General features: G+C 72.4%; 98 protein-coding genes and 4 pseudogenes (2 of these 102 cut by a window edge). 48 read left to right on the forward strand and 54 right to left on the reverse strand.

Features of this window, described 5'->3' with window-relative positions; all coding sequences use genetic code 11:
- The 3 genes in view from ACICHK_RS37320 to ACICHK_RS37330 are tightly spaced (each overlapping or abutting the next) and all read left to right on the forward strand, a layout consistent with a single transcriptional unit that may run on beyond the window.
- Positions 1–844, forward strand: the 3' portion of a protein-coding gene (locus ACICHK_RS37320) for a ScbA/BarX family gamma-butyrolactone biosynthesis protein (protein WP_406840409.1). 137 nt of this gene lie to the left of the window's left edge; 844 of the gene's 981 nt are visible here — the last part of the coding sequence; its start codon lies off the left edge, out of view; the stop codon is at positions 842–844.
- Positions 841–1,806, forward strand: coding sequence for a hypothetical protein (locus ACICHK_RS37325; RefSeq protein WP_406840410.1), 966 nt, complete (start codon positions 841–843; stop codon positions 1,804–1,806). Before ACICHK_RS37320 ends, ACICHK_RS37325 begins: the two co-directional genes overlap by 4 nt.
- Positions 1,803–2,456 carry a nitroreductase family protein gene (locus ACICHK_RS37330; RefSeq protein ID WP_406840411.1) on the forward strand — a complete coding sequence of 218 codons (654 nt, stop codon included), beginning with the start codon at positions 1,803–1,805 and terminating at the stop codon, positions 2,454–2,456. The genes ACICHK_RS37325 and ACICHK_RS37330 overlap by 4 nt, the downstream gene beginning before the upstream one ends.
- Before the next feature lie 71 nt (positions 2,457–2,527).
- Here ACICHK_RS37330 and ACICHK_RS37335 read toward each other — a convergent pair whose 3' ends face one another.
- Positions 2,528–3,268, reverse strand: coding sequence for a DUF4142 domain-containing protein (locus ACICHK_RS37335; RefSeq protein WP_406840412.1), 741 nt, complete (start codon positions 3,266–3,268; stop codon positions 2,528–2,530).
- 371 nt (positions 3,269–3,639) lie between these two features.
- Here ACICHK_RS37335 and ACICHK_RS37340 point away from each other — a divergent pair, with 371 nt between their 5' ends.
- From ACICHK_RS37340 to ACICHK_RS37350, 3 genes are read left to right on the forward strand one after another with little or no spacing between them, the layout of a single operon-like run.
- Entirely contained in the window at positions 3,640–4,302 is a 663-nt protein-coding gene (locus ACICHK_RS37340; RefSeq protein WP_406840413.1) for a TetR/AcrR family transcriptional regulator, read from the forward strand.
- Positions 4,299–5,660 (forward strand): MFS transporter, encoded by a 1,362-nt coding sequence (locus ACICHK_RS37345; RefSeq protein ID WP_406840414.1) that lies wholly within the window; start codon positions 4,299–4,301, stop codon positions 5,658–5,660. Before ACICHK_RS37340 ends, ACICHK_RS37345 begins: the two co-directional genes overlap by 4 nt.
- On the forward strand, positions 5,660–7,162 hold the full coding sequence (locus ACICHK_RS37350; RefSeq protein WP_406840415.1) for a pyridoxal phosphate-dependent decarboxylase family protein: 1,503 nt from the start codon (positions 5,660–5,662) through the stop codon (positions 7,160–7,162). The genes ACICHK_RS37345 and ACICHK_RS37350 overlap by 1 nt, the downstream gene beginning before the upstream one ends.
- A gap of 49 nt (positions 7,163–7,211) precedes the next feature.
- Here ACICHK_RS37350 and ACICHK_RS37355 read toward each other — a convergent pair whose 3' ends face one another.
- Positions 7,212–7,385 (reverse strand): hypothetical protein, encoded by a 174-nt coding sequence (locus tag ACICHK_RS37355; protein WP_192582560.1) that lies wholly within the window; start codon positions 7,383–7,385, stop codon positions 7,212–7,214.
- A gap of 52 nt (positions 7,386–7,437) precedes the next feature.
- The gene (locus ACICHK_RS37360) at positions 7,438–7,794 is read right to left on the reverse strand and encodes a PRC-barrel domain-containing protein (protein ID WP_151471753.1); all 357 of its coding nucleotides are present in this window, start codon (positions 7,792–7,794) and stop codon (positions 7,438–7,440) included.
- Positions 7,795–8,245: 451 nt separating this feature from the next.
- On the opposite strand from ACICHK_RS37360, the gene ACICHK_RS37365 reads away from it, so the two are divergent.
- The 5 genes from ACICHK_RS37365 to ACICHK_RS37385 all read left to right on the forward strand — a co-directional run bounded on the left by ACICHK_RS37365 (position 8,246) and on the right by ACICHK_RS37385 (position 13,075).
- Positions 8,246–8,551 carry a FeoA family protein gene (locus ACICHK_RS37365; protein WP_225860703.1) on the forward strand — a complete coding sequence of 102 codons (306 nt, stop codon included), beginning with the start codon at positions 8,246–8,248 and terminating at the stop codon, positions 8,549–8,551.
- On the forward strand, positions 8,548–10,497 hold the full coding sequence (locus ACICHK_RS37370; protein WP_406840416.1) for a ferrous iron transporter B: 1,950 nt from the start codon (positions 8,548–8,550) through the stop codon (positions 10,495–10,497). Before ACICHK_RS37365 ends, ACICHK_RS37370 begins: the two co-directional genes overlap by 4 nt.
- Positions 10,498–10,506: 9 nt before the next feature.
- A complete protein-coding gene (locus ACICHK_RS37375) occupies positions 10,507–11,112 on the forward strand; it encodes a NifU family protein (RefSeq protein ID WP_406840417.1) in 606 nt (201 codons plus the stop codon).
- A gap of 74 nt (positions 11,113–11,186) precedes the next feature.
- On the forward strand, positions 11,187–12,056 hold the full coding sequence (locus ACICHK_RS37380) for a hypothetical protein (protein ID WP_406840418.1): 870 nt from the start codon (positions 11,187–11,189) through the stop codon (positions 12,054–12,056).
- A 146-nt stretch (positions 12,057–12,202) separates the two neighbouring features.
- On the forward strand, positions 12,203–13,075 hold the full coding sequence (locus ACICHK_RS37385) for a hypothetical protein (protein WP_406840419.1): 873 nt from the start codon (positions 12,203–12,205) through the stop codon (positions 13,073–13,075).
- 105 nt (positions 13,076–13,180) lie between these two features.
- Here ACICHK_RS37385 and ACICHK_RS37390 read toward each other — a convergent pair whose 3' ends face one another.
- From ACICHK_RS37390 to ACICHK_RS37420, 7 genes are all read right to left on the reverse strand, one after another.
- Positions 13,181–13,495 carry a GNAT family N-acetyltransferase gene (locus tag ACICHK_RS37390; RefSeq protein ID WP_406841429.1) on the reverse strand — a complete coding sequence of 105 codons (315 nt, stop codon included), beginning with the start codon at positions 13,493–13,495 and terminating at the stop codon, positions 13,181–13,183.
- 18 nt (positions 13,496–13,513) lie between these two features.
- The gene (locus ACICHK_RS37395; RefSeq protein WP_406840420.1) at positions 13,514–13,894 is read right to left on the reverse strand and encodes a hypothetical protein; all 381 of its coding nucleotides are present in this window, start codon (positions 13,892–13,894) and stop codon (positions 13,514–13,516) included.
- Between the two features lie 513 nt (positions 13,895–14,407).
- Positions 14,408–15,043 carry a vitamin K epoxide reductase family protein gene (locus tag ACICHK_RS37400; protein WP_406840421.1) on the reverse strand — a complete coding sequence of 212 codons (636 nt, stop codon included), beginning with the start codon at positions 15,041–15,043 and terminating at the stop codon, positions 14,408–14,410.
- Positions 15,040–15,825 carry a respiratory nitrate reductase subunit gamma gene (gene narI / locus ACICHK_RS37405; protein WP_406840422.1) on the reverse strand — a complete coding sequence of 262 codons (786 nt, stop codon included), beginning with the start codon at positions 15,823–15,825 and terminating at the stop codon, positions 15,040–15,042. The genes ACICHK_RS37400 and narI overlap by 4 nt, the downstream gene beginning before the upstream one ends.
- On the reverse strand, positions 15,822–16,613 hold the full coding sequence (gene narJ / locus ACICHK_RS37410) for a nitrate reductase molybdenum cofactor assembly chaperone (RefSeq protein WP_406840423.1): 792 nt from the start codon (positions 16,611–16,613) through the stop codon (positions 15,822–15,824). The genes narI and narJ overlap by 4 nt, the downstream gene beginning before the upstream one ends.
- The gene (narH, locus tag ACICHK_RS37415; RefSeq protein ID WP_406840424.1) at positions 16,610–18,166 is read right to left on the reverse strand and encodes a nitrate reductase subunit beta; all 1,557 of its coding nucleotides are present in this window, start codon (positions 18,164–18,166) and stop codon (positions 16,610–16,612) included. Before narH ends, narJ begins: the two co-directional genes overlap by 4 nt.
- Position 18,167: 1 nt before the next feature.
- Positions 18,168–21,863 (reverse strand): nitrate reductase subunit alpha, encoded by a 3,696-nt coding sequence (locus ACICHK_RS37420; RefSeq protein ID WP_406840425.1) that lies wholly within the window; start codon positions 21,861–21,863, stop codon positions 18,168–18,170.
- Between the two features lie 435 nt (positions 21,864–22,298).
- Between ACICHK_RS37420 and ACICHK_RS37425 the strand changes: the two genes are divergently transcribed.
- The 6 genes from ACICHK_RS37425 to ACICHK_RS37450 all read left to right on the forward strand — a co-directional run bounded on the left by ACICHK_RS37425 (position 22,299) and on the right by ACICHK_RS37450 (position 29,495).
- Positions 22,299–23,132: a DUF2249 domain-containing protein gene (locus tag ACICHK_RS37425; RefSeq protein ID WP_406840426.1), complete on the forward strand. Its 834-nt coding sequence runs from the start codon at positions 22,299–22,301 to the stop codon at positions 23,130–23,132.
- A gap of 109 nt (positions 23,133–23,241) precedes the next feature.
- A complete protein-coding gene (locus ACICHK_RS37430) occupies positions 23,242–23,745 on the forward strand; it encodes a hypothetical protein (protein ID WP_406840427.1) in 504 nt (167 codons plus the stop codon).
- A 367-nt stretch (positions 23,746–24,112) separates the two neighbouring features.
- The gene (locus tag ACICHK_RS37435; protein ID WP_406840428.1) at positions 24,113–25,390 is read left to right on the forward strand and encodes a TIGR04053 family radical SAM/SPASM domain-containing protein; all 1,278 of its coding nucleotides are present in this window, start codon (positions 24,113–24,115) and stop codon (positions 25,388–25,390) included.
- Positions 25,371–28,001 carry a multicopper oxidase domain-containing protein gene (locus ACICHK_RS37440; protein ID WP_406840429.1) on the forward strand — a complete coding sequence of 877 codons (2,631 nt, stop codon included), beginning with the start codon at positions 25,371–25,373 and terminating at the stop codon, positions 27,999–28,001. The genes ACICHK_RS37435 and ACICHK_RS37440 overlap by 20 nt, the downstream gene beginning before the upstream one ends.
- Entirely contained in the window at positions 28,001–28,447 is a 447-nt protein-coding gene (locus ACICHK_RS37445; RefSeq protein WP_406840430.1) for a hypothetical protein, read from the forward strand. Before ACICHK_RS37440 ends, ACICHK_RS37445 begins: the two co-directional genes overlap by 1 nt.
- A gap of 31 nt (positions 28,448–28,478) precedes the next feature.
- A complete protein-coding gene (locus ACICHK_RS37450; protein ID WP_406840431.1) occupies positions 28,479–29,495 on the forward strand; it encodes an Acg family FMN-binding oxidoreductase in 1,017 nt (338 codons plus the stop codon).
- Between the two features lie 46 nt (positions 29,496–29,541).
- On the opposite strand, the gene ACICHK_RS37455 is transcribed toward ACICHK_RS37450, so the two are convergent.
- From ACICHK_RS37455 to ACICHK_RS37480, 6 genes are all read right to left on the reverse strand, one after another.
- Positions 29,542–29,955: a pyridoxamine 5'-phosphate oxidase family protein gene (locus tag ACICHK_RS37455; protein WP_151471719.1), complete on the reverse strand. Its 414-nt coding sequence runs from the start codon at positions 29,953–29,955 to the stop codon at positions 29,542–29,544.
- Positions 29,956–30,098: 143 nt separating this feature from the next.
- The gene (locus ACICHK_RS37460; RefSeq protein WP_406840432.1) at positions 30,099–30,557 is read right to left on the reverse strand and encodes an N-acetyltransferase family protein; all 459 of its coding nucleotides are present in this window, start codon (positions 30,555–30,557) and stop codon (positions 30,099–30,101) included.
- A gap of 115 nt (positions 30,558–30,672) precedes the next feature.
- Entirely contained in the window at positions 30,673–32,070 is a 1,398-nt protein-coding gene (locus ACICHK_RS37465) for an FAD-dependent oxidoreductase (protein WP_406840433.1), read from the reverse strand.
- A gap of 233 nt (positions 32,071–32,303) precedes the next feature.
- On the reverse strand, positions 32,304–33,614 hold the full coding sequence (locus ACICHK_RS37470) for a hypothetical protein (RefSeq protein WP_406840434.1): 1,311 nt from the start codon (positions 33,612–33,614) through the stop codon (positions 32,304–32,306).
- Positions 33,615–33,816: 202 nt separating this feature from the next.
- Entirely contained in the window at positions 33,817–35,028 is a 1,212-nt protein-coding gene (locus ACICHK_RS37475) for an MAB_1171c family putative transporter (protein ID WP_406840435.1), read from the reverse strand.
- Between the two features lie 3 nt (positions 35,029–35,031).
- Complete coding sequence (locus ACICHK_RS37480; RefSeq protein ID WP_406840436.1) at positions 35,032–35,571, reverse strand: toxin-antitoxin system, toxin component; 540 nt, start codon at positions 35,569–35,571, stop codon at positions 35,032–35,034.
- Between the two features lie 292 nt (positions 35,572–35,863).
- On the opposite strand from ACICHK_RS37480, the gene ACICHK_RS37485 reads away from it, so the two are divergent.
- Both ACICHK_RS37485 and ACICHK_RS37490 read left to right on the forward strand, forming a co-directional pair.
- Positions 35,864–36,679, forward strand: coding sequence for a DUF427 domain-containing protein (locus tag ACICHK_RS37485; RefSeq protein WP_406840437.1), 816 nt, complete (start codon positions 35,864–35,866; stop codon positions 36,677–36,679).
- 48 nt (positions 36,680–36,727) lie between these two features.
- On the forward strand, positions 36,728–37,036 hold the full coding sequence (locus ACICHK_RS37490) for a hypothetical protein (protein ID WP_406840438.1): 309 nt from the start codon (positions 36,728–36,730) through the stop codon (positions 37,034–37,036).
- A gap of 120 nt (positions 37,037–37,156) precedes the next feature.
- Here the strand turns inward: ACICHK_RS37490 and ACICHK_RS37495 are convergent, their stop codons facing one another.
- Positions 37,157–38,716 (reverse strand): alpha/beta fold hydrolase, encoded by a 1,560-nt coding sequence (locus ACICHK_RS37495; protein WP_406840439.1) that lies wholly within the window; start codon positions 38,714–38,716, stop codon positions 37,157–37,159.
- 96 nt (positions 38,717–38,812) lie between these two features.
- Between ACICHK_RS37495 and ACICHK_RS37500 the strand changes: the two genes are divergently transcribed.
- The gene (locus ACICHK_RS37500; RefSeq protein WP_406840440.1) at positions 38,813–39,727 is read left to right on the forward strand and encodes a MerR family transcriptional regulator; all 915 of its coding nucleotides are present in this window, start codon (positions 38,813–38,815) and stop codon (positions 39,725–39,727) included.
- Here the strand turns inward: ACICHK_RS37500 and ACICHK_RS37505 are convergent, their stop codons facing one another.
- Together ACICHK_RS37505 and ACICHK_RS37510 are read right to left on the reverse strand one after the other, a co-directional pair.
- Positions 39,728–39,985 (reverse strand): hypothetical protein, encoded by a 258-nt coding sequence (locus ACICHK_RS37505; protein WP_151471729.1) that lies wholly within the window; start codon positions 39,983–39,985, stop codon positions 39,728–39,730.
- Between the two features lie 102 nt (positions 39,986–40,087).
- Positions 40,088–41,374 carry an MFS transporter gene (locus tag ACICHK_RS37510; protein ID WP_406840441.1) on the reverse strand — a complete coding sequence of 429 codons (1,287 nt, stop codon included), beginning with the start codon at positions 41,372–41,374 and terminating at the stop codon, positions 40,088–40,090.
- A gap of 75 nt (positions 41,375–41,449) precedes the next feature.
- On the opposite strand from ACICHK_RS37510, the gene ACICHK_RS37515 reads away from it, so the two are divergent.
- Together ACICHK_RS37515 and ACICHK_RS37520 are read left to right on the forward strand one after the other, a co-directional pair.
- Positions 41,450–41,602, forward strand: a complete 153-nt coding sequence (locus ACICHK_RS37515; RefSeq protein ID WP_406840442.1) for a hypothetical protein — start codon at positions 41,450–41,452, stop codon at positions 41,600–41,602.
- Between the two features lie 32 nt (positions 41,603–41,634).
- Complete coding sequence (locus tag ACICHK_RS37520) at positions 41,635–42,135, forward strand: GNAT family N-acetyltransferase (protein ID WP_406840443.1); 501 nt, start codon at positions 41,635–41,637, stop codon at positions 42,133–42,135.
- Between the two features lie 28 nt (positions 42,136–42,163).
- Here the strand turns inward: ACICHK_RS37520 and ACICHK_RS37525 are convergent, their stop codons facing one another.
- The 5 genes and pseudogenes from ACICHK_RS37525 to ACICHK_RS37545 form a co-directional block, all read right to left on the reverse strand.
- Complete coding sequence (locus ACICHK_RS37525) at positions 42,164–42,313, reverse strand: hypothetical protein (protein WP_406840444.1); 150 nt, start codon at positions 42,311–42,313, stop codon at positions 42,164–42,166.
- A 70-nt stretch (positions 42,314–42,383) separates the two neighbouring features.
- Positions 42,384–42,533 (reverse strand): annotated as a pseudogene (locus tag ACICHK_RS37530) (2'-5' RNA ligase family protein); the annotation flags it as partial.
- Between the two features lie 43 nt (positions 42,534–42,576).
- Positions 42,577–43,182 (reverse strand): hypothetical protein, encoded by a 606-nt coding sequence (locus tag ACICHK_RS37535; protein ID WP_406840445.1) that lies wholly within the window; start codon positions 43,180–43,182, stop codon positions 42,577–42,579.
- Positions 43,183–43,522: 340 nt separating this feature from the next.
- Entirely contained in the window at positions 43,523–44,485 is a 963-nt protein-coding gene (locus ACICHK_RS37540) for an NAD(P)H-dependent flavin oxidoreductase (RefSeq protein ID WP_406840446.1), read from the reverse strand.
- Between the two features lie 81 nt (positions 44,486–44,566).
- Complete coding sequence (locus tag ACICHK_RS37545; protein ID WP_406840447.1) at positions 44,567–45,196, reverse strand: TOPRIM nucleotidyl transferase/hydrolase domain-containing protein; 630 nt, start codon at positions 45,194–45,196, stop codon at positions 44,567–44,569.
- 188 nt (positions 45,197–45,384) lie between these two features.
- Between ACICHK_RS37545 and ACICHK_RS37550 the strand changes: the two genes are divergently transcribed.
- From ACICHK_RS37550 to ACICHK_RS37560, 3 genes are read left to right on the forward strand one after another with little or no spacing between them, the layout of a single operon-like run.
- Positions 45,385–46,602 carry a PP2C family protein-serine/threonine phosphatase gene (locus tag ACICHK_RS37550; protein WP_406841430.1) on the forward strand — a complete coding sequence of 406 codons (1,218 nt, stop codon included), beginning with the start codon at positions 45,385–45,387 and terminating at the stop codon, positions 46,600–46,602.
- Positions 46,603–46,655: 53 nt separating this feature from the next.
- Positions 46,656–48,266: a CHASE3 domain-containing protein gene (locus ACICHK_RS37555; protein ID WP_406841431.1), complete on the forward strand. Its 1,611-nt coding sequence runs from the start codon at positions 46,656–46,658 to the stop codon at positions 48,264–48,266.
- The gene (locus ACICHK_RS37560; protein ID WP_103552443.1) at positions 48,263–48,712 is read left to right on the forward strand and encodes a response regulator; all 450 of its coding nucleotides are present in this window, start codon (positions 48,263–48,265) and stop codon (positions 48,710–48,712) included. The genes ACICHK_RS37555 and ACICHK_RS37560 overlap by 4 nt, the downstream gene beginning before the upstream one ends.
- Here ACICHK_RS37560 and ACICHK_RS37565 read toward each other — a convergent pair whose 3' ends face one another.
- From ACICHK_RS37565 to ACICHK_RS37585, 5 genes are all read right to left on the reverse strand, one after another.
- Positions 48,713–50,650 carry a hypothetical protein gene (locus ACICHK_RS37565; protein WP_406840448.1) on the reverse strand — a complete coding sequence of 646 codons (1,938 nt, stop codon included), beginning with the start codon at positions 50,648–50,650 and terminating at the stop codon, positions 48,713–48,715. It lies immediately after the preceding gene.
- A complete protein-coding gene (locus ACICHK_RS37570) occupies positions 50,647–54,279 on the reverse strand; it encodes a vWA domain-containing protein (protein ID WP_406840449.1) in 3,633 nt (1,210 codons plus the stop codon). The genes ACICHK_RS37565 and ACICHK_RS37570 overlap by 4 nt, the downstream gene beginning before the upstream one ends.
- Positions 54,276–55,436, reverse strand: coding sequence for an AAA family ATPase (locus ACICHK_RS37575; RefSeq protein WP_406840450.1), 1,161 nt, complete (start codon positions 55,434–55,436; stop codon positions 54,276–54,278). Before ACICHK_RS37575 ends, ACICHK_RS37570 begins: the two co-directional genes overlap by 4 nt.
- Before the next feature lie 88 nt (positions 55,437–55,524).
- Entirely contained in the window at positions 55,525–60,426 is a 4,902-nt protein-coding gene (locus ACICHK_RS37580; protein ID WP_406840451.1) for a DNA-binding protein, read from the reverse strand.
- On the reverse strand, positions 60,423–61,289 hold the full coding sequence (locus ACICHK_RS37585; RefSeq protein ID WP_406840452.1) for a DUF4132 domain-containing protein: 867 nt from the start codon (positions 61,287–61,289) through the stop codon (positions 60,423–60,425). The genes ACICHK_RS37580 and ACICHK_RS37585 overlap by 4 nt, the downstream gene beginning before the upstream one ends.
- A 238-nt stretch (positions 61,290–61,527) precedes the next feature.
- Here ACICHK_RS37585 and ACICHK_RS37590 point away from each other — a divergent pair, with 238 nt between their 5' ends.
- Positions 61,528–62,337, forward strand: a complete 810-nt coding sequence (locus ACICHK_RS37590) for an inositol monophosphatase family protein (protein ID WP_406840453.1) — start codon at positions 61,528–61,530, stop codon at positions 62,335–62,337.
- A 53-nt stretch (positions 62,338–62,390) separates the two neighbouring features.
- On the opposite strand, the gene ACICHK_RS37595 is transcribed toward ACICHK_RS37590, so the two are convergent.
- The gene (locus tag ACICHK_RS37595) at positions 62,391–63,734 is read right to left on the reverse strand and encodes a nucleotide sugar dehydrogenase (RefSeq protein ID WP_406840454.1); all 1,344 of its coding nucleotides are present in this window, start codon (positions 63,732–63,734) and stop codon (positions 62,391–62,393) included.
- A gap of 636 nt (positions 63,735–64,370) precedes the next feature.
- Between ACICHK_RS37595 and ACICHK_RS37600 the strand changes: the two genes are divergently transcribed.
- Positions 64,371–65,204, forward strand: coding sequence for a LamG domain-containing protein (locus tag ACICHK_RS37600; RefSeq protein ID WP_406840455.1), 834 nt, complete (start codon positions 64,371–64,373; stop codon positions 65,202–65,204).
- Between the two features lie 282 nt (positions 65,205–65,486).
- Complete coding sequence (locus tag ACICHK_RS37605; RefSeq protein ID WP_406840456.1) at positions 65,487–67,886, forward strand: RICIN domain-containing protein; 2,400 nt, start codon at positions 65,487–65,489, stop codon at positions 67,884–67,886.
- A gap of 141 nt (positions 67,887–68,027) precedes the next feature.
- On the opposite strand, the gene ACICHK_RS37610 is transcribed toward ACICHK_RS37605, so the two are convergent.
- Positions 68,028–68,534 (reverse strand): DUF6584 family protein, encoded by a 507-nt coding sequence (locus ACICHK_RS37610; RefSeq protein WP_406840457.1) that lies wholly within the window; start codon positions 68,532–68,534, stop codon positions 68,028–68,030.
- A gap of 400 nt (positions 68,535–68,934) precedes the next feature.
- On the opposite strand from ACICHK_RS37610, the gene ACICHK_RS37615 reads away from it, so the two are divergent.
- Positions 68,935–69,234 carry an alpha-hydroxy-acid oxidizing protein gene (locus ACICHK_RS37615; protein WP_406841432.1) on the forward strand — a complete coding sequence of 100 codons (300 nt, stop codon included), beginning with the start codon at positions 68,935–68,937 and terminating at the stop codon, positions 69,232–69,234.
- A gap of 177 nt (positions 69,235–69,411) precedes the next feature.
- Here ACICHK_RS37615 and ACICHK_RS37620 read toward each other — a convergent pair whose 3' ends face one another.
- Positions 69,412–70,110, reverse strand: coding sequence for an SDR family oxidoreductase (locus ACICHK_RS37620; RefSeq protein ID WP_406840458.1), 699 nt, complete (start codon positions 70,108–70,110; stop codon positions 69,412–69,414).
- A 571-nt stretch (positions 70,111–70,681) separates the two neighbouring features.
- Positions 70,682–71,332 carry a hypothetical protein gene (locus ACICHK_RS37625; protein ID WP_406840459.1) on the reverse strand — a complete coding sequence of 217 codons (651 nt, stop codon included), beginning with the start codon at positions 71,330–71,332 and terminating at the stop codon, positions 70,682–70,684.
- A gap of 172 nt (positions 71,333–71,504) precedes the next feature.
- Here ACICHK_RS37625 and ACICHK_RS37630 point away from each other — a divergent pair, with 172 nt between their 5' ends.
- Positions 71,505–72,326 (forward strand): hypothetical protein, encoded by an 822-nt coding sequence (locus tag ACICHK_RS37630; RefSeq protein WP_406840460.1) that lies wholly within the window; start codon positions 71,505–71,507, stop codon positions 72,324–72,326.
- A gap of 62 nt (positions 72,327–72,388) precedes the next feature.
- Here the strand turns inward: ACICHK_RS37630 and ACICHK_RS37635 are convergent, their stop codons facing one another.
- Both ACICHK_RS37635 and ACICHK_RS37640 read right to left on the reverse strand, forming a co-directional pair.
- Complete coding sequence (locus tag ACICHK_RS37635) at positions 72,389–72,904, reverse strand: transposase (RefSeq protein WP_406840461.1); 516 nt, start codon at positions 72,902–72,904, stop codon at positions 72,389–72,391.
- 122 nt (positions 72,905–73,026) lie between these two features.
- Entirely contained in the window at positions 73,027–73,401 is a 375-nt protein-coding gene (locus ACICHK_RS37640) for a hypothetical protein (RefSeq protein ID WP_406840462.1), read from the reverse strand.
- Positions 73,402–73,886: 485 nt separating this feature from the next.
- On the opposite strand from ACICHK_RS37640, the gene ACICHK_RS37645 reads away from it, so the two are divergent.
- Both ACICHK_RS37645 and ACICHK_RS37650 read left to right on the forward strand, forming a co-directional pair.
- The gene (locus ACICHK_RS37645) at positions 73,887–74,495 is read left to right on the forward strand and encodes a hypothetical protein (RefSeq protein ID WP_151469618.1); all 609 of its coding nucleotides are present in this window, start codon (positions 73,887–73,889) and stop codon (positions 74,493–74,495) included.
- A 321-nt stretch (positions 74,496–74,816) separates the two neighbouring features.
- Positions 74,817–75,317, forward strand: a complete 501-nt coding sequence (locus ACICHK_RS37650) for a Tn3 family transposase (RefSeq protein WP_406840463.1) — start codon at positions 74,817–74,819, stop codon at positions 75,315–75,317.
- Positions 75,318–75,520: 203 nt separating this feature from the next.
- Here the strand turns inward: ACICHK_RS37650 and ACICHK_RS37655 are convergent, their stop codons facing one another.
- Positions 75,521–76,150 (reverse strand): type III effector protein, encoded by a 630-nt coding sequence (locus ACICHK_RS37655; RefSeq protein WP_406840464.1) that lies wholly within the window; start codon positions 76,148–76,150, stop codon positions 75,521–75,523.
- A 127-nt stretch (positions 76,151–76,277) separates the two neighbouring features.
- On the opposite strand from ACICHK_RS37655, the gene ACICHK_RS37660 reads away from it, so the two are divergent.
- The 3 genes from ACICHK_RS37660 (at position 76,278) to ACICHK_RS37670 (ending at position 77,723) form a co-directional block, all read left to right on the forward strand.
- On the forward strand, positions 76,278–76,709 hold the full coding sequence (locus ACICHK_RS37660) for an Hsp20/alpha crystallin family protein (RefSeq protein ID WP_406840465.1): 432 nt from the start codon (positions 76,278–76,280) through the stop codon (positions 76,707–76,709).
- Positions 76,710–76,811: 102 nt separating this feature from the next.
- Positions 76,812–77,207 carry a DUF2267 domain-containing protein gene (locus ACICHK_RS37665; RefSeq protein WP_406840466.1) on the forward strand — a complete coding sequence of 132 codons (396 nt, stop codon included), beginning with the start codon at positions 76,812–76,814 and terminating at the stop codon, positions 77,205–77,207.
- 72 nt (positions 77,208–77,279) lie between these two features.
- Positions 77,280–77,723, forward strand: coding sequence for a DUF2267 domain-containing protein (locus ACICHK_RS37670; protein ID WP_406840467.1), 444 nt, complete (start codon positions 77,280–77,282; stop codon positions 77,721–77,723).
- 296 nt (positions 77,724–78,019) lie between these two features.
- Here ACICHK_RS37670 and ACICHK_RS37675 read toward each other — a convergent pair whose 3' ends face one another.
- Positions 78,020–78,571 (reverse strand): YciI family protein, encoded by a 552-nt coding sequence (locus ACICHK_RS37675; protein ID WP_406840468.1) that lies wholly within the window; start codon positions 78,569–78,571, stop codon positions 78,020–78,022.
- 414 nt (positions 78,572–78,985) lie between these two features.
- Positions 78,986–80,362, reverse strand: coding sequence for a serine hydrolase domain-containing protein (locus tag ACICHK_RS37680; RefSeq protein WP_406840469.1), 1,377 nt, complete (start codon positions 80,360–80,362; stop codon positions 78,986–78,988).
- A 111-nt stretch (positions 80,363–80,473) separates the two neighbouring features.
- Here ACICHK_RS37680 and ACICHK_RS37685 point away from each other — a divergent pair, with 111 nt between their 5' ends.
- Together ACICHK_RS37685 and ACICHK_RS37690 are read left to right on the forward strand one after the other, a co-directional pair.
- Positions 80,474–81,154 carry a TetR/AcrR family transcriptional regulator gene (locus ACICHK_RS37685; RefSeq protein ID WP_406840470.1) on the forward strand — a complete coding sequence of 227 codons (681 nt, stop codon included), beginning with the start codon at positions 80,474–80,476 and terminating at the stop codon, positions 81,152–81,154.
- Between the two features lie 208 nt (positions 81,155–81,362).
- The gene (locus ACICHK_RS37690) at positions 81,363–82,118 is read left to right on the forward strand and encodes a dienelactone hydrolase family protein (RefSeq protein ID WP_406840471.1); all 756 of its coding nucleotides are present in this window, start codon (positions 81,363–81,365) and stop codon (positions 82,116–82,118) included.
- Between the two features lie 125 nt (positions 82,119–82,243).
- Here the strand turns inward: ACICHK_RS37690 and ACICHK_RS37695 are convergent, their stop codons facing one another.
- From ACICHK_RS37695 to ACICHK_RS37705, 3 genes are all read right to left on the reverse strand, one after another.
- Positions 82,244–82,600: a hypothetical protein gene (locus ACICHK_RS37695; RefSeq protein ID WP_406840472.1), complete on the reverse strand. Its 357-nt coding sequence runs from the start codon at positions 82,598–82,600 to the stop codon at positions 82,244–82,246.
- 1 nt (position 82,601) lies between these two features.
- The gene (gene lanKC / locus ACICHK_RS37700; RefSeq protein WP_406840473.1) at positions 82,602–84,806 is read right to left on the reverse strand and encodes a class III lanthionine synthetase LanKC; all 2,205 of its coding nucleotides are present in this window, start codon (positions 84,804–84,806) and stop codon (positions 82,602–82,604) included.
- A gap of 987 nt (positions 84,807–85,793) precedes the next feature.
- Positions 85,794–85,949, reverse strand: a complete 156-nt coding sequence (locus ACICHK_RS37705; protein WP_192582399.1) for a DUF6131 family protein — start codon at positions 85,947–85,949, stop codon at positions 85,794–85,796.
- A gap of 217 nt (positions 85,950–86,166) precedes the next feature.
- On the opposite strand from ACICHK_RS37705, the gene ACICHK_RS37710 reads away from it, so the two are divergent.
- On the forward strand, positions 86,167–86,619 hold the full coding sequence (locus ACICHK_RS37710; protein ID WP_151469614.1) for an NUDIX domain-containing protein: 453 nt from the start codon (positions 86,167–86,169) through the stop codon (positions 86,617–86,619).
- A 125-nt stretch (positions 86,620–86,744) separates the two neighbouring features.
- Here ACICHK_RS37710 and ACICHK_RS37715 read toward each other — a convergent pair whose 3' ends face one another.
- A complete protein-coding gene (locus ACICHK_RS37715) occupies positions 86,745–88,016 on the reverse strand; it encodes a serine hydrolase domain-containing protein (protein ID WP_406840474.1) in 1,272 nt (423 codons plus the stop codon).
- Positions 88,017–88,130: 114 nt separating this feature from the next.
- The gene (locus ACICHK_RS37720; protein ID WP_406840475.1) at positions 88,131–89,390 is read right to left on the reverse strand and encodes a hypothetical protein; all 1,260 of its coding nucleotides are present in this window, start codon (positions 89,388–89,390) and stop codon (positions 88,131–88,133) included.
- 518 nt (positions 89,391–89,908) lie between these two features.
- Between ACICHK_RS37720 and ACICHK_RS37725 the strand changes: the two genes are divergently transcribed.
- On the forward strand, positions 89,909–91,420 hold the full coding sequence (locus ACICHK_RS37725) for an LCP family protein (protein WP_406840476.1): 1,512 nt from the start codon (positions 89,909–89,911) through the stop codon (positions 91,418–91,420).
- 81 nt (positions 91,421–91,501) lie between these two features.
- On the opposite strand, the gene thpR is transcribed toward ACICHK_RS37725, so the two are convergent.
- Positions 91,502–92,110 carry an RNA 2',3'-cyclic phosphodiesterase gene (thpR, locus tag ACICHK_RS37730; RefSeq protein WP_406840477.1) on the reverse strand — a complete coding sequence of 203 codons (609 nt, stop codon included), beginning with the start codon at positions 92,108–92,110 and terminating at the stop codon, positions 91,502–91,504.
- 58 nt (positions 92,111–92,168) lie between these two features.
- Positions 92,169–93,392, reverse strand: a complete 1,224-nt coding sequence (locus tag ACICHK_RS37735; RefSeq protein ID WP_406840478.1) for a saccharopine dehydrogenase family protein — start codon at positions 93,390–93,392, stop codon at positions 92,169–92,171.
- A 126-nt stretch (positions 93,393–93,518) separates the two neighbouring features.
- On the opposite strand from ACICHK_RS37735, the gene ACICHK_RS37740 reads away from it, so the two are divergent.
- The 5 genes and pseudogenes from ACICHK_RS37740 to ACICHK_RS37760 all read left to right on the forward strand — a co-directional run.
- Positions 93,519–94,262: a TetR/AcrR family transcriptional regulator gene (locus ACICHK_RS37740; protein ID WP_151469610.1), complete on the forward strand. Its 744-nt coding sequence runs from the start codon at positions 93,519–93,521 to the stop codon at positions 94,260–94,262.
- Between the two features lie 480 nt (positions 94,263–94,742).
- Positions 94,743–97,946 carry a TIM-barrel domain-containing protein gene (locus ACICHK_RS37745; protein ID WP_406841433.1) on the forward strand — a complete coding sequence of 1,068 codons (3,204 nt, stop codon included), beginning with the start codon at positions 94,743–94,745 and terminating at the stop codon, positions 97,944–97,946.
- Between the two features lie 121 nt (positions 97,947–98,067).
- A complete protein-coding gene (locus ACICHK_RS37750) occupies positions 98,068–99,201 on the forward strand; it encodes an ABC transporter substrate-binding protein (protein WP_406840479.1) in 1,134 nt (377 codons plus the stop codon).
- Positions 99,202–99,319: 118 nt separating this feature from the next.
- Entirely contained in the window at positions 99,320–99,835 is a 516-nt protein-coding gene (locus ACICHK_RS37755; protein WP_406840480.1) for a hypothetical protein, read from the forward strand.
- Positions 99,836–100,013: 178 nt separating this feature from the next.
- Positions 100,014–100,223, forward strand: a pseudogene (locus ACICHK_RS37760) (FAD-dependent oxidoreductase); the annotation flags it as partial.
- A 50-nt stretch (positions 100,224–100,273) separates the two neighbouring features.
- On the opposite strand, the gene ACICHK_RS37765 reads toward ACICHK_RS37760, so the two are convergent.
- From ACICHK_RS37765 to ACICHK_RS37775, 3 genes and pseudogenes are all read right to left on the reverse strand, one after another.
- Positions 100,274–101,866, reverse strand: a complete 1,593-nt coding sequence (locus ACICHK_RS37765; RefSeq protein WP_406840481.1) for an alpha/beta fold hydrolase — start codon at positions 101,864–101,866, stop codon at positions 100,274–100,276.
- The gene (locus tag ACICHK_RS37770; RefSeq protein WP_406841434.1) at positions 101,863–103,275 is read right to left on the reverse strand and encodes an alpha/beta fold hydrolase; all 1,413 of its coding nucleotides are present in this window, start codon (positions 103,273–103,275) and stop codon (positions 101,863–101,865) included. The genes ACICHK_RS37765 and ACICHK_RS37770 overlap by 4 nt, the downstream gene beginning before the upstream one ends.
- A 451-nt stretch (positions 103,276–103,726) precedes the next feature.
- A pseudogene (locus tag ACICHK_RS37775) lies at positions 103,727–103,948 on the reverse strand (MFS transporter); the annotation flags it as partial.
- On the opposite strand from ACICHK_RS37775, the pseudogene ACICHK_RS37780 reads away from it, so the two are divergent.
- Positions 103,940–104,568, forward strand: a pseudogene (locus ACICHK_RS37780) (DUF5937 family protein); the annotation flags it as partial. The pseudogenes ACICHK_RS37775 and ACICHK_RS37780 sit on opposite strands and share 9 nt — an antisense overlap.
- Positions 104,569–104,574: 6 nt before the next feature.
- On the opposite strand, the gene ACICHK_RS37785 reads toward ACICHK_RS37780, so the two are convergent.
- Both ACICHK_RS37785 and ACICHK_RS37790 read right to left on the reverse strand, forming a co-directional pair.
- Positions 104,575–105,390 carry a hypothetical protein gene (locus ACICHK_RS37785; protein ID WP_406840482.1) on the reverse strand — a complete coding sequence of 272 codons (816 nt, stop codon included), beginning with the start codon at positions 105,388–105,390 and terminating at the stop codon, positions 104,575–104,577.
- Between the two features lie 149 nt (positions 105,391–105,539).
- On the reverse strand, positions 105,540–105,719 hold the full coding sequence (locus ACICHK_RS37790) for a DUF6480 family protein (protein WP_151469604.1): 180 nt from the start codon (positions 105,717–105,719) through the stop codon (positions 105,540–105,542).
- Positions 105,720–106,133: 414 nt separating this feature from the next.
- Here ACICHK_RS37790 and ACICHK_RS37795 point away from each other — a divergent pair, with 414 nt between their 5' ends.
- Both ACICHK_RS37795 and ACICHK_RS37800 read left to right on the forward strand, forming a co-directional pair.
- Positions 106,134–108,911: a lectin gene (locus ACICHK_RS37795; RefSeq protein ID WP_406840483.1), complete on the forward strand. Its 2,778-nt coding sequence runs from the start codon at positions 106,134–106,136 to the stop codon at positions 108,909–108,911.
- 407 nt (positions 108,912–109,318) lie between these two features.
- Complete coding sequence (locus ACICHK_RS37800; protein WP_406840484.1) at positions 109,319–109,567, forward strand: hypothetical protein; 249 nt, start codon at positions 109,319–109,321, stop codon at positions 109,565–109,567.
- Here the strand turns inward: ACICHK_RS37800 and ACICHK_RS37805 are convergent.
- The 4 genes from ACICHK_RS37805 to ACICHK_RS37820 all read right to left on the reverse strand — a co-directional run bounded on the left by ACICHK_RS37805 (position 109,533) and on the right by ACICHK_RS37820 (position 114,037).
- Positions 109,533–109,961, reverse strand: a complete 429-nt coding sequence (locus ACICHK_RS37805; RefSeq protein ID WP_406840485.1) for a hypothetical protein — start codon at positions 109,959–109,961, stop codon at positions 109,533–109,535. The two genes, ACICHK_RS37800 and ACICHK_RS37805, sit on opposite strands and share 35 nt — an antisense overlap.
- Entirely contained in the window at positions 109,958–112,420 is a 2,463-nt protein-coding gene (locus ACICHK_RS37810; RefSeq protein ID WP_406840486.1) for a molybdopterin oxidoreductase family protein, read from the reverse strand. Before ACICHK_RS37810 ends, ACICHK_RS37805 begins: the two co-directional genes overlap by 4 nt.
- A 70-nt stretch (positions 112,421–112,490) precedes the next feature.
- Entirely contained in the window at positions 112,491–113,675 is a 1,185-nt protein-coding gene (locus ACICHK_RS37815; RefSeq protein ID WP_406840487.1) for a zinc-dependent alcohol dehydrogenase, read from the reverse strand.
- A gap of 188 nt (positions 113,676–113,863) precedes the next feature.
- Positions 113,864–114,037 carry a hypothetical protein gene (locus ACICHK_RS37820; protein WP_406840488.1) on the reverse strand — a complete coding sequence of 58 codons (174 nt, stop codon included), beginning with the start codon at positions 114,035–114,037 and terminating at the stop codon, positions 113,864–113,866.
- A gap of 251 nt (positions 114,038–114,288) precedes the next feature.
- Here ACICHK_RS37820 and ACICHK_RS37825 point away from each other — a divergent pair, with 251 nt between their 5' ends.
- Positions 114,289–114,344 carry the 5' end (the start) of an ANTAR domain-containing protein gene (locus ACICHK_RS37825; RefSeq protein ID WP_406840489.1) on the forward strand. The gene runs 307 nt beyond the window's last position, so the window shows 56 of its 363 coding nt (coding positions 1–56); it begins with the start codon at positions 114,289–114,291; its stop codon lies beyond the right edge, outside the window.

Here is a 114,344-nt window from a genome sequence, read left to right on the forward strand (position 1 = left end):
CGACGACACCCTCGGCCCCGGCGACCGCCTCGACCCCTTCCTGCTGCTCGAGGCGTGCCGGCAGGGCATCTTCGTGGTGGCCCACCGCTACCTCGGCGTCCGGCAGGGGCACAAGTTCCTGCTCCGGGCGGTCGAGTTCGAGGTGCCGGACCCGGACGCCCTCACCCGGGGCGACCGGCCCACCGAGGCGGTCGTCACGACCCGGATCGAGAAACGGTTCCGCACCCGGGCCGAAGTGCGGGGCCTGCGGCTCCGCTTCGGCCTGGCCATCGGCGCCCGGGAGGCCCTGGCGGCCCGCATCGACTACTCCTGGATGCCGCCCGAGGACTGGACGAGCCTGCGGACCCGGCAGCGCGGCGCGCTCGGCCTGCCCGCCGTGCCCGTGGCGCTGCGCGGACCCCACGTGGAACCCGCGCTCGTCGGCCGACGCGCCCCGGCCAACACGGTCATCTCACCGCCGCGCACCGCGGACGACGGCACCCACACGGCACGCCTGCTGGCCGAGACCACCCACCCCACCCTCTACGACCACTGGGTGGACCACGTGCCCGGCATGCTGGAACTGGAGGCCTTCCGCCAACTCGCCCTGCGCGCCGCGGTGTCCACCGGAACCGTCCGCACGCCCAGCCCGCTGCCGGTCGCCCTGGCCGCGCGGTTCCGCCGTTTCGCCGAGATGGATCTGCCGCTGGAGTGCCGGGCCGCTCCGGCGCCGCCGGGCGCCGCCGCCGAGTGCGTCCTGCGCCAGTCCGGCTCCGTGGCCGCCGAGGCCCGGATCAGGTTCGCCGACGCGGACGCCGGACCGGCACGCGCCCTGGCCGCGCCGACCGCGCACAGGGCCGCATGAGGCCCCCGGCCGCACCCGTCCGGGACGAACCCTCCTCGGACGCACCCGGTCACGGGGACGCGGCGACCACCGTCGTCGCCGCCCGAGTGCCCGCCAGACTGGGCCGTTTCGTGCTGCGCAGGTTCCGGCCGCACCTCTACGTCACCTACGGAGTGCTGTGGGTCCTCGCGCTGGAGGGCTCGGCGGTGGCCGCCGCCGGCCCGGCCTGGCGCCCGTCCGGCGCCACCTGGATCCGGGCCGTCAGCGTCGTACTGGCCCTGCTGTTCCTGCGGATGCTGGACGAGCAGAAGGACCTCGCCCACGACCGCGTCCACCACCCGGACCGGCCGCTCGTCACCGGCGCGATCACCGCGGCCGAACTGCGCGGCGCGATGGCGGCGGTCACCGCGGTGGTGACCGGTCTGAACGCGGCCCTCTCGGCGGCCCCCGCCCTGCTGATCCTCGCGGCTCTCGGATACGGGCTGCTCCTCGCCCCGCTGGAGCGGCTGTCCCCCGTGGTGCGCGACCGACCCCTGCTCGGCCTGGCGGTGGCCTACCCGGTCCAACTGCTGCTCGGTGTCTACGTCTACGGGTCGCTCGTCGCCGCGGGAACCGTCACCGCCGACTGGCGCGGTGCCGCGCTGCTCGCCCTGAGCGCCTGCGTCTTCCTGCACTTCGAGTTCGCCCGCAAGACCGCCTGGGAGGCGCCACCGGGCACCCGTCCGTACTCGGCCGCCCTCGGCCCGCGGCGCGCCGCCGCGGTCACCGCCGCCTTCGCGGCCGGGGCCCTCGTCTGCCAGGTCCTGCTGTTCGCCCCGTGGGGCCCGCTCGCGCTGCTGCCCTGTCTGGCGGCCGTCCTGCCCGCCCACGCCACCCGGCGGTTCCTGGCCGCGGGGCGCGGCGGGTGGCCGATGCCCGCCGCGATCGCCTTCGTCGTGGCCACCCACCTCGGGCTGGTGCTCCGGGCGGTGCTGCTGCCGTGACCGACGGACTTCCCCTGTCCTGCGAGGAACTGCTGACCACCACACGGTCCGTGCGGCGCGGTCTCGACCTGGACCGGGCGGTGGATCCGGCCCTGGTCGAGGACTGTCTGCGCACCGCCCTGCAGGCACCGAACGGCAACAACCGGCAGAACTGGCGCTGGCTCCTGCTCACCGACCCGCGCGTCCGCGCGGACGTCGCCGAGGTGTACCGGGCCGCGTTCCACGAACGCAACGCCGCCGCTCTCGAGAGACTGGAGGAACTGCCCGCGGCCGCGCGCTCGGTACTCACCGCGGCCCGGACGCTGGCCGACCGGCTGCACCGGGTACCGGTCCTGGTCATCCCCTGTCTCGAAGTGCCCGGCGGACGACTGCCCCCGGGCAACCAGGCCGGTCTGTGGGGGTCGTTGCTGCCGGCCGCCTGGAGCTACGCGCTGGCCGCCCGCAGCCGCGGACTGGTCACCGCCTGGACGGCCGTCCACCTGGACCGCGAGCGGGAGGTCGCCGACGTACTGGGCCTGCCGCCCACGGTGCGCCAGGGCGCGCTGCTGCCGACGGCCCACCCGCTGCGCACCACGTTCCGTCCGGGCCCGCGGCTGCCGCTGGAGCGGGTCCTGCACCGCGACGGCTGGCAGGGAACACGACCGGTCTGAGGTCCGGCAGGGGGACACCCGCGGGTCCCGGCGGGTGTTCCCCGGACGTGGGGCCGCCGGTCCTTCGCCGGTCAGCCGACGGTCGGGCTGGGGGTCGGGCTGTTGGTGTTCACCTTGAGGTCGGGGCGCGGGGTGAGGACGACGATCGGGGCACCCGGCTGCGGCGCGGGGGGCGTGAGCTGGTCCTTGGGGAGCGTGGGCGGGGCGCTCTGCTGGGCGAGGACCGAGGGGAAGTCGATGGTGCCGGTCTTCTCCATCATGGTGATGTGGTCGAGGACCGTGTCGTTGGCGAGGTCCGCGAGCTCGCGCACGAGGGAGTTGTTGGTGTTGGCGCGCACCTTGGCGATCACCGAGAAGATGGAGCCGTGCGTGACGCGCAGGATGTTGGCGGCGGTCCTGTCGAACTCCTTGCCGCTCAGGGCCGCGGAGGTCGCCACGAACTGCTGCTGCTGCGGGGACGCCTGGTTGGGCAGCGTGATGTTGAGCTGGACGGCGACCTTGCGGTCCAGCTCGTCGAGGCGGGCGTGACCCACGATCAGGTGCTTGCCGGCCTCCCGCATCGCCGGGGTCGAGCCCTTCTTCAGCGCGATCTCGCCCAGGGGGTACTCCCACAGCCCGGCCGCGCGCACCTTGACGACGAAGTCGCGGTCGCCCTCGGTGAGCGGGCCCCACTGGGTGTCCGTGATGACGCGGGTCTGGGCGCTGGACGTGGTCTGGACGCCGAGCATGGTCGGGTATGCCAGAGCAGCGAGAGTCAGGGTCGCCGCGCCGCCCACGAAGACCGTTCCTGCCAAGTTGCGTGAGACGGGCATGATGCCTCCTGACGTATCGATCAGATTTCACAGGGGGTACGGATGTCACGGCCCCTTTGATCATTTTGACGGGTAAAATCTGGCTCCTTTCCTGTGTCGTGCGTCACAGCGGTCGCACAGGTCGGGGCGTGCCGCTTCCGGCGCGTCGGCGGGCACGGGCACGGACGGAGATCGGGCAGCCCGGTCGCCCGCCGGAGCCGGTCCGGGAGCACCCGTGAGGATATCCGGCGGGGGTGGCCGGAGTCCGGCCGAAGGCGGCAGAGGTGTCCGGCGGGTGTGTCCGGCCGCGTCGTGAGCGGTCCGGTGGGGGCCGCGAAATTCTCTCCATCAATCGATTGATCGATGCCCCCCGGCGGCATATCCTCCCCGCCATGTCCGACTCGCCACCCGCCTCACCGGCCCCCGCCCCGCCGCCCGCCGACGCCAGTCGCGAGCGCATCATCGCGGCCGCCACCTCCCTCTTCGCCGAGCACGGCTACGACGGCACGAGCACCCGCCGGATCGCCGCCGACGCGGGGCTGAACATGGCCACCGTCGCCTACCACGTCGGCGGGAAGCCGGACCTCTACCGGGAGGTCATGCTCCGCGCCCACCTCGCCGAGCAGCGCGTGCTCACGGACGCGCTGGCCGCGTTCCGGGAGGTTGCGCCCACCGACCCGGTCGCGGCCGTCACCGCGCTGGTCGACCGGTACCTCGACTTCTGCCTCGACCAGCCGCACATCCCGGCCCTGTGGATGCGCCGCTGGCTCTCGGACGCCGCCGAGTTCGCGGATCTGGAGGCCGCCTACGCGCGACCGCTCATCGAGTCGGTCACCGACACCGTGCGCGAGGCCGTCCCGGACGGGCCGGAGGCCGGGTCCGCCGCGCGCGCCGACGTCGAGATGACCGTCTGGACGGTGCTGTGGAGCACCCACGGCTTCTGCCGCTCGGGCATCCGCGCCGAGGTCCCGCGCTTCCGCGCCCACCTGCGCGCCCTCGTCCTGCGTGATCTGGGGCTCGACGCCCCGCGGCCGCGCGAGGGAGAACACGGATGACGACCGCCCTGGTCCCCCCGGCCGCCGTCGGCGGACTCACCCGGCGCCGTCTGTTCGTCTACGGACTCGGCTCGGTCGGCACCGGCCTCTTCTCCACCGTCCCCGGCCTGCTGCTGCTCTACTTCATGACCGACACGCTGGGCGTCCCCGCCGGGATCGCCGGACTCGTGGTCGCCCTGCCCAAGGCCTGGGACGCCGTGTTCAACCCCGTGGTCGGGGCCGCGAGCGACCGCGAGGCCGTCCGCACCGGCCGCAGGACGCGGCTGCTCGTCGCCGGCGGGCTCGCGCTGCCCGTCGCGTTCGCGGCGATGTTCCTCTCCCCGATGACCGGCACGGGTGCGGCGGTGTGGGTGACGGTGACCTTCGTCCTGGCGGCGAGCGCCTTCGCGCTGTTCCAGGTGCCCTACGTCGCCCTGCCCGCCGAGATGTCGCCCGTGCCCTCCGTCCGCACCCGGATCATGGTCTGGCGGATCGTCTTCCTGACCCTCGGCATCCTCGTCGCGGGCGGCGCGGCACCCCTCGTGGTCGACGCCGCGGGCGGAGGCCGCAAGGGATACGGGGCGATGGGGCTGACCGTGGGACTCGTCATCGCGGCGGTCCTGCTGGTCCCCGCGCTCGGTACCCGCTGGGTGCGCTCACGGCCCGGACCCGAACCCCTCGGACTGGTCGCGGCCTTCCGCACCGCACGCGGCAACCGCGCCTTCTTCGCGCTGCTGCTCTCCTTCGTGCTCCAGGCCGCCGCCGTCGCGATCATGCTCGCCGCCGCGCCCTACGTCGCCACCTACCGCCTCGGCGGCTACGGCCTGACCTCGATGCTCTTCGTCTGCCTGGTCGCCCCCAGCGCCGTCGCCGTCCCGCTCTGGGCCAAGGCCGCCGGACGCTGGGGACGGCTGCGCTGCCTCACGGTCGCGACCGGCGGCTACGCCCTCGGCGCGGTGGCGCTGTTCCCGGCCGCGGGCGGTGACGGCACCGTGGCGGTCGCCCTGACACTTGTGCTCTGCGGGCTGCTCGGCGTCTGCTACGCGGCCCTGCAGGTCCTGCCGCTCGCCCTGCTGCCCGACACGGTGCACGCCGACACGGCCAGGACCGGACAGGTCCAGTCGGGCGCGTTCACCGGACTGTGGACGGCCGGCGAGACCGTCGGTCTCGCGGCCGGACCCGGCGCGTACTCGATCGCCCTGGCCGCCACCGGCTTCGTCTCCTCGACCCTGGACCACCCGGTCGCCCAGACCGCCACCGCGCGCACCGGCATCCTCCTGGGCTTCAGCCTCGTCCCCGCCCTGCTCATGCTCCTCTCCCTCCCCGCCCTGCGTGCCTACGGCCGCCGCCGCGCCGCGCGAGAAACGGAAACCGCCTGATGACGACCCACCGGCAGACCGCGACCGACACCCCGGCCGCCCACCCCGGCCTGCCCGGGACCGGCCGCTCCGGCGCCGACCTCCTCGCCGAACTCGCCGTCCTCACCGCCGCCGACCTGCCGACCCGGGGCGGGAACACCACCGCCTACGTCTACGACAGCGGCCGTCCCGAGGTGCGCGAGGCCGCCGAACGCGCCTATCTGACGATGATGGAGGTCAACGGTCTGGACCCGACCGCGTTCCCCAGCATCGTCGCGCTCGAACGCCAGGTCGTCGGCGCGACCGCCGCCCGGCTCGGCGGTGACGACACCACCCCGGGCATCTTCACCAGCGGCGGCACCGAGTCGATCATCCTCGCGGTGAAGGCCGCCCGGGACGCACGCCCCGACGTCCTCGCCCCGGAGATCGTCGTCCCCGTCACCGCCCACGCCGCCTTCCACAAGGCCGGCAGCTATCTCCGGGTCGCCGTGCGCACCGCCCCCGTCGACCCCACCACCTTCCGGGCCGACCCGGCCGCCATGGCCGAACTCTGCAACGAGAACACGGTCCTCGTCGTCGCCTCCGCCCCGTCCTACGCCCACGGCGTCATCGACCCCGTCGCGGAGATAGCCGCCGACGCCGCCGCCCGCGGCATCCCCTGCCACGTCGACGCGTGCGTCGGGGGCTGGCTGCTGCCCTGGCTCGCCGAGGCCGGCGCCACCGTCCCGGCCTTCGACCTCTCCGTCCCCGGCGTCACTTCCCTCTCCTGCGACCTGCACAAGTTCGGCTACGCCCCCAAGGGCGCCTCCGTCCTGCTGTTCCGTGACGAGGCCCTGCGCCTCGACGCCTACTACGCCTGCGCGTCCTGGCCCGGCTACACCGTCGTCAACTCCACGATCCAGAGCAGTAAGGGAGCCGGACCGCTCGCCGGGGCGTGGGCCACGCTGCAGGCCCTCGGCGCCGACGGCTACCGCGAACTGGGCCGCGCCGCCCTGTCCGCGACCCGCCGGCTGATCAGCGGCGTCGAGGAGATCGACGGCCTCACCGTCCTCGGGGCCCCCGAGGCCACCCTGGTCGCCATCGGCACCGACCCGGCGGCCGGGGCCCCGCTCGACCTCTTCGCCCTCGCCGACGAGACCCGAGCCCGGGGCTTCTTCCTCCAGCCGCAGCTCAGCCTCGACGGCCTGCCGGCCAACCTGCACCTGACCCTCACCGGGGTGAGCGAGCGGGGCGTCGAGGAACTGCTCACCGTCCTGCGCGAGTGCGCCGACGCCGTCCGTCCGCTCGGGCCCCCGACGCCGCCCGCGGACATCGTCGACCTGCTCACGCAGGTGGACCTGACCGAACTCGACAACGCGTCCTTCGCGGCGCTGCTCCCTGCCGCGGGGGTCGACCTGAGCGGGGAGAACGCGGCCCGGATGGCCCCGGTCAACCGTCTTCTGGACGCCCTCCCGGCAAAGACCCGCGAGGTGATCGTCACCCGTTTCCTGTCCGCGCTCTACAGCCCGTACCTGGGCGGGTGACCGCCGCGCCGCGGCGACCGGTCCGCGCCGGCCGGGGCGGACGCCGCGCTCACCGCGCGACGCGCTGCTTCCGGCCGCCGCGGCGCAGGCGCGTGCCGGCGTAGACGAGGTCCAGGAGAAGGACGACGACACCGATGATCAGCAGGTAGAACAGTCCGTGGGCGGCGACGCCGATGAGGCCCAGCACCACCGCCACGAGGATCAGGAACAGGAACAGGCTCATCGGCTCTCCCGGCGGCTCTCGGCCCGGTCCTCCGGGCGGCTCTCGGCTCGGATCAGCGACGGGCGAGACGGCGCTCGCCCTTGAGGCCCGGCATGTACTCGAGTTCGTAGTGCGCGAAGACCTCCGGCTCGTCCGTGGCGGGCAGCACGCCGTCCGTGTCGATGGAGGGGGCCCTCTTCACCAGGTTCCTGTCGTGCGCGACCCTCAGGTAGCCCGGCCCGACGGTCGCGCGGTCCAGGGGGACGAACACCAGGCGGCGGCGCGTGGGCAGGCCCACGGTCACGGTGGCGAAGGAAGGATCGTCGGTGGCCGTGTCGACGTAGACGGACTCCAGAGTGCCGATCTTGTGGCCGTCGGGGTCCACCACGTCGTGACCACGCCATTCGCGGATGTCACCTGCCTCGAACATCATGTACCTCCACAGGTGCGGTACCCCCGATCGTCGGCCTGATGCACGGGCCGCCCCGGTCGCCCCGCCGGGAAATCGGTGGTCCATGTGCTGATCGTGCCGCTTCCGGGACCGGTCCGGCCCGCCCGCGGGGCCGGTCGGGCCCCGGACGGTGTGCGGCAGCCGCGCGGGCAGGCGGATCCAACTTTCCGGCAGGGCCTCGCTCTTCCCGTCGCCCAGGGCGCGGCCGAGGGTGCCGCCCTCGGGCACGGTCGGCCCGGCGGCCAGGCCGGTATCACGGTGGCGTGCGGTGGGCCGTGTGGTCCCGTCCGGCAGGGCCGAGGGGCCCATGAGGTGGGGCCGCAAGCTCCCCGCGCCTCCGGTGCGACTGAGGTTAGCCTCGCCTTACTGATGGCCCCGATGTCCTTTCCGCGGGGCGGTTCCTGCCCGGCTCGACGTGCTGGAGATGCGGATGAGTGCCATGAACGAGGTGCGCGAGGCGGCGGCCGGGCGGAGAACCGCCGTCGTCGATGCCGTGGCGCGTTCGCTGGCGGACCTGGTGCCGGGCGTCCGCGCCACGGTGACGAAGGTGGTCGCCGACGAGGCGCCGGCCGTGGCGTGCCGGTTGCGCGATCTCGGCTTCACGCCCGGGGCCGTGGTGGAGGTGGTGCGCCGGGCGCCGTTGCGTGACCCCGTCGTCTACCGGGTCAAGGACTACGAGGTGTGCCTGCGCCGGGCACAGGCGGCGTGCGTGCACGTCGTGGAGGTGGAGCGGTGAGCGCCGACTGCCACGGTGGTGGCGGCGCGGACCCGGTCCTCGCCGGGGTGCCGCGGATCGCTCTGGTCGGCGCCCCCAACTCGGGCAAGACCAGCGTCTTCAACGGCCTGACGGGCCTGCGTGCCAAGACCGGCAACTACCCCGGGGTGACCGTGTCCCGGTTCGTCGGGATCTCCCGGACGGGCCGTGACCGGCACATGGTGGAGGACCTGCCGGGCACCTACAGCCTCGACCCGATCAGCCCGGACGAACAGATCACCGTCGATGTACTGGACGGCCGGCTGGAGGACGCCGGGCGGCCGGACGCGCTGCTGGTCGTGGCGGACGCCACCACGCTGCGGCGGTCATCGGGTTTCCTGGCGCACGTGCTGGCCCTCGGTCTGCCGACCTGCGTGGTGGTGACCTTCACCGACGAACTGGCGCGACGCCAGGGCAGCCTGGACGTCGGGGCGTTCGCCCAGGCGCTCGGCGTGCCCGTCCTGCCCGTGGTCGGCCACCGCGGACACGGCATCGCGCGGTTGCGCGAGCAGCTCACCACCTGGCGCACCTGGTCCGTCCCGGTCGTGGCCCCGCCCACCGAGCCGGGCGAGCGGGACGCCTGGGCGGAGTCGGTCCTGGCCTTCGCCGGTTACCGGCCCCCCGAGCGCCACCGGGCCACCCGGCGCGTCGACGCGGTGCTGCTGCATCCGGTGTGGGGCACGGTGGTGTTCTTCGCGACGATGGGGCTGTTCTTCCAGACCGTCTTCACCCTCGCCGCCCCGCTGCAGGGCGGGGTGGAGTCGTTCTTCGCGTGGTTGTCGGGCCAGGTGCACGCCCACGTCGGCGCTCCGTGGCTGTCCGGGCTGCTGGGCGACGCCCTCATCGGCGGAGTCGGCGGCGTGCTCGTCTTCGTCCCGCAGATCGTCCTGCTGTTCCTGCTCCTGGCCCTGCTGGAGGGCGTGGGCTACATGGCGCGGGCGGCGTTCCTGACGGACCGGGTGATGGCCCGCGCCGGGCTGGAGGGCCGTGCCTTCGTGGCGCTGCTGTCGTCGTTCGCCTGCGCGGTCCCCGGCATCCTGGCCACCCGTACCCTGCCGTCGGCCAAGGACCGCCTGGCCACGATGATGGCCGCCCCGCTGATGACATGTTCCGCGCGGCTGCCGGTCTACGTACTGCTCATCGGCCTGTTCGTCGACCCGTCCGCCAGGGTCGGCCCGTTCGGCGCGCAGGGTGTGGTCATGTTCGGCCTCTACCTGCTCGGCGCCGTCTCCGCGATGCTGGCCGCCTGGGCGTTCAAGAAGCTCGGCGACCGCCACGGCCGGCCGGTGCCGTTCTTCATGGAGATGCCGCCCTACCGGCTGCCCGCCCCGCGCGCGGTGCTGGTGGCGATGTGGTCCTCTGCGCGCGCCTTCCTGCGCAAGTGCTCGACCGTCATCGTCGCCACGAGCGTCGTGCTGTGGCTGCTGCTGAACCTGCCGCTGCACACGGACGCGCGACTGCGCGCGGCCGGCGTCGACACCACGGACTCCGTCGCCGTGTCCGCCTACACCACCGATCACAGTTACGCCGCCGGGCTGGGCCGCGTGGTCGCCCCCGTCTTCGAGCCGCTGGGCTTCGACTGGCGCATCGACGTCGGTGTGCTGTCGGCGCAGGCGGCCCGGGAGACCTTCGTCGCCACCCTCGGACAGGTGGCCGCCGCCGAGCGCCCCGAAGAGCCGGCGCGGGCGCTGCGGAGCATGACCTACACCGACGGACCGCACGCCGGGGAGCGGGTGTTCACGGCGCCGACCGTCGCCGCGCTGCTGGTCTACTTCGTGTACGCGCTCCAGTGCACGGCCACGATGGCGGTACTGCGCCGGGAGACCGGCACCTGGAGATGGCCCGCGATCGCCTTCACCTATCTGACGGTACTGGCCTGGCTCATGGCCTACCTTGCCCGGACCGTCACCGTCGTGCTGGGCGGGTGAGCCGTCGCGATGATCCCCCTGCACCCGCAGCGAGTTCCCGGCCGGCCCGACCGGCTGCGCTGGATCGTCCCCGCGGGGACCCTCGCCGGCATCCCCGTGGGCCCGCTCGCCGGGGTACCCGGACCGCTGGCCGCGCTGTTGGCCGATGCCACCCTCGAACGGATCGCGGTGGAGCCCACGGCCGTGGTCACCGTGCTCGGCGCCGGTCGTGACTGGAGGGACGAGGGCGCGCGGGTCCGCTCGGCGCTGCACGCCGCCCTCGACGATCCCACCGGATGGATCGTGGAGGCCGGCGCCCGCGCGGATGACGACGACGCGTCGCTGTACGACACGGTACGAGGGGCCCTCGCCGGGGAGGTGGGCGCTCTCGCCCGTTCCCACGGAGGTGTCATCGACCTCGTCGACGTGCGGGACGGCATCGTCACGGTCCGCCTCGGCGGCGCCTGCCACGGCTGCCCCGCCGCCTGGTTCACGCTGCACCAGCGTCTGGAGCGTCAGCTGCGCCGGCTCCATCCTGGCCTGCGGGAAGTCCGCGACGCCGGTTCGCCGACGGGCCTGTTCGGTCGGCCGGCGAAGCCTGTCAGGGCCTCGGACGGAACCCCGAACGTGATGTGAGCGCGGCCCCGGTCGGAGTGCGGCAGGAACCCGGGGCTTGTGGGCCGCACATCGCGTCATCGATCGTCGTGCCCATGGAGATTCTGATGACCTGTCTGGTCTCACTGGTCACCGTGAACATCGTGCTGGGTCTGGCGACCCGGCAGTGGCGGCGGTCGGTGGAGGCTCGGACGGTCCGGCAGGTACGGGCCTGGCCGGGGCTCGACGCGTACCACGCGGACCTGCTGAGCACCTCCGAACCGTTGTGCTCGACCGACCACCAACCCGGCAGACTGGCGCTGAACTCCTCTCGCGCAGCCGTGGTGGCCGTCCGCCTGATGAGCGAGGACGGGCTGCTCGACAGAGACGGCATGAAGCTGGCGGGGACTGCGGCTGAGCCGGCCCATCCGGTCACCGCGGCCGCGTTCCGCTTCCTCAGCCGGTACCGGACCGTCCGCGACCGCCCACGGGTCGGCGACATCGGCCGCGACCCCGACTTCCAGGCGGCCGTTCGCGCTCACCTGAACGACCTCTTCGCCCACGCTCCCGCCACCCGCCGCCACTTGGGCACCACGATCAACGACCTGGCCCTCTGGTGCTACGGCCTCGGCGCGGCGGCCCCCGCCGTGCACGCCTTCTTCATGGCGCTCCGTACCGACCCCGGCGACCCCTACATCCGCCAGGGCTCCTTCGTGCTGGCTTCGCTCGTCTTCGTGGCGGCTCTGATCGTGCTCACAGCCCAGGCCGGCAACACGTGGCACCCCCTCGAGGGCTTGGAAACCCCCACCGCCCTCAAAGAACTGGCCCCGCCCCGCGAAGACCCCGTAGACCTCGCCGAAGGCTCCGGGGAGATCCCGGGGGACGGCGTCGGAGAAACCCCTGCTGCCGATGCCGGGGAGACACCGACCGACGACGGCGGGGAAATGTCGGCCGACCACGGCGGTGAGACGCCGGCCGGCGAATAGGCCCCGGTCTCCTGCCCCTGGCCCAGGGTGCAAGGCAGCGGCGGCCACGGGAACCCGCCTTCGCTGCCCGGCCGTCGCCAGGGGCCCGGCCCGAGACGAAACGTACGATGGGACGTCGGGCCGAACGGAGAGCTGCGAGGACTCGAGTGGCTGACGAAATGAGCAAAGAGCTGATCATCAGCCCCCGCAGCGAGCGCGTGCGAGAGGAGTTGGCGGAAGCCGCTGCCTGGAGCGCGTACGCGGCGGAGCTTCGCAAGGTGCTCGAAGCCGCGATCGAGAGGAGCGGCGCAGACTTCCTGGAGGTGGGCGGGCTGCTGGTGAGCGAGCCCCTTCCCGAAGAGCACCGCGGCCTGCGCAATGGTGCGGAGGTCCGGTCGCCACAAGCGACAGGTCTTGCCGAGGCGATGGCAGCCGGGCGCGGGCCGTACTGTCAGCTTGCCGCACCCGGGAGGCTTCAGATCGAGTCGGGATGGGACGGAGCGGTACACCTCTGGACCACGCCGGCGGTGGCCGCCGATCTGGCGGAACTCCATGGGGAGAGCGTGACGTTCATGTGGCGAGACGCGGCTCCTGAGCCCATAGAGGTCTCGGACCCCGTCGAGGCCGTCGCGGACGCGGATTTCTGGGCGAGGGTGGCCAAGGCGTCCGAGCGCCTGACCCTGGTCTGCGAGCGCTGGGCGTACGGCGCTCACGGGTGCAGATGGTTCCGCGTGACACCGGGGAACACAGCCGAAGTGGCCCGACTGCTGCGGCCACGCTCGCTGGTCTGCGTCGCCACCGAGCCGGAGCTGAGCCCCGGAGCGGAGCTGCTGCAGGACGGCTTCACCGCTTTCGTGGCCCCGCTGCCGTACGGCGAACTGGCCCACCGGAACTACCCCGGTGGAGCCGGCACACTCTCCGAGGTCACGGATGACGGTTTCTCCCTCATGCTGGCCGATGCGGCGCTGGGCGACCGGTGCGCCGTCGTACCGGACACGGACGGGGTGGCCAGGGGGCAGTGGGAGACTCCGGGTGAGTAGTCAGGGTGGCCTCCCTTCCTGTTCTTGGTTGTCGCCGGCATCCCGGGAACGGTCACTGAGGCCGCTGTGCTCCGCTGCTGTACCGCAGGGTCCCGACCGGGCCGATCACGCCTGCCCGGTGTCTTGGATCTTCTTGCTGAAGTGGAAGGACTTGATGTCCATCCGCTCCCGCAAGTAGAAGCGATGGGCCTCCACCCGCTGTGTACCCGAGTCCAGGTCCAGCCTCCGGCACCCCGCCTCCCGCGCCCGCTCCTCCACGTACGAAAGGAGAGCGCGGCCCACCCCGCCCGATCGAGCGGTCTCCGCGGTGACCAGGTCATCCACGTACAGCTTGCGCACCGCGACGGTGTTCACGACGACGCGCCGTCCGGCCACACCCACGCACGTTCCGTCGTCGCTGAACGCGGCGGTGAAGCGCAGCCCTTGCGCCGGGGGCGCTCACGTCTTCCGCGGCTTGCGGGGCTTGCCCCAGCTGCCGTGCGGGCGGTTCCGGCTCTGGGCCAGCATCGCGGCGTCGAACTGGGCCTTGCTGGTCACTGTTCGCGATTCGGGCGTGAGCGTGGTTGCGGTCGACCGCCACGGCGCAGCCGAGGCCCAGCCGATCAGGGGCATGGTCTCGTCGTAGTGCGGAGCGAACTGCGCAACGGCGATCGTGGGCACCCGATGGTTCAGGCCGCGGACATGTTCAAGGAACGCGTCGGGCAACGAGACGTGGTGCGTTTCCAGGTAGTGCGGGAAGTCCTGGCGCCACAGCCAGGTACCGTCGGTCAGCAGGGAAGAGCATCCCGGAGCCCGACCGGCACTCGCAGATGCGGCCACCGTCGATCATCGGTGTGTGAAGACAGACGATCACGCGGTGGCCGCGGGTGACAGCGTAGACGCCGCCCGTCGGCAGGAAGAGTTCGAAGGCCTGATGGGCCGCACCGCGAGCAGGTTCGCCCGGGTCGAACCCCGTCGCCGGACACGACGTCGATCGAACGTTTTCCAGGTTCGCGGACCGATGGCACGCGCGAGATCCACCGGCTCTCCGAGCGAGTGCTCGCAGTGGGTTTCCGCTCGGACAGCGGGTACATCCGCGAGTCCTTCCGAGTGTCGGTCGCCGAACTCGCCGAGATCCATGAGCCTTCCGCTCCCCAGGAAGGCGAGGAGTCGGGCGACCGGAGGAGACGCCGGTGGCCTCGGTCGCGCACCTGCTGACTTCGGCTCTCAAGGGGACGCCGGATCGGTCGAGGGTCGGACCGGTGCCTAGGCGTCGGCGGTGCTCCCGCCGTCGACCGGGCGCAGGACCGACGAGGGGGAACCGCGCACGGCCGCCGGGACCCCGGCAGCGGATTACAGCAGGCTGCTCCAGTACGGCCAGAAGCGCGTCAGGACGAGCAGCGCGATCACTCCGTACCAGGCGCCGAGCAGCATCCAGTGCGTGTCCCGGAGGACGGTCAGTACCGGGCGTGGCGCGGGCAGGACTCCCCGTTCCAGACAGTGCAGGGTGACGTACCAGAACAGGGCGATGGTGGAGATCCACACGCCGGCGCAGTACGGGCAGATCTTGTCGAGTTCGTAGAGCGACTGGAAGATCAGCCAGTGCACGAACACCACCCCGGACAGCGTCCCTGCCTCCAGCGTGAGCCAGAGGGTCCGGTGCAGCCGGGCGCCGGTGAGGACGGCGAGGCCGAGGACGGCCACGGCCGCGAACGCGCCCAGCCCGAGCAGCATGTTGGGGAAGCCGAACACACTGCCCTGCGAGCTGGACATCACGCTGCCGCAGCTCACGATCGGACTGATGTTGCACGGCGGCTGGTACGCGGGGTCGCGCAGCGACCGCCAGTCGTCCACGGTCAGCTGGAAGGAGGCGAGCCAGCCGGCGATGCCGGTGAGGAGCATCACCGCTCCGGTCCGCCGGACGGACCCCTGCGACCGGGCGGTCGCGGGGGTCGTGGTGTTCGACGAGAGGGCGGGGCCGTGGCTCACCGGGTCCGCCCGAAGGGCGAGGCCTGCCGGGTCCGGCCCGTCGTGGCCCTCGGCGCCGGCGCCGGAGTGGCCCGTCGGCGGTAGACGAGGTACGGCCGGGCGAGGTACCCGATCGGCGCGCTCCACACGTGTACGAGCCGGGTGAACGGCCAGGCGGCGAAGAGGAGACAGGCGGTCAGGGCGTGCAGCTGGAACAGCAGCGGTGCCCCGGCGATCGCCTCGGGCCGCGGCTGGAGGGCGAACAGGCCGCGGAACCACACGGAGATGGTGGAGCGGTAGTCGTAACCGGGACCGAAGACGTTGTGGGCCGCCGTGGCCGACAGGCCCAGCAGCACGGTCGCGGACAGCAGCGGGAACAGCACCTTGTCGCTGCGGTCGGTGCCCAGCCGGATGGGCCGGGACAGCAGCCGCCGGGCGCACAGCATGCCCAGGCCCGTGACCATGGCGACGCCCGCCACCGAGCCCGCCCAGACGGCGGTGGTGTGGTAGGCGTGCTCGGAGATGCCCGCGGCCTCGGTCCACGAGTCGGGGACGGCGAGTCCGACGACGTGCCCGCCGATCACCATGAACGCCCCGAGGTGGAACAGCGGGCTGGCCCAGCGCAGCCAGCGGTGCTCGATGAGCTGGCTGGTGCGCGAGGTCCAGCCGAACTGGTCCTGGCGGTAGCGCCAGACGTGTCCGACCAGGAACACGGCGAGACAGATGTAGGGCACGGCGACCCACAGGAGCAGATCGGTTCCGCTCACGGGCGCGGCGGCCAGGAGGGTGGGCACGGCGTTCATCGGGGGCCTTCCGTACGGCTGGTCGGGGCGGGCGGCACACGGGTCGGCTCGGCGGGCGCGGGCGGCACGAAGGCACCCGGAGGGGCGAACTCCCCTTCCCCGTAGGTCCCGTAGGGGTCGAGGCCGACCTCTTCGTTCGGCGGGCCCTCGGCGACGAGCTGGTCCACCGCCGCACGGTCCGCCTCGGTGGGCGGCGGCAGCAGGGTGAGCAGCGCGGCCAGTACGTGCCGGTAGGGGGAGTCGGAGTCGGTGAGGGCGCGGTGGATCAGCTCCAGGCCGCGCCGGTGCTGGCGCAGTGGCGCCTCCCCGCCGCCCGGACCCGCCAGGGCGGCGAACTCCAGCACCACCGGCAGGTGGTCGGGCAGTTCTCCCCCGTCGGTCTCCCAGCCCGCGGCCCGGTAGCGCTGGTTCAGGGTGAGCAGGGCCATGCCCCGGCGCCGGGTGTCACCGTGCAGGTAGTAGGTGAGGTAGAGGCTGCTCTTGCGGCGCAGGTCGAACATCTCGACGTAGTGCCGCTCCAGCGACTCCGGGTCCTGGCCGACGAACCAGGCGACGAAGCCGGCCAGGTGCTCCGCGGCGGGCGACGGCGGCAGCGCCTCGACGGTGGCCGTCAGCACCGGCCGGGCGGCGGCGAGTTCGGCGTCCGGGTACTGCAGCAGCAGCGAGCACATCCGCAGCAGCAGGACGCGTGCCTCGGTCTCCTCGGGGGTGAGCCGGGCCGGGCGGCGCACGGCCGCGCGGATCCGGGTGCGCACCAGCTCGGGAATCGTCGTCGGCAGCGGACTCACGCTCGGCCTCCGTCGGTGTGGCGGCGCAGGGTGGGGATGCCGAGCATGACCCGTCCGGCCTTGTCGGTGCGGTCGTCGCCGGAGGACTCCACGGGACAGCGGTTCTCCATGGCGCTGAGGGCGGCCGCGTCCTCCTTGTGGGCGGCGGGCACCACGTAGCGGTCGTCGTACTTGGCGACGGCCAGCAGGCGGTGCATGTCCTCCGCCTCCCTGACGGTGAGGCCGACGGCCTTCAGCGCGGCCTCGTCGCCTTCCTCGCCGAGGGTGCGCTCGCGCATGTACGAGCGCAGCGCGGTGAGTTTCATCAGGACTCCGGCGACGACGTCGGTGTCGCCGGCGCTGAAGAGCTCCGCCAGGTACTCCAGCGGGATGCGCAGCCGGGTGACGGCGGCGAAGACGTGGTCGGGGTCGTCCTGGTTGCCGCCCGCCGCGTCGACGGCGTCCAGCACCGGGGAGAGCGGGGGCACGTACCAGACCATCGGCAGGGTGCGGTACTCCGGGTGCAGCGGCAGCGCCACCTTGTAGCGCGAGATCAGGGCGTACACCGGGGAGCGGCGGGCGGCGTCCAGCCAGTCCTCGGGGATGCCCGAGGCGCGGGCGGCCGCGCGGACCTCCGGGTCCTCCGGGTCGAGGAAGACGTTGCGCTGGGCGTCCAGCAGGTCCTTCTCGTCCGGGGTGGCGGCGGCCTCGCCGACCTTGTCGGCGTCGTACAGCACCAGGCCGAGGTAGCGCAGGCGCCCGACGCAGGTCTCGGAGCAGACGGTGGGCTGTCCGGCCTCGATGCGCGGGAAGCAGAAGGTGCACTTCTCGGCCTTGCCGGTGGCGTGGTTGATGTACACCTTCTTGTACGGGCACGCCGTCACGCACATCCGCCAGCCGCGGCAGCGGTCCTGGTCGACCAGGACGATGCCGTCCTCGACCCGCTTGTACATCGCGCCGGACGGACAGGCCGAGACACAGGCCGGGTTGAGGCAGTGCTCGCACAGGCGGGGGAGGTGGAAGAGGAAGGTCTGCTCGAACTCGAACTTGACCTTCTCGGCCCAGGCGCCGCTCAGGTTGGGGTCGCCGCTGGCGTGCTCGGGGGCTCCGCCGAGGCCGTCCTCCCAGTTGGCGCCCCAGGTGATCGAGGTGGGTCTGCCGGTGAGGACCGAACGGGGCTGCGCCACCGGGAAGTCGGGGCCGGCGGGGGCGCTGACCAGGTTGTCGTAGTCGTAGGTGACCGGCTCGTAGTAGTCCTCGATGGACGGCAGGTCGGGGTTGGAGAAGAGGGACAGCAGCCGCCTGACACGGCCGCCGGAGCGCAGGACGAGCCGTCCGCGCTTGTCCAGCATCCACCCGCCCTTCCACTGCTCCTGGTCCTCGTAGCGGCGCGGGTAGCCGACACCGGGCTTGGTCTCGACGTTGTTGAACCAGGCGTACTCGACACCGGTGCGGTTGGTCCACGTCTGCTTGCAGGTGACCGAGCAGGTGTGGCAGCCGATGCACTTGTCGAGGTTCATGACCATGGCGATCTGTGCCATGACGCGTCCGATGGTGGCTTCGCCACGGGGCATGTCAGTACTCCACGTTCTGCGAGCGCCGGCGGATGACGGTGACCTCGTCGCGCTGGTTGCCGGTGGGGCCGTAGTAGTTGAAGGCGTAGGTGAACTGGGCGTAGCCGCCCGCGAGATGGGTGGGCTTGAGCAGCAGCCTGGTCAGCGAGTTGTGGATGCCGCCGCGCCTGCCGCTGACCTCGGTCTTCGGCACGTTCACGTTGCGGTCCTGGGCGTGGTACATGTACACCGTGCCCGCGGGCATCCGGTGGGTGACCACGGCCCGTGCGGCGACGACGCCGTTGCGGTTGTAGGACTCGATCCAGTCGTTGTCCTTGACCCCGATCTTCTCGGCGTCCTCGACGGACATCCAGATCGTCGGTCCGCCCCGGGACAGGGCCAGCATGTGGGCGTTGTCCTGGTAGTTGGAGTGGATCGACCACTTGGAGTGCGGGGTCAGGTACCGGACGGTGACCTCGGCCCGGCCGTCCTCGTGCAGCCGCTCGTCGCCGTAGTGCTTGGGCGTGTTCAGCGGCGGCCGGTAGACCGGCAGCTGCTCGCCGAGCTCGGCCATCCAGTCGTGCTGGACGAAGAAGTGCTGGCGGCCGGTGAGGGTGTGCCAGGGCTTCTTGTGCTCGGTGTTGATGACGAACGGCGAGTAGCGGCGTCCGCCGGTCTCGCTGCCGGACCACTCGTAGGAGGTGATCACGGAACGGGGCTGGGTACGGGTGTCGGCGAAGGTGATGCGCTCCGCCTCGCGCTCGGCGGACAGCTCCACCAGCCCCTCGCTGCCGGTCTGTCGCTCCAGCTCCTTGAAGCCCTCGGTGGCCAGCCGGCCGTTGGTGGTGCCGGACAGGGCGAGGATCGCCTCGCACATGTCGGACGCGGTGGCGATCGAGGGCCGGCCGGCGGCGATGCCGTCCCGGACGGTGCCGCAGCGGTGCCGCAGGTCCTCCAGCTCCTGGTCGGGGTGGACGGTGACGCCCTTGGTGGTGGTGCCCAGGGTGTCGAGGAGCGGACCGATGGCGCGCATCTTCTGGCCGATCACGGCGTAGTCGCGCTCGATGACGACCAGCTTCGGCATGGTCCTGCCGGGGACCGGTTCGCACTCGCCGTGCTTCCAGTCCTTCACCGTCCCGCCCGGCTGGGCGAGTTCGTCCGGGGTGTCGTGCAGCAGCGGCACGGCGAGGACGTCGGTGCGGGTGCCCAGGTGCTCGGCGGCCAGCTCGCTGAACCGGTCGGCGATGGTCATGAAGGTGTCGTAGTCGGTACGGGCCTGCCAGGGCGGGGCGATGGCCGGGGTGAAGGCGTGCACGAAGGGGTGCATGTCCGTGCTGGACAGGTCGTCCTTCTCGTACCAGGTCGCGGCGGGCAGGACCACGTCGGCGAGCAGGCCGGTCGAGGTCATCCGGAAGTCCATGCAGACCATCAGGTCGAGCTTGCCCTCGGGGGCCTCCTCCCGCCACACCACGTCCTTGGGACGTCCCCCGGCCGGGGTCTCCTCGGAGCGGACGGCCGCGTCGGTGCCCAGCAGGTGGCGCAGGAAGTACTCGTTGCCCTTGCCGGACGAGCCGAGCAGGTTGGCCCTCCACACGGTCAGCACCCGCGGGAAGTTGGCCGGGTCGTCGGGGTCCTCGGCGGCGAACCGCAGCCCACCGGACTTCAGCTCGTCCACGATGTGCTCGGAGACCTGCTTGCCGCGCTTCCTCGCCTCGTCGGTGATGTCGAGCGGGTTGCGGTTGAAGCCGGGGTGACCGGGGCTCCAGCCCAGGCGGATGGCCTGCGCCAGGCAGTCGGCGAAGCCCTTGTCCTTGAACCGGCCCTCACCGAGCGGCGAGGCCAGCTCCTCCGGTCCGAACGCCTCGTAACGCCACTGGTCGGAGTTGAGGTACCAGTACGAGGTGCCCGCCATGTGCCGGGTCGGCCGCTGCCAGTCGAAGGCGAAGGACAGGTGCTGCTGCCCGGTGACCGGGCGGACCTTCTCCTGGCCGACGTAGTGCGCCCAGCCGCCGCCGTTGACACCCTGGCAGCCGGTCATCGTGGTCAGCGCCAGGAAGGCCCGGTAAATGGTGTCGGAGTGGAACCAGTGGTTGGTGCCGGCGCCCAGCGCGATCATCGAACGGCCGTTGGTGCGCTCGGCGTTGCGGGCGAACTCGCGGGCGATCCGGGCCGCCTGCTCGGCGGGCACCGAGGTGACCGTCTCCTGCCAGGCCGGGGTGTAGGGCTCGGCGGCGTCCTCGTACGAGGTGGGCCAGCTGCCCGGCAGCCCGGGGCGCTCGACGCCGTACTGGGCGAGCATCAGGTCGAGGACGGTGGTGACCAGGCGGCCGCCGATCCGGCGCGCCGGCACACCGCGCACCAGGACCGAACCGCCCTCGGTGGTGCCCTCGTCGAACCGGGGCAGCGCGACCTCGACGGTCGTCTCCGCGCTCTCCAGCAGGCTCATCTCGGGCACAACATCGCCCAGTTCGAGGTTCCAGCGGCCCTGCTCGGACTTCTCCCAGCGGAAGCCGAGCGAGCCGTTGGGCACCACCGGTGCGCCGGTCGCGGAGTCGATCAGCACGGTCTTGGAGTGGGCGTTCTCGCCGTCCTGACCGAGGTCGGCGGCGGTCAGGAACCCGTCCGGGACGAGACCGCGCTCGTGCTCGCGCAGCGTCACCAGGAACGGGGCATCGGTGAACTTCCGCATGTAGTCCTGGAAGTACGGCACCTCGCGGTCGACGATGAACTCGCGCAGGATCACATGGCCCATGGCCATCGCCAGCGCGCCGTCCGTGCCGGGATGCGGGGAGACCCATTCGTCGGCGTGCTTGACGTTGTCGGCGTAGTCGGGGCTGACCGCGACGACCTTGGTGCCGTTGTAGCGGGTCTCGGTCAGGAAGTGCGCGTCGGGCGTGCGGGTGACGGGGATGTTGGAGCCCCACATGATCAGGTAGCCCGCGTTCCACCAGTCCGCGGCCTCCGGCACGTCGGTCTGGTCGCCGAAGACCTGCGGGGAGGCGATCGGCAGGTCCGCGTACCAGTCGTAGAACGACAGCAGGGTGCCGCCGATCAGCGAGTGGTACCGCGCGCCGGCCGCGAACGACGCCATCGACATCGCCGGGATGGGCGAGAAGCCGGCCACCCGGTCGGGGCCGTACTTCTTGACGGTGTGCACCTGGGCGGCGGCGACCAGCTCGCTCACCTCGTCCCAGTCCGCGCGCACCAGACCGCCCTTGCCGCGGGCCCGCTTGTACGCCCGCGCCTTCGCCGGGTCGGAGGTGATCTCGGCCCAGGCGGCGACCGGGTCGCCGAGCCGCTTGCGGGCCTCGCGCCACAACTTCAGCAGCGCGCCCCGCACATACGGGTAGCGGACCCGGCTGGGGGAGTACGTGTACCAGGAGAACGACGCCCCGCGCGGGCAGCCGCGCGGCTCGTACTCGGGGCAGTCCGTGCCGATCGACGGATAGTCCGTCGCCTGGTGCTCCCAGGTGATGATGCCGTCCTTGACGTACACCATCCACGAGCAGGAACCCGTGCAGTTGACCCCGTGCGTGGACCGTACGACCTTGTCGTGCGCCCACCGGTCGCGGTAGAAGCCCTCCCACTTCGGGTCGCCCTCGCCGAACACCGCACGGCCGTCGGCCGACACCTCACGACGGGTGAGCAGCCGCCGGGCGGCCAGCGGCCAGTCCTCACCGAGCGGCGCCCGCGGTCGTACGTTCTGATCTTTCTCCATGGCGCTGACGCTATGTGCCGCCGACCTCGGCGCACCTGGTCCGGCGGTCCCTGCCGGACCGCCTTTCGGCCCACTTCACACGGCCGCGACAGGGCCGAACGGCCCCTGTACCGGGTCCGGTCGGCCGACCGGACAGGTGCGACCCGCGTGCATGCTGGGCATCGACCGAACCGCGGAACGGCCGTCGGCCCGGACCACCGGGTCCCGTGCCGGCCGGACGGCCGATCCCCGTCCCCGGCCCGCCACCGGCGCGGCGCTCATGGCGCGTACCGCCCGGTTCGGCCGTGCCTCCGGCTGCTCCACCGCGGCCGGAGGCGGCATCCGCCCTCCCGGCACCGGACCCCGGAACGCCGCCACCCCCGAACCGTCACCACCCGAACCGTCACCCCCGAACCGGTCGGCCGAGCCGACCTCCGATCCGCTGGAGACACCGCGATGAGTGTGCTCACCCTCGCCTCGGCCCCCGAGGACGCCACGGCCCTCGAGACCGCCTCGATGCACCACGCCCGCCTCGCCGGGGAACTGGCCGGGCGGGTGAGGATGCTGCTCACGGCCGTGGACCGGGACGGGGGCACCGCCGAGGAGATCCGCCGCGGCCTCGTGGCCTTCTGCGACCGGGCGTTGCTGCCGCACGCCGAAGCCGAGGAGGCGGACCTCTACCCGGCCGCTCACGGCATGCCCGAGGCCCGACTGCTCGTCGAGAGCCTGATCGGCGAACACCGCTGTCTGGCCGCGCTCGTGGACTCCCTGCGCGCGGCGCCCACCCCGGCGGGTGCGGCGGCCGACGCCCGGGCCCTGCAGGTGCTCTTCGAGGAGCACCTGGCCAAGGAGAACGGCATCGTGCTGCCGCTGCTCGCCATGACCCCCGAGGTGTCGCTCGCGGCACTGCTCGCGGACACGCACCGGCGCCTCGCGGACGACGCGTCCGTCAAGAGCGCCCGTGGGAACCGGAACACCGAGAAAGGACACGACATGCGGGAAGAACCGGTCGAGGAGAGCGGCGGCTGCGGCGGAGTGTGCGCCTGCGGGGGTGCCGAGGAGGCGGCGGAGCCCGAGCTGGACGTACGGGAGGTCCCGCACGCCCTGCGCCACGCCACCGTGTTCGGCGCCCTCGACGCCGTCCCGGCCGGCACCGCGATGGTGCTGGTCGCCCCGCACGACCCGCTGCCGCTCCTCGCGCAGATCGAGCAGCGCAGCCCCGGGGTCTTCTCGGTGGAGTACCTGGAACGCGGCCCTGAAGCTTGGCGGTTGCGGATCGGCCACCACTGACGCGGCGTCACCCCGTTCCCCCTCCCGGCAGAGGCCGGGCATCACCCGGACCGGCGGACGCACGCATCCGCCGGCCCGCAGGCTCACGAGGAAAGAAGGAAGACACGCCATGGACGGAACACACCGTCGGGCCGGCACCCTGCTCGGAACGGTGGGCGCGGCCCTGGCCGTGGCCGGGCCGGTCATGCTGGTGCGCGCACGCGGCGGCAGGAAGCAGATCCGTACCGAACTGACCGCCCAGAAGATCACCTTCCCGGACCGGGGGCTGCCCGCCGATCTCCGGGCCCACGCCGGGCACTCCGTGGAAACAGGACCCGAGGCGCTCGCCTACGCCGAGTTCATCAAGGGCAATCTCGTCCGTGCCACCGGCGGCCGCACCTACGCGGAGATCACCGCCGAGCTGCACGCCGCCGGCGGTGAGGACGAGCAGCTCTCCCGGCTGCGCCAGACCGCGTTCATGGGCCAGTCCCTGCGCGCCTCGCTGATGTCCGCGTACCAGGCGTGGCAGATCACGACCCTGGTCGCCGGTCTGGGGGCCGCGCTGACCGGTCTGGGTGTCGCACTGGTCGTGACCGCGGACACCCTGACGTCCGGCCCCCCGAACCGCCCCTGAACACACGGCGGCCCGCCCGCCCGGGACCAGGACTTCGCCGTTTTCTGGCGAATTGACCGAATTGATGCGTTTGCCGTAAAGGGGACCGTCGGCCCTGCGCGCCCGTCGCGAAAAGGGACCGTCGGCTCCGTCGGAGAAGACCATCGGCCGCCGCGCCGACCGCCGCCGCCGGTGGATGCTGACGGCGACCGATCCGGAGGAACACCGTGCACGACCACACCGCCGGCCTTCAAGGCCGCTCTCATCGCTGCCGCTCACGATGGGTGCCGCGCCCGGTCCGGCCCGGTCACCGTCCGGCCGCCCCCCTCGTCTGCCCTGACTCCAGGGCGGCCGGACACCGTCGCGGGACGCCGGGAAGGACCGCCCGATGAGCACCGTCACGTACGCCGTCCGCCGTCAGCGCCACGACGCGGGGCAGCGGCCGTTCATCGTCATCTGGGAGTCCACCCGGGCCTGTCCGCTGGCCTGCCTCCACTGCCGTGCCGAGGCCGTGCCCGACCGTGACCCCCGGGAGCTGGACACCGTCGCCGCCCAGGACCTGCTGCGACAGGTGGCCGCCTTCGGGCAGCCCGCCCCCCTGTTCGTGATCACCGGAGGGGACCCCTTCCAGCGCCCCGACCTGACGGACCTCATCGCCTACGGCAGGAGGATCGGGGTCCGGGTCGCCGTCTCGCCCTCCGGCACCCCGACGCTCACCGAGGAGCGGCTGCGCGCCGTGCACGCCGCGGGCGCCTCCGGGCTCTCCCTCAGCCTGGACGGCTCCACCGCCGAACTCCACGACGCCTTCCGCGGGGTGCCCGGAGTGTTCCGCTGGACCCTGGACGCCTGGGACACGGCGCGTGCCCTCGGCCTGAAGGTGCAGATCAACACCACCGTCGCCCGGCACAACCTGCACGACCTCCCCGACATCGTCCGCCTGGTCGCCGAACACGGGGCGATGCTGTGGAGCGCCTTCTTCCTGGTGCCCACCGGCCGGGGCCGCGACCTCGGCGTGCTGACACCGGGCGAGGTCGAGGACGTCCTCAACTTCGTCCACGACGTGGGCCTGACCGTCCCCGCCAAGACGACCGAGGCCCACCACTTCCGCCGGGTCGCGCTCCAGCGGCAGATCCTCGCGGACAAGGGCGAGGACCATGTCACGGCGCTCGGACTCGGCCCGCTGTACAGGGAGTTGCGCGACCGGGCGGCCGAACTGGGCCTGGCCGACGCGGTGCGCCGGGTCCGCCGTCCACCGCTCGACGTCAACGCGGGCCGCGGTTTCGTCTTCGTCTCGCACACCGGATCCGTCCACCCCAGCGGGTTCCTGCCGCTCGGCGCGGGCAGCGTGCGCGAGCGGCCGCTGACGGAGATCTACCGCACCTCCGAGCTGTTCACCGGTCTGCGGGACCCCGACCGGCTGGGCGGCAGATGCGGGGCGTGCGAGTTCCGCCAGGTCTGCGGGGGTTCCCGTTCGCGCGCCTACGGCGTCACCGGCGACCCCTACGCCGAGGAGCCGTGGTGCGGCTACGTCCCCGGGTCCTTCCCCCACCAGCGGGAACTGGCCGCGCTGACGGCCGGCGGCACCCGTTCACGGCCACCCGTGGGTACCCGCCCGACCGCCGCCCCGGGCGGCAAGGAGCACCACCGTGCGCAGCAAGACCGATGACCTGACCGCCGGAGGCACCCGGCCGCCCAGCAGGTTCAAGGCGTCCGGACAGCGCGGCCGTCACCTGGCCGCCCACGGTCTGGTCGTGGCCTGGGCGGCGCTCGCCCTGCTGGCGGCGACCGAACGGCAGACCCTGCCGGTGGCCCGCTGGCTCGCGATCCACCTGTTCCTGCTCGGTGCCGCCACCACCGCGATCGTGGTGTGGAGCGAGCACTTCGCGGTCGCCATGCTCCACGCCCGGCTGCCCGACCGGCGCTGGAGCGGCGCCCGGCTGGCCGGCGTCAACCTCGGGGTCGTGGGTGTCGTCACCGGCGTGTGGGCGGACCTGCCCGCCCTGACCGGCGCCGGCTGCGCCCTGCTGATCGCCGCGATCACCGCCCACCTGGTGGTGCTCGTCCGCATGGGGCGGGGAGCGCTGGGCGGACGGCTCGCCCCGATCGCCGACTACTACCGTGCCGCCGCCGCGGCGCTGCTCGTCGGCGCGGTCCTCGGCTGGCTGCTGGCCACCGGCCGGGGCGGCCCGCGGTACTACACCGGGCTCAAGCTGGCTCACGTGCACATCACACTGCTCGGCTGGATCGGACTGCCGGTGCTGGGCACGCTGTTCATGCTCTGGCCCACCGTCCTGGGCGTGCGCATGGCCGAACGCACCACGCGGCTGGCCCGCCGGGTGCTGCTGCTGACCGGCGGCGGCCTGCTGACCGCGGTCGCCGGACTGGCGGCCGGACGGCGCCCCGCCGCCGTTCTCGGCATGACCCTCTACGCCGTCGGCGTCGTCGCCACCGGGTACCTGTTCGCCCGTACGCCACGCAGGAGTCCCGCGGTCTCCGCGGCGGCAGCGTGGATGCTGGCCGCGGCCATGGGATGGCTGGTCATCGGTGTGACCGCCGACCTGGGGCTCCTGACCGCCCGGCCGCTCGCCGCGGTCCAGGAGGACCTCGGCACGCTGGTCCCCGTCCTGCTCGTCGGACTCGTCGCACAGGTCCTCGTCGGGGCCCTGACCTATCTCCTCCCCGTCGTGCTCTCCTCCGGTCCCAAGGAGCGGGCCGCGCTGCGCGCGGTACTGGAGCGGTACTGGCCGGCGCGGCTGGCGGTCCTCAACCTCGGCGTCGCCCTCATGGAGCTGCCCGGCCCGGCCGGTACCGCGGGCGGACTGCTCGCCGCAGCGGCCGCAGCAGCGTTCCTCGCCCTGGTGGTGGCCGTGCTCGTCCGCGGCGGCCGCGGTCCTTCACGGGCGCCCGACGGAGCCGGCCCGGCGCGGCGCCCCGTCCTGTGGGGCACCGCCGCGGGCGCCGTGGTGACCGTGCTGGCCGTCCTGGTGGCGAACAGCGGTGGTGGCACGGGCGGTTCCGATGCCGCCGCCGGAACGACGGGCGGGGACTCCGGAGCCACCCGTACCGTCGCCGTCACCCTGGCCCACATGCGGATCCGCCCGGCCCGGATCGAGGTCGCCACCGGCACCACCCTGCGACTGAAGGTCACCAACAGCGACGCCATGCGCCACGACCTCAAGGTCGAGGACGGCCCGGCGACACCGATGCTCGCCGAGGGGCACACCCGCACGCTCGACGTCGGACGGATCACCGGGAACCGCGAGGCATGGTGCACCCTGCCCGGCCATCGGGCGGCCGGGATGTCGATGTCCATCGTCGTCACCGAGAACACCGGAGACACCGGCGGCGGCACCGACGCCGCGGGCGCGCACGACCACGGTTCCATGGCCGCGGCCTCCGACGGAGGTCCCGACCTCTCCGCCGACTTCTCCGCGGGCTGGCGGCCCCGCGACGCGGCGCTGGCCCCCGTGCCCGGCGGAACGCTCCACACGGTGGAACTGCGCGCCGCGCACACCGAGGCCGAGGTGGCCCCGGGCGTGAAGCAGCAGATGTGGACCTTCGGCGGCAGCGCCCCCGGCCCCACCCTGCACGGCGAGGTCGGTGACGTCTTCGAGGTCACCCTCGTCAACGACGACACCGCCATGGGCCACGGCATCGACTTCCACGCCGGTTCCCTCGCCCCCGACGGACCCATGCGCACGATCCAGCCCGGTGAACGCCTGGTGTACCGCTTCCGCGCCGAGCGGGCCGGAGCCTGGCTGTACCACTGCAGCACCTCACCGATGCTCCAGCACATGGGCAACGGAATGTACGGCGCCGTGATCATCGACCCGCCCGGCCTGAAGAAGGTCGACCACGAGTACGTGCTGGTCTCCTCCGAGCTCTACCTCGGTACCCCGGGCAGTACCGCCCAGGTGAAGAAGATGCGCGACGGCACCCCGGACGCCTGGGTCTTCAACGGCATCGCGAACCAGTACGCCCAGCGGCCCCTGAAGGCGAAGGCCGGTGAGCGGGTCCGCTTCTGGGTGGTCGCGGCCGGGCCGAGCGACGGCATCGCCTTCCACGTCGTCGGCACCGTCTTCGACACCGTGTACAGGGAGGGCGCCTACCTGCTGCGACCCCGCCAGGCGGGGGGATCCCAGGTGCTGGACCTCGCCACCGCGCAGGGCGGCTTCGTCGAGACGGTGTTCCCGGCGGCCGGGCACTACGCCTTCGTCGACCACGACATGCGCCACGCCGAGGCCGGAGCGCACGGCATGGTGGAGGTGAGCGACTGATGGACACCGTCGGCTGGTGGTCCCTCGTACGCTTCGCGCACGTGACGGGCGCCGTCCTGTGGGTCGGCGGTCAGCTGGCCCTGTCCCTGGTGATCCTGCCGCTGGCCCGCCGCCTGCTCGACCCCGGGGCCAAGGACCGCTTCACCGCCGCGGCGGGACGCCGGTTCGGGATGCTCACCGGGGCCGTGTTCCTGCCGGTGCAACTGGGCACGGGCTGGGCCATGGCCTGGCACAGGGGCGTCACCTGGGCCTCGCTCGCCGAGCCCGGCTACGGACGCACCCTGGCGGCCAAGCTCGCCCTGTTCGCCGTGGTCATGATCGCCGCGGCGGGCCACGGCGTCGCCCAGGCCAGGGGCCGCCCGGACCTGGCCCGCTGCCTGGCGGTCGTCTCCCTCGTGGGCTCCCTCGGCGTCGTCCTGCTCGCCACCGCCCTGCCCTCCACCTGACCCGACCGTTCTCCCGTGCGAAGGAGCCCCGATGCAGACCCGGAAAGTCGACGCCGCGACGGTTCGTACCCTGCTGGCCGCGGCGGTGGCGGCACCGTCGATCCACAACACCCAGCCCTGGCGGTTCGGCCTGGACCCGGACACCGGAGTGATCCAGGTCCGTCTCGACCGGGCCCGCCGGCTGCCGAAGGCCGATCCCCGGCTGCGCGCCCAGCACCTGTCGGTGGGCGCGGCCGTCCTCAACCTCCGGGTGGCCGCCGAGCACCTCGGCTGGGACCCGCTCGTCCGGCTCTGCCCCGTCCCGCAGGATCCGGACCTGCTCGCGACCGTACGGCTCACCAGGCCGGCCGAGGACGCCCGGCTGCCTCTGCGCGACCTGTACGAGGAGGTCGCGCGACGCCACACGAGCAGGATGCCCTTCACCGGCCGCCCCGTGCCGGACCCGATCGCGTACGAGATGGCCTGCTCGGCCCGGGCCGAGGGCGCGCACCTGGAGGTGCCGGACATCATCGGGACCCGGCGCCTGCTGCGCCTGACGCAGGCGGCCGAGGACCGCAACTGCGCCGACCCGGCCCGCTTGGACGAGGAGCGCTCCTGGGTCACCGTGCCGGGCAACGACGCGCCGTACGGCATACCCGTCACGGCCCTGGGCGCGCGGGACGCCTCCGGCAGGATGCCGGTGCGGGACTTCACCGGCGGGCGGCCCGTGCCGCGGCTGCCGGCCCTGCGTTTCGAGCGTCACGCCCAGGTGGCCCTGCTGTGGACCGCCTACGACTGGCGGGAGGACTGGCTGAGGGCGGGGCAGGCCCTGGAACGCGTACTGCTCACGGCGACCCGTCACGGGGTGCGCACCTCGGTGCTGCACCAGGCGATGGAGTGGCCGGACCTGCGGGCGGCGATGGCCGGGGCGAAACGGCGGTGCGGCCCGCAGGTGCTGATCCGCTTCGGATACGGCACCGACGGGGGCCGCACACCGCGCGCCTGCGCGGCCCCCGCACCGGCGGCGGAGCCGGACCCGGGGGCCCCGGGCCTCCCGGGCGGGTCCTGAGCGGCGGGGAGGCCGTGCGGACAGGACCCGACCGGCGGTCACCGGCTCAGGCGTGTCCCCTGAGGTCGCGTCCGGTGACCATCTCCGATTCGATCCGTACGAACACCGCGTTCCGCAACGGCATCCAGGACGTCGGACCGACCTGCGACAGCCGTTCGCGCTCGGCGGCGTCGGTCACGACGGTGGCCCGTCCGGTGACGACCACGCTCCAGCCGGACCGGGTCTCCACGTCGAACTCGTCCGCCTCGAAGGCGACCACGACGCCGTCGATCGCGCGGACGAGCTCCGAGTCCGACGAGGTGCGCAACAGGACGGAGTCGTCCGTGTCCAGACAGAAGTTGACCGGGAGGACCGCGGGCAGTGCCTGCCGGGTGTACACCACGCGGCCGACCGGGACCTTGGCCAGGAGGCGCAAGCACTCCTGGCGGTCGAGTTCGTGAAATCTGTCTTCCTGGGACATCCACCCATCGTCCCTCCGCGAGCCGGGACCGTGTAGGGCCGGTCGGCCCTACCGAGGGGGAGCCGAAGGGCCTGCCCGCGCCGGACCGGCCCGGCGGCACGCCCCGTGCCGGGGGACGGCCCGGGGGACCGTTCCCGCGGGCGTCAGCCGGGCTCGCTCACCGGCAGGGCCTCGCGCACCATGAACACGTCCACCGGATCCTCCGTCTCGACCGTGAACCCGTGCCGCTCGTACAGCCGCCGGGCCGGACTGCCCCGCAGCACGTTCAACCGGGCCCGGTCGCCGGAGCGGTCGCACCGCTCCAGCAGCTCGCCCAGCACGCCCGAGCCGATGCCGCGCCCCTGAAGGCGGGGAGCCAGGTAGAAGTGTTCGAGCCACCGGGCGTCGTCGTCCGGTCGCAGGGCCACGCAGCCGGCGAAGGCCCGGGCGACCTCGATCACCCAGGTGTGCGCCGGCTCGAATCCGTCCCGCAGCCGCTGCCGCACCCGGTGCGGGTCGTACCGCCCGAGCCGCTCCAGATCCGCCCGCAGCACCACGGCACGCAGCTCGGCCACCGCCTCGACGTCCCGGAGCGACGCGGGCCGGAGGTCCCAGTCGGCCATGACGATCATCCTCTCGCCCTGGTTTCCGTCCGGTCTCTGGTTTCCGTCCGGTCCCGCGGGTCCGCCCCCGCCGCCGGACTCCGGCCCGCGATGCCCGGTGGACCGCCCGGCGTGATCAGAGCCCCGCCGCCTTCCGTTCGTCCTCCGTCAGCGGGGGGCCGTCCAGAAGGGGTTCCTTCCGGCCGAGGAAGACACGGAAGAGCATGTCGGGCGCGAGGAGCCGGGCCGGGGGCCGCTCCATGCTCATGACGTCCAGGAGTATCCGCAAGGCGTGGGGATTGCGCGCCCCGGCGTCGACCGCGCGGTCGACGAACCCGGCTGCGGCACGTTCCAGTCTGCTCGGCGTCCCGTCCGTGGCACCCGGGTAGAGGACGTCCTGGCCCACGGCGAGATCCCAGGCCTGTCCGACAGGGCGTGCCGCACGACGCTGGATGCGCCTGGCCGTCTCCGGGGAGTCGAGGGCGTGCCCGGCGAGCACCCTCTTGAGCGCCAGGACGCTCTGCGCGGCAGCCGTCAGGCCGTGTCCGTAGACGGGGTTGTATCCGGCGACGGCGTCTCCCAGAACGGCGAAGCCGGCCGGCCACTTCGGGGACTTCTCGAAGTAGCGCCGCTTGTTGGCCGTGCTGCGGGTGGTGACGACGTCGCCGAGCGGCTCCGCCCCGGCGAGGAGGTCCCCGATGACCGGATGGGCGAGAGAGCGGGCGAAGGGCACGAACGCGCCGTTGTCACGGCTGGGCCGGCCCCCTCTGGTGCCGGAGAGGGTGACGAGCCACCGGCCCTCCTCGACGGGGAGGATGATCCCGCCCCTGCCCGGCGGCCGCCTGGGATCCGCCTGTACGTTGACGATGGGGAAGTCCTCGCCCGTGGAGGCGGGGGCCCGGTAGAACCGGCTCGCGTAGCCCACGCCGGCGTCGACGACCCGTTCCTCCACCGGCGGCAGGCCGAGGTCCGTCAGCCAGACCGGTGCGCGGCTCGCGCGTCCGGTGGCGTCGACGACCAGGCCGGCCGGGAGCACCCCGTCTCCCGCGGGACCGTGTACGCGCACCCCGGTCACGCGGTCCGCGTCGCCTTCGAGGGCGACGAGTTCGGTCCGCTCCCGCAAGGTCACGCGGGGAAGCCGGAGGACTTCGGCACGGATCGTCGAGTCGAGCAGATCGCGGCTGCACACGAGGTTGAGGTGGCGGGCGCCGTCGAACCGCCTGAACCACTGCCCGGAGGGTGCCTTGCTGACCATGCCCGACATGATCGGCACGCGGCGGGCGCCGCGCGTGACGAGCTGATCCGTGATGCCGGGCAGCAGGTCCTCGAGGGCCCGCACCCCGCCCGACCAGAGCAGATGGGCGTGGCGGGCCTGAGGCAGTCCCTTGCGCGGGGTCGGCAGCCGGGGCAGGACGTCGGACTCGACGACCGTGACGTCCGCGTGGTCGGAGAGCACGGCGGCCGCGAGCATGCCGGTCATGCCTCCTCCGATCACGAGCGCGGCAGGCCGACGACCGGACGATCTCTCGGGCATTGGCGGGAGCACCCTTTCTGGCGGCCGTCCGGCCGTGAAGGCCCCTGACGGACAATCGCCTTCAGAAGCACCGGAGTTCGAACTGCGGGAGACAACGTACCGTCACGTCCACGGCCGCCGGGGCACGAGCCGGGGCGGCGGGGACGCCCCATGTGCCCGGCATCGGCCGGCGGCGCGGCCCTTTTGGCGGGAGCGGCACCTCGTACGCGGTCGGGATCGCTCTGGCGCCGCGGTCATTCCTGGTGTACCTCCTGCAGGGCCGCCCGCCGACGGGCCGCCGCGACGATGGGCGAGGTCTCGATGGCCCGGGCGAGCCTGACCCTGGTGTGGGGCCTCTCCACGGTCTCGAGGAGCCTCACCTCGGTGGTGCGGAAAGCATGGTGACGGCCCGTCACACGTATGCGGGCCGCGGCCAGCATGGCGGCGTCCGCCACCACCCTCGCGTCCTCCAGCACCGTCTGCGGCGCGCCGGCGGTCCGATGCGGGCCCGGGGCGGCGGGGCGGGGCGAAGGCCGCGGTTTCCATGTGCCGATCCTCGCCCACCGGCCGCGGATCCCCGGTGAAGGGCCGAGGTCCGCCGGCGGGACCGACTGGCGAAGCGCCTCGGCGTAGGCGGCGTCACGGATCTCCCTGTCCAGATAGGGCACGCAGGCCAGGACGCCGTCCAGGATCGTGATCTCCTGCTGGGTCAGCCGCACCACGGGAGAGGTCCACCAGCGGAATTCGGCTGTGGCCGGTCCGCGCAGCTCGCGCAGTTCCGCCCAGAGCGGTTTCTGGAGCCGGTAGCGGTTCCAGGCGCGCACGTTGTCCGCGAGAGGGGGGCCGAGGCGGGGCAGCGCGAAGCCGGCGGCGACGAGGACGCCGGCCGTCGCGACCAGGGGCGGCGACACGTCGGTGCTGAGGAAGTCCCAGTCGTGGCCGGTCCAACGGGCTGCCATGGAGGTGTACTTCGCGACCTGGTAGGACAGGTCGAAGCAACTGCCGATGCCGATCAGGGTCAGACCGGTGCGCGTGATGCCGGTGATCATCCGGAGCCAGCTGAGGCACATGCACGTCAGGGCGACGGTGGCGAAGGTGTGGAACACCAGGTACAGCAGGATCATTTCGCGCATGTACGGTGTGCGGGCGTAGTAGGTGTCCATGTCCCGTGTCCGCTCGACGGGCGCGTCGGCCAGCCCGAAGAGCACCACGATCCCGATGATCACCAGCGTGTAGAGGGCCACGACCAGAAGCGTCCGCCGCTTGAACGCGGAGCGCGGCCCGCCCCGCCACGCGACCATCAGGACGAGGTACGCGGCGCTCAGCGCGGACATGCCGGAGTACACCAGCGGTCCAGAGAAGTTGGCGATCCCGGTGAACGCGTTGACCGCGGTGATCGTCGGGGGTGCGGACAGGACGCACACGGCGGAGCCGATCAGCAGGATCGCGGTGCTGGGCAGGGTCGCGGGGTCCCGCCAGGTCTCCTTCAGGGAGGGGGCCTTGATCGCGACGGCGATCAGCAGGATCGCGCCGGGGACGTAGAACACCAGGCCGCTGCCGTTCATCGCCCACGGCCTTTTGGACAGGGGCTCGCGTGCGGGTCCACCGCGGGCCCGGGCACGGGGACCTCGCGGCGCGGCCGGGGACCGGTACGGGTCCGTAGCCGTGCCCCGGAGGAGGCGAAGGGCTCCGCCGGGGCCGCGGGCGCACCGGTCCGGTGGGGGAGCGGCGCGGTCGTGGCCCCCGCGGGCGGGGTGGCGGAGGAGCTCATGTGGGTGATTTCTCGCCATCCTCGACGTGTTCGACGGCAGGACGGGACGCCACCGCGCGATCGGCGCGGACGGCGGCCACGACGGGGGAGCCGCGCAGGGCGCGGGACACCCCCACGAGAGCGGCACGCGAGGTCGGGACGGCGGAGTCCCCGGGAACGCGCGGTGCGCGGGTGCGGCCCTGACGAGTGGCCTGCGAGGCCGCGCGGATCATCGCCGCCTGACCGACGAGGACGGCGTCCGGGCCGCTGCTGCCGGAGGCTTCGGCGGCCGATTGCGCGCGTGCGCGGAACTCGTCGTCGAGCTGCGGACGCACGAGGCTCAGCCCGTCCTGGATGCCCGCCTCGCGGCGGGTCAGGTGGACCTGGGGCGAGGCGTACCAGCGGATGGGCGCGGCGAGGGGCGTGCCGGGGCTGGCACCGCTCAGTTCGTCCCACAGCGGTCCGAGGCGTACGTAGGCGGCGAGGGTCCGTCCGGTGCCGACCGCCCAGGGGCCCACCAGGGGCAGCAGGAATCCGACGATGGCGAAGGGGGCGGCCATGGCCGAGAAGAGAGGGGAGAAGGTGGTGCTGAGAACATCCCAGTCCAGGCCGCTCCGGTGAGCGGCCACCGCGGCGAGCTTGAGGCCGCTGAAGGAGAGGTTCAGCAGCCAGCCGACGCACAGGATCCACAGGCCGGCCCGCAGCCAGCCGTGGACCTGGAGGGCCCAGCGCCAGCACATCAGGGTGGTGACCAGGGCGGCGGTCATGTGCGCCAGCAGGTACAGCATGATCATCTCGCCGATGAACGGCGCCGACGCGTAGTACGTGTCGAAGTCGGTGCGGCGTTCGACCGGAGCGTCGCCCAGGCCGAACAGGACGGTCAGGGCGGCGACGACCAGCGTGTACGCGAGGAGCCAGTGCCGTGAGACCCGTCGCACGTGCTCGGGCGGCCCGCCGCGCCAGTGGACGATCAGCAGCAGGCAGGAGGCGCTGAACCCGCTGATGATGATGTACACCAGCAGGCTCGAGACGTTGGGGATCCCGCTGACGTCGTTCACCGCGGCGATCGTCGGGGGAGCCGCGAAGAAGAATCCCGCGCCGCCCACGGCGATGACGACGCAGACCGACCGGATGAGCGGGTCGCGCCAGGCTCTCCGCAGATCCGGGACCTTCACGGCGAAGCAGATCCACAGGGCGGCGGCGGGTACGTAGTAGCCGGAGGAGTTCACGGCTCAGACCTGCCGACGGCGGTTTCCCAGCGACGCGCTGATGCGTCCGGCGATGTCACCGCGGCCCGTGGGTATCGCGCCGGGCTCGCTCTCCAGCCAGACGCGGAACCGCGTGGCCGCCAGCAGACCGAACGTCTCGGCGGTCCTCTCCTCGTCCTGCTCGAACTCGGAGCGCGCGGCCACCCTGCGCACCGTTTCGTCGAGCTCGGGCAGATCCGGGCGGGTGGAGAGCATCCGGGTCGCCACGGACCGGCCGACGGCGTGGTTGCCGCAGGCGCCGTCGAGCAGGTGCCAGACCTCGTGGAAGAAGATCGCCAACTGATGGAGCGGGGTGGCCCGTTCGTCGATCACGATGATGTCGCGGTCGGGCAGGTCGAGCCAGAGACCACTGGCCGTCCGGTGCGGGAACTCCTTGCGCAGGACGACGAGTTCCCGTCCCGTCTTCGCACTGACCAGGCGGATCAAAGCGTCGAACAGGGCGTCCGGCTCCGTGGGGACCGGTAACGCGACACCGGCGACCAGTTCGTCGACGAGACGACGCATGACCCTTCCCTTGCGCACTGTTCTCCCCAGGAAGTGCGAGAAGCCTGCGGCTTCGTGTCGGCGTTCTTCGCTCTGTGCTCGTCGGCGCCGAAGCGGCACGGCGACGCGGTCGGTCTCCGTACGCAATATGCCAAACCCGGGCTTGCTGTGCACGGACAATCATTCGAAGGTCACACCGCGGTGGGTCATATGATGCTGAACAAGTCCGATAAAAGCAGACCTGTGCATGCTCGGCCGGATGACTGGTTATGGCCGTCGCCCGTCCGCCGGGCGATCCGAAGGAGGACCGGCCATGACCACATTCCTCACCGCGCGAGCCGTCCGGACGACCCCCGAGGGCCTGCTGTGGGAACCCAGCGGCCGCTGGGTGCGTGGTCGCCGGGGCGGGGTGGCCGTCGTGGACAGCAGGCACCCCGTCCTCGTGTGGGAGCCGGAGGTGCCGGTGCCGACGTACGCCTTCCCGCGCGAGGAGGTACGCGAGGACCTGCTCCGCCCCGCGAAGAACCCCGCGACGGGCACGCACACCGGATCGCGGATCTTCTACGACCTCGAGCTCGACGGCGAGCTGCTGGAGAACGCGGCCTGGACCTTCCCCGCGTCCGACCTGGCCGGCCACATCGCCTTCGAGTGGTTCCGGCGCACCGGCCGAGGCCTGGACCACTGGTACGAGGAGGAGGAAGAGATCTTCGTCCACCCGCGCGACCCGCACAAACGGGTGGACGCCATGGCGAGCAGCCGTCACGTCCGGGTCGAGATCGACGGCACCCTCGTCGCCGAAACCGCCCGCCCGGTCCTGCTCTTCGAGACGGCACTGCCCACACGGTTCTACATCCCGCGCGAGGACGTCCGCCTGGAACTGTTCGTCCCCACCGACCACCGCACCGGCTGCCCCTACAAGGGCACGGCCGAGTACTGGTCGTGGCGGGGCGGTGCCGCCGTCCCGCCGGACATCGTCTGGAGCTACCCGGATCCGCTGCCCGCGGTGGGCACGATCAAGAACCTCCTGGCCTTCTACAACGAGGCGGTCGACATCACCGTGGACGGCGAGGCCCTGGAGCGTCCCGTCACCCCGTTCACCCGGGCGCTCTCGGAGCGGACCCCGAGGTGACGAAGAGGCCGCCGTCCTCAACGGGCGGTCCGTGTGCGAGAGTTCAGCATGGTCAGGTACCTGAGATTCTTCTTCGAGCTCGGAGTGGACACACCGCTGTGGCCGGAGGACATGGACAGCGAGTACGGCTACCCGTGCGATCTGGAGCTCCTGCCGATCAGCCCGGCCCTGCGGGCCGAGCTGGCGCGGCTCTCCGAGCGGTACCAGTCCTCGATCGACTGGAAGTACCCGCTGAATCCGTCCCCTTGGTCCAGCCAGGACCAGCAGCTGTTCAAAGAACAGGCGCGCGCCGCGCTGGAGTCCCTGCGCGACGAGCTGGGCGAGGAGTGGAAGGTCCGGGACGAAAGCCTGTTGTGACGGCGCACGGGCGGGTGACCGCTCGGCCGTGACCGTTCCGGTGGAAGCGGTGACCACCCCGGCGGAAGCGGTGAGCACCCCGCTGAAAGCCGTGATCACCCCGCTGGAAGCGGTGGCCGTTCAGTCCCGCAGGTGGCCCAGTACGGACCGCACCGCGCGTTCCACGGCGTGGCGCGCCCGCTCGGAACGGTCGGTCGTCTCGAAACCGTGGCGGCCGCCCGGTACGTCGATCACCTCGACATCGGCGTCGCACTCCTTCGCGGCGGCCAGGAACTCCTCGACCGTCACCGCGATCCCGGCGCGCTCCCGTTCCACCCGGGTCAGCACGACCGGCAGCCGTTCCGCGCCCCGTACGGCGATCGCCGGGCGGAACCGGGGATCGACCGTTCCCCAGCCCGGCACCGGTGCCAGGACCGGATAGGTCGCCGCCACGCACCGCAACCACGGCGGGGGCGCCGCGAGCCAGTCCGCCGACAGCAGCCCGCCGACGGAGAAGAACCACAGGGCCACGCGGTCCGCGTCGACGCGCGGGTCGACCCGTACGAGGTCGACCGCTTCGGCGACGTCCCGGGCGGCCCGTCCGCAGTCGGCGAGATCGTGCAGCCGGTGGTCCAGCGTGACGCCGACCGCCCCCAGACCCGCCACGCAGCGGGCGTAGCCGACGAACCCCGGCCAGTCGCGCGGAGTCGGCCGCACATCGGGGTGGACCGGGCCGCCGTGGACGAACACCACCGCCGGCCACGGTCCCCCGGCTTCCGGGGAGTCGCCGGGGAGGTCACCCCGAAGAGGCCCGGGGAGATCGCCGGGGAAGTGGAGGTCGACCCGTCCGATCCGCTCGCGGCGCCGTCGCGGTACGTCCAGCAGGAACGGGCGGAGGTGCCCCGGCCGCTCGCCCGCCGCGACGGTCACCCGGTGGCCTTCCCCCGCGGCGGCCCGCAGCAGCGTCGCGGCCACCTCGTCCGCGCGCGAGAGCATCGGCCAGTGCCCGGTGCCGAGTTCGAAGAAGGTCACCCGGGGGTCGGCGAGGGCCTGGAACCGGGGGTCCCCCATCCTCACCAGGTCCTCGACCATCGCGATGCCGGAACCGTTGCCGGTGCACAGGACGCCGGTCGACGGCAGCGCGGAGACCGCTCCCGTCAGGCGCAGCGGCTGGGTGAGCGTGCCCGCCGGCTGCGGGACGGCCTCCTCCGCCAGCCGTGTCAGGGCGGCCGGGGGGATCCCGGCGACGCTGCCCCAGCGCTGCCACGCGTCGAGCGCCGGCGGCGGGACCGGCCGTGCGGCGTCGGCCGCGTCGGACGACCGGTGGGACAGCCGGTCGCGGACGGCCTCGTCCGGCACCAGCGTCAGGGCCCGGTCGCCGTTCCGGGGCATGCCCGCGTCCAGGTGGACGATCCGGGCGATCCGTCCGGGACGCCGGTCGGCCGCGCCGAGCACCGGGTAGATGCCGTAGCAGTGACCGACCAGGACCACCTCCGCCGCGTCCACCTCGTCGATCAGCCGCAGCAGATCGTGGATGTGCGTCTCCAGGTCCGTGTCAGGACCCGCCGGACGGTCCAGGTCACCCATGCCGGTGAGCGTCACCGGATACGCCCGCGCCCCCGACTCCCGCAGCCGGGCGGCCACTTCCCGCCAGACCCAGCCGCCGGTGTGGGCCCCCGCCACCAGGACGAACGCCGTCATCACTGCCTCCTCGCACGGTGGTCCGCGGGGACCGGCGTACCGCCGCCCCGCGCTCGCCGGTACGGTAGGAACTCCCCCTGAGGGAGGTTCAAGTCCGTGTCCCCCGACAGCACGTGGAGCATCGGAGAGCTCGCCGAGCGCGCCGGCGTCACCGTCAAGACCGTCCGCTTCTACTCGGACCGAGGGCTGCTGCCCGAAGAAGCCCGCAGCGGCGGCGGCCACCGCCGCTACGGTCCCGAGGCACTCGACCGGCTGCACCTGATCCGCTCCCTGCGCACCCTCGACCTGCCGGTCCCCGAAGTGGAACGGATCCTCGACCAGGACGACACGCTGGAGGACGTCGTCGCGGGGCAGCTGCGGCGGATCGGCTCACGGCTCACCGCCCTGCGCTGGCAGGAGGCCGCCCTCCGACTGGTCCAGGACTGCGCCCCGGAGGAACGCGCCGCCCGTCTGCGGCTCATCGGCGCCGTGCCCGTCCCTCCCAGCACCGCACCGCTGGCGCGCTTCTGGCGGCGCTGGCTGCCGCCGCGGCTCCCGGCCCGGCTCGCCTCCGTGGTCGTCGAACACTCCGTGCCGCAGCTTCCCGAGGCCCCGATACCGGCCCAGGTGCTGGCCTTCACCCGGCTGCACGCCTTCGTGACCGCCCCCTGTCCCGGCACGGGCAACGGCCAGCCCGCGGCACACCGACCCGACGGGGGCCGTCCGGACGTGCTCTACGACGGTCTCGTCGAGGCGTACGCGCTGGCGTCGCCCCAGCTCCGGGCGGAGCGGGCGCCGAGAGCGGGCGAGGCGCTCGACTGCTTCGTCTCCGCCTACGCCCGCTCGCGCGGCACGCGGGACACACCCGCCTTTCGCCGCGGACTCAGCGGACAGCTGGCCGCGGACCCCCGCATCGACCACTACTGGAAACTCACCGCCGAGGTCTCCGCCTCCCCGGACCCGACCCCCGGCGCCACCCACGACTGGCTCCGCGCCGCACTGGACGACCAGCTCGCCGGGACGGCCGGCTGATCAGGAAGCGACCAGGGCGCTCAGCCCGTAGTCCAGTTCCGCGCCGTCGACCAGCAACGCCTCGACCGTGCGCGTACGGGGATCGATGTCGGCCACGATCCCGTCGCCCGCGTAGCGGGGGTAGCCGGTCTCGCCCGTCTCGCCGGTCGCTTCGACGACCGCCGATCGCACGGCCGCCTCCCGCGCGGAGACGGTGTCCTTGTTCTCGACGTACTCGGGGACCAGCAGGACGGTGAAACGCTGAGGTTCGGTAGTCACGCTCCGGTATTCAAGCGCCTCGTCCGGCACCCGTCGCGCAGGCGCACGGTACTTCTTCGCCCGCGGCACCCTTGCGTACTGCGGTCACGCCGGTCACGCCGGTCACGGTCCGTCGGGCACGGGGACGTCGGCGGACTTGAGCGGCACGGTGCCGGCACGGGGCCCGGGAGCGGATCCACCGCGCAGTTCCGGGGTTCTCGCGCCGACCCAGAGGACCGCGGACAGACACAGGAGCCCACCGCTGACCAGGGAGGTCGCCCCCGAGGTCCAGCCGGCGACGACACCGCCGCGCAGGTTGCCGAGATGGGGGCCGGCCTGACCGACGATCTGTTCGGCCGCCGTCACCCGGCCCAGCAGGACGTCCGGCGTACGGGTCTGCACGATCGTGCTGCGCGAGATCACCGAGACGGCGTCCCCGGCCCCGGCCAGGGCCAGGAGCACGAGACCGGCCCACGGATCGTGCACCAGGCCGAAGGCCGCGAGCGCCCCGCCCCACAGCCCCGCCCCGCACAGCATCACCGGCCCGGGACGGCCCAGCCGTGTGATCGTCCCGGACAGCGCGGACGCGGCGATGCCGCCGACGGCGAGCACGGAGAGGAACAGACCGAGGGTGCGGGGACCGCCGCCGAACCGTTCGGCGTTGACCAGCGGGAACAGACTGGTCGGCATCGAGAGCACGGTGGCGGCCAGGTCGGTGACCAGGGCACCGCGGACCGCCCGGTGCCCGGCCAGGAAACGGAGGCCGTCCAGCACCCCGCGCAGCCCGGCCCGGGACGGTTCACCCGCGGGCGGCAGGGCGGGCAGTCCGAACGCGCCGTAGAAGGAGAGCCCGAAGGACAGGGCGTCGACGAGGTAGCAGGTCCCGATGCCGGCCTGACCGAGCAGGACGCCGCCGAGCGCCGGACCGACGAGCATCATGGCCTGACCGGTGACCTGCTGGAGCGCCAGACCGGCGGCCACCTGCTCCTTCGGCAGGAGCCTCGGCACGAACACCCCGGCCGCGGGACCGCCGACCGCCGAGCAGCAGGACTGCGCGGCGACCAGCGCGAGCACACCCGCCACCGGGACGTGTCCGGTGAAGCCCTGCGCCGCGAGCAGCAGGGAGACGGCCGCCTGACCGACGGTCGCGTACAGGAAGATCCGCCGCCGGTCGCCCCGGTCCGCCCAGGAACCGGCGAACAGTCCGAACACGATCATCGGCAGCGCCTGTGCCAGTCCCACCGCGCCGGTCCAGACCGTGCTGTGCGTCATGTCCCAGACCTGGTACATGACGGTGACCATGGTCATGAAGCTGCCCAGCACGGACACGGTCCGGCCGATCAGCAGGCGTCTGAAGGCCGGGGACGTACGCAGTGGCCGGACGTCGATCAGGGTCCGGGTGACGCTCATGAGGGGCGGCGGGAGGCGCGGGGGTCGTTCACGTCGCGCAGGGTAACGGGGGCCTTCCGGCCGGGGCGAACTGTTTTGGCCCCGGTCTTCGCCGCGCGGCCGGGGCTCGCTCTGCCGCAGGAGTGGGAGGAGGGCCTGGACGACGCCCTCGACGCGGCCGTGGCCGACACGCCCGACACCGCACCGCTGCGCGCGCTGCTCGTGAGCGGCGCGACCGTGTCCGCGTAGCGGCTGTTCGGACGGCTGGTTAGCCTGCCGGGATGTCACAGCTGACGCTCACGCCGCTCCGCTTCTCGCCGGAGGAGCTCACCGAGGTGGTCGGTCTCTACGCGAGCAATCCGGGGTACTGCCGTGCCGCCGGCGAGTACGACCCCGAGCACGTTCCGGCCGACCGGCTCGAGGCGGATCTGCGGGAGGAGGCGGGGACCGAGGGCTGCGAGGTCCTGCTCGCCCGGGACGAGCGGAACCGGGCCGTCGGCCTGGTGTGCCTGCTCGACCGCCATCCCGTCGACGGACACCCGTGGATCGGGCTGCTGCTGGTGCACGGGAGCCTGCACCGGCAGCGGATCGGCGGACGGCTGGCCGGACTGGTGGAGGAGCGGTACCGGCGCGAGGGCAGGGACGGCATCCGGCTGGCGGTCCTGGAGAACACCCCGGAGTCCTCGGCCTTCTGGACCTCCCTGGGCTGGCAGGAGATCGACCGCCGTACCGACCGTCGGCACGGCCGCCCGTGCGTCGTCATGCACAAGCGGCTGACCTGAGGCTCTCCACGGACCCTCCCCGCCGCGTTCACCGGAGCGCGAACGACGCCCGCTGCTGCCACCGCGATCCGTCGTGGACCATGAGATCGACCGACGCCACACGGGTGACGACGGGGAGCCGGCCGCGAAGGTCCGCCTCGGCCTCGTCCTGCCCCTGGGCGATGGTCAGATGCGGCACGATCTCGGCGAACTCGCGGGGTTTCGGGCCACCGGTCCACCAGGGCCTCGGTGAGCGCGCGAAACGGCGCGTCCGGCTCCGGGGCGAGGTACAGGATGCCGGGGAACCGCCCGCAGCGTCCGAACCGGGCCTCGAAGGAGTGGTGACGCCCGATCACGTCGTCGACGGCGGCCAGGGTCGCCCCGTCGAAGCGGCTCTCGTGGAGGAAGGGGAAGAGCACCGTCGACTTCCGCGCAGGGCGGGAGAAGGGCGCCCTTCCCCCGTCACGGCCGCAGGCCCGCGCGCCTGAGGGTCACCCTGGACAGGTCGGCGATGACCCGCTGGTCTCCGCGCCGCCAGGCATCGGCGAGGCCGCCCGGCGGAGCGGGGACCGCGGCGAGATCGCGCTGCGGTCCGGTCAGGGCGCGCAGGGCGAGCAGGTCGGCGCCTCCGGGAGCGTCGAGGAGACGGCGGGTGGTGGCGCTGCGCCGGATCCAGCGCAGGCGCGGCGGGAGCCACAGCACCAGGACGAAGGCCACCGAGAGGACGATCAGGGCCGCCGTGGCCAGCAGGGCCACGCGGCCCACCAGGTCCTCCAGCGACTGTCCGGCGTCGGAGAGGCCGGTGGCGGCGTCGGCGGCGGACCGGAGCGGCTTCTTCAGAGAGCCCCCGACGAACGGCACCTTCGAAGCCGCGTCGCCGGCGTCGTCGAGGTCGCCCGCGAGGCTGTCACCCGCGCTCTGGGCCTTCCGTCCCGGCTCGGCCAGCAGCATGATCGCGTGGTGGACCACCAGGGCGAACTTCACCGCGGCCGCGATCAGTGCCACGGCGATCAGGTCGGCGACGACCTGACGGCTCCGACGCGCTGGGGTCTGGGCGTAGAGGCGCATGGGCGTGCTCCTGTTCCGGCGATGCCGTGGACCGGACCGGCCGTACGAGGTGCGGCGGGTCGTGCCGCCGGGGTACGGCCGGTCGGGTGCGTACGGGGGAGTGGAAGCGGGTTTCGAGGAACGGATTTCCACGCCCGGTGAGTTGAACCGGAGCGGTCGGGCGGTGGCGCTGTACCGGACGCCGACAGGGGCACGGGGCGGGCCGGACGGTTTCCCGGGCAATGGTGACATTCCGTCAGGGTGACTTCCCGTCTTTCACGAAGTCGTGCACGGCGTGGTGCGCCGGGAAGGCGCCCCCGGTGGTGGTGACGGACGTACCGGCCGTGGAGCGGTGCCCCGGTCAGCCGCGTCCCGCTCGGGCCAGGGCCCGGTCGGCCCCGGAGGCGAGGGCGGTGACGAGTTCGGCCGCAGGTGGCAGGCCGGTGACGAGGTCGACGCCCTCGCCCGCCCAGACCGGCAGTGGGGGCACGGCCCCGCTCGCCACATCGGCCCGATAGGCCAGGCGGTCCGCCGCGGGGTCCGCCGCGAGTTCTCCCTCCCGGCCCCTCCACCGGTCGAGGTACGGGTGGCCCAGGGTGCGGGCCGTGTACTTCGACGGCCATCGGGAGCCCCGGACGATGTCGAGGACGCGGCTTCGCTCCGTGTCCTGCCCGCGTCCGTCGACGAGCGCCCTCGCGGTCGAGGGATCGACGAGGGCCTCGGCCGTGGCCTGGAAGCGGGTGCCGATGACCGCCCCCGCGGCGCCCAGGGCGAGGACGGCCGCCACGCCCCGGCCGTCCGCGATCCCACCGGCCGCCAGCACCGGCACTTCCCCGGCCAGGTCCACGACGACCGGTACGAAGGGGAGCGTGGACCGTCCACGCCGGGCTCCGTGCCCGCCGCTCTCGGTGCCCTGCGCCACGATGACGTCGGCGCCCAGGTCCACGGCCTGTCCGGCCTCGTCGAGGTCGGTGACCTGGATGATCACGGCCGCGCCGGCCTCACGGACCCGTTCGGTGTACGGGCTCGGATCGCCGAAGGAGAACATCACGGCCGTGGGGCCGTGCTCCAGCGCCTGTTCGATCGCGGCCGTGCCGGCCGCCCAGGTCTGGAACCCGACACCCCACGGCTTTCCGGCCCCCGCCACGATCGGCAACTCGCGCGCCAGCCAGTCCGGGTCACCCCCTCCGGCACCCAGCAGGCCGAGTCCGCCTCCACGCGAGACGGCCGCCGCCAGCTCGCCGCCGGCGGATCCGCCCATCGGAGCCAGGGCGATGGGATGCCGGACACCGAACATCGTCGTGAATGCGGTCGACAAGGGCATGACGGCCATCATCACCCTTCCGCCGGACCGTGCCCAGAGGGCGTCCCCCGCCGGCTCCCCTCGCGGGCGAGGCGCCGGTGGTCACAGGGAGGTGAGCAGGCCGTCGAGCGGGGCGGGGACGCGGTCGGGGGAGAGCGCCTCCACGAGGACGCGGCCGTAGCGGATCTTGCGTCCCTTCTTGGTGCCGAAGAAGCGCCGCAACTGCCGCTGTGCGGTGCGGCCCTGCTGCGCCGGCTGGCGCACGAAGGTCCGCAGGGCCCGCAGATCGCCCTCCGCCCGGATCAGTTCCTCCACCCGGGGCACGCCCAGCGCACGGACGAGTTCGTCCTCCAGGTCCGCCGCGCAGACGAAGAACTCCTGCCGCGCACCGGCGTCTTCCCGGCTCGCCGGCCCCAACGCGCGGGCGTAGTAGCCGCGTTCCGCCTCGTCGCACAGTCCCGTGAGACGAAGGCCGAGGCCCGGCGGCCCGAGGAGACGGGCGAAACGCCCCACGCTCATGGCACCGTTCATCGCCAGGACACAGACCCCCTCGGACTCCAGGTCCCGGCCGCGGCGTTCGGCGAGCGCGTCGACCGCCGCGAGATCGCTCGGTCCTTCGAGCAGAACGGCCGTCCTCACGGACAGCCGCGCGGCCAGTTCGCGCGCGAGGTCACCGGAGCCACCGGCCGCCCAGGCGGTGACCGCCTCGCGGAACGCCCCCATGTCGGTCATGCGCCGAGTCTGATTCCTTCCCGCGCGGCACGGCAACGGATTTGTCCCCGGCGCCGCCGAGGTCGGAGCAGTGGAACGACGAACGGAACTCCTCGCCGCGTACTCGGACACGGGCATGAGTATGCTCGCGTAGTTGTCCGTCATGAAGCGGCGGAGTGGTGGTGGCGGGTGTGGGGGTCCATTCAATGATGACGTCGCAGCCCGGGGCCACCGGCGTGGCTTCGCCCGAACTGGACCGCTCCGCGGCCTGGGGGACGGAGGAGCCGTCGGTGCTCCTGGTCGAGGACGACCCGGGCGACGCCCTGCTCGTGGAGGAGATGGTCGCCGACAGCGCGCTCGGCATGCGCCTGCGCTGGGTGCGTTCGATGACCGAGGCCTGCGACGTGCTGGCGTCCGAGGTCCCCGACTGCGTGCTGCTGGACCTCCACCTCCCGGACGCCCAGGGACTGGAAGCGGTCTCGAGGGTGCGCGAGCGCGCCGAACACGTCGCCGTCGTGGTGCTCACCGGACTCGCCGAGGAGGGGACCGGCCTGGCGGCCGTGGCCGCCGGCGCACAGGACTACCTGGTCAAGGGCCGGGTCGAGCCGGAACTGTTCGGACGGGCGGTCCGCTACGCGATCCAGCGCAAACAGGCCGAGCGCGACGCCGTGGCGTTGCAGGCCAGCCAGATGCAGGCCCAGGAGAACGCCCGACTGGAACGGGGGCTGCTTCCGCGCCCGTTGCTGCGCGGGGACGGCGTGGAGGTCGTGACCCGCTACCGGCCCGGCCGCGCGCACGCGCTGCTGGGCGGGGACTTCTACGACATCGTGCAGAGCGCCGACGGCACCGTGCACGCCCTGATCGGTGACGTCTCCGGACACGGTCCGGACGAGGCGGCGCTCGGGGTCGCGCTGCGCATAGCCTGGCGCACCCTCGTGCTCAGCGGTGTCACCGGTGCCGACCAGGTGGGACGGCTCGAGGAGATCCTCCTGGCCGAGCGGGCCAGGAGCGGAGTCTTCGCCACCTTGCTCATCCTCAGCGTCAGCCCCGGTCGAAGACGCGTCCGGATGGTACGGGCGGGTCATCACGGAATGCTGCTGCGCGGGCACGACGGGGTCGAGTGGGTGGAGATCCGGGGCGGCCCGGCGCTCGGCATCATCCCGGGAGGGGCGAGCTGGCCCGTGGAGGAACTGGCGTTCCCCGAGGGCGCGGCGCTGGTGCTGTTCACCGACGGCCTCTTCGAGGGGCGCGTCGGCCGCGGCACCCAGCGGCTGGGCGAGGAGGGACTGCTGGCGATGGCCCGTGAACTGACCGGTCTGGCCCCGGCCGCGTTCGTCGACGGGCTGATCGACCGGGCCGAGGCCCTGGCCGAGACGCAGGGCGGCCTGGCCGACGACGTCGCCGTCCTCTACCTGCGGTGGGGCTGATGAGTGTGAAAAGCGTGCGGGACGACAGGGACTTCGAGGACGGGACGGGGAACATGACCGGCGAGCGGTGGGCCGGACGCCGGCTGACGGTGCAGGGCTGGATCAGACTGGTGCTGGCACTCATGGCACTGGTGGTGGTCGTGGGCGCCGGGGTCGGCGCCGGGCTGCTCCAGCGGACGACCTCGGTCACCGACCACCTGCTCCTGGACGTCGAGCCCGCGCAGACGGAGGCGTACCGGCTGCAATCGGCCCTGGTGAACCAGGAGACGGGGCTCCGCGGCTACGCCATCGCGGCCGACCGCCAGTTCCTGGCGCCCTACACCCAGGGCCGCGAGGACGAGAAGCACGCCGTCGCCCGGATGCGCGCCCTCATCGGCGACCGCCCCGAACTGCTCGGTGAACTGGAAGCGGTCGAGAAGCAGGCGGACGACTGGCGGCGCACCTACGCCGAGCCCCTGATGGACGACGTCACACCGGGCGAACCGCGCACGATCGACGCGGCGGCCGCTGAACGCGGCAAGAAGTCTTTCGACCGGATCCGCGGCGCGTCCGCCCGGCAGATCGCCGGACTGGCGGCGGCGGTCGACGAGGGCCGGGACCAGCTGGACTCCGCACGTACGTTCCGCGACGTGGTGCTCATGGGCATGGTCGTGGCGTTCCTGCTGACCGGCGTGGTGCTGACGATCCTGATCCGCCTGCTGGTGACACGTCCGCTGGACGACCTGCGGATCGCCACGCGCCGGGTGGCGCAGGGAGACTTCGACCACGTCATCACCGGTGACGGTCCCGCCGACCTCACCGCTGTGGCACAGGACGTCGAGAACATGCGGCAGCGGATAGTCGCCGAGCTGGACTCCTCCCGCGAACAGGGAGAGGTCCTGGCCCGACAGGCCACCGACCTGGACGCGCAGGCCGTGGAGCTGCGCCGTTCCAACGCCGAACTCGAACAGTTCGCGTACGTGGCCTCCCACGATCTGCAGGAGCCACTGCGGAAAGTGGCCTCCTTCTGCCAACTCCTCGAGAAGCGCTACGGCGACCAGCTGGACGACCGCGCACGGCAGTACATCGACTTCGCCGTCGACGGTGCCAAGCGCATGCAGATCCTCATCAACGACCTGCTCACCTTCTCCCGCGTGGGCCGCGTCAACGACGCCCGCCTCCCGGTCGGTCTGGACCAGGCGCTCGGCAAGGCGCTGGCCAACCTGGACAGCGCGGTCACCGAGAGCGGCGCGCGCATCGACCGGCCGGACGAGCTGCCCCAGGTCGTCGGGGATCCGACCCTGGTCACGATGCTCTGGCAGAACCTGGTCGGCAACGCCGTCAAGTTCCGCCACCCCGACCGCCCGCCCCACGTCCGCATCACCTGCGAACGGGACCCGGAGGACTCCGGCTCCTGGCGCCTGTGCGTCACGGACAACGGCATCGGGATCCCCGTCGAGTTCGAGGAGAAGGTCTTCGTCATCTTCCAGCGGCTGCACAGCCGCGACGCCTACGGTGGAACCGGCATCGGCCTCGCGCTGTGCAAGAAGATCGTCGAGTACCACGGCGGCCGCATCTGGATCGACACGGCCTACACCGACGGCACCCGTTTCTGCTTCACCGTCCCGTCCGCCGACGCGGCGGACACCCTTCACGACAGCACCGAGGACAAGGCCCTGATATGACGACTCCCGCCGGCACCCCCATCGACGTCCTCCTCGTCGAGGACGACCCGGGCGACGAGCTGATGACCCGGGAGGCGTTCGAGGACAACAAGATCGGCAACACCCTGCACGTGGTGCGGGACGGCGAGGAGGCGCTCGACTTCCTCTACCGGAGGGCCGCCCACGCCGACGCGCCGCGGCCCGACCTGATCCTCCTCGACCTCAACCTGCCCAAGTACGACGGCCGGCAGGTCCTGGAGAAGATCAAGTCGGACCCGGCCCTGTCCCACATCCCGGTCGTGGTCCTCACCACCTCGGCGGCGGAGGAGGACATCCTGCGCAGCTACAAACTGCACGCCAACGCCTACGTCACCAAGCCGGTCGATCTGGACCAGTTCATCGCGGCCGTCCGCCAGATCGACGACTTCTTCGTCCAGGTGGTGCGCCTGCCTCGGCAGAACGGCTGATCAGGAACCGGCGCCCGCCGGCTGCCAGGTGGCCTGCACCAGAGCCCGTTCGACGCCCGCCAGATAGACGGCCGCGGCGAGCCAGGCCCGTGCGTAGCGGTCCGGGTCGGCCCCGCCCGTACGGCCGAAGACGTCACGGGTGCGTCGGTCGGCCTCCGCGGTGAGGCCGGCCGCCAGGTCGGCGGCCGTGTGGAAACCGCCGCGCCGCAGGGCCGCTCCGTCACCGCGCAGATCGCCGTCGCGCGCGGGTTCCGCCACGGCCCTGCGGCCACCCGAGACGGCGACCTCGATCAGCCGCCGCAGCCGCCACACGGGGGCCTCCGCCAGCGGATCCGGCGGGATCTCGCCCGGGCCGTCCGCGGCGGTCGCGGCGGCGGTCATGACCTCCGGCGGCGGGAAGTGCGCGCCCTCCAGACGGTCGTAGCCCAGGTCGGCACGGCCCCGCCACTCCGCGGGCAGCCGCAGGGTCGCCTCGGTCCCCGGCAAAGGGGCGACGGCCAGCGGACGGAGCGTGGCGGCGCGGTCCGGGTCCAGACGGCCGACGACACGCAGCCGCAGCCCCGGCCGGGACGCGAGCCGGCGGAAGTTGGCCGTGTGGGCGAGAGCGGGGTGACCGCTCGACGGGACCAGCCGTACCAGGGCGCCCTCCGTGTCCGGCCGCCCGGAGGGCAGTTCCCTGGCGATCAGGTGATCGCCGACCGCCCCGACGAGGACCAGGTCGCAGCCGACCAGCTCGCGTGCCGCCCGCTCGGCCTGCTCCGGGTCGGTGTCCGGCGCCACCGTGAGCCGTTCGGCGACGGCTTCGGCGAGCGGACGGGCGAACAGCGCGGCGAGCGGACCCGAGGTCCACGACCCGCCGGTGAGCGGAGTCGCCCGTACGCCCTTGCCGGAGCCGAGGCGGCCGTCGGAGGACACCGTCGCACCCGAGATCAGCAGCCCGCCCCGGGAGAGCTGGGCGTGATCGAGGTTTCCCGAGCCGAGCGCCACGGTGGCGGTGGCCGCACCCTGGGCGCGGGCCGGCCCGCCGGGCTTGACGTCGGCGACCGAGAACCACCGGCCGTCCTCGGAGACGAGGTGGGTGACGACGCCGCTGTAACCGGTGGCGGCGATCACCGGTTCCCGGCAGACCCCGTGGACCCGCAGGCTGCCGCCCGGCCGGTAGGCGCGCCGGGCCGTGCCGATCAGCGCCGGCTCCGGGCCCCCCGCGGCCAGCAGGGCCGTGGTGAGCAGCAGTTCCCGTACCTGGGCCACGAGGTCGGCCAGCCGGTGGCCGTCATGACGGGCACGCGCCCCGCGCAGCCCCCGTACGACCCGCAGCGCGGCCGCCTCGGCGCGGTGCAGCCCGGCGAGCCGGGCCGTGTGCGCGGCCCTGAGCAACTCGGCCTGGGGGACCGCGCCCGCGGCGGGCACCCCGGCGGTGAGCAACGCCGCGGCCGCCGCCCACAGCCCGGACGCGGCGGCCAGCTGGGCATCCGTGAGGGGGAGGGCCTCCTCGGGTTCGGGCTCCGCGGCCGCCCCGGTGGCGGGTGACACGGCGGCAGCGGCGGTGGACGACGCCGCGGGAGCAGCGGTGTCCGCGGTGCCGGGGGCGGTGCCGGCGTCCACGGGGGGCGTGCCGTCGCCCTCGGTGTCCGCTCCGGCCTCCGGGTCGGCCAGCGGGCAGGCGCCGAGGACGGCCGCCCTGTGCAGGCACCGGGGGGAGAGCAGGCAACTGCACACCACCTGGTCCGGGTCCGTGACGGAACCGGACGGACCGGGGGTGAGGACGACCTCCGCGTCCTCACCGCACCGCACCCGTCGGACCGTGCCGTCGACGACGACCGGCAGGGCCGCGTACGACTCGATCGCGGCGTCCAGCTTCTTGCGCAGCCTGGTGGTCAGGCCCTCCACGGCGGCGGCGACCACATCGGGTGCCGCCGGGGGCAGTTCGGCGTTCATCGGGTCTCTCCGCGGAGACGGTCGCCCACCCAGCGGGCGAGGGCGAGGGGACTGAGCGCGGCGACGGGCATACCGGCCGCGACGAGCTGCTGGGCGACGGGCACCGAGTAACGAGGGGTGCCGGTGTCGTCCAGGGCGGCGCATCCCATCAGATGCACCCCGGAGCTCGCCAGGGCCCGTACCTCGCCGAGGAGCCCGCCCAGCGGGTAGCCCTCCTCGAAGTCGCTCACCACCACCACGAGGGTCCGGCTGGGCACGGTGACCAGGGAACGGGCGTGGCTGAGCCCGGCCGCGATGTGGGTGCCACCGCCGACGCGCACCTCCAGCAGCAGCGACAGCGGGTCGTCGACCCGGTCCGTCAGGTCGATCACCTCCGTCGAGAACGCGAGGAAGTGCGTGGACAGGGTGGGTACGCCGCCCAGGACGGCCGCCGTCAGGGCGGACCAGACGACGGAGGCCTCCATCGACCCGGACACGTCGACCACGAGGATCAGCCGCCAGTCCGCCTCCTTGCGCGAGCGGGTGCTGAAGACCGGCCGCTCCGGCACCACCACGGTGCGTCCGTCGGCCGTCCGGCGCGCGTGGGCGAGGTTGGCCCGCAGGGTGCGCGGCAGGTCGAGCCGACCGCCGGGCCGCCTGGTGGGACGGGGCGTCGCGAGCCCGGTGAGGGCCGGGCGCATCCGGGTCGCGAGCTCCTTGGCCAGCTCGTCGACCAGACGGCGTACGAGCGGACGCAGGGCGGCCAGCTGCTTCTCGGGCATCCCGCCCGCGAGGGACAGCACCGAGGTCAGCAGGTCGACCGACGGGCGCACCGCGGCGGGGTCGAGTTCGGCCAGTACGTCACTGCGTCCCTGGTCGGCGGCGCGGGCCAGCACCTCCTCCCGGATCTGCTCCCCGAACAGCGCCTCCAGTTCCTCGGCCCACTCACGGGCCGTCGGGAAGGACGCCTCCCGGCCACCGCCCCGGCCCGGGGAGCCGCCTTCCCGGCCGAGGTCGGAGGAGCCCTCGCCGCGGCCGGTGCCGTACAGCTCGTCGAGCGCGTGCGCGTACCGGCGGGCGTTCCGCGGGAGCTTGTCGGTCTCCCGGCCGAGCAGCAGTCGCCAGCGGTCGGTGGGCGTGATCCGCGGTTCGGCGGACGGTGCCGTGGTGGCGGGCGCCGCCGCGGCGCGCGGCGAACCGGAGGGCGCGGGGTTCCCGGGCCCGCCGGGGACCGCGCCGGCCTCGGGGCCCGCCGTCGGCCCGGTGTCCGTCCCGGTGGGCAGACGCAGTGCGCGAAGGGCGGCGAGTCCCGCCGCGTCCGCGGCCGTCCACAGGGCGAGGAGCCGTGGCGAGGCGGTGAGCGACAGATCGGGACGGTCGCCGAGCCGCTCGGTCACGGTGTGCAGGAGACGGTCGCGGCCTGCGGGAGTGAGCGTGTCGAAACCCCCGCGCAAGGCGGGCAGCCGGTCGAGGAAGCCCTGGTCGGTGAGCGTGTCGACGCGGTCGAGGAGCGGGTCCAGCGCCGTCGGTGCCGCCTGGAGCAACGTGGCCGCCCCGCTGAGCAGACCGCCGAGCCGACGGCTCAGCGCGTGGCGCGCCTCCGGTCCGGTGGCCGTGTCGATCCAGCCCGCGGCGCGCGCGCCGAGGGCCGCCGCGTCGTCGAGGTCGAGCAGCACCCGGGCGGCCAGCGCGGCGCCCTGGACGAGGGGGGAGCCCGTGCGGGCGAGGGCGGCGAGGGCGTCGTCCATCCGCAGCCCGAGGCGCTGCTCACCGGCCCGCGAGGCCAGCTCGACGATCGCGGCCGTGTCCTCCGGCCGGTCGCTGCCCGCGAGTCCCGGCAGGGCGCGGACCGCGGACTCCAGCAGATCGGTGGCCAGTCCGGCGGCGGTCCACCGGGTGTCCGGGGTGGTGCCGGGCAGATGGCCGCGGTACAGGGCCTCCAACAGGTCGAGTGCGGCGAGGAGTTCGGGCAGCGTGGCCGTGGCGGGAAACAGCGTGGCGGCGTCGGCGAGCCGCTCGGACACCAGCGCGGGCAGGTCGCAGCGGGCGGCGGCGCCGAGTGCCGCGAGGACGTGGGCGCAGGTGGGCCCGCCGTCCGCGGACTCCCTGCGGAAGGTCTCCCGCAGGGTGCCCTCGGCGGCCAGGGCCGCGGTCACGCCCCGCATCCCGGCCAGGTCCAGCCGTACGGGGACGGACGGTGTCCACGACACCCGCCACCGGGTGGTCAGGGCGGCCGCGTCGCCCGTACCGGCCACCGCCACGGTCTCGCCGTAGCCGGCGCCGCACACGGCGAGACGCTGGAGCAGGACTTCGCGGCGGCCGTCGAGATCCGAGCGGAGCGGGTCCAGCCGCACCTCGCGCGCCGCGGGGTCGTCCGGGCCGGGCAGCCGCAGTGCGGCGACCTCCGCCTCCACGCACGGGCCGAGACCGGAGCGCGGTGTGCCCGGGGCGATCCGGCCCCGGTCGGTGCCGACCAGGACCACTTCGAGCGCCCGGGCGAGGGCCCGGCCGCGGCCCAGGGGTTCGCCCTGGCCCATCACGCTCGTCAGCGCTTCGACGACCTCGCCGCGTCCCGGTGCCGCGAGCCCGCGCACCCGTGCGAGGTCGCCCGCCATCCGCACGGTCTCGGCGGCCTCGCCCGTTCCGGCGGGGTGTCCGGCCGCGCGGAGTTCCCGGCACACGTCGGTGACCGCCCGTGCGGCCGCGTCCCGTACCCGCTCGGGGTCGCCCCCGGCCCGGAACACCGCCTGCTGCCAGCGCGGGTCCCGGATGCCGGCCGGGTAGCCGGAGCGGGAGTCCAGCAGATCGAAGGCGTAGGGGACGAGGGAGGTGACGACGTCCGGGTGCTTCGCGTCGGCGCCGTGACCGGCCGCCGTCGGCACCGCACCGGCGGCACCCGGTCCCGGAACCGCGTCGGGTGCCGGGGCGGCCGCCGTCAGCGCCGGGGCGTGGAACGCGCCGACGACGGCCGCGACCCGGCGGCCGTCCCCCGCGGCACGGGCGATCGTCTCGCGCATGTGGGCCTCACGGGCGAGGTCCAGCGCCGGTGCGCCGCCCGAGGCCTCGGCGTCGCTGCGCAGCGCCCAGCCGACACCGAGCGCGGCGCGGCGGACCGCCTCGGGAGTGGATCCCGGGGCGAGGACCTCCACGCAGCGGTCCCACAGGTCGTCACCCTCACGGCCGGTCCCGGACGCGGCGAGCGCGTTCCCGAAGGAGACGGCCACGCCCGAGGGCGCCTCCTCGGCGACCGCGGTCCGCGTGTCACCCGAGGGGAGGGAACCCTCCGCGGTCCACCGGGGATCGGACATCGGCAGATCGCAGCACACGACGTCCGCTCCGCGCTCCCGCGCCCAGCGGACCGCGGCCAGCTCCGGGGAGAAGTCGGCGAACGGATAGAAACCGAGCCGCCCGTTCTCACCGGCCCCGGCGAGCGCGACCGGCGCGACGGTGCCCGGCGCGCCCAGATGGGGCAGCCACGGCTGGAAGTCGGCGGGCAGCTCCACGCACACGACCTCCGCCCCGCAGGCGTCGAGCAGGGCGGGCACCGCAGCGGCGAGCGCCGGACTGTGGTGCCGAACGCCCAGCAGGTACGGGGCCTCGGAGCCGGCGAGGGCGGTGACGGCCGCCCGTGGATCCTGGGGGTGCGTCACCGGAGGTTCTCCCGCAGGTCCCAGAGCCTGCGCCACACGGCGGAACCGTCCTCGGCGCGGCGGCGCACCGGACCGTCCCAGTAGCCGAGCAGCCGCGCGTGGTCGGCGGGGTCGTCCTTGCGGACGACGCCCAGCAGGTGGCCCGGGACCAGATCGAGGGAGTCGGCCCCGGGGAGGTAGGCGGCGGCCACCCCGAGGGAGACCGCGACCTGCACCGCCTCGGCCGTCGACATGACCGTGCCGGGCCGCTCCACGTCCCAGCCCTCCGCGGACCGTCCGGCCCGCAGGTCGCGGAAGACGGTGACCAGCACGTCCAGCACGGCGTCGTCGACACCGAAGGCGGCACCGGCCCGCTCGACGGCCGCGACGGCCTGCCGCCGTACGAGCGCGGTCTCGGCCTCCACGTCGGCGATCGGGTGCACGGTCTCGAAGTTGAAGCGGCGCTTGAGCGCGGCGGACATCTCCGAGACGCCGCGGTCGCGCAGGTTGGCGGTGGCGATGACGGTGAACCCGGGGGCGGCCGCGACCTGGGCGTCGTCCGTGCCGGCCAGTTCGGGCACGCTCATCCGCCGGTCGGACAGGATCGACACCAGCGCGTCCTGCACCTCGGGCAGACAGCGGGTGATCTCCTCGACGCGGGCCACCCGTCCGGCGCGCATGGCGGCCAGCACGGGGGAGTCGACCAGCGCCGTCCGCGTCGGGCCCTGGGCGAGCAGCAGGGCGTAGTTCCACCCGTAGCGCAGGGCGTCCTCGGTGGTGCCCGCGGTGCCCTGGACGGTCAGCGCGCTGGTGCCGCAGACGGCGGCGGACAGCAGCTCGGAGAGCATCGACTTGGCCGTGCCCGGCTCACCGACGAGCAGGAGCCCGCGTTCTCCGGCGAGGGTGACGACACACCGCTCCACCAGGGCGCGTTCGCCGACGAACTTGGGGGTGATGACGAGCTTGTCGGGCAGCGTGTCGTGGGGCTCGGGCAGGGCGAGGGACTCGCCGCCGCTGCCGCAGACGAAGGTGATCACGGCGCGGGGCGTCAGCCGCCAGCCGGGCGGGCGGGGGCCCGTGTCGTGGGCGGCGAGGAAGGCGAGTTCGGTGGCGTGGCGCTCCTCGGCGGGCAGGGTCTGCCGTGCCGGAAGGACCGTCGCCGTGTCGGTCGCGGTCATGCGTGTTCCTTGATCGGTAGGTACGTGTGTCGTCAGGGGGAGAAAGTGCCGGGGCCCCGCCGGAGATCGCCGGGGCCCCGGCGGTGGATCAGCGGCGGCGGCCGGGTCGCACCTCGAACTCCTCGAACCGGGGCCCGCCGCCCTCCTGGACCAGCCGCCAGGCCCTGCGGTAGAGATCCGCGACCGGTTCGGTCGGCGCGATCACGCCGAGCAGAGCCTCCTCGCGCCACAGCAGGTCCTCGAACAGCGGCCGCTTCCACTGCTCCAGCGGGACGCGCGGCGCCTTCGGCACCACCCAGCCGCCGGGCAGGAACAGCGAGCGCCCGGCCCGGGTGCGGCTGGCCTCCACCACCAGGTCGGTGGCGGCGAGTTCGGCGCGGGCCGCCTTGAGACGGGCCGGCTTCCAGCCCGTCCACCGGGCCGTCATCCGGTCCGTCGGGTCCGGCATGGCGAGCAGCATCAGATAGAGCGCCGCCGCGTCCTGTCCGAGGCCGTGCTCCTCGGCGGCCTCCGTGACCAGGTCCGGCACCGAGCGGGTCGGGTCCTGCGGCCACCAGGTGCCGTCCTTGCCGCGCTCACCGGCCCCCGGGTCGCCCGGATCGGCGAGCAGGGCCTCGAAGCGGGCGGAGCGGGCCAGCCGCAGGGCCACCTCCACGTGGTAGGGGCGCTGGCCGCCGACGCGCAGCGCCGGCAGGTAAGGGTCCTGGCCCGCCTCGTCGAGCAGGGAGACCCGCAGGGCGGGGGAGGGCTGGTCGTCGTGCGTGGCGAGGACGACGGCGCCGTACCGCTCGAACCCCTTGCCGACCTCGGTCGGCGCGCCCGCCGTCTTCCGGAAGTCGGTGATGCTGATGTACTGGTTGAGGTCGAGCATCAGCCCGGGGTGGGACAGCCTCTCGCGCACGGCGTCGAGCGCGGCGGGCAGCGCGGCGCGGATCGGGTCACCGGCCGGGAGCCGGTGGGCGAGCCAGGCGGCGAGTCCGACGAAGCCGATCAGGACCGGTCCGGCGAATCCGGGCGCGTCCCTGTCGACGGCCTTGACCCGGTCGCCCTCGACCACCCACCCGTGGTCACGGGCGAGCCGGGGTTCCTGGGCCGGGTCGAGGATCGCGGGCAGTGCCTGGCGGGGGTTCCACTGCCCGTGCTTGAAGGCGCGCACCGCGTCGCCGAGCAACTCCTCCGGTACGGCGGTGCGCCGGCCCAGCCTGCTGTTCCAGACCTCGGCCGCGGCGGCCCAGTCCGGTCCCTCGGTCCACAGCCGGGCGGGTTCGGCGGGGAGCAGCGCGGCCACGACCTCGGCGCGGACCGCGTCGCCCAGCTGGCGCAGCTCCTCCTTGGCGACGCCCGCGGGACCGGCCTTCACGCCGATGGCCGCGCAGGTCTCCGCGGTGAGGTACGAGCGTTCGTGGACGACCTGCGGCATGCCGGCCACGATCAGCCGGGCCATGGTGTCCGTGACGCCCGTCAGACGGGCGAACCCCTCGGCGGCCTCGGGGAACCAGGGCGCCGGTCCACGTGCGGACAGCTCCTTCAGGAACACGCCGAGCCGGCCCGCGTGCCCGTCCTCGCCCAGCGGGGCGGCGGTCCGGAGCGTGTAGGGCGCGGGCACCTCGAAGCGCCCGGCCGGATCGTGGAAGAAGCCGGTGAAGACACAGCCGTCGTCACCCTGTGAGACGTGTCCCAGGACGGCGACGAAGGAACCGTCGCCCAGGGGCAGCACCCCGTTCCACGCGCCCTCGCGCCAGTCGCCCGACGGGGTGCGCACCACGTCCGCTTCCAGGTGCAGCTCCACCTTGCGCCACGGTGAGGGCTCGGCGCCCGGCGCCAGGCCCAGGGCGTCGATCTCGGTGAGCAGGGCCCGCAGGGCCTCCCGGTGCTCGTCGGCGGTGGTGTGGGCCGCGGTCCTGAGGGCCAGGGCGGGCACGCGGTCGAGCAGTGTCTCCAGACCCGGTTGTCCGACGGGCACCCGTCGGCCGTCGAGGTGCAGGGGTGCCGCCGGTCCCTCCGTCCCGGCGGCGTCGGTGAGCCGGGCCGCCCGGGTGAACTCGCGCAGGGCGCGGAAGACGGTGTCGGTCTCCTTGTCGCGGTTCCACCAGGAGCGGCCGGAGTCGCAGAGACCGTTCGCCGCGTCGAGGAGCACGCTGTCGGGCGGTCCGGCCGGACCCTCCTCCTCCGGGCCGCCGTCGAGGGCACGGGTGAGCCGGGCGGCCACCGCGTCCAGGACGGCCTGCTGACCGGCCGCGTGCCGTACGACACCGGCGATCCCCGCGACCAGCGCAGTGTGGGTGACGGGGAGGAGGGAACGGACCGCCTCGGGCAGGACCTCCTTGTCCTCGCCGCCCGCGGCGGACAGCAGGGCCGCCGCCGTGTCACGGTCGATGGTCCGCAGCGACGCGGAGCCCTCGGGATCGCGGGCCGTCAGACACTCCCAGTACTGGACCGGCGGCAGCAGCAGCGAGCCCTCGCCGAACGCTCCGGGCACGCGGTCGGTCTTGGCCACCGAGGTGGTGACGCCGTCCGCGTCCACGAGGGCGAGGCGCCAGCTCTCGCGGACGACGGCCGTGGCCGTCTCGGCACCGGGGAAGACCACGAGCGCCGAGGGCCGGCCGGCGGACGCGGGCATGGTGACGGCGTGTCCGGCCAGGTCCTCGGTACGCACGGAGCCGTCGGGCAGCTTCACCGTCCGCAGCCCGACCAGACCGTTCACGGGCGCGGAGGCGGGCCTCGCGTCGACGGTCGGCGAGGGGTACAGCCGGCCACCGCCGAACGTGCTGCCCTCGGGGGTGTCCTTCAGGGCGTCGGCGAGGAAGGCGGGCCTGCTCGCACGGCCCCGCTCGCCCGTCGCCGGGTCGTACTCGTACCAGTCGTGCGCCCCGCCGTCCGCCGCGCTCCACACCCAGTACGAGACGCCGTCGCAGAGCAGCTGGCGCTCCTCGGGCAGGGTGGTGTCACCGGCGTGCAGGACACCGCCGCCGGTCGTGCGGCCGCCGCCGGGCAGCGACAGCGTGATCGGGCCGTTCCCCTGGTACCAGTCCATGCGGGTGCCCCGGGTGTTGCGGGCGCCCTCCAGGGACAGGAGACGGTCGGGGCTGTTGTGCCAGTAGCCGCGCAGCCCCTCGGTGCGGTCGTTCCAGTGGACGAGGAGCTCTCCGTCCACGTGGTGGAGGCCGGGATCGCCCCAGTGGCTGTTCGCGGGGATCCGCAGGTCGTGGGTGAGGAGCGTGCCCTCGGCGCCGATCACCCGCGCCTGGGAGGCACCGGCCACGATGAGATGGGGCCAGGCGTCGGCGACGACCACGTCCTCCACGTCGGACTTGGGGACGAGCGAGGCGACGGCGTCCTCCCAGGCGGGCCAGCCGAGTTCGTCGAAGAGGCCCGCCCGCAGGGTGCGCGCCAGCACCGGCGCGAGATCGGTGCCGGCCGCCTCGCGCACCTCGTCCTCGGCCAGCGTGAGCGCCTCGGCGGGCAGCCACTTCAGCCGGCCCAGCGCGTCGGGCAACTGGGGCAGGCCCACGGCGGTGAACCGCCGCACGACCCCGCGCACCCACTCGGCGAGCAGGGGACGGCCGCCCGGCGACGACGCCAGGAGCGCGATCGCCCGCCGTGACTGGTCGTCGTCGCCGAACCGGTCCGCGCCCCGCCGGAAGGCACCGTGGAAACGGCTGTCGGCGGCCACCGACAACAGGTCTCGACGGCCCTCGCCCAGGGCCCACTGCGACAGCAGCAGCTGGTCACCCTCCCGCGGAGCGGCCACCGGAACGTCCAGCGACAGCAGCAGGTCGATCAGGTCGAGGTCGTGGACGACCCTCAACGCGCCACCGGACGCGGCGAGTTCGGCCCGCAGCCGGTCCGCGGTCCGCTCCACCAGCGGGTACAGCTCGGCCATGCGGCTGGGGTCACGCCACGACCGGGCCCGCTGCCAGTAGCCCAGGAACCGCTCCAGCCAGCCCGCGGCACCGTCCTGGGGCCGCTGGTCCTCGGGCAGGGAGCCGTCCCACAGTCCCGCGGTGCAGCCGGAGGTCTCCAGCAGCTCCAGCCACATCGCCGGCATGTCGCTGTCGGGGGCGGCGGGCATCAGGTCGAGCAGGGCGCCCCGCACCCGCGGCTCGCGCCGGGCGAGGGCGATCAGCGCCGTGCGGTGTCCCTTCCACCAGCCGGCCGCCGCGCGCAGGGTCGCGGGCAGGGCGAGGAGCTCGGAGACGTACTCCTGCTCGGTGAGGTTCGCGTCCTGGCCCGCGGCCCGGGCCAGCTTGCGCAGGTCGTTCGCCATCTGCACCGACGGCGGCAGCCCGCCCGCCGTGCGGCGCAGGCACAGCCGGGTGAAGCGCCGCAGCGCCTCCTCGGCCGGCACACGCGCCGCCAACTCCCTGGCATAGCCCGAGAGGACCTTCACCGGGAGCGCGCCGGCCAGCGCGAACTCCAGGAACACGGCGTCCAGCCGCTCTTCCTGCACCGTCAGACCGTGCTCCGCCTCGGCCTTGCGGGCACGGGTGAACAGCTGGGCCGCGTAGGTGGCGTTCTCCTCCGCGAGGAACATGCGCCCGGCCTGCTCGTAGAACGTCGGCAGGAAGTGCGGCACCGAGGCCGCCAGCCGCTCCCCGAGTTCCGTGAAGGCGTCGAGCGCGGCCTTCGGACGGGACTTGACCTGCCGCCCGGCCCGTTCCAGGTCCGGCACGACGCGCAGCGCGTGATGGCCGTCCTTCGGGTGGTGCACCAGCACCCATTCCGGGAAGCCCAGCGACTGGCGCGGCCCGAACCCGACGACGACGGGCTCGGTGTCCTGCTCCAGGCCGAGGAATCCGGCGGCCAGGTCCTCCGCCGCCCCCAGCTCACCCGCCACCAGCCGCACCACCACCCGGTCGTCCAGGCCCGGGTGACGGTACGTCCGCGCCGTCAGCGGCACCGCCGACTCCCCGGCGTCCTCCGTGTCGGGCGGCAGCACCGCGCCCGCCGTCAGCAGCTCCTCGTACGACACCTGCGTCCCCCCGCTCATGCGTTCTTGCCCTCCTCGATGACGCGGCCGGCGTACAGCGCCGCGGCCATCCGCATCCCCTCCGACCAGGCGACCGGTCCCACCTCGACCAGCGGCAGGGCGCGGCCGTCCTGGTCCTGCCAGTTGAGGGCACCGGTCTCGACCCCGCCGTCCCAGTACGGCTCCCCGATCCACACCGCTGCCTCGACGGTGCGCACGCCGTCCCGCACCCGGGCGGTCGCGTACCCCCCGGACACGCGGTAGCCCAGCGAACTGGCCCGCGCGGCGAGCGCGAAGCGGGAGCGGAACGAACCCCCGGCGAAGTCCCTCACCTCGGTGGACTTGGCGCGCAGGTCCTCCGGCCGCCGCCACGTCCCCCGGTGGATCTGCTCGACGCGCTGCACCATGCCCAGTTCGGCCGCGAAGTCGCGCAGATCGTCGAGGTCCGGCAGCAGCACCGGGTGCGGCAGCGTGACCGTGCGCGGGGCGATCCGGACCGTCTCGCCGTCCAGGTTCACCAGCCGCAGTTCGCCGGCGTCGGTGGCGCCGCGCAGGAAGCCCACGTCGTCCGGGTCGTCGCCGACCACCACCAGATCGCGCAGCGCGGACTGCCAGGCCTCGTCGGGCCACACCCGGGCCAGCAGCCCGGTGGGCACGGGCAGCGACGACACCATCCACGCGTCGACCTGCGCCACGCACGCCGCGTCGTGCCGTTCGAGCCACTCGGCGAAGCGCCGCAGCCGGTCCACCTCCGGGTGGCCCTTGAGCGCGCGCGGGAGCGACTTCAGCTGCCGTCCCGCCGACCGGCCCGTGGTGGCACGCGCCGCCACCCGCCCTTCCACAAGGGCGACTTCATACCCGTCACCCGTCGACACCCACCCCACGAGCCACAGCCTTCCGCGTGAAGAACAGCATGATGAGAGCACAGTTCGACCAGGTCAGTGCGTCCCGGGCCGATTGCGACCATGCAGCGAACGCTAGCGTCGGCCACTGACAACCGGTCCAGGAGCCCCACAGATCCCGGTCGGCACACCTGCCTTGAGCCTGCGGGCCCGGCGAGGGGACGTCCTGCTTTCGCCGGAGCCGGGCCGGGCGGCCCGGCTCCGGCGCTATGGTGCCGACGTGATCGACTCGTATGCGGGACTCGACGACGCCGGGGTCGCGACGGCGGCGGCCCGGGCCGGCGCGGACGTCGTGCGGGCCATGTACGGCCGGCACCTCACCCGCGTCGACAAGGGCGGCGGGGACTTCGCCACCGCCGCCGACATCGAGGCCGAGAAGGCGATCCTCGGCGTGCTCCACGAAGCCCGGCCCGATGACGCCGTGCTCGGTGAGGAGAGCGGGGAGCGGGGTGCGGCGGGGGCCGCGCGCCGATGGTTGGTGGACCCCTTGTGCGGCACGCTGAACTACGCCGTCGGCAACATGCTGGTGGCCGTCAACGTGGCGCTGTGCGGTGGCGCCGCGGCGGTGGCCGATCCGTTCAGCGGCGAGGTCTTCTTCACCGACGGCGAGAACGCGTGGGTACGTCACGACGGTGCCGACGCCCGGCTGGTGCCCACGTCCGGCACCCGGCTCGTGGACGTCAACCTGGATCCGCCGTTCCCGGGCGCGCCCGGCTTCCGGGCCGTGGACCTGCTGGCCCGGCCCGGCTTCGTGGAACACTTCCGGCCCCGCGTCGTGTCCACGACGCTGGCCCTCGCCTGGGTCGCCGCGGGCAAGCGCGCCGCGTACGTGACGGACGGCGGTGACCTGTCCGGGAGCGTGCACTTCGCCGCCGGTATCGCCCTGTGCAGGGCCGCCGGATGTGTGGTCACCGGGATCGACGGCGCCCCGGTCGGGCAGACGGGCCGCGGGCTCGTGGTGGCCGCCGACGACGAGACCCACCGGCTGCTGATGACGATGGTCGAAAACCCGGCCCGGCACGGCGGCTGAAGGCCGTCCGCCGCGCCGGCTCACGGGCTCAGTCGGTCACAGGGCTCAGTCGGTCACAGTGTCTCCTTGGCCGCCACGGTGTCGAGGCGGTAGGTGGCGTCGAGGATGTCGTCGCGGTCGTCGAGCCAGGTCAGGTCGTCGCCGGGGTGGACGGTGTGGACCAGGACCAGGTCCCATGCATGGGTCTGGGGGGAGAGCAGGCTCTCCTGGATGTCGCCGGCCACGTGTGCGGCGCGGACCATGGAGTCGGTGAAGCGGACCCGGGCGCCCTGGCGGGCGAGTTCGTCGAAGATCTCCAGGGCGGGTGATTCGCGCAGGTCGGCCACGCCGGGCTTGTAGGCCATGCCGACGATCAGGATCCGGGCGCCGGTCAGTGGTTTGCCGCGCTCGCCCAGGGCCTCGCGCACCCGGCGCACCACGTGGTGGGGGCGGGAGGCGATGTTGTTCATGGCGGCCTCGACCAGGGGGGAGGTGACGCGTTCGGCGCGCAGCTGCCACAGCAGGTAGTGGGGGTCGCAGGGGATGCAGTGCCCGCCGACGCCGGGGCCGGGGTAGAAGGGCATGAAGCCGAACGGCTTGGTGGCGGCGGCCTCGATGACCGGGATGGGGTCCAGGCCCAGCACCCGGCAGTTGTCGGCGAACTCGTTGGCCAGGGCGATGTTGACCGCGCGGAAGGTGTTCTCCCACAGCTTGGTCATCTCCGCGGCCTCGGGGGAGTCCAGCACGTAGACCGAGGAGGCGGTGCGGGAGAGGACGTCGACGGCGCGGTCGATGGTCTGCCGGCCGGTGCCGCCGACCACGCGGGGGGTGGTGTCCTGGGTGTGGTCGGCGTTGCCGGGGTCGATCCGCTCGGGCGAGAAGGCCACGAAGATGTCCTGGCCCACGGTGAAGCCGCGCTCGGTCAGCGGTTCGGTCAAAAGGTCGCGGGTGGTGCCGACGTAGGTGGTGGAGGTCAGCATCAGCAGCTGGCCCGGCACCGCGTGCTCCACCACGGTGGCCGCCGCAGCCCGCAGCGCCCGCAGGTCCGGGGCCAGGTGCTGGTCGACGGGGGTGGGCACGCACACCAGTACCGTCCGTGCCCGGGCCAGCGCGGCGGGATCGTCGGTCAGCGTGAACCGCGGGTCGTTGTCGAAGCGGGCCAGGCGTTCCAGGTCGCTGGGCAGCAGGTCCACGTTGCCGGCGCGGACGGCGGCCAGCCGCTGCGCGCTCACGTCGATGCCGATCACCTCGGTGCCCGCGGCCAGCAGGCCCAGCGCGGTGGGCAGGCCCACGTAGCCCAGGCCCACCACCGCCACCGCACCCGCGTGCGGCCCGGCCGGGGCGGCCGGGCCGGGCACGGTCTCGAACGCGGCACCCAGACGCAGGCCCTCGGTGACGGGCAGGGTGTTCACAGGCATGACGAAAGCTCCAGCGGAATCACTCGTGGGAAACACGCGCCGGCGGGCGCGCACGCATTGCCGCGGCCGGAGACCCCGAATCTCACTCGCGCAATGTCCTTGGCTTCAACAACCATCCCAAATGTCCACATTCGGGACAACGGGAAACCGACCCGCGGAGCGCCGGTGAACCGCCCCTTACGCTCCCGTTATCCAGCCTCTGAGCAGGCCTTTCGTCTCCTCCGGTCGCCGGTGGGACCTCTCTCGCCCGCAGGCCGGTGTGACGTAGCAGTCACCTTTCGGTCCTCCGGGAAGTGGTGCACCTCACTTGTTCGCATCTGGGGACTCCGCCCCTCCGTCGCCGAGGTTTTGTGTGGGATGATGGTGAAAGTTGCGGAGTTTCTGCTTCGTCAGCGTGGCGTCATGCGAGTCGACGACCCGGGCGCCGGATCAGGCGAGTGGTCTCACCACCGCGAAGTGCCGCGCCCGCCGCCCGGGCCGGCTGTGAATGCGGAACAAGCAGGAAATTCTCATGACTTGTGGCATCGCGGCAGCGTCCTGCTGTCCCTTCCCCGCGCCGGACGGATCGTCGCGGCGCTCTCCCTTCGGACGCCGGGCGCCCCGGTCGTGACGCGGAGACGACGCACGGCCGGCCTCGTGGCCGCACTCGTCGTCGGTGGCGCGATGACGCAGACCGCCTGTGGCGGTCCGTCCTCCGCCCGCCCACCCGGTTCGTACGACGCGGAGGTCCAGGCCGACTCTCCGGCCCTCTACCTGCCGCTCGGTTCCGGGAACTCGGGGAAGCGGTCCGCGGGCGCGGTCAAGGCCGCCTATCACCACACGCCCGGCGTCACGTCCATGCCCAACGGGGACCGCGCCTCCGTGTTCGACGGAGCCTCGCAGTACGTGGAGGTCCCGGACGACGACCGGCTCTCCGTCACCGCGACCGGTGAACTGACCGTGGAGGCGTGGTTGCGGCCCGACACGCTGACCTTCGCCAAGACCGCGGGCACCGGCTACGTCAACTGGCTCGGCAAGGTCTCCGGCGGGGGCGGCCGGAGCGAGTGGCTGGCGCGCATGTACTCGCGGGGCAACACCGAGGTCCGCGCCAACCGCATCAGCGGGTACGTCTTCAACCGCGGCGGCGGACTCGGCGCCGGATCGTACTTCGAGGACCAGGTCAAGCCCGGCGAATGGATCCACTACGCACTGGTCATCAACACCCGCGAGAAGAGCCGCGCTTATCCCACCGGGTACGTCAAGGTCTACAAGAACGGGGTGCTCCGTGATCAGGACGCCCTCGACGACTACGACATCACCCCCAGCAACACCGACGCCCCGATGAGGATCGGAGCCGCGGGCACCAAGTCGTACTTCAAGGGCGCCATCGGCAAGGTGGCCGTGTACGGCTCCGAGTTGCCCCAGTCCCATCTCGCCGCCCACTACCGGGCCATGAGCGCGAGCTCCCGGGAATCCGCCGCCGGAACCTGACGCCGTCCACGAGGATCCGCCAGGTCGGTGTCCGGGCGCTCCGGGAACTCCGGGATGCCCGGATGGTTCGTGACGCCCTTCTGGACAGCCGCACTCCGCCGTGCTGTCATGTCCGCGGTGTCATTTCCAACGTTGTAGAAGCCGTCGTGCCCTCCGTTCCCACGGAGGTGCCGCGGAACCGGATCCGGATGGTCCGGCGTTGTGGACCCGGCCCTGCCGGACGGAACGGGACAACGTTGTCGCACTGCGAGCGGACCCCTTGCGGAAGGGCAGGTCACCTGCATGTCAGTGAGCAGACGGAGAGTCCTCGCCATAGGCTCCGGCGCGCTGGGCGCCGCGACGCTCGGAGGCGCGTTCCCGGGGCCCGCGGTCGCGGCACCCCGACCGGTGGCCGGGACGGCGCCGGCCGACGCGTTCCGGAAACTGCCCCCCGGAAGCGTGGTCGCCCGCGGCTGGCTCGCCGGACAACTCCGGCTGCAGCTGGCGGGTCTGTGCGGCACGTACGAGAACCTCTCGCACTTCCTCGACTTCTCGACGACCGGCTGGGTGCACCCCGAGCACGACGCCTGGGAGGAGGTGCCGTACTGGCTGCGCGGGTACATCCCGCTGGCGATCGCCACCGGCGACCCGCACGCGCTGACACGGTCGCGCGAGTGGGTGGACGGCATCCTCGCGACCCAGCAGGGCGACGGCTTCTTCGGACCGCGCGCATTACGCACGGCACTCGACGGCGGACCCGACTTCTGGCCCTTCCTGCCGCTCCTGCAAGCGCTGCGAACGCACGAGGAGTACACCCACGACCAGCGGATCGTGCCGTTCCTCGTCCGCTTCCTCCGCTACATGAACGCCCAGGGCCCGGGTGCCTTCAACACCAGCTGGGTGTCCTACCGTTGGGGCGACGGACTCGACATCGCCGTATGGCTCCACCGCCGGACGGGCGAGGCGTTCCTGCTCGATCTCGCCGCCAAGATGCACACGTACGGCGCCGACTGGACCGGGGCCGTCCCGAGCCGGCACAACGTGAACATCGCCCAGGGCTTCCGGGAGCCCGCCCAGTACGGACAGCTGACCGGCTCCGCCGACCTCGTCCGGGCCACGTACCGGGCCTATAACGCCGTGATGGGCACCTACGGGCGTTTCCCCGGCGGCGGGCTGGCCGGTGACGAGAACTTCCGGCCCGGCTTCGCGGACCCCCGGCAGGGGTTCGAGACCTGCGGCATCGTCGAATTCATGGCCAGTCATGAGCTGTTGACGCGGATCACCGGCGACCCGGTGTGGGCGGACCGCTGCGAGGACCTGGCCTTCAACATGCTCCCGGCCTCCCTCGACCCCGACGGCAAGGCCGTTCACTACATCACCAGCGCCAACAGCGTCGACCTCGACAACCACCCCAAGACACAACGGCAGTTCCAGAACGGCTTCGCCATGCAGGCCTTCCATGCGGGCGTCGACCAGTACCGGTGCTGCCCCCACAACTACGGCATGGGATGGCCGTACTTCACCGAGGAGCTCTGGCTCGCCGGCGCCGACGGCGGCCTGGTCGCCGCGCTCTACGCCCCGAGCCGCGTCCGGGCCACGGTCGCCGGCGGAACGACGGTCACCGTCACCGAGGAGACGGGGTACCCCTTCCAGGACACGATCACCCTCACCGTCTCCACGCCGAAACCCGTCCGCTTCCCGCTGCAACTGCGCGTGCCCGGCTGGTGCAGCGGTCCCCGGCTGCAGGTCAACGGGAGGGCGGTCACGGCGTCGGACGGCCCGTCCTGGGCGCGGATCGACCGCACCTGGCGCGACGGCGACGTCGTCCGGCTGCGGCTGCCGCAGACGGCCCGACTGCGTTCGTGGCCCGGCCAGCACGGCGCGGTCAGCGTCGAACAGGGGCCCCTCGCCTACTCGTTGAAGATCGGCGAACGCTACGACCGCTACGCGGGAGACGACACGTTCCCCGCGTACGAGGTCCACGCGACCACCGGATGGAACTACGGCCTCCTGCCGGACACCTCGCTGACCCCGGCGCGGACCGGCTCCGTCGTCTCGGACCAGCCCTTCACCCCCGCCACCACGCCCGTGTACATCTCGGCGCGGGCCAGGAAGATCCAGGAGTGGGTCGCGGACGACGAACACGTCGTCGCGCCCCTGCAGGACTGTCCCGCCCGCAGCGACGCGCCGGTCGAGACGGTCACCCTCATCCCCATGGGTGCCGCGCGGCTCCGCGTCACGTCCTTCCCCACGGCGGCTCCCGACGGGCGGCCCTGGACGCCGGAACCACCCTTCCGCAGAATCGTCAACAAGAACAGCGGCAAGGTCCTGGCCGTCGACGGGATGTCGACCGAGAACAGCGCGCGCGTGGTGCAGTTCGACAACACGGGGACGGGCGACCACGCCTGGCAGCTCGTCGACAGGGGTGACGGCCGGCATCTGATCCGCAACGGGAACAGCGGCAAGGTCCTCGGTGTCGACCGCATGTCGATGGACAACAGCGCGATCGTCGTGCAGTTCGAGGACAACGGAACCGACGACCACCTGTGGACACTGATCGACAACGGCGACGGCTGGTACCGCATCCGCAACGAGAACAGCGGCAAGGTCCTCGGCGTGGACCGCATGTCCACCGGCAACAGTGCGCAGGTGGTCCAGTACGACGACAACGGCACGGCCGACCACCTGTGGCGCTTCCTGTGAACGCCTGAGCCCGGCGCGGGGCCCCGGCCGGCGGCGGTGCGCGATCCGCCACCGGCCGGACCCCGCGCCGGTGGTGACGTCGTCCGCATGCCCCGGCCGGGTCCTCGGCAGTGGTCCCGCCGGCCGCGCGGGGCGGCCCCGTCAGTCGAAGAGGGCCACGAGCCCGTTCACCCAGATCGCGAGGAACGCCACGACCGCCACGAGGCATCCGGCTCCCGCCAGGAAGCCGACGAAAGGGTTGTTCCCGCTGTCCGTCTTCGGGCCGGACGGCACCGCGTCCCAGTCGACGGGCCGCCCCATGTAGTCGGAACAGGCCGCTCGCACCGCCTCCAGCCGCTCCCTGGCGAAGGCCGTCGGGGCGAGCGACTCGGAGCCACGCCAGGCGAGTGCGCGCATGCGCTGCGCGGGGGTGCCGTACCTGGCCTCGAAGGCCGAGGTCTCGGCCGCGTCCCGGTCCGGTTCGAGGTACATCCAGCGGCCCGCCTCCGCGGGCTCTCCGTACAGCCGGTAGATCTCGGCGAGGCGCCGACGGAGCGTCAGGTCGTCCGGAAAGGACGACACGAGCCCGCGCAGGCGCTGGCGTGCGACGGGGACCCGGCCGGCGGCCAGGTCCTCGTCGACTCGCGCAAGGGTGTCTCTCAGTGGCATGCGTCCATGATCGAGCGCCGGGGCGACCACCGTCGACCGTTTTTGACGCCCGGCGCCCCTCGGCTCCCGTGGACTCCGCCCGGCGGGGCAACCGGCCCGGGGCACGTGGGCGAACGGATTCCCGCCGCCCGCGAACAGGGCGAAGTCCCGTCGGCCCACCGGGGGTCCGTCAGGATCGTCGTCCATGCGGATCGACATGACACGGGCAGACATGGCCGACTTCCACCAGGCCCTGGCCGACCACTCCCGCTATCGGGGCGAACCGGCGGTGACGAGCCCGACATGGCCCGCGCCTTCCTGCTCTCCGCGCGAGCGGAGGCGAATCGTTCCGCGACGCCGATGGGGACGGTCGCGCAATTCGGCTCTGGCGCTGATCTTGTGACGCGGTCGGTGTACGGAAATCGCCACCGCGGCCACCGGCCCGCTGTGGTTACAGCTGTACCGGCTCAAATGCTGCGACCTCCCGGTGGACCTGATCCGCTGGGCCGGGGCCACCGGTTCCCGCACGCTGGTCCTCACCGTCGACACGCCCAGGGTGGCGTTCTGTCCCCGGGACGCCGCCGACGGGTTCGCGGTGCCCCCGGGCGTCCGGGCGGTCAACGTGGCGCACAACATGATGGCCGCCTCCACTCCGGCGCGGAGGGCGTCGCGGACGTCCTGCGGCTGCTCATGGGTGAGTTCGAGGAGGTCGTGGCCCTGACGGGGGCGCCCACCGTGGCTGCCTTCGAGCGGTCCGGGGTGGTCCTTCCCGGGGGCGCCCACTTCTCCCCCTGACTCCGCGCGTCCTCCGGACGCCCGAAGGCGCCTTCGGCCCGCACCGCGTGGTATGCGGCGGGGGCCCAAGGCGCCTTGTCGTACGGTCGTCGGGAGCGCGGCGTCAGCCGAGCTGCCCGGTCGGCCGCATGGTGATGTGGTTGATGTCCACGCCCGCGGGCTGGTCGACGGCGAAGACGATCGTGTCCGCGATCTGCTCGGCGGTCATCGCCGGCGCCGCCTCGGGGGTGCCGCCGCGCTCGTCCCAGAACGGGGTGTCCACCACCCCGGGGGCGACGACGGTCACGCCGACTCCGTCCTTGCCGACCAGCAGCCGGGTGTTCTCGGCCAGCGCGTGCGCGGCCCACTTGGTGACCGAGTACAGGTTGCCGGGCGTGTTGCGCACCCCGGCGACCGAACCGATGATCACGATCCTGCCCTTGGACTCCCTGAGGTGCGGCAGGGTCTCCCGCACCAGCAGGGCCGGGCCCAGGACGTTGGTGAGGACCATGGCGCGCATGTCCTCGGGGGAGTGGCTCTCCAGGTTGCCGGGCAGTGAGAAACCGGCGTTGGCGATGACGTTGTCCAGTCGGCCCCACGCGTCCACCACGCGGCGCACGGCGGAGGCGACGTCGTGCGCGTCGCCGGCGTCGCCGGTGATCGTCAGCAGCCGCTCGCCCGCTCCGGCCGAAGCGGCGAAGGCGGCCAGCTTGTCCGCGTCACGTCCGGTGACGGCCACGCGGTGGCCCTGCTTGAGCAGGGCGCGGGCGGTGGCGGCGCCGATTCCGGTCGAGCCACCGGTGATCAGCGTGACGGGTTCCACGGGACGGCCTCCTCAGCGATATGGGTCATCGGGGCTCCGCCAGGGTCCCGGATGCCGATGAACGCCAGGTGGCGCGTGAGGTCGGCCGACTCCGGGTCGCCGGTTCCCCGAAACGCCTGCACTATACCCAGCGATCTTCCCGCCGAGCCGGTACGCCATCGCTGACCGGCCACGACGCCGTACGAAGTGGCCGAAACCGCGCTGCCGGCCCCGTGTTGAGTCTTGTGCGGCGCGCAGGGCCCGGGCTGCGCTCACGCTCCTGGTCCGGCGAGCATGACGGAGAGGAGTACGCGAGGAACCAGCGGTCGGCTGTGATCGTGTCTCGCGTGTTCTTCGCGGAGTTTCGAGGTGCTGTTCCCTCATCTGCCCGGTGTCGTGGTGGAGTTGGCGGATCGGGCTGCGGCCGGGGTTGTCACGTCGCATGCGCGGGCCCGCTCGGCGGGTGCGGACCGTCCGCGCCGCGGTAGTGCCTCGGACCGGGTGCACGGCCGGTACATGCGACGGCTCGCGGATGCCGCGGTCGGTGGTGCCGACGACGAGTCCTCAGCAGTCCCTGAGTGCCAGGCCGAGGTCAGTACCAGCGGCTGAACGCAGCAGCGCCGGTTCCGGTCTCTGTGGCGTGTCGAATAACCCGCAGTGGCGCCTCGATGAGTTCCACCGCATCGAAATCGGGGGCGTCACCCATCGAGGTCATCCAGGTGGTGATCCGAGTGAGGGCCGCGCTTCGCTGTGTGCTGGAGAGGAGGAGGGCTTCCTCGGCCCGGGGCAGGGCGGTCCGAACCTCCTCTGCGGACAGCAGGAAGTCCCCGAACCAGCCGGGGAGCAACGTCGATCGCTGTGCGCCAAGTCCGTAGCACAGAGCCGCGACCGGGTTTGCCTTGCAGGCAGTCGCGACAAAGAGGCCGGAGCCCTCCGTCTCGGGCATGAGCGTCATGCTCGCGTCCCGCATGGCCTCCGCCGCCTCGGTAGGCGCGTTGGCGTCCTCAACGAAGCCCGCGAATCGCTGGGCGGCCGACGTGGGTGCCAAGGGTTCTGAAGGCTCTGCGGGGAGCTCGAAGAAAGGCTCTTGGTCGCCGCCGTTCGACCACCACGCAAGCGTCTCACCAAAACCCGGCGGCCTTTCCCAGTCGCCCGGCCGTATGAGGTGGATGTAGCGATCCGGTAGTGCGCGGGCCTCCTCGTCAGGGATGACGCCGACCACCCACAACCCTGTTGAGCTCACCGTCACACCTTTCAGTCCGCAGGGCAACTGTATCTACCCCGCATCACAAGATCAGCGACAGAGCCGAATCACGTGGCTCTGGCCGCGGTTCCGTGAACAGCCGGCCGGGAGTGCCGTAAGGCTGCTGTCGGCCCGTCACATCAAGGCCGCAGCATGCTGGTTGACTGTCTCCGTGAATGAACTGGTGCGCATACCGGATGCCGAGGACGACTGGGAGCCCGCGACAGAACCCCCGGGTGGACCCAATCCGGCCCGGCAAGCCTCGATGTTCCAATGCGCGGCCGGGCCTCTGTGTTCGTTCGCCTTTCTCTCGGTGGACTTGGACGCAGTGGCCCGACGGCTGAGGCTGACTCTTGAGACCTCGTGGGACGGACACGGCAGGGTTCGGGCGGCGTTCTTCGTGCTGGACGGCACGGATTTCGTCGCTACCCATCACGAGGGGGACGCCCCGGGAACGCACATCTGGACCCGGAAGGGCGGTCCGGTCGACTCGGCCGCGCGCGCGGACAGTCTCCTCGTGGCTCTTGGCGTGGGGCCGGAGGTGGTCTCGTACTCCACGTGGGGGTTCGGCACCGATCTGTCGGCCGTCCCCCCTGCCTGGAGGCGTGCGGGGCGTGTCACGCGCAAGCCGGTGCGCTCGCGCCAGGATTTCTGGGAGGATTTCAAGACATATCCGGGCGTATTCGTTGCCCGCGTCAATTTTGAGTCGGTGGCCGGGTTCCTCAACGGCTACAACTTCGCCTCCGCGGGAGACCTGCTGAATGGGTTCCAGGAGTGGCTCGCCGCCAAACTGGGATTCGGCGGGAATCTGATCTGGATGGATCTGGTCCTCAAATTCGCCTTTCCCGAGGGCCGCCCCGCGCAGCCGTGGTCACCCGAGGACGACCAGCGCGCCGTGGATCTACTGCTCGAACTGCTCGACGAGTACTTCGGGTCTCTCGCCGGCGGTCCAAGGGCTGATGGTGAGCCGCAGCCGACCCCGCAGTCGTCCTGAACCGGAGTTCCACGGAATCCGACCAGGGTTTTTCAGCGGCCCTGTCCGCAGTTTCGTGAGGTTCATGGATGGATGAGAATCCGGGTTCGAAGGAGTTCGAACGAGGCTCGGCCGTGCATGGCCCGCTCGGGTGTTTTCACCCGGTTTACATGCCCCTCGACGATCCCGGAGCTCCAGGGCGGGGCCAAGTCGACGGTCACTGCGTCGAGGTCCTGGCGGAGGGAGCCGGTGAAGCCCTTCATGGGTTTCGGGGCGTCCTGCTCGGCCTGCCGGATCCATTCCGGCAGCAGGTGTCCGCGCCGGTGGCGGACCGGTTCGGAGGGCCTGTTCGTAGGTGAGGGTGGCGGCCGGGCGGGCTTCGGGAGGCAGGTCAGGGCGTCGCGTTCGGCGGCTTCGACGGTCCAGTGTCCTCGGATCGGTCGGGCGAGCCGAGCCGGGCCGGCCTGCTCGGCGGTGAGGCTGGTGACCGCGTAGACGGTCTTGGGACTGATCTTCCCGGTCTCGCGGTGGACGCGGCGGCGAACGATCCGTACGGCCTGGCGGGCGCCGGGGAAGAGCAGGTCGTCGACCGTGCACACCTTCAGCCGACGGATCTCCTGGCGGCCGTGACCGGTCGCACGGGTCCTGTCCTGCAGTGGGATCTGTGTTCAGGGGAGGGGCTTGAGCTGCCGACGGAGCTTCTTCGTGTTGCGTTTGGCGATCACGTTGTAGTGGCCTGCCGGTCGAGCGGGTGGACGGCATGGTCATGCTGGGTGTGCATCGCGTCGCCGGTGACGGCTGTGCCGGCCAGATCCGCGAGGGCGTCGAGCAGAGGCCGGAAGCGGGTGGTCTCGTCGGTCTTCTCGCCGACGTCCATCTGGGCCAGGACCAGTGCGTTCACGTGGTCGTAGGCGGCCATGAGGTGGATCTTCCGTACCTTCGCGCGGGTCGCGCCCCGCAGCGACTTCCCGTCGACCGCGGGCCCTCGCGGTCCTTGTTCCCTGGTCTGTCGGTCCGTGAGCCGGGCTCCGACCGCCCGGTCCAGGGCGTCCGCGTCGATTCTGGCGAGCAGTCGCGGGATCGTGGATTTCGGCATGACGAGACGTCAGCAACCTGGCGTCAGCAGGCTGCGCCGAAGTCCTGACCGAAGAGGGCTCGGTAGTAAGCGACTTCCGGTTCGCGTTCCATCCGGATGTCGCCGATGGGGGCTCCGTTGTCGCGTTGTCGCGTTGTCGGTCCATCCGGTTGGTTTCCGCCGCGCTCTTCGAGATGCGTGACGAATGGATCGCCTCGCCTCGCCGCCACCTCCCCGAAGGCAATATGGGTGATATCTACCGTAAACTCTGTTTTGGTTCCTTCGTGCTGCCCAACGCACCTAAATGCAACCGCCAGTTGATCCCCGACATCACGACGAGGGACACTGTCTGGCGGATGCGTGTTCCCGGCCGAGCGGCACTCGCTTCGGTATCCTCCCGTGCAGGTCGTCGGAGGCCATTTACCCAGGGATTACTGGGCAGTTGACCTCGGGGTTTCGTGGTAGCGTCCTTGTTCGGAGGGACAGTGCAACCTGAAAGGGAAATCGTGAACACGGAGAAGATCGCCGCGCGCCGCCTCTCGCTGGAAGAGGTGACGAAGCTCGGTGTGAAGGACAGGCTCTTCGTTTCCGCCGACACGGCAGAACTCAAGCTTCCCGACTGCTATGTCCCTGCTTTTCTGACCAAGTCCGGTGAGGATTTCGAGGGCGGCTCGGTCACGGCGAGAACCGTATTCCAGGAAGAGGTCTCCTGCCTTCCCGACGACGAGAATGAAGCCGGAATCTACTTGGCCGACGAGAACGGCTCGGTGACCATCGAGGTCCTCCAGTCCGCCGGTGTCGTGCTGGACCTGGCGCTTTTCGTTCCTGGTGGGGACAAGGGGGCCCTCACGGCCCTTTACGCCGCGGCCCGGCAGGCGTTCGGCGCCGACATCGTGCAGATCTGGCGCCAGGGCCTCAAGGAGGTTCCCGACGTGAAGGTCGACATCTTCGAGGAGCAGATTCCCCGGGGGCGCAAGGGGGGCGACAGCCCCAAGCGTGACCGTCGCGCGATCGACACCTACCCCACCCGTGCGGACTTCATCGAGTTCTCCGCGGGGTGGAAGCCGATCGTTGAGATTCACAAGCCGGTTGTCGACGACACCCCGACCATCTGAGGCGGCGTTACTTCTCGGTTCCGGCCTGAGAGGACGCCGAGAACGCATACGCCGAAGCCTGCTCTCCGCGCGAGCGGAGGCGGACCGTGCGGCTGCGTCGCGCTTTCCTGCATCCAGGCCCTTCGGGCTCACGCCAGGAGCCAAGTGCGCCGACTGACGCTCCGACGGCTGACGGCGCCCCCGATGGTCCGTAACTGAGCCTGAAACGTCGCTCTTTCCTCAGTGATCCGACGAGGATCGGGAAGACGGCCACGAGAGGCCCTGTCCCTGGAGGGACAGGGCCTCTCTGCGTCGCAAGTGGTCCGTGTCGGGGGTGCTTTCGTGCCGGTGCTGCGGCTGGAAGTCCGCCCGGCTGCAGCCGGGACGGCTCGCTGCGTCATCCGCACCGTGCAGCTGCTGCGCTACCTCACCGACGCCCCGCTGCGGCGCCGGGTCACCGCGGTGACGAACAAGGTCGAGGCGTTCAACGGCTTTTTCCAATGGCTCGGCTTCGGCAACCGCGGCGTCATCGCCGACAACGACCCCGTCGAGCAGGAGAAGGCGGTGAAGTCCAACGCGCTGCTGACGAACGCGGTGATCTTCCACAACGCCCTGGACATCGCCGAGATCGTCCGCCAGATGCTGGAGGAGGGCTGGACGATCGAGCCGGAGGACCTGGCGCACATTTCGCCGTACCTGACCGAGCGCATCAACCGGTTCGGCGAGTACGGCACGCACGAGCTCGGCATCCAGCCGGAGGCGTACGACCCGAAGCTGAACGTGGACTTCGTCCCACTGCGCGAGACGGCCCCGGCCGCGGCCGGATTCGGTCAGGCCGCCTGAAAGGCCGGGGCCGGTCGGCGGACCCGGCGCGAACCGGAGCCTCGGCACTCCGACCGCCAACTACCTCAGCCCCTCACCAGGCCCTGCCCATCGAGGGAACGGGCCAGGTGAGACCGCAGGCCGGCCTCGTCGGTCTCCGGGCCACAACGCGTTCGCCCGGGGCGGAGGCTGACCTGGATGGTGTTGCGGTGCACCGGGCGGGGTCAGAGGGGAGGGAGGCTGTCGAGTTGGGCGGCGAGGTCGGGGTGGGTGGCGGCCAGGTGGGGGCGGGCGGCGGTCAGGGGGGCGATGAGGTCGGCGGGATCGTTGTGGGCGAGAGCCGCGTGGAGCTCGCCGAGCGGGCGACGAGCGGTGGGGGGCAGGTCGGTGAGTGCGGTGATCTGGCCGGCGAGGCGGCGCAGGTCGGCGGCGTTGTGGCGGGCCCAGGTGGCGGTGGTGCGCTTGGCGGCCCGGGCCTGGCGGGTGGCGGTGACGCGCTGTTCGCCGGTGGTTCCGGCGGGGCCGGGGCGGCCGCGCAGGTAGCGGCGCTCGGCGGCCTGACGGCTGGTGACGCCGAGGGGGTGGGCGAGGTCGGCCCAGCTGGCGCCCGCGTCGCGGGCGGTTTCGATCAGGCCGGTCTCCCATCCGGCGAGCTGCTCGCGGACCTGCCGCAGCAGCATCAGGGACGCCAGGGCCTGCTCCGGGCCCGGCCCGGTGCCGGGGCTGCCAGGGGTCTCGTGCTGGGCTGTGTGCAGGGCGTCGTTTATGGCGTCGAGGGCCGCCGCGGCGGCGAGGAACGACGCCGGGCTGTGGGCGTCGGTGCTGGTTGTGGACGGCTGGTCTGCTGCGGTCACGGGCACCTCCTTCGTTCGGTCATCAAGTCGACGACATCATGTTTGTCATCCATTGGATGACATGTTACAACGGTGTCAGTGCAGCGCATTGGCAGCAACTGCCTGAACCTGCTGGAGGTGTTTCACGATGTTGATGCGCACTGACCCCTTCCGCGAGCTGGACCGGCTGGCACAGCAGCTGATGGGCCCGGGCACCTGGTCGAAGCCGTCGGCGATGCCGATGGACGCCTACCGCGAGGGCGACGAGTACGTGGTGGCCTTCGACCTCCCCGGTGTCACCGCGGACGCGATCGACATCGACGTCGAGCGGAACATGCTCACCGTCAAGGCCGAGCGGCGGCCGGTGGCGAAGGCCGACGACGTGCAGATGGAACTGTCCGAGCGGCCGCTGGGCGCCTTCTCCCGCCAGCTCGTGCTCGCCGACACCCTCGACACCGAGCACATCCAGGCCGACTACGACGCGGGCGTGCTCACCCTGCGCATCCCGATCGCCGAGCGCGCCAAGCCCCGCAAGATCTCCATCGGCGTCGGCTCCGGCCGCAGGGAGATCTCCGGCTGACACCAGCCGGCCGGACCGGTGCGGAGGACAGGCGCCCGATCTCCCCCTCATCACCCGTCCTCCGCGCCCCTGGACAGTCCGAACAGGAAAGGGGCGGCCGAGATGACTCTGCGACGCGAAGCGTTCCTCGACCACGTGAGAGAACGCGGTGAGTACGAGACCGTGCAGGAAGCGGAGCGGGCGGCCCGCGTGGTCCTCGCCCTGCTCGGCGCGCACCTGGTCGGCGAGGTCCGAGCCCAGCTCGCCGCACGCCTGCCGGAGGAATTCGCACTGATCCTGCTGAACCCGCTGCAGAGCGCCGAACCGCTGCCCCCCGAACGGTTCGTCCGCGCGACCGCGGCCTGGATCGAAGGCGCCACCGAGCGCACCGCGACCTGGGACGTCAGCGCCGTGCTGTCCACGGTCGCCGACGCCGCCGGCGACGACCTGATGGGGCAGATCCTGCTCCAGCTCCCCGTCGGCTACGACCTACTCTTCGGCCGCCCACAACCCACCTGACCAAGACCTGGGGTGGTGCCACACCCCCCGGGCGCCACCCCATCCCGGCTCCGATGAAAGGCATGCACCGCAGTGATCACCGACGTACGCGCACCGCAAGGGCACCAGCAGCGGTACGGGACGGCGTACGAGCAGATGCTGGAGAAAGTCCGCTACGAGGGCGCCTACCCCACCCGTGAGAAGGCCGACGAAGCCGTCCGCCTCGTCCTGGGAGGGCTCGGGCGTCAGCTGACCGGCGACGAACGCGTCGACCTGGCCTCCTGCCTGCCCCTGGAGGCCGCACGCGTCCTGACCGCACAGATCCCCGACACCCAGCCGCTGACCGGCTGGGCCTTCGTCAAGGACCTCGCCGCCCGCTCCGGCGCCTCCCTGGCCACCACCCGCTGGGACACCGGCTCCGTATTCGCCGCTGTCGCAGCCCACGCCGGCCCCGACCTGACCACCCGCATCCTGCACCGGCTTCCCACCGGCTACGCCCTGCTGTTCGGCCGCGCCGACCTCGCCCCGGCCGCGTAAGCGGGCACCCGGAGCCGTAAAAGGGGCCCGCCCCGACCCCCGCAGGCCGGTCTCGCACTGGTGAAGTCCCCGATCCGCGCGGATCGGGGACTTCACCTTGCCGGTCACCGTCCGGGCCACGTCGGCCGACCGGTCGGACGCGGACGACGTCGAACAGCACATCTGTCCGAAGTGTGGCGCCCGGGCACCCCGCCGCCGGCGCCCATCGACCCGGACCTGCCGAGCGCGGACATCCGCATCGGCTACGCCCGCTCTCACGTACGAAGCCAGGCGGTTACGCCGGCGGATGTCCTCGGCTATGACGGGCGCCCGCCGAACTGCCAGTTGTGCACCTCGATGCCGGCGTACCGGTTCGGGGTCAGGATGGTGCGTGCCGTGTTCGGGTCCGGCGCCCGGACCAGCGCCGCGGTGCCCAGCCAGGTGGCACCGTTGTCGGACAGCAGCGGCCCGTAGGCGATCAGCTCGTTCCGGTCGGGCGGCACCGCGAGGTCGGCGGCCCGTCCCGCGCCGAGGCCGATCACCAGGTACCTGTTGCCGCCGGTCCGACCGCCGGGGAAGTCCCACATGGTGCGCCCCAGCGTGTTGCGCCACCGTCGCAGCAGCACGTCCCGGTAGACGCCGGCCTGGTGGTTCGGCTCGTCGAAGGCGAATGCGCGGGCAGCGGCGGGATCGGGCAGGTCGACGATGTGCACGCTTCCGGTGGGTGTGTCGCCGTCGTCGGCGAGGGTCGGGCCCCGGGCGATCATCTCCTTCGCGTACTGGTCCATGTAGGACCAGTGCTCTTCCCCCAGCTCGTAGCGCAGTGGCAGGGAGGCGGGCCGGTCGCGGTGGTAGCAGAAGAACTCCATGCCTAAAGGTCTCTTCGAGGAGGCAACCAGGTCGAGCGGGTTTCATACGACCGCCGGCGCCGCCAACCCGAATCCCCTCGCCTTCGGCCCGACTGCGGATCGTTCGGACGAGGCGAGAGCGCCTGGAGAATCCCGAAGTCACGTCACAAAGACGCGGTGCACCTGAAGGAGAAAGAACCTCCTGGCCACGGGGTCGGGGACTCAGCCGGGCCCGGGGGAACTCGCGGGATGTCGCACATTCTGCTCATCAATCACGGAGCAAGATCATCCCATGGCCCCTTTTGGGCTCACCTCGGCGATACACCGAGGACGGGATCCGCGGGTACGTCTTCGGGTTCGTCGCACCGGACGGCACCGGCTCCGGTCGGACCGTGGCCGTCCTCCGGCGGGACCCGCCGCCCCCGCCCCGCCGTCTCAGGGCGTCCGCGTGACCCGTTTGAAGAGCCGGCCGGCGATGTCGACGCCGGTGACCGCCCCGTCGGCGTCGCGGGAGAAGTAGCCGCGCTGTCCCTCGAGGCCGCCTTCGGTGACGATGTACTCGTCCCCGTCGCCGGGAAGGAAGCCGATGCCCGCGGCCGGATGGTCCGGCGGCATCTCCTCGTCGGACGCCTCGCGGATCTCCGGTTTGATCCCGACCCCGAGGGTGAGCCGGGCGCCGTCGGTGGCGATGTCGAGGTCCATGGCGTCGATCTCGTAACGGCCGACGACCTGCCGCGCCCTCCCTTCGTCGTACGGGAGCGGCCGCGCCTGCTTCTCGGCGACGCCGAGGTAGTGCTCGAGCGCCCACCGCACGACGGACTGGTTGAAGGGATGGCCGTCCGGACCGAGGCCGGCCAGGGAGACCACCGCGAAATCGCGCTCGGGCACGATGAGCAGTTCCGCGAACTGGCCGTTGCCCGAACCGCCGTGGCCGATCCCGCGGAGGCCGTCGAAGTCGTGGAGGAACCAGCAGACGCCGAACCCGTCGCCCAGGGTGCTGCCGCGGAGTTCGACCGTCCGCTCACGCATGCGGTGCAGTTGAGCGGTGGGCAACAGGCCTTCACCGTCGCCGAGCTGGAACCGCGCCCAGCGCAGCAGATCGCTCACCGAGGAGGCGAGACCACCGCCGGGGTTGTCACCGCGGGCGCCCTCCTTGAACGCGTTCCAGGGCCGGGCGGCGCGCAGTTCGCCGTCCTCGCCGCGGTTGTAGCCCACGGCGAACTTGCGGACCATCGCCTCCGCCAGTCCGTACACGGTGTCCGCCAGGCCCAGCGGCTCCAGCACGAGTGAGGCCATGGCCTGCTCGAACGGCAGGCCCGTGACCTTCTCGACGACCCGGCCGGCCAGGTTGTAGCCGGCCTGGCTGTACGAGGCGCGGGCTCCGGGCGGCGCGATCAGCGGCAGTCCTGGAAGCCTGGCCACCAGGCCGGCCAGGGAGCGGTCGCCCTTGCCGTCGTCGATCAGGTTCCACTCCAGGCCCGAGGTGTGGTTCAGCAGGTTCAGCACGGTGATCCGCGCCGCGGCCTCCTCGTCGGCCAGCCGCAGTTCGGGCACGTAGCGCCGCACCGGTGCGTCGAGGTCCACCTTCCCCTCGGCCGCCAGGCGCATCAGCGCGGTCGCGGTGAAGGTCTTGGACACCGAGGCCAGCGGGAAGAGGGTCTTCTCGTCGACCGGTAAGGGGGCGGCGAGACTGGTCACACCGTGCGAGGCGTGGATCTCCCGGCCGTCCAGGAGCACCCCGACGGCGGCTCCGGGAACACCGAGCTCCGTGGCGCGCGACGAGACGAACTCCGACAGCTTCTCCTGCGACATGACTCTCCCCGATGGCTCTTGAACTAAGTACGAGCGGCAGCGTAGGAGCCGGTTGAACAAAGTGCAAGACGCGTCATGAACTAAGTTCGAGAACTGTGTAGGGTGGTGGTCATGCCGCGAGACACGCTGACCGCAGACCGGATCGTCCGTGCGGCCGTCGAGCTCCTCGACGACGAGGGGCTCGACGGCCTCAACATGCGCAGCCTCGCGCAACGCCTCGGCTCGGCCGCCACGGCCGTCTACTGGCACATCAAGAGCAAGGACGACCTGGTCCGGCTCGCGAGCGAGGAGGTCTGGAGCGAGGTCGAACTGCCCGATCTCGACGCCGTCGACTGGCGCACGGCCGCCGCCTCCCACGCCACCGGCGTGTACGCGATGCTCACCCGGCACCCCTGGCTCGTCCAGGCGCTCAGCAGCCACCTCCTGTACGGATCCGCCCAGGCCCGGCACAACGACTTCGGTCTGGCCGTCTATGAAAAGGCCGGCTTCGCCCCCGCGGACGCGGACCGGGCGGCCGCCGCCGTGCTCGCCTTCGTCCTCGGCAGTACGGTCGGACCCGCCGCGCAGGTCTCCCTGAACCGCCGGCAGGGCAAGAACGGCGAGAGCGCCGAACAGTTGATGGCCGACGCCATGGCGCGCGCCACCGAGACGGCCAGGCAATTCCCGCACCTGCGGAAACGCCTGGACACGGCGGCCGCCCAGGAATACGCCGGAGCACCCGACGGCTCCTTCGAATTCGGCCTGCGGTCCCTCCTGGACGGCTTTGGGGCCCGCCTGGCGGCGACGTCGTGAACCGCCCCCGGTGTCCCCGCCGCTCCGCGGCCGGGGCGCATGCCCGGGGAGGATCCGGCACTAGGATGAACGGACGGCGGCGTCCGGATCGTTGGGGCCCGCTGACCGCGAACCGGTGTGACGGACCGGCCGTCCGGAGCGTTCCTGCCGTCGGCGGTGTGCGCGGACGACTCCCGCCCCGTTCGCCGGTCACGAGGAAGGAAGATCCGTGATCCCCGTCGTCAAGGCGCTGCAGATCCCCACTCCGGACGGCCGGGCCGACGCCTTGGCCGCCTTCCCCGACGACGGCGAGCGGCATCCGGGTGTGCTGCTGTACATGGACGCCTTCGGCGTGCGGCCCGAGCTCGAGGAACGGGCCCGTGAGCTGGCCCGGCACGGGTACTACGTGCTCGTCCCCAACGTCTTCTACCGGCACGGCCCGGCACCGGTGTTCGACCTTCCCGAGCACATCACGCAAGAGGCCAGGCCCGCTGTCTTCGCCCGGGTGATGCCCTTGATCGAGGCGCACGACGCCGAACGCGCCCTGCGCGACGCCGACGCCTTCCTGGGGTTCCTCACCGCTCAGCCCGAGGTCGGTGCCGGACCGGTGGGCGTGATCGGATACTGCATGGGTGCCAAACTGGCGGTGCGCACCGCGGCGGCCCACCCCGGCCGGGTGGCCGCCGTCGCCGGATTTCATCCCAGCCCTCTGATGAGCGACGCGCCCGACAGCCCGCACCACCTCTTCCCCGAGCTCACCGCCCGGGTCCACCTCGGCATCGCCGAGAGCGACATGACCCCCGAGGCCGTCGGCGCGCTGGACCGGGCCCTGAGCGCCGCGGGCGTCGACCAAACCTGCGAGATCTACCCGGGTACCGTCCACGGCTTCACCATGTCCGACACCGACGCCTTCGACGCGTCCGCCCTGCGACGCCACTGGGACCGGCTGCTTCCCCTGCTGGACAGCGCCCTGACCGAGCGCTGAACGCTCACCGCGAGGTGAGGGCCCGCAGCCGGGCCGACCGGGGCCGGGCATGCCGGCGGTGATCCTCGACGGGGGTGCGCCGGCCGTCTCGTGCTCGCGCGGGACGTGGTTCCGGTGGCGCGGGATCAGTGCTGAGCGGGTGTCAGGGACGGGGCCTCCCAGGCGAAGCCGTCCGGGTCGGTGAACACCGTGGTGGAACCGGCGAGGGCGATCCTGTGCGAGCCGGTGCCGTCGTCGGCCACCCCGACATCCTTGGCCGGAGCGGCACGCTTGTAGAGCGCCGGCTTGAACCGGCCGGGCTCGTCCGCCGTGAACTCCGCGTACTTGCCGCCGAAGCTCTTCGCCACGGGCTTCAGCGAAGTGGCGCCGGCACGCAGGCGCAGCTGGGGGCCGAGTCCGAAGGCGGTGGCGTAGAACCGCTCGGCGGTGGTGATGTCGTCCGCTTCGAGCGTGATGGATGCGACGGAAGTCGTGCCGTTCACGTTAGTCGCGGCCCGTCCGCGGTGGCTTCTCCGATCCTGCTCGATCCGTTCGGCTCAGGACCCGGTGATCACCCGGCCGGACGGGGCTCGGCGGTGTCGGGCCGGCTCCGCTCGTCCAGGGGAGGAAGGGGGTGCCGGCCAGAGCGGTGCCCAGGGCCAGGAGTACGCCGGCGGAGCCGGTCGCCAGGTCCGCGGAGAGCCGTAGGAGCCGGTCGCCGGGGAAGGCGAGGTGGCCCTGGTAGGAGATCTGGTGGAGGGCCAGGAGCCGGCGGTGGCGGTCCAGCGCGGTCTGACGGTGGACCGCCGCGTCCACGCCGTCCATGCCGTCCGTGGTGTGTACGGAGTGCCGGGCGTCCCGGGCGTCCAGGAGGTGCGGGCGGGGCCGGGTGAGGGCGAGGTAGCCGATGAGCCCCGCGCGACCGTTGAACAGACCGGGCCGGATGATGAATCCGGGTTCGGCGGCGCGGCCGATCGGTGTCCGGTAGCGGGCCGTCGGACTGCCGGGGTGGTGGGTGAGCAGGGCGTTCAGGGCCAGCCCGATGCCGGTGCTGCCGGTTTCGACGTAGGGGAGCACCCGGTATCCGTCGAGGACCTGGAGGGTGCCGTCCGCCGCGGTCACGCACCGTTCGAGGTCGAGCTGGAGCAGGGTCTCGGCCCGTTCGAGAAGAGCGTGATCGCCGGTGCTTTCGTGGAGGCGGACCAGGGCGAGGGCCGCACCGGACGCTCCGTTCATCAGACCGGCTTTCCGCCGCCCGCTCGAGGGGCCCTCCCTCTCCAGTTCGTCGGCCGAGGCCAGTGCGTGGACGAGGGCGGTGTCCAGCAGCCGGGAGTCGCCGGTGGCGTCGGCGAAGTGCAGCAGGGCCAGGGCGATGCCCGCGCGGCCCGACGCGAGGTCCGGACCCGGGGGGCTGTCCGGGACCGTGTCGGTGATCCGCCGCAGCAGTTCGAGCGCGGCCTCCCGCTCGCCGAGCAGGTCGAGGGTGTAGGCCACTCCGTGGCCGCCGGTGTAGAGCCCGGACCGGGCCGGGCGGGTCCGGGCGGCGTCGACGAGCCACCGGACGTGTGCGGTGTCCGTGCCGGCGCCGGTGGCGTGGAGGGCGTACAGGACGCCGGCGGCCCCGTGGGCCATACCCAGGCTGCCCCGGGTGAACTGCGCGATGCCGCCGGGGAAGAGCCGGTCGTCGCAGTGAGGGGTGGCCATGGCCCGGATGCCGGCCGCGAGCGAGTCGCGGACGGCCGGCCAGTCGGCGGTCGGCCCGCTGAGCAGGGCCCGGGTCTCGGTCCTGCGCGGGCCCGGTCCGGGCCGGGGAGCGCGGCCGTCCGGGGGCGAGGGGGCGAGCGGACGGCGAATCCCCGCGGTGTGTCCGGGAGGCACGGGGAAGCGGCGCTCGGTGACGTCGGCGAGTTCGGTGCCCTTGCCCGGGTCCGGGGCGGACAGCCGTGTCGGCGGCGGGAAGAGCCACAGGCGGATCGCGGTCGGCCCGTACCGGTCGATCTCGGAGCCGGTGCGTCCCGACGGGGCGGTGAAGCCGGCGGCACCCGGCGCGGGACGTACGAACGAGTCGGCGGGACCGGCGAGTTCGAGGTCGACGAAACAGATGCCGCCGTCCGGTCGGATGATCAGGTCGCGGGGGCGGAGGTCCCCGAAGACCACACCACGGGCGCGCATGCCGTCGAGGACGTGCTCGATCCGGTCCACGACGGCGATCGCCTCGCGGGTGTACTCGGCGACGGCGGTGTCGTCGGCGTCCGGATGGACGAGCGGGTACTTCGCGGTCAGCCACTCGCTCAGCGACTGCCCCCCGACGAACTCCTTCACCAGGAAACGGTGGTCCCGCACGGTCAGCAGTTCGTGGAGCGCGGGGACTCCGGGGAGACCCGCCGGGCGGGCCGTCATGTCGTGCTCCTGCTGCGGCCGGGTGACGGCGTCACCCCCGCGCTGGTCCAGCCCCGCACGGGGACGGGTCGCCTTCAGCACCACCCGCGGACCGTCCGGGGCCTCGCGCCCCAGGTGGACGCCGCCCGCGTCGGAGAAGCGCAGGACCCGCTCGACGGTGCAGGGGAGTTCGGACGCCCGCGGAGCGGTGCGTTCGGCGGCGCCCACCGGGCGGCCGACGGCCGTGAACTCCTCCTGGGCGCCCCGGCGTCGGGGCGGGCCGTAGAAGATCGGGTCTGCGGAGGCGTGGGCCTCGTACCGGTTGTCCATCGGACTTCTCCTCAGGGCAGGGACGTGTGCAGGCGGGACGGCGAAGGGGGTGGGGATCCGGTCGGCCCGGAGGGCGGGGAGGGGGGCGCGTCGGCCCGGGGAGCGGGAGCGGGTCGCGCGGCTTCGGGAGGTGGCCGCTTTCCTGGCAGGGCTGCGACGACTCGAAGTATCGGGAAAGTGATACTTCGTCCACAACGGCGCGAAAGAAGGGTTTTCCGAAGATATTCACCCCGGCGTGACCCTGGGTCCGGGGATCCTCGACAGCGCCGGGGCGCACACCGGATCACCGGGCCGGCCCGGTGATCCGTGCCGTTGGTGGCGCGGCCACGGTCGCCGCCGCCCTTCCGGCTCTGTGGCCAGGGGTTTTCGCGAGGATGGGCCGTGTCCGCGGTCCCGGTCGATCGGGCCCTGGGGGTGTGATCGGAACGGCGTATGCCGGGTGCGGGACGACGCGGGGTGCGACCCGGACGTGGTCGCCGCCCCCGGACGGCGGATTTGTCGTACCGGGGCGGGTCGAGGGATGCGCGGGTGCCATCGTCTGACGGGGCCCGCCGGGTGCCGGAGCCCCCGGGTGCCGGCACCCGGCGGTGCGCGGGGCGTCGCCCGTACATCCGTACGCTACTATTCACCTCGTGCCGGTCGGAGGGGGTCCCTCCGGTTGGTGACGCGTCGGTGGTCCAAGGAAAGACGCCCCGCTTCCTGCGGGGAAATGCAGGTGCAAGGCCTGCCCGGCGCTCCGTCGAAACCCTGTCCCGCACTGTGCGGGACAGGGTTTCTCGCTGTCCGGGACCGGGTCCGTCCCGCTGCCGGACCTGCCCGTCGTACGAGCGGGCACGAGCGCGGCCGGCGACCCGTCGAGGGCACTGACGGCCCCCGGGGGAAAGGCCCGGCGAGAACCGGCCGACCGCTCGCCGGGGCGTCCGTCGTCCGTCACGAGTCGCGTACGCGGTGCGCCGTCCGGGCCCACGCCGGGGCAGGGGGCGGCCCTCAGTAGTAGTGCCGCCGTCCGCCGACCTCACGGCCGACCGCTCCCAGGATCCACAGCACGACACCGATCGCGACCAGGATGATCCCGATGGTCCAGAGGATTCCGATACCGGCGACGAGGCCGATGATGAGCAGGATGACTCCGAGGATGATCATGACGTCCTCCGGTGGCGGGACGTCGTCTGCGGGCGTCCCCTTCTTCTCCTGCCGCGTTTCCTGTGTCGCGCGGGCTAAACACGGGCCCGCCTCCGGCCGCCCCGTCCCGGCCCCCACGACCGGGCACGGCGCGGCGCGTCCGACGGTCCGTCGACAATGAGTACGTCATCACGGCGTGCGGAGAAGCCCACCGCATCGTCTGCACGAGGGAGGCGGCATGGCCGACAGCGGTCGCGGATACGTCAGGGACCGGCGCGGGTGCCGTCATTGGGGTCCGCACGGCGCGGCGGGACTGCTCCTGCGCCAGGACGGCCGGTTCCTGCTCCAGCGCCGCTCCTGGCGGGTCCATCACGGCCGTACCTGGAGCATTCCGGGCGGCGCGCTGCACGCCGGCGAAAGCCCGTGGGAGGGGGCCCGCCGGGAGTTCGCGGAGGAACTGGGCGGTGTTCCGGAGCTCCGCCGGATCCACACCTTCGTGGACGATCACGGCGGATGGGCCTATCACACCGTCGTCGCGGAGGTCACCGAGTCCTTCTCCCCGCGCCGTGGCGACGGTGAAGGGGCCGCCTACCGGTGGTGCGCCCCCGCCGAGATCGGCTCGCTCCGCCTGCACCCCGGATTCGCGGCCACCTGGCCGCAGTTGCTGGCGGACCTGGACGGACTTCGGTGATTCCCTCCCGCGCCTGTCGACCGGGACGCGGGAACGCGGGGGATACGGGAACGCGGCGGGACACGGGAACGCGGCGGGGCCGGGCCGCGTCGGCGGCCCGGCCCCGTGTCGTCGTGCCCTGCCGCTCAGGGCTGCTGGATGTGGAACACCTCCGAGAAGATCAGCTTCGTCAACTGGTCGGAGGGGGCGGACCCGTCCGGTGACTGGTTCAGGTTGACCAGGACGACGACGGTCGCCTTCCGCTTCGGGTCGTAGCCCACGAAGCTGTTGTAGCCGGGGATCTGGCCGTCATGGCCGAGGAAGCCGGAGAAGTCGACGATCCCCAGGCCGTACGTGGGTGCGCCCGGCACGTCCGAGGTGGGGACGAAGGTCAGCCGCTGGCGCTGGGTCTCCGGGCTGAGGAGCTGTCCCTCGGCGAGCGCGGGGGCCCAGCGGAGCAGGTCGTCCAGGGTGGAGATGCCGCCGCCGGCCGCCCAGGCCCACGAGGGGTTCGCGTCGGTGACGTCCATCGGGTTGCCAGCCGACCAGTCGGCCCACGCGGCTTCCTTCCCGGTGAGCACCGGCGCGGTGAGGCTGTCCACGTTGCTGATGAACTGGTAGCCGCGCGGGTGGGGCGAGGGGAAGGCCGCGTCGGTGGCCAGGTTGGTGTGCGGCATGCCGACCGGACGGAAGACGCGGTCGCGCATCAGTGACGGGAGCGGCCGGTGGGTGATCTGCTCGGCGATCAGCCCGAGCAGGATGTAGTTGGTGTTGGAGTAGTGCCAGCCCTGCCCCGGCGGGAAGTACGGCTGGTGCCGGAAGGCGATCGCGAGCAGTTCCTCGGGCGTCCACTGCGTCTTGGGACGGTCGTCGAGGACCTGGTTGAAGTGCAGGTCCTCGCTGTAGTTGTAGAGGCCGCTGGTCATCTGGAGCAGCTGGCGGATGGTGATGTTGCGCCCGTTCGGCACGTCGGGCCGGTAGCGCGAGACCGGGTCGTCCAGTCTGATCCGGCCCTGGTCGACGAGCTCCAGGATCACCGTGGCGGTGAAGGTCTTGGTGATGCTGCCGACCCGGAAGTGCTCGTCGGCCGCGATCGGCTTGCCCGTCCTGAGGGACTCGGTGCCGAGCGTCTTGGTCCAGGTGCCCCACTGCGGAGTGCGGATCGACACCACCGCTCCGGGAATGCGCAGCCGCTGCATCTCCGCGATCAGATCGGGCGTCAGGGTCTTGGCGAAGGGCGGGGCGCCGTCCTTCGGGTGGTGGACGTCGGCGATGCCGACGGGTGCGCCCAGGGCCGGTGCGACGGGGGTCAGGGCCAGCAGCGTGGCGGAGAGCAGGACGGTGAGCCGGGAACGCCGCCGGAGGGGCGCGGGGGTGCGTCGGCGGCGTACGAGGGAGCGGGGGAGCCGGGTCGGCATGGTGAGTCCGTTTCGTCCGGTGGATCTACGTCCCCAGGGATACCGCCCGGCTCCGGCGGCGGCGCTCCGTTGCGCCACCGGTGGGCGTTTTCGCGGCCGGTGGTCCGCCCGGCCTCAGGGCGCGTACGTGACCGTGCCGGCACCGGTGCCCGTGCCGGTGCTCCCGGCGGTGGCGGACGCCAGACGCTCCCGCGCCGCCGCCCGTACCTCGGGGGTCTCCATCGGATCGTCGCGCAGTGCCGCGATCCGCTCCAGCGTCTCCGGGACGGCGGGCACCGACGTGATCGCCGTCAGCCGTGCCGTTTCCTCGCAGTCCCAGAGGAACTCGGCGTGGACGTGGTCGAGTCCGCTCGGATCGATGGCCGCCAGGGCCTTCAGATACGCGGTCCGCTCGTACGAATGCGGGGTGTGGAGCCAGAAGCGCCGCAGGTGAGGCAACGCCTCGGCCGCGTCGGGACCGAACCGGGCCAGGCGCCGGGCCGTCCGGTCGGGCCCGCACCAGGAACGTGCCGCCCACTGACCGGCCAGTTCCCGTACGAGTCCGGGCAGGTCCCCGGGGGAAGGGTGATCGGCCAGGACCTCCGCTCCCAGCCGGGCCAGCCACGGACGCCGGTCCTCCGCCCAGCCGCGCGCCGCCGGTACGGCGAGGGCGTCCAGGCGCTCGACGGCCCGCCGGAGCAACGGCAGCGGCCGCAGCCCGTCCTCGGTGCCCAGCGAGGGCACCAGCGGGAGCAGCTCCTCGACGGGCTCCCGGCGGTTCAGCGCGCGCAACGCGTCGAACTTCGTCTCGTCCCCGGTGCGTTCGTCGCGGAGCAGGGCGAGGAGCTCGTCGGTGCCGAGCCCGTCCAGGGACGGCCGGGGAGCGGCCGGGCGGTTCGCCGTCTCGATCCCGAACCGCGTCCACGGTTCGGGCATCCACGGGGGTTCGGCCTCCCCGCCGATGCGGGCGCGGGCGATGTCACCGAGGTCCTCCCACCACGGAGCCGGCCAGCCGATCGAGACCGACTCCAGCACGCGGGCCCAGTGGACGCCTTCACCGATGTACGCACGAAGCCCCTCCCTGGCCGCCTCCGAGCCCGAGAGGGCCAGAAGTTCCAGCACGTCGCAGGCCCGCAGGCAGGCGTCCTCGTCCCCCGCCAGCCGGCGCAGGACCGGAGCGAGGGACAGCTCCAGATCGTGGACGAGCCGTGCCAGGTACAGACAGCGGTCATCGGTCCCGTCCCACCGCCAGTCACGGCGGATCCCGTCGTACACGAACGCGGCGGCTTCCTGCGGTTCCCGGAGCGCTCGTACCGCGCCCAGCCCACGCCCTCGTTGCAGCAGGCCCTCCAGGGAGTCGATCCGGGCGTACACCATCTCGTGCTCATCGCTCATCACCCGGACCCTGCCCGATCGGCTGACGGATCGCCAGGAGTTATCGGCGGGGCGGAACCCCGCCGCGGGCCGGTCGAGTTCCGGTCCCAGGCAACCGAAAGGCTCGAACCCACGTCTCGTTCCAGGAGACGGTTCCACCAGGTGCCCCACCGGTGACATGAGATGACTCATGCGCGCACCGTGGGGGAACTCCGCTGCGTGGATCGTCGATTTGTTAGATTGCGCAACCGTGCGACTCGAGCAGGCGTCCGCTTCATCCGCCCGTACACCGCAGTACACGCCCGGCCGCGCTTCTCGGGGCCGGGGCTGACGGGCCCGACTGTTCATGGGAGTGGGAGATGAGCGACCCCTGGGACGGCCCGGGCGGCCAGGCCACGCGCAACCGGACGTCCCGGGTTCCCGGACAACGTGCGACGGACCCCGGGGAAACGACTCTTCCGGGCGGTCGGAGCGGGTCGGGAACGGGCTCCCGCTCGCACGGCGGCAGACGGGGGCGCCGGGCCGGACGCGGCAGACGGGTGCTGAGGGTCGCCGGTATATGCCTCGCGCTCCTCGTGCTGGGCACGGCGGGGGCCGGCTGGTGGTTCTACGAGCACCTGAACGGCAACATCGACACCCTCCCGCTGGACGGCAAGGGCGGCACGGAGAAGGCGGACGCGTTCGGCCGCACCCCGATCGACATCCTGGTGATGGGCTCGGACGGCCGCACGAGCAAGGCGGACTGCAAGCTCGGCGGCGGCTGCGCCCGGACCGGGGTGCAGACCGGCAGCAACGCCGACGTGCAGATGGTGGTGCACGTGTCCGCCGACCGTTCCAACGCCACCGTGATGAGCATCCCGCGTGACACGATGACCCGTGTCCCGGCCTGCAAGGACAGCGAGACGGGACGGTCGACGGCCGGCTACTACGGCCAGATCAACAGCGCGCTGCAGTACGGACCGGCCTGTCAGGTGGCGACGGTCCACCAGCTCACCGGCATCCCGATCAGCCACTTCGTCAAACTCGACTTCTCCGGCGTGGTCAAGATGTCCGACGCCGTCGGCGGCGTCGACGTGTGCGTCGACAACGACGTGTACGACACCTACTCGCACCTGAAACTGTCCAAGGGCGACCACACCCTCAAGGGCGTCGCGGCGCTGCAGTTCGTCCGCTCCCGGCACGGCTTCGGCGACGGCAGCGACCTGGGCCGTACGGTCTCCCAGCACATCTTCCTCGGCGCGATGATCCGCAAGTTCAAGAGCGCGGGCACCCTCACCGACCCCAGCGCCGTGTACCACCTCGCGGACGCCGCCACCAAGGCGCTGACCGTGGACGAGGGCCTGGGCACCGTGAAGAAGCTGATCGGGCTCGCGTCCGACCTGGACAAGGTGCCGTCGAAGCGGATGACCTTCACGACGATGCAGACGGCACCCGACCCGGCCGACAAGAACCGTGTGGTGGTGGGCGCGGGCGCGAAGAGCCTGTTCGCGACGATCGCCGACGACAAGTCGCTGACCACCGGATCGGGCAAGAAGTCCGCGGCGGCCGCCGCGACCGAGAAGCCCTCCGCCCCGGCCGTGCCCGCCGCCGAGGTCGCCGTCACGGTGGAGAACGGCACCGGGATCACCGGCCGCGCCTCCGTCGTCGCCGGCGCGCTCACCGGGAAGGGCTTCAGCCCCAGGACGACCACCGGCAACGCCCCGGGCACGGCCACCACCACGACCCTCACCTACGGCGCGGGAGAGAAGGGCGCGGCCCGAACGGCCGCCAAGGCCCTGGGACTGCCCGCCTCGCATCTGAAGCAGGGCACCGGCCCGGGGCTGGTCCTGGTGGTCGGCAGTGACTGGCCCAGCGGCGGCACCTACCCCGGCGGCTCGTCGTCCTCCGCCCCGGACAGGAAGGCCGCGGTCGCCGACGCCCACGCCTCCACCGCCGAGGCCAGGAAATGCGCGAACGTCAGCCCCTACAGGACGGTCAGCCTCAACGGAGTCCCCATGACCCCGGCACAGGCCTACGCGGCGGCGCGGAACAAGCCGGACTCCGACGAGTGATGCGGCCGGGCACCGTCACCCGGTGCCCGGGGCCGTTCTCCGGGCCGCGCCCGGGGGGAGGACGGCGCCCCGGCCGGCGCCTCAGGAACCGGTGGAGCTCCCGTCGCCGAGGGGCCACGCCTCGATGTCGCGGTAGTGGATCGGTCCGCTGCTGCGGCCGAAGTTGCTGCCGACCAGGTGCAGCCGTTCGGCGGGCCACCGCAGGCCGGTGAACCCGGCGATCCCGCGGGCGATCTCGCCCGTCGAGGTGTGGTCCCCCCTGCGGGCGCGGGCCAGCGTCAGATGGGGGCGGAAGGGCCGTTCCTCGAGGACGACCCCGCACTCCTCGACGGTGGTCCGCACATCCGTGGCGAGCGCGTGCAGCGCGTCGAGGTCCCCGTCGATCCCGCTCCACAGCACACGGTCGTCGAAACTGCCGCTGCCGCGCAGGGCCAGGGACGGTGACCTGCGGGCCGCCGCGAGGCCGGCGAGCGGCGGCCGCAGGAGAGGAACCGTCCCGACCGGCAGTTCCCCGAGGAACGCCAGGGTGATGTGCCAGTCCTCGATGCGGTTCCACCGCATGTGGGGGTGCGTGGTGTAGGCGGGGCGCAGCTCCCGGGCCAGTTCTTCCTTCGCGTGGTCGGGCGGGGCGAGGGCGATGAACACGCGGACGGTCGCGGGTCGGGTCTGATCATGCACAGCACACTTCATACCGCACCCTCCGCCGGTGACGGCGCCCCCGCCGTGTGCCGTGGGCCACGTCCGGGCGTCAGCCCTCCTCGCGCAGGCCCCACGGCGAGCCGTACTCGCCGAGCAGGTCGAGGAAGGGGCGGGGCGGCAGGGCTTCGGGGCCGAGGACACCGCTCGCCGACCAGGCTCCGCCCGCGATGAGTTCGAGGGCGACGACGGGGTTCACGGCCGTCTGCCACACCACCGCCTGGGATCCGTACTCCCGCATCGACCACTGGTTGTCGACCACGTGGTAGAGGTAGACCTCCCGGGCCGAGCCGTCCTTGGTCCCCTTGACCCAGGTGCCCGCACAGGTCTTGCCGGTCATGCGGTCGCCCAGCGTGGCGGGGTCGGGCAGACAGGCGGCGACCATGTCGCGCGGGGAGACCTCCACGGGCCCGTCCGCCGAAGGGACGGTGACCTTCTTCGTGGAGTCCAGGCCCAGCTCGTGGAGCGCCTTCAGCTTGGCGATGAAGTCGTCGCCGAGACCGTACTTGAACGTCACCCGGCGGGCGTCCACCCAGCGCGGGATGAGCAGGACCTCCTCGTGCTCGACGTTGACGCACTCCACCGGGCCGATGCCCTCGGGGAAGTCGAAGACCTCCGGCTCGCTGAAGGGAGCGGTGGTGAACCAGCCGCGGTCCTTCTCGTAGACCACCGGGGGATTGAGGCACTCCTCGATGGTCGTCCAGATGCTGAAGGAGGGGGCGAAGTCGTAGCCCTCGACCGTCAGGTTCGCGCCGTCGCGGACGCCGATCTCCTCGATCTCGTCGAAGAGTTCGTCGGCCGCGTACCGGGCGAAGACGTCCGACAGGCCCGGCTCGACCCCCATGCCGACCAGGGCCAGCCGCCCGGAGTCCTCCCAGGCCCCGGCCTGCTCGAACTGGGCGTCGCCGAGCTTGACGCCGCACCGCTCGTAGGGCCGGGTGGCGTGCGGCGCGGACAGGGACATCGCCATGTCGAGATAGTGGGTGCCCGCGGCGCGGGCCGCGTCGAACAGCGGCATCACGAACCGCGGGTCGGTCGCGTTGAGCAGCGCGTCGCACCTCTCCTCGATGAGCAGCCTGCGCACCGCGTCCTCGTCGGAGGCGTCCAGACGCCGCGCGCTGAACCGGTCCCCGTGTTCCTCCAGCGCCGCGACGGCCGCCTCGGCACGGGCGAGGTCGTAGTCCGCGACGACCATGTGGGTCAGGAAGCCGCGACGGGCCGCGATCCGGGTGACGGCCGTGCCCACGCCGCCCGCGCCCACGAGAAGTACTCGCATGTCACACACCTTTCGTCGCCGGGGACGAATGCCTCCCGGTCGGACAGATGCAAGGGGATGCCCTCGGTTAAGGTCAATAGTGTTGGCATAAGGGTCACGGGCGCGCGGTGGGCGGGAAGGGGCGGCATGGCGAAACAGGTGGTGCCGGAGACGGAGCGGCGCAGACGCCGGCCGACGCGGCAGGGCACGGTGCTGTCCGAGAAACTGATCGTGCGGACGGCGCTGCGGATGCTGCGGGAGCACGGCGGCACCGGACTGACGGCACGCAGGCTGGGCGCGGCCCTCGGCGCCGATCCCAGCACCCTCTACCGGTACTTCGCCGGACTGGACGACCTGACCCGGGCCATCGGCGAGGAGCTGATGGGGCGGGCGCTGGACACCTGGACGGCCACCGGGGAGTGGCGGGCCGACCTGAGGGCGCTCGGCCAGGCCATCCACGCCTCCTACCTCGCCGATCCCCAGGCCGCCGTGCTGACGGCCAGCCGGGTCACCGGCCGGCCGCGGGAGATCGCCGTGGACGAGACGATCCTGGGCGTCCTGCGCGGCGCGGGCTTCCCGGACGCGGACGCCGTCGTCGTCTACCACGCGTTCATCGACCTCACCCTGGCGTTCGCGGCCCTGGACGCCGGGACGCTGGCGCTCACGGACGAGGCCCGCGCGGCGGACGAGGAGATGTGGCGGTCCACCTACGCCGAGCTGCCCGCCGGCACCCACCCGCACATCGCGGCCACCGCGCGGCTCCTGGCCGGGCGGATGAACCACAGCGCCTACCCCGTCGTCCTCGACACCCTGCTGAACAGTGCGGCGGAGCAGCTCGCCTGGGCGCACGCGCGTCGCCATCCCGGCCCCGCGGACGCGCGAAGGTCCTGAGGACGGGGCTTATGCCAACGCGTTGTCCTCGTCATGAGGGGCCGCCCCGCCGCCGTGGAACGGGACCGGAACGACACGGACCGGCCGGGGTGCCCGGGCAGAACACCGAGGTCGGCCATATGGACAGCGCGAGAGTCGGCATGCTCTGATTCCCAGGGTTGATCTCTTCGGGCGCGGGCCCGAGGCCGCGTATCGTCCCGCACCGCCGCACCGCCGCACCGCCGCACCGCCGCACCGCCGCACCGCCGCACCGCCGCACCGCCGCACCGCCGGAGGATGCCGCAGCCCGAACACCGCCCGTGCGCGGCAAGGCGACTCCGGGTCTCGACCGGCACAGGGGGACACGTCCCCCTGCTGAGAGCAGAACGGATGTTGCGTATGACGACTGCGTCAAAGACGTCCAAGGCGTCGAGGAGGCGACGGCCGAGAGCCGTACGGCGGCGGGCGAGCGCCGCCGCCGCCCTCGCCGTGACAGCCACCATGACCCTGACGGGTGCCGACTTACCGTCGGCGGGCGGCGCGCACGGCCTGCGCCTCCCGACCGTCTCCTCGGGGAACGCCCGCTTCGAGATCCTCTCGCCCACGCTGATCCGCACCGAATACGCGGGTGACCGGAAGCTCACCGACGCCCCGACGTTCAACGCCATCGGCCGCGAGGGGTTCGAGCCGGCCGCGTACAGCGCCACGACGTCCGACGGCTGGCTCACCATCAGGACGAGCGCGATGAGCCTGCGCTACAAAGTCGACTCGGGCCCCTTCAGCGCCCAGAACTTCTCCCTGCGGTCGACGGCGGGCGACACTCCCGTGACCGCCGCTCCCTGGCAGCGTCTGACCTGCGGGACCGGCGCGCTCTGCGAGGCCGAGAACCTGAGTCTCGACGGGCTTTCCGTCGCCTCCGACCACGCCGGGCACACCGGGAGCGGATTCGCCGCGGGATTCGAGGGAACGGGCAGCTCGGCATCCGCTGACATCGATGTCAAGGACGCCGGGACCTATCAGTTCGACCTGCGCTACGCCAACTCCCGTGGCGGGGACGGCCAGACCCGCACCCGTACGCTGACGCTCACCGTGGACGGCGGCGCGCAGCAGACGGTGTCCCTGCCGGTCACGGCGAACTGGGACACCTGGAACGTCACTTCGGCGAGCGTCCGGCTCGGCGCGGGCCACCACACCCTCGCCCTGACCCGGACCGCCTCGGACTCCGGTGACGTCAACGTCGACAGCGTCGCCCTCGTCCGGCCCGGCGACGCCTACCCGCCCGTCTCCAGCACCGCGATCACGGACTGCGCGTACGGCGCGAGCTGCGAGGCGGAGGCCGGACGCATCGGGGGCACGGCGTTCGCGGCCACCGATCACAAGGGGTACGCCGGCAACGGCTTCGTCGGTGACCTCCACCAGGGGTCGAGTCTGACGACCCGGGTGACCGGCGTGCCCGCCGACGGCGTCTACACCCTCCGGGTGCGGTACGCCAACGGCACCGGCGGCGACGGCCTCCACCAGCAGCGCACCGCCACCGTCTCCGCCGGAGGAACCACCGGCACCCTGTCGTTCCCCGCGACGGCGGACTGGGACGACTGGCAGACGGCCTCGGGGCCCGTCACCCTGACCGCGGGCACGAACGACATCACCCTCGGCTGCCCCGACACGGCGAGCTGCCACATCAACGCGGACACCGTCTCGGTGGCCGCCCCCGGCACGGCCGCGCCCCCGCCGCACCTCGCGCTCGGCGGGTACCGCCGGGGACTCGACGGGGTGACCGGCAACGAAGGCTCGGTCCCCACCACGCCCGGACTGCTCAACCGGGACGGCTGGTACCTCCTCGACGACACGTCGTCAGCGGTGTACGACGCCACGGCCCACAAGGCGACTCCTCGCCCCGGCCACGGCGGCGCGCCCTACCAGGACGGCTACGTCTTCGGCTACGGACACGACTACAAGCGGGGACTCACCGATCTGGCCACCCTGACCGGACCGCCCGCACTGCTTCCCCAATGGGCCTACGGCGTCTGGTACTCGGAGTACATCGACCGCACGGCGGCGGACTACGAGAACACCATCCTCCCCGCCTTCCGCTCCGAAGGCGCCCCACTGGACGTCCTGGTGACCGACACGGACTTCAAGGCCGGGAACACCTGGAGCGGTTGGGAGATGGACACCGCGAAGTTCCCCGATCCCCAGGGCTTCTTCGACTGGTCGGCCTCGCAGGGACTGCACAACACCCTCAACGTGCACCCCAGCATCCTCGCCTCCGACCCTCAGTTCGCCCAGGCGCAGGCCACGGCCAAGGGCAGACTGACCAAGGGCGGCTGTGCCTCGGGGGCCTCCGTCGAGAACAACTGCTACACCTTCGACTTCGGCGACCCGGACCAGCTCAAGGCGTACATGGACCTGCACCGGACCATGGACCGGCAGGGCAACGACTTCTGGTGGCTCGACTGGTGCTGCGACGCGTCGCAGTCGTCGCTGCGGGGCGTCACGCCCGACGCCTGGATCAACCAGCAGTACGCCACGGCGAGTTCCGCGAACCTCGGCGGCCGCGGATTCGTCCTCTCCCGCGCCTACGGCTCGTTGCAGGCGGCCGGTTACAGCGGCCAGCAGGGGCTGCCGACCGGGCCGTGGGCCGACAAGCGCAGCACCGTCCACTTCACCGGCGACACCTCCTCGACCTGGGGCGCGTTGAAGTTCGAGGTCGGCTACACCCCCGGGGAGTCCGCCGCGACCGGCATGGCGGCGATCACCCACGACATCGGCGGACACAACGACACGACAGGGCTGACCGGTTCGGAGAAGTACACCGAGGGCGGGCAGAGCCGCACCACGCGCAAACTCCCCGACGACCTGTACGCCCGGTGGGTCCAGTTCGGTACGTTCCAGCCCGTCGACCGGCTGCACAGCAACCACAGTGACCGACTGCCCTGGCAGTACGGCACCGCCGCGCGGCGGTCGGCCGACAAGTTCCTCAACCTCCGCGAGAACCTGGTGCCCTACACCTACACGCTCGCCGAGGAGGCGAACCGCACCGGCGTGCCCATCGTCCGCCCCACCTATCTGGAGTACCCGGACGACCCCCAGGCGTACGCCGCCGCCGACAGCGAGTACTTCTACGGCTCCGACGTCCTGGTCGCCCCCGTGACCACGCCGGGGACCTCCGCCACCACCTCGGTCTGGCTCCCGCCCGGCCGGTGGACGAACTACTTCACCGGCGAGACCTACACCGGCGGGGGCACCCGGGACGTCACCACCGGCCTGGACTCGATGCCGGTCTTCGTCAAGTCGGGCGGCATCCTGCCCACCCGTACCCACGACGTGACCGGCAACGACGGGAACCCGCTGACCGACGTCACGCTCACCATCGCCGCGGGCCGGCCGGGGACGTTCCGCCTCTACGAGGACGACGGCGTCACCGAGGACAAGGGCCGGAGCGCCACGACGACGATCCGGTACCGGCAGAAGGGGCAGCGTCACACGGTGTCGATCGGTCCGGCGCGAGGCTCCTTCGCCGGTCAGGTGAAGACCCGCCGGTGGACGATCGCGCTCATGGGGACCCACGCGCCCACGGAGGTCTCGGCGTCCGGCACGCGTCTGTCCCCGCAGGCGTACCACTGGGACGACACCTCGAAGGTGCTGACCATCACGCTCCCGCGCCGCAGCGTGCGCACCCCGGTCACCGTCACCTACAAGTAGGAAGGGGTAGAGCAACCTCCTGGTGCGGCCCGGGTCCGGTCGCGGAGCGGTACCCGCCGCTCCGCGGCCGGACCGGCGCCCAGGAGGACGAGCACACGGTCCACAGGGGAGACAGCAGCACATGCAGACGCCACCGCCACCGTCACCGCCCGTGCCGTCGCCGTCCGCGGGGGCGCGGACCGACGGACCACCCGTCCGGATCGGCGCTCTCGTGCCCCTGTCCCGGCCCGGCTGGGCCGAGGCGGGCCGGCACCTGCTCGCCGGACTCGAACTGGCCGTCCGCGAGGTCGGCGACACCGGCGGGATCGCCGGAAGGCCGCTCGAACTGGTGGTGCGGGACACCGCGGCCGATCCGGACAAGGCCGTCGCCGCCGTGGACGAACTGGCCCGGCTGGGCGTGGCGGCCCTGGTGGGGGAGTACCACAGCGTCGTCGCCCGCGCCGCCGCGGCCAGGGCCGACGCCCTCGGGGTGCCGTTCCTCTGCTCGTCGGCGGTTCTCGACACGCTCACCGAACAGCCGACGCGGTGGGTCGCGCGTGTCGCCCCGGTGCAGTCCCACGGCTGGAGGATCTACGCGGACTTCCTCCTCGGCGCGGGCCACAGCCGTGTCGCCGTGGCAGCCGATCCGAGTGTCTACTGGGCGTCCGGGGCCGCCCTCCTGAGGGACCGCCTCGCCCCGCACGGCGGTTCCGTCGTCGAACTCGACATGCGCGCGCTGACCCCCGCCTCCGTGTGCGACGAACTCGCCGGCCGTCGCGCGACGGCGCTCCTCCTCCTGGTCGGACATCCGGAGCCCGCCGTGTCGATCGTCAGGTCGGTCCGCCGTGACCGGCGCCTGCCCGGGATGATGATCGGCGCCCCGGCCGGACAGCCGGAGTTCGGCGAATGGGCCGCGCTGCTGGGCGACGAGGGCACAGCCGTCCCGTTCCTGCGTTATCTGCCGGAGCGCCTGGGGCCACTGGGCGCGCGTGTCGTGACGGCCCTGCGCGAGCGGCTGGGCCGGGCACCCTCCTTCGTCGCCTTCGAGGGCTACGACTCGGTCACCGTCCTCGCCGACGTCCTGCGCTCCCGGGGCGAGGACCGGGCGGGTGTCGCCGCGGGCTGGCCGCACGTCGACGTCGAGGGCACCCGCGGGCGGATCAGGTTCTCCCGTGTGCCGGGCACCGGTGTCTGGCAGTGGGCCTGGCCGCCGGTCCAGGTCGTCGACCGGGATCCGGCGGACCCCGAACGTTTTCGGGTCCTTCACTCCGGCTGATCCGGGCCACGGCGAAAACAAGCCACGAGAAGTCCGCGGGACTGCAACCATTCGGCTTCCGGACATGTCTCCACCAGTGAAACCGTGTCCCCTTCACCAGAAAGCCCTGGGGGGCGTCATGCATCAGCACCCATCCCGCGCAGCCATTGTCGCCGGCCTCGTTCTCACCGCCGTCGGCGCCACGATCCCCGCATCCGCGGTCACCCAGCCGACGGCGGCCGCCACGCCTTCGTCGCCCGCGCGTGTCGTCAACGCCCGGTGGGCCGGGCACTGCACCTACGACCGGCTCGTCATCGACATCCAGGGCGGCGCCCCGTCCGTCGCTGTCAGCCGGGTCGGCACACTCCGCTACGACCCCTCCGGGAGGAAGGTCCCGCTCACGGGCAACTACTTCCTGTCCATCAGGCTGTCTCCCGCGGTCGCCCACAACAACGCGGGCGCGTCGGTCTACAGGGGCCCCCGACTGGCGAAGATCCCGCTGTACAAGCTGAAGGGCCTGGCTCTGACCGGGGACTTCGAAGGGGTCGTCAGCTTCGGAACCGCGTTCCAGACCAAACCCACGTGGAAGGTCACCAAGCTGCACAGCCCCGAGCGCGTGGTCGTGGACTTCAGCCACGTCAACCGCTGCAGGTGACGCGGGGGCGGTAGATCCCGACGAGCACGGCCGAGGCGTCCGGCGGCGACACGTGTCGCCGCCGGACGCCTCGGCCGTGTGGACGCCTCGGCGGTGCTCACCCCGGAAGTCCTCGGTCTCGACGGCGAACTCCTCATCCCCGTAGGCGTCGGCCGCACCGCCGGCATGTACGGCGCGCGGCACCAGCCTGGCCGTCGTCGGCGCGTACGTCCTCGCCGGGGAGCCGGCACGGGCGGGCGGCGACCACGAGCGGGCCTTCCCCGCCCACGAACGCGTGACGGCGGAGCCCGTGCGCGGCAGCCGGGCGGTCGCGCTGAGCGCGGCGAAGACCCTGATCCCCGCGTCCCGCCTCGGCGTGTGGGGACTGGCCCAGGGCGCCCGCCGGGTCAGGAGGCCGGGGCGGCCCCGGGACATCCCGCGCGGGATGCTGACCCGCCCCTACGGAGCGATCTCGAACCGCGGCGGCCGAAGCCCCGCGAGGCACGACGTGTCCGCCGCCGTCGGCGAGTCGAAGAACGACGTGGTGATCGTCCGCGCGCAGGGCGACTCGGCGAACGCGACGTGGGCGACGTACGGGACGGTCACGGTGGTGGCGTGGCTCAGGGTACGGGCCACGTACGGCCCGTTGCTCGGTGCCGTCTGCGCGTCGAAGCCGGCCGACATGACCAGGGTGGGGATGTCGCTGCGCACCACGCTGCGGACGGAACGCGGTTGCGCGGGGACGTTCCAGGCGCGGCAGTCGGCGTGGAGGAACGGGAGCTGCGGCGCGTTGGCCAGGACGGAGCGCGGGAACGTGGGGAACAGGCGCCGCCCCGCCCGGATCACCTGGTCCTCGGTCTCGTACGGAGTCCACTCGCCGCAGAAGACGCCGTAGGCGAGCCCGTGCGCGACCCGGCCGACGGCCTGTGGGCTGAGCTTGCCCCCCGCCCACTGCTCGGCGATCCGCTGCGGGTTGCCGTGCGCCAGCTCGTCGATGGAGCGGGGCACTCCGGCCGCCAGGTGCGTGGCGGAGGTCAGCCAGGTCACCAGCGTGCCGCCGTCGATGACGACCTTCACCGGTCCGGGCTGTCCGGGGACGGTGACGTGGGTCGTGACCGGGTGTGCCTCCAGCTCGCTCACCAGATCCTGGAAGGTCCTCGACAGACGGGGATAGCGCTCGTTGCACGCCGGCTGCCGCGCGCAGGCCGCGAACAGGCCGTCGAAGCCCTCGCGCGCGGCTTTCCAGGTCACCGCGCCCCCGGCCAGGGACGGCGGCAGCACACCGTCGATGCCGACGGACCGGACGCCCTGCGGGTGCGTGCGCATGTAGGTCAGGGCCAGGTCCGTGCCGTAGGAGATGCCGAACACGTTCCATCGCGGGATGCCCAGCGCGACGCGCAGGTCGGCGTAGTCGGCGGCGCTCTCGGTGGTGTTGTAGGCGCCGAGGTCGGCGGTGCGCCGCACCAGCCGGTCACGGCAGGCCCGCGTCGCCCGGACGTGCAGACGTCCGGTGGAGGGGGCGTCGTAGACCAGACCGACGACGCTGGCGTTGAACTCGTCGATGTTCGGGCAGGTCAGCACCGGATCGGCGGAGTAGGTCCCCCGCTGGGACATGAAGATGACGTCCCGGTCGCGGTTCAGGCCGCCGTCGACCGCCAGCTGGGCCTCGGAGACGGCGTCGTCGCCTGGCCCGCCCGCGAACCACACGATCGGGTCGGGCGCGTGTCTGCGGGTGGCGGCCGGCACGACGGCGACGGAGAGGGTGATCTTCCGTCCCCTGGGGCGGGAGCGGTTCTCGGGCACGGTGAGCGTGCCGCAGTTCGCCCCGTCCAGAGCGGGGACCGGGTCCGCGGTCCGTGGGCAGGGGCCGGGTACGAAACGGGAGGGGCCGGCGGTCCGGGCGACCGTGCCCGGGGTCGTCGTGGTGCCGGTCCCGGCCCCGGCGGGGGTCGCGGCGAGACCGGCGACCAGGAGGCCGGCCGTGGCCCCCGCCAGTGCGGCGGGAAGCGCTCGCCCGGTGCGGCGACGGCGTGGCGGACGGAGGGACGTCATGACTTCTCCAGTGCGGGGACGATGGTGAACGGTTTCGGCGTCAGGCCCGCGACACAGCGGGTGTCGGGCGCGGTGGGACGCGTGAGGAAAGAGGTCAGGACGCTCGCCGCGCACGGCGACTGGGGAACCACCCAGTGGCCGATCCCGGGAATCAGCACGGTGGTCGAGCGCGACAGCGTGCGGGCCGCGTACGCGCCCCAGCGGGCCCCCGTCTTGGCGTCGAAGGTTCCCGAGAGCACGAGCGCCGGCACGTCGCTCACGGTCGTCACCCGCTGGACCGGGGTGCGGTCCGGGACGTTCCAGACGCGGCACACGTCGTGCTCGAAGGGCAGCTGCGGTGCCTGGGCCAGCACCGAGTCGGGCCACCCCGGGAAGGCGCGCCGCCCGGCCGCCAGCAGGTCGGCCCGCGAATATCCCGGCACCCATTCGCTGCAGGCCACGGACTGGGTGAGGCCGTGCGCGAACTCGCCGATGACGGGTGTCGCGCCGGCCGCGCGGGCCCGGGCGAAGCGCTCCGGATTCCCGTGGGCGAGTTCGTCGAGCGCCGCGGGCACGTCGACGGCCGGGACGGCGTTGGCGACGAGCAGGTTGACGAGCGCGCCCCCGTCGAGGACGACCCTGACCGGCGCGCCTCCCGCCGGGGGCGGTGCCATCACCGTCAGGGGGTGCGCCTCGAGCCGCCGGACCTGCTGGGTCAGTGTGCGCGAGAGGTTCGGGTAGCGGCTCCCGCACGCCGGCTGGGCCGCGCAGGCGGCGAAGACGGTGCCGATGCCTTCCCGGGCGCTGTCCCAGGTCCACGGCAGGCTGACGATCTGGGGAGGCACGACCGAGTCGATCGCCACCGAACGGACGCCCTGGGGGTGGCGGCGGAGGTAGGTGAGCCCGAGGTCCGTGCCGTAGGAGTATCCGTAGACGTTCCACCGGTGGATCCCGAGCGCCTTGCGCAGGTCGGCGAAGTCGGCCGCGTTCTCGGTGGTGTTGTAGGCGCTCAGGTCGACGCCTTCGCCCGCGAGACGCTCCCGGCACTGTCCGGTCGCGCGCACCAGGCGCCGTCCGGTCGACGGCGCGTCGTAGCGCAGTCCGACGGCCTGCGCGTAGAAGCGGTCGATCTCGGGGCAGGCGAGGTTCGGCTGAGCGTAGAGCGTTCCGCGCTGAGTCATGACGATCAGGTCGCGGTCCTGGTTCACGCCCGCGCCGATCACGAACGGCATGTCACCGAACGCGTCGCCTCCGGGACCGCCGGCCATGAACACGACCGGATCCGCCGACCGCTTCCCCGAGACGGCGGGGACGATCGCGACGGCCAGCCGGATCGTCCGTCCGCCGGGGCGGGCACGGTTCTCGGGAACCTCCAGGTAGCCGCACCGTCCCGGGACCGGTTCGGGCGTCCGAGGGCACGGACCGGGCACGAACCGTGCGGGCGCTCCCGGCCGCGGACCGCCCGCGGAGGCCGCCGCGGCGTGGCCGGGCGTCGGGGCGAGGACGCCGAGGAGGGCCAGGCCCGCGGCGGCGACGGCCGCCTTGGCGCGCGCCCGCCGGGAGTGCCGTCGCGCGGAACGGTACGGCGTTCGCCCCGGGGCGGGTCCGGAGCCGCCGCGGTGGCCTCCGCCCCCGCGACAGCCACCGCCGTCACCGTTCCCGCCGCCACTGCTGCTGTTTCCCGTGCTCCCGCCTTCGCCGCTGCCGCGAACGGTCGGCGGACAGCCCGTTCCGATGCGCTGTTCCCTCATGCGATCCCGTTTCTCCGACGTCCCCGGCCACGCCGATGTCACGACGCGGGGGCGGGGCTCCGCCCGCCACCGCCTGCTGCGGGCGGGCACCACGTGGGCCAGCCTGGGCGCGTGGACGGACGCCCACCACTCATGGGCTCCACTCGGAGCAGTCCTCGACCGAGGGGCCCGTCCGCACGCGCGCGGCCGCGACGGAGAGGCCGCCCCAGAGGGCGGCGGGTCCGTGGGGCGCGAGTGCGGTGATGACCGCGGGGGAGACGGCGAGACCGAACCCCGTGGAGAGCTCGAACCGGGCGAGAACGCGTCCCATGACCCGGTCCGGGGCGAGCGCGGTGACGAGCCCTGCGGCAGCAGCCGGGGCCACTTCGGCACGCCCTCACCGCTCACCGACGCGAGCGCGCGCCAGCGGGCCCTGGACGTGGCGCAGGCCCGCGGCGTGCGGCAGGAAGCCTTCGCGGAGCGCCTGCTCGCGGATCCGGCCGAGGTACGGGCGCGGGTGCGCGACACCCTCGAACAGTGCGCCGAGGCGTTCTTCGACGCCGCGTGGACGGACGTCGCCGTGCGGCCGGCCACCGACCTGCGCCTGAAGAACGAACTGCTGCGCCGTCAGGGCGTCGGGGCGGCGCTCGCGTCGGTCTCCGGCGCGGTCACCCTGCGCCGGAGTCACCTTCATCCCCAGCGTGTTCGGCAGCCCCCACCTGGCCGTGGTCCACGCGCCGGGATGGCGGCCGGTGGTGCAGTACCCCGTCGCCGAACCGGGTCCGTCGGAGCCGGTGCCCCTGGAGACGGTCACTCCGCGACTGGAGGCGCCCGGGCATCCGGTACGGCTCCGGCTGCTGCGCACCCTGGCCCGTGGACCGCACACCACCCGTGAACTGGCCCATGCCTGGGAACTCACGCCCCCAATACACCCTCAGTCTGCCCGAACCGACGTCGCTGGGAGCCGACTTGCCGGCGGCCGTACCGCGCTGAGCGGCTTCAGCGGATCCGGCCGCCCTCGGTGACCAGCCATTCGCCGGTTTCCCAGGCGGAGGGACCGTCGTCGATCCGGTAACAGAGGTCGAATCGTATGTCGAGTCCGGGCCAGGGACCGGCGACGGGGACGACGCGGAAGACTTCTTCGAGTTCGGGGAACGTGAACCCGTCGGGCTCGGGAAACAACCGCTCCAGTTCCGTCCGGGTCAGGTCGGTCCAGAGCGCGAACTGCCACAGTGTCCGGGTCAGCCACCGGTCGTGGACCAGCTCGAACCGGGGCTCACGTCCGACGACGAACTCATCGATGTCCGTGCCGAGTTCGGTCGCTGTCGCGGGGAGGACGAACGGCCAGTCCTCGCCGGTGGGATAGCGGTACATGGCGGAGGCCGAGGAGAACACGGTCCGGAGGTCGCGCCACCGCTCGGGCGGCGTGACACACGCGGGCACGTTGACCCCGGTGTGGTCGACGCGCCGGACGTGCCCGGCCATGCGCCGGGTCAGGTCCGCCATCCCGATCCGGGGCGGCGGGGCCGCCGTGCCCTGAGCGCCGGCGGCCTCCGACACGCCGATGGAGTGACCGGTGTCGAGGGCGACTTCGGGCGCGTCCACGTCCGCGAGCTCGAACGCCGTCACGGGACGGGCGCCGGCGGGCCGCGGGGGCGTGAGGGTCAGCCGCCCACCCGGCCGGCCGGCCGTTCCGGACGGAGCGGTGAAGTCGGCGTACGCCACTTCGGAGAGCAGCCGACGGAGCTCGTCCAGGAAGGTCCGCGACGCGGAGTCGTCGGGCAGCAGGAACGTGATCTCGCAGAGGCGGTCCATCCCTCGAGCCTCGCAGGAATCCCGGCTTTCGGGCAGGAAGGGAGGGGGATCCTCGGACAGGAGGCGCGAGTCAGGAGGTGCGAGTCAGGAGGCGCGGGGCGTGGGACTCCCCGCGTCCGCGGGCGAGGGGCGACCCGCCCGGTTCCGGCTCAGAACCCGCTGATCCGGGCCACGAAGTACCCGGCGACGATCACCGAGCCCACGATGATGAAGCCGAGCCATATGTACGGGTGATCCCATATCCCGCCGTCGGGCTGCTCCTGGTGCGCCTCGGCTATGGAGCCCTCGACGGGCGGGGTCTCACCGGGGGGTACGAGTGGATGTGTCATACGTCAACGGTCCGTCCGAACGACGGGCGGCGCATCTTCGCGCGAATCGGCGTGTTCCGCTCCTGGACAGGACTGTCTGCGGGGCGGTGCGCGGCCCTTGTACGGTGGCGGGTTTCCAGGGGGCCGCAGTCGAAACAGCCGAAACGGTCGAAACCTTGGAAGCCGGGAACCGAGGACCCCTTGCGCGAATCGTTGACATGACCCTGCCCTATAGCTAGCTTCGCGAACAGTTCTCGTCCGCGCCCCCAGGTGCTCGCGGCCCAGGGGCCCCGTCCGCGCGTTCGCATCGCCAGGAATCCCATCTCGACGGTGCGACAACGTTGTCGAGCTCGATCGCTGCTCACATGATGCGCTCCATCGCTTGGACAACGTTGTCAATCTTCAGCTCCCGCTCCCGAGTAGAGGAGAAACCCCGTGACGACACGATTGTCGAGACCCCCCGGAACCGCCGCGATCGGATTACTCGCGGCCACGGCGCTGGCCACGGCCGGACTGTGCGCACCCGCGTGGGGAGCCGGGAAGGCCGCGCTCGTCACCTCGCCGGCCACCGTGGTCAACCCGTTCATCGGCACGTCGAACGAGGCCAACGACTTCCCCGGGGCCGACGTTCCGTTCGGCATGGTGCAGTGGAGCCCCGACACGACGTCACGGCCCCCCGGCGGCGGCTACGAGTACAACGACTCGTCCATCACCGGCTTCAGCCTCACCCACATCGCCGGGCCGGGCTGCGGCGCGGCCGGCGACATACCCGTGCTGCCCACGGTCGGCGCCGTGAACACCGGCGCGACGGACGCGTTCTCCCACGCCAACGAGTCGGCGTCCGCCGGTTCGTACAAGGTCGCGCTCAACAACCAGGTGACCACCGAACTGACCACCACGACACGCAGCGGCATGGCGCGCTTCACCTTCCCCTCCAGCACCCAGGCCAACCTGATCTTCAAACTGACCGGCAGTCAGAACGGCGCCACCTCGACGCAGTTCACCAAGGTCTCGAACACCGAGGTGAGCGGTCAGGTCACCAGTGGTCGCTTCTGCGGTGCGGGCAACACGTACACCGTGTACTTCGACATGGTCTTCGACCAGCCGTTCGCCTCGCAGGGCACCTCGATCGCCAAGACGTCGGACGCCGCCCCGGTGAAGCCCCGTACGGCCTCCAAGAACGCGGCCGAGAAGCCCAACAAGCCCGTGCTGCACGGCAAGACGCCCACAGCGGCGGCTCCCAGGACGAGCAAGGACAGCGCCTCTCCCGAAGCCGCCGCCTCGAACGGCTACGTCACCTTCAACACGACCTCGAACCCGGTGGTGCAGGCCAAGGTCGGCCTCTCCTACGTGTCGGTGGCAGGCGCGACGGCCAACCGGGTCGCGGAGAACGCGGGCTGGGACTTCAACGCGACCCGAACCGCCGCCCAGGACGCCTGGAACAGCGCACTCGGCAAGATACAGATCGCCGGTGGCACGGCCGCGCAGCAGCAGACCTTCTACACCGCGCTCTACCACTCGCTGCTGCACCCGAACGTCATCAGCGACACCAACGGCCAGTACTACGGCTTCGACGGCAGGACCCACACCGTGGACACCGGCCACAAGGCGGCCTACGCCAACTATTCGGGCTGGGACATCTACCGCTCGCAGGCCCAGCTCGAAGCCCTGGTCGCTCCCCAGGTCGCCTCGGACACGGCCCAGTCGATGGTCGACGACTACGCCCAGACCGGGATCTTCCCCAAGTGGTCGGAGAACAACGGCGAGTCCTACGTCATGGTGGGCGATCCGGCAGCCGCCATCCTCGCCGACTACCACGCCTTCGGCGCCCGGGACTTCGACACCAAGGCCGCCCTCGCCGGCCTGGTCAAACAGGCCAGTACGGCCAACAACGACCGACCGGGCCTCAACTACCTGAACTCGCCGGGCTACATGCCGCACGACGGAAGCTACGGCTGCTGCAACTTCTACGGCCCCGTGGCCACCACGCTGGAGTACAACACCGCCGACTTCGCCCTCTCCGCGATGGCCGGGGCGCTCGGCGACACCGCCAGTCAGAAGACGTACGCCAACCGTGCCCAGGGCTGGCGCAATGTGCTCAACCCCGCCTCCGGCTTCGTCGAACCGCGCAACGCGAGCGGCTCCTGGACCGGCGGCTTCGATCCCACCAGCGGCACCGACATGGTCGAGGCGGACTCCTGGATCTACACCGGGATGGTCCCGTTCAACATCGGCGGTCTCGCGCGCGCCAAGGGCGGCAACACGGCGATGAGCCACTACCTGGACACCGTGCTGCGCAGCTACACGGGCGACAAGGGGTACGCGTGGGTCGGCAACGAACCCAGCATCGAACTGCCGTGGGAGTACGACTACATCGGGCAGCCCTACAAGACGCAGGGCACCGTCCGGGCGATCCAGCAGCAGATCTGGGCGAACACCCCCGGCGGACTGGCCGACGGCAACGACGACCTCGGCGCGATGAGCGCGTGGTACGTGTGGTCCGCGCTCGGCATGTTCCCCGAGACCCCGGGCACCGCCGACCTCGCCCTCGGCTCCCCGGTGTTCACGCAGGCGGTGATCACGCTCCCGTCGGGCAACACACTGACGATCAACGGCAACGGTGCCGCCGACAACGCCCCCTACGTACAGTCCGCCACGTGGAACGGCGCCGCCTGGAACAACGCCTACGCCCCCACGTCGGCGATCACGGCGGGCGGTACGCTGAGCTACACCCTGGGCACCAGTGCCAACACTTCCTGGGCGACGGCCGCGTCCGCCGCCCCGCCCTCCTACGCGGGTGACACCCCGGCCCCGGCCTCGCCCCGGATCGGCCCCGTCACCTCCGCGGTGGCGTCGAACCTGTGCGTCGACGACGCGAGTTCCTCCACCACCGACGGCAACCACGTCCAGCTCTGGACCTGCAACAGCACCTACGCCCAGGACTGGACCGTCGCCGGTGACGGGACGATCCGCACCCTCGGCAAATGCCTGGACGTCGACCACAGCGGGACCACCAACGGCACCCTGGTCCAGCTGTGGACGTGCAACGGCACCGGCGCCCAGCAATGGACCGCGGACGCCAACGGATCGCTGGTCAACCCCCAGTCCAAGCTGTGTCTGGACGACCCCAACTCCACGACGACGACGGGCACCCAGCTCCAGATCTACACCTGCAACGGAACGGCGGCCCAGAACTGGAAACTGCCGGGCTGAGCCACCGGCACCGGTCGCCGACATCCTTGAGCGACCCGGTGCGTCGCCCTCGTGTGCCCCGGCCCAGGCCGGGGCACACGAGGGCGTGTCATCGGCGGTGGTGAAACACATCTTCTGCGGCGAAGCACATCTCCTGTGACGGACGGGTCGGACGGCCGCTTCGGGGAACCCGGTGACCGAGCGGATACCGACGCGAGAGAGGTGACCGCGAGATGTCGAATCCTCAACAACCTGAACAGCGGCGCAGCCACAAGGGTGGCGCCACCCCGCAGCACAGCGGGGAGCTCAAGGCGCGGCAGAAAGGGAGCAAGCAGGGCGGCGGGCACGCCCACGGCACGGACAAGGGAGACAGGGGCGGCGGAGAAGGCGGCGGAGTGCCTCCGGACCAGCGGTCCGATCATCCCTGAGTGAGGTGGGCCCGTCCGGCCGCCTCGGGAACGGCACTGTGCGGGCGGCCGGACGGGCCCGATCAAGGGGGTGCCATCGTCCTGCTGGTCCTGCTGGTCCTGCTGGTCCTGCTGGTCCTGCTGGTCCTGCTGGCCCTGCCGGTCCTGCTGGCCCTGCCGGCCCTGAAGACCGGAGACGCCCGCGTCTCCGTCGCTTCAGCCGCCGGTCAAGAGCTCAAGAGTTCAAGAGCTGGGGGGAGAGGGTCTTGACCATGGTGTTGGTCCAGCGCATCTGGCGCAGGGTCTGGGGGTGGCAGGCGGTGGCCAGGGCGAGGAGGTCCTGGTCCTTCGTGGCCTGGGCGGCCTGCGCGAGCATCTCCCAGTGGAGGGAGTTCGCCGTCGCGGCGAGGTGGAGTTCCCGCAGGTCTGCCAGGAGCTGCGGGAGGGTCTCCGCGGAAGGACGTCCGGCGGTGGGACGCGAGGGCCGGAGTCCGCCGGCCAGGGCGAGGCGCTCGGCGTGTTCCCGGGACCAGCGGGCGAGGTCGAGGGCGACGTGGTGGATCTCGTGCTCGGCGCGATGGCGCTCGGCGACGTCGACGAGGAGTTGCTCCAGGGCTCGCTCACCGTCGTGGAGGGCGTGCAGGACGCTCGGCAGTTCACTCATCGTCGCTCTCCGATGTGCTGGACGGCTACGGCTCCCGCGCCGCCCTCCGTTGGTGGGACGGAGTGCGGCTCGGCCGGGGCGGACGCCGTGGTGGTCGGCGCCGGGCTGACGGCCCCCCGGGCGCGCTCGACGAGGGTCAGCCGGCAGGCGGCGGTCTTGAACAGCGGTTGCTTGGACACCGGGTCCCAGTCGGTGACGGTGCTCTCGTTCGCGGCCCGGCCGCCGTCCTTGCCGGGGCGGTCTCCCTCGGGGGTGTCCCAGTAGCCGTAGTGGAAGGGCAGGAACACCATGCCGTCGCGCATCGCGGTGATCCGCAGGCGTGCCCGCACCGATCCTCGCGGGCTGGTGATCTCGACCAGGTCGCCCTCGGCCACCTCGTACCGCCGTGCGTCGGACGAGGAGAGCTCCACCCACATCTCGGGGGCCGCCGCGTTCAGCTGCGGAACCCGGCCGGTCTTGGTCCGGGCGTGGAAGTGGTAGAGGGTGCGCCCCGTGGTGAGCTGCAACGGGTACGCGTCGGTGGGCGGTTCATGGGGCGGGAGGTATTCGGCCGCCTTGAGGACGGCTCTGCCGCCGGGGTTGAGCGCCCGGTACTCGACCTCGGACACGGAAGCGCCGGTGACGAGGTCCTTGCCGTAGGTCTCGCAGACGTCGGGGGCGGCCCAGGCGATGCCGTCGGTGTAGAGCCGCTCGGTGCCTTCGGGCGCTTCGTCCGTGCAGGGCCATTGGAGACCGCCGCTGTCCCGCAGCCGGGCGTAGGTCAGGCCGGTGTAGTCGCACGGCCGGCCGCGGCTGCACTCCTTCCACGCCTCGAAGGCAGACTCGGCGTCGTGCCAGGAGACGAGCGGGCGGCCGTCCTTGTCGCGGAAGTCCATGCGCCGGGCGTAGTCGAGCAGGATGTCCAGGTCGGAGCGGGCGTCGCCGGGCGGATCGACGGCCTTGTCGGACAGGTGGACGGTGCGGTCGGCGTTGGTGAAGGTGCCGGTCTTCTCCGCTCCTGTCGCGGCCGGCAGGACGACGTCGGCCAGTTGGGCGGTCTCGGTGAGGTACAGGTCCTGCACGACCGTGAAGAGCTGTTCCCGGCTCAGGATGTCGCGGATGCGGTGGAGTTCGGGCAGGGAGACGGCGGGGTTGGTGCCGGAGATCCACAGCATCCCGATCGAGCCCTGCTCGGCGAAGCGGAAGATCTGCATCGCGGGCGTGGGCGGCGCGTAGTGCGGAACACGTGAGGGCTCGACGTTCCACACCCGCGCGAGATCGGCCACGTGGTCCTCGTTCTCCCAGTTCCGGAAGCCGGGCAGGTCGCCGTTCGCGCCGCACTCCCGGGTGTTCTCCGCGCTGGGCTGGCCGTTCATCTGCAGCACCCCGCAGCCGGGGCGGCCCAGCATGCCCCTGACGAGCTGGAGGTTGTTGACCTGGCAGGCGGCGGCGGTGGCCTGATGGGACTGGTAGACGCCCTGCAGCACCGTGGACAGCAGCCGCTCGGCCCCGCCCAGGATCTCCGCGGCTTCGACGATCCCGCTCGCCGGGACGTCACAGATCCGGGCGGCCCACGAAGGAGTGCAGTCGGCGACACGGTCGGCGAGTTCGTCGAAGCCGACGGTGTGGGCGTCGACGAAGGCGCGGTCGACGCGGTCGGTCCGGATGATCTCGTGCAGCAGCGCGTTCAGCAGGGCCACGTTCGTGCCCGCGCGCGGTGCGAGGTGCACGGCCGAGTGGCGGGCCACCACCGTGGGACGCGGGTCGACACAGACGAGCCGTGGGGGCTCCCGCCCCGCCAGCCGGTCCAGGACCCGCATCCACAGGACCGGCTGGGTCTCGGCCATGTTGTGTCCGAACAGGGCGATGACGTCGGCGTGGTCGACATCGGTGTACGAGGCGGGCTGGCCGTCGCACCCGAAGGTCTCCTTCAGCGCCTCCCCGGCGGTCGCCGTGCACAGACGGGTGTTGCCGTCCAGGTGGTTGGTGCCGATACCGGCGCGGGCGATCACCGCCAGGGTGTAGTACTCCTCGAGGAACAGCTGACCGCTGGTGTAGAACCCGAGCGAGCCGGGCCCGCGTTCGTCCAGCAGGTGCCGCGAACGGGTGGTGACCTGCCCCATGGCGGTGTCCCAGTCGCAGGCCACCAGATGCCCGTCCTCGCGGACGAGCGGGTGGGTCAGCCGGTCGGGCGAACGGTTCGCCTGCCAGCCGAACAGGTCCTTCGGGCCCAGCCGGCCGCGGTTGACCCGGTCCTGCGGCCGGCCCCGCACACCGACGATCCTGCCGTCGGCGACCGCGAGGTCCATCGCGTCGCCGTTCGAGTGCAGGAGCGAGGCGGTCCGCACCCAGCGCTCCACCGCGTCGGCTTCGACACCGGGCTCCAGGAACGAGTCGACGCGCGCCGGCCAGGCGGTTCCGCCGGTGTAGGGGGTGCGTTCGCCCCAGGGCCGCGCGATCCGGTCCGTCTCGAACTGCATGACTGCCTCCGCGACCCCGAGTACGGGCGGTCCCGCCGCACGGGCGCCCCGCGCTCGTCGTAGGAGCCGATCAGGGCGTGAAGAGGATCTTCACGGCGCCGTCCTGCTTCTTCTGGAAAGTGGCGTAGGCGTCCGGTGCCCGGTCCAGCGGCAGACGGTGGGTGGCGAAGGACTCGACACCGAGCGGGTCGCCGTCGGTCAGCAGGGGAAGGATGTCGTCCACCCACCGCCAGACGTTGGCCTGTCCCATGCGGAGTTGGATCTGCTTGTCGAACATGGTCAGCAGGGGGAGGGGGTCGGTCATCCCTCCGTAGACGCCGGAGAGCGAGATCGTGCCGCCGCGCCGGACGAGGTCGATGGCCAGGTAGAGGGCGCTGAGACGGTCCACCCCGGCCCGCCGCATCAACTTGGCGGCGAGGGCGTCGGGCAGCAGCGTGGTCATCTGCTGGCCGACCTTGGCCGTCGAGGCCCCGTGGGCCTCCATGCCGACCGCGTCGATGACGGAGTCGGGGCCGCGGCCGTCCGTGAGGTCCCGTACCGCTTCCACGATCCCGTCACCGTACTCCTCCAGGTTCAGGGTGTGTGCCCCGCGTGCCCTGACCCTCTCCAGCCGTTCGGGCACCAGGTCGATGCCGATGACCCGCCCGGCGCCCCGGTGGGCGGCGATGCGCGTGCACATGTCCCCGATCGGCCCCAGGCCCAGGACGGCGACCGTCCCGCCAGGGGGGACCGCCGCGTACTCCACGGCCTGCCACGCGGTCGGCAGGACGTCGGACAGGTACACGAACCGTTCGTCCGGAGGACCCGGCGGAACAGCGATGGGAAGCGTGTTGCCGAACGGTACGCGCAGATACTCGGCCTGCCCGCCGGGGACCTGACCGTAGAGCTTGGTGTAGCCGAACAGGGAGGCGCCGCTGCCGTACTCCCGGACCTGGGTGGTCTCGCACTGGGACTGCAGTCCCTGCCCGCACATGAAGCACGTCCCGCACGAGACGTTGAACGGGATGACGACCCGGTCACCGGGCCGGACGTTCGTGACCTCGGAGCCCGTCTCCTGGACGACCCCCATCGGTTCGTGGCCCAGGACGTCCCCCGCGTCGAGGAAGGGACCCAGCACCTCGTACAGATGGAGGTCGGATCCGCACAGCCCCGTGGTCGTCACCTTGACGATCACATCGGTCGGTTCCTGGATGGAGGGATCGGGGACCGTGTCGATCCGTACGTCGCGTTTGCCGTGCCACGTCAACGCTTTCATGCGTCCTCGCTTCGTAGGTGGGAAACCGCGCCCTGCCGACTGCCGGGCCGGAGCCGGAACTGCCGGAGGCGCCGGTGACGACGGCCGAAGGCCGCGCAAGGGCATGCCGTCCGAGTACCCAGACCGATCAGCTCATGCGGGCGGACGGAGGGACGTCTTCCGGCCGCCCGTGCTTCCCGGGATCCGCCTCATCCCTTCCCGCGGCGGACGGCCACCCACGACGCGACGGCGACGCCCGCCGCAGCCAGCAGGAGATCGCGGTTCTCCCGCACCACCTGCGCTCCCAGGAACATCTTCTGCCGCGTCGGCTGGGACACCTCGTCCTCCCGCATCCGGCCCGCTCGGGCAGTCTTTGCCTTCAACTCGCCCTCCTTGAAAGGCGCTTGGTCCCTCAGCCTGCGGGCTTTCCCCGCGGACCCGTCCGAAACAGCCCGGACCGGGTGCGGTCCAGCCGCCCACACAGCACGTGAGTACCCGGATCGAGCGGGTTCAGCGGTGACTTTCGTTTTCTGGACAGTGGCGGACCACCTCTTCGTTTCCGGCGCCACCATGCGCACGCGATGCGGGGCATCGGGTTGTCACGGGGAAACCGCTTCTGCAGAAAGAACACCCCATGCCAGAGCAGCAGGACCCGACCGGCCGTGTCGACGCGTTGGAGGAGGAGAACGC

The sequence above is a fragment of the Streptomyces sp. AHU1 genome (assembly GCF_045343905.1).
Classification (GTDB): Bacteria; Actinomycetota; Actinomycetes; order Streptomycetales; family Streptomycetaceae; genus Streptomyces; species Streptomyces triticiradicis.

Excerpts from the sequence above, each read along its gene's own strand:
- ACICHK_RS37325 (WP_406840410.1), top strand. The coding sequence starts at position 841 with ATGAGGCCCCCGGCCGCACCCGTCCGGGACGAACCCTCCTCGGACGCA.
- ACICHK_RS37335 (WP_406840412.1), bottom strand. The coding sequence starts at position 3,268 with ATGCCCGTCTCACGCAACTTGGCAGGAACGGTCTTCGTGGGCGGCGCG.
- ACICHK_RS37340 (WP_406840413.1), top strand. The coding sequence starts at position 3,640 with ATGTCCGACTCGCCACCCGCCTCACCGGCCCCCGCCCCGCCGCCCGCC.
- ACICHK_RS37345 (WP_406840414.1), top strand. The coding sequence starts at position 4,299 with ATGACGACCGCCCTGGTCCCCCCGGCCGCCGTCGGCGGACTCACCCGG.
- ACICHK_RS37350 (WP_406840415.1), top strand. The coding sequence starts at position 5,660 with ATGACGACCCACCGGCAGACCGCGACCGACACCCCGGCCGCCCACCCC.
- ACICHK_RS37355 (WP_192582560.1), bottom strand. The coding sequence starts at position 7,385 with ATGAGCCTGTTCCTGTTCCTGATCCTCGTGGCGGTGGTGCTGGGCCTC.
- ACICHK_RS37360 (WP_151471753.1), bottom strand. The coding sequence starts at position 7,794 with ATGTTCGAGGCAGGTGACATCCGCGAATGGCGTGGTCACGACGTGGTG.
- ACICHK_RS37365 (WP_225860703.1), top strand. The coding sequence starts at position 8,246 with ATGAGTGCCATGAACGAGGTGCGCGAGGCGGCGGCCGGGCGGAGAACC.
- ACICHK_RS37375 (WP_406840417.1), top strand. The coding sequence starts at position 10,507 with ATGATCCCCCTGCACCCGCAGCGAGTTCCCGGCCGGCCCGACCGGCTG.
- ACICHK_RS37380 (WP_406840418.1), top strand. The coding sequence starts at position 11,187 with ATGGAGATTCTGATGACCTGTCTGGTCTCACTGGTCACCGTGAACATC.
- narI (WP_406840422.1), bottom strand. The coding sequence starts at position 15,825 with ATGAACGCCGTGCCCACCCTCCTGGCCGCCGCGCCCGTGAGCGGAACC.
- narH (WP_406840424.1), bottom strand. The coding sequence starts at position 18,166 with ATGCCCCGTGGCGAAGCCACCATCGGACGCGTCATGGCACAGATCGCC.
- ACICHK_RS37420 (WP_406840425.1), bottom strand. The coding sequence starts at position 21,863 with ATGGAGAAAGATCAGAACGTACGACCGCGGGCGCCGCTCGGTGAGGAC.
- ACICHK_RS37425 (WP_406840426.1), top strand. The coding sequence starts at position 22,299 with ATGAGTGTGCTCACCCTCGCCTCGGCCCCCGAGGACGCCACGGCCCTC.
- ACICHK_RS37430 (WP_406840427.1), top strand. The coding sequence starts at position 23,242 with ATGGACGGAACACACCGTCGGGCCGGCACCCTGCTCGGAACGGTGGGC.
- ACICHK_RS37435 (WP_406840428.1), top strand. The coding sequence starts at position 24,113 with ATGAGCACCGTCACGTACGCCGTCCGCCGTCAGCGCCACGACGCGGGG.
- ACICHK_RS37445 (WP_406840430.1), top strand. The coding sequence starts at position 28,001 with ATGGACACCGTCGGCTGGTGGTCCCTCGTACGCTTCGCGCACGTGACG.
- ACICHK_RS37450 (WP_406840431.1), top strand. The coding sequence starts at position 28,479 with ATGCAGACCCGGAAAGTCGACGCCGCGACGGTTCGTACCCTGCTGGCC.
- ACICHK_RS37455 (WP_151471719.1), bottom strand. The coding sequence starts at position 29,955 with ATGTCCCAGGAAGACAGATTTCACGAACTCGACCGCCAGGAGTGCTTG.
- ACICHK_RS37460 (WP_406840432.1), bottom strand. The coding sequence starts at position 30,557 with ATGGCCGACTGGGACCTCCGGCCCGCGTCGCTCCGGGACGTCGAGGCG.
- ACICHK_RS37465 (WP_406840433.1), bottom strand. The coding sequence starts at position 32,070 with ATGCCCGAGAGATCGTCCGGTCGTCGGCCTGCCGCGCTCGTGATCGGA.
- ACICHK_RS37470 (WP_406840434.1), bottom strand. The coding sequence starts at position 33,614 with ATGAACGGCAGCGGCCTGGTGTTCTACGTCCCCGGCGCGATCCTGCTG.
- ACICHK_RS37480 (WP_406840436.1), bottom strand. The coding sequence starts at position 35,571 with ATGCGTCGTCTCGTCGACGAACTGGTCGCCGGTGTCGCGTTACCGGTC.
- ACICHK_RS37485 (WP_406840437.1), top strand. The coding sequence starts at position 35,864 with ATGACCACATTCCTCACCGCGCGAGCCGTCCGGACGACCCCCGAGGGC.
- ACICHK_RS37490 (WP_406840438.1), top strand. The coding sequence starts at position 36,728 with ATGGTCAGGTACCTGAGATTCTTCTTCGAGCTCGGAGTGGACACACCG.
- ACICHK_RS37495 (WP_406840439.1), bottom strand. The coding sequence starts at position 38,716 with ATGACGGCGTTCGTCCTGGTGGCGGGGGCCCACACCGGCGGCTGGGTC.
- ACICHK_RS37510 (WP_406840441.1), bottom strand. The coding sequence starts at position 41,374 with ATGAGCGTCACCCGGACCCTGATCGACGTCCGGCCACTGCGTACGTCC.
- ACICHK_RS37520 (WP_406840443.1), top strand. The coding sequence starts at position 41,635 with ATGTCACAGCTGACGCTCACGCCGCTCCGCTTCTCGCCGGAGGAGCTC.
- ACICHK_RS37535 (WP_406840445.1), bottom strand. The coding sequence starts at position 43,182 with ATGCGCCTCTACGCCCAGACCCCAGCGCGTCGGAGCCGTCAGGTCGTC.
- ACICHK_RS37540 (WP_406840446.1), bottom strand. The coding sequence starts at position 44,485 with ATGCCCTTGTCGACCGCATTCACGACGATGTTCGGTGTCCGGCATCCC.
- ACICHK_RS37545 (WP_406840447.1), bottom strand. The coding sequence starts at position 45,196 with ATGACCGACATGGGGGCGTTCCGCGAGGCGGTCACCGCCTGGGCGGCC.
- ACICHK_RS37550 (WP_406841430.1), top strand. The coding sequence starts at position 45,385 with ATGACGTCGCAGCCCGGGGCCACCGGCGTGGCTTCGCCCGAACTGGAC.
- ACICHK_RS37555 (WP_406841431.1), top strand. The coding sequence starts at position 46,656 with ATGACCGGCGAGCGGTGGGCCGGACGCCGGCTGACGGTGCAGGGCTGG.
- ACICHK_RS37560 (WP_103552443.1), top strand. The coding sequence starts at position 48,263 with ATGACGACTCCCGCCGGCACCCCCATCGACGTCCTCCTCGTCGAGGAC.
- ACICHK_RS37565 (WP_406840448.1), bottom strand. The coding sequence starts at position 50,650 with ATGAACGCCGAACTGCCCCCGGCGGCACCCGATGTGGTCGCCGCCGCC.
- ACICHK_RS37575 (WP_406840450.1), bottom strand. The coding sequence starts at position 55,436 with ATGACCGCGACCGACACGGCGACGGTCCTTCCGGCACGGCAGACCCTG.
- ACICHK_RS37580 (WP_406840451.1), bottom strand. The coding sequence starts at position 60,426 with ATGAGCGGGGGGACGCAGGTGTCGTACGAGGAGCTGCTGACGGCGGGC.
- ACICHK_RS37595 (WP_406840454.1), bottom strand. The coding sequence starts at position 63,734 with ATGCCTGTGAACACCCTGCCCGTCACCGAGGGCCTGCGTCTGGGTGCC.
- ACICHK_RS37605 (WP_406840456.1), top strand. The coding sequence starts at position 65,487 with ATGTCAGTGAGCAGACGGAGAGTCCTCGCCATAGGCTCCGGCGCGCTG.
- ACICHK_RS37610 (WP_406840457.1), bottom strand. The coding sequence starts at position 68,534 with ATGCCACTGAGAGACACCCTTGCGCGAGTCGACGAGGACCTGGCCGCC.
- ACICHK_RS37640 (WP_406840462.1), bottom strand. The coding sequence starts at position 73,401 with ATGCCGAAATCCACGATCCCGCGACTGCTCGCCAGAATCGACGCGGAC.
- ACICHK_RS37660 (WP_406840465.1), top strand. The coding sequence starts at position 76,278 with ATGTTGATGCGCACTGACCCCTTCCGCGAGCTGGACCGGCTGGCACAG.
- ACICHK_RS37665 (WP_406840466.1), top strand. The coding sequence starts at position 76,812 with ATGACTCTGCGACGCGAAGCGTTCCTCGACCACGTGAGAGAACGCGGT.
- ACICHK_RS37675 (WP_406840468.1), bottom strand. The coding sequence starts at position 78,571 with ATGGAGTTCTTCTGCTACCACCGCGACCGGCCCGCCTCCCTGCCACTG.
- ACICHK_RS37680 (WP_406840469.1), bottom strand. The coding sequence starts at position 80,362 with ATGTCGCAGGAGAAGCTGTCGGAGTTCGTCTCGTCGCGCGCCACGGAG.
- ACICHK_RS37685 (WP_406840470.1), top strand. The coding sequence starts at position 80,474 with ATGCCGCGAGACACGCTGACCGCAGACCGGATCGTCCGTGCGGCCGTC.
- lanKC (WP_406840473.1), bottom strand. The coding sequence starts at position 84,806 with ATGGACAACCGGTACGAGGCCCACGCCTCCGCAGACCCGATCTTCTAC.
- ACICHK_RS37705 (WP_192582399.1), bottom strand. The coding sequence starts at position 85,949 with ATGATCATCCTCGGAGTCATCCTGCTCATCATCGGCCTCGTCGCCGGT.
- ACICHK_RS37710 (WP_151469614.1), top strand. The coding sequence starts at position 86,167 with ATGGCCGACAGCGGTCGCGGATACGTCAGGGACCGGCGCGGGTGCCGT.
- ACICHK_RS37715 (WP_406840474.1), bottom strand. The coding sequence starts at position 88,016 with ATGCCGACCCGGCTCCCCCGCTCCCTCGTACGCCGCCGACGCACCCCC.
- ACICHK_RS37720 (WP_406840475.1), bottom strand. The coding sequence starts at position 89,390 with ATGAGCGATGAGCACGAGATGGTGTACGCCCGGATCGACTCCCTGGAG.
- thpR (WP_406840477.1), bottom strand. The coding sequence starts at position 92,110 with ATGAAGTGTGCTGTGCATGATCAGACCCGACCCGCGACCGTCCGCGTG.
- ACICHK_RS37735 (WP_406840478.1), bottom strand. The coding sequence starts at position 93,392 with ATGCGAGTACTTCTCGTGGGCGCGGGCGGCGTGGGCACGGCCGTCACC.
- ACICHK_RS37740 (WP_151469610.1), top strand. The coding sequence starts at position 93,519 with ATGGCGAAACAGGTGGTGCCGGAGACGGAGCGGCGCAGACGCCGGCCG.
- ACICHK_RS37745 (WP_406841433.1), top strand. The coding sequence starts at position 94,743 with ATGACCCTGACGGGTGCCGACTTACCGTCGGCGGGCGGCGCGCACGGC.
- ACICHK_RS37750 (WP_406840479.1), top strand. The coding sequence starts at position 98,068 with ATGCAGACGCCACCGCCACCGTCACCGCCCGTGCCGTCGCCGTCCGCG.
- ACICHK_RS37755 (WP_406840480.1), top strand. The coding sequence starts at position 99,320 with ATGCATCAGCACCCATCCCGCGCAGCCATTGTCGCCGGCCTCGTTCTC.
- ACICHK_RS37765 (WP_406840481.1), bottom strand. The coding sequence starts at position 101,866 with ATGACGTCCCTCCGTCCGCCACGCCGTCGCCGCACCGGGCGAGCGCTT.
- ACICHK_RS37785 (WP_406840482.1), bottom strand. The coding sequence starts at position 105,390 with ATGGACCGCCTCTGCGAGATCACGTTCCTGCTGCCCGACGACTCCGCG.
- ACICHK_RS37790 (WP_151469604.1), bottom strand. The coding sequence starts at position 105,719 with ATGACACATCCACTCGTACCCCCCGGTGAGACCCCGCCCGTCGAGGGC.
- ACICHK_RS37805 (WP_406840485.1), bottom strand. The coding sequence starts at position 109,961 with ATGAGTGAACTGCCGAGCGTCCTGCACGCCCTCCACGACGGTGAGCGA.
- ACICHK_RS37810 (WP_406840486.1), bottom strand. The coding sequence starts at position 112,420 with ATGCAGTTCGAGACGGACCGGATCGCGCGGCCCTGGGGCGAACGCACC.
- ACICHK_RS37815 (WP_406840487.1), bottom strand. The coding sequence starts at position 113,675 with ATGAAAGCGTTGACGTGGCACGGCAAACGCGACGTACGGATCGACACG.